Source organism: Streptomyces sp. NPDC107559 (genome assembly GCF_055657365.1).
This window is the reverse complement of sequence record NZ_JBVKBD010000023.1, coordinates 1-115,343: the sequence shown is the minus strand read 5'-3', so window position 1 is coordinate 115,343 and position 115,343 is coordinate 1. Positions and strand designations below refer to the sequence as shown.

Annotated in this window: 94 protein-coding genes and 18 pseudogenes (1 of these 112 running past the window's edge); 70 read left to right on the top strand and 42 right to left on the bottom strand. The window is 69.2% G+C overall.

Annotated features, from left to right (window positions below):
• The 3 genes and pseudogenes from tgmC to ACZ7OY_RS39505 form a co-directional block, all read left to right on the top strand.
• A protein-coding gene (gene tgmC, locus ACZ7OY_RS39515; protein WP_472250403.1) for an ATP-grasp peptide maturase system methyltransferase crosses the window boundary here: on the top strand, positions 1–674 show its 3' portion. The gene continues 445 nt to the left of window position 1, outside the view; the window shows 674 of its 1,119 coding nt (coding positions 446–1,119); its start codon lies beyond the left edge, outside the window; it ends in the stop codon at positions 672–674.
• A gap of 235 nt (positions 675–909) precedes the next feature.
• Positions 910–1,674, top strand: a complete 765-nt coding sequence (locus tag ACZ7OY_RS39510; RefSeq protein WP_472250402.1) for a maleylpyruvate isomerase family mycothiol-dependent enzyme — start codon at positions 910–912, stop codon at positions 1,672–1,674.
• A 289-nt stretch (positions 1,675–1,963) separates the two neighbouring features.
• Positions 1,964–2,098 (top strand): annotated as a pseudogene (locus tag ACZ7OY_RS39505) (alpha/beta hydrolase); the annotation flags it as partial.
• Positions 2,099–2,638: 540 nt separating this feature from the next.
• Here the strand turns inward: ACZ7OY_RS39505 and murQ are convergent.
• Entirely contained in the window at positions 2,639–3,535 is an 897-nt protein-coding gene (gene murQ / locus ACZ7OY_RS39500) for an N-acetylmuramic acid 6-phosphate etherase (RefSeq protein ID WP_472250401.1), read from the bottom strand.
• A gap of 66 nt (positions 3,536–3,601) precedes the next feature.
• On the bottom strand, positions 3,602–4,549 hold the full coding sequence (locus tag ACZ7OY_RS39495) for a MurR/RpiR family transcriptional regulator (protein ID WP_472250400.1): 948 nt from the start codon (positions 4,547–4,549) through the stop codon (positions 3,602–3,604).
• A gap of 215 nt (positions 4,550–4,764) precedes the next feature.
• Here ACZ7OY_RS39495 and ACZ7OY_RS39490 point away from each other — a divergent pair, with 215 nt between their 5' ends.
• From ACZ7OY_RS39490 to ACZ7OY_RS39475, 4 genes are all read left to right on the top strand, one after another.
• Positions 4,765–5,766 (top strand): N-acetylglucosamine kinase, encoded by a 1,002-nt coding sequence (locus ACZ7OY_RS39490; protein WP_472250399.1) that lies wholly within the window; start codon positions 4,765–4,767, stop codon positions 5,764–5,766.
• 8 nt (positions 5,767–5,774) lie between these two features.
• Positions 5,775–7,346, top strand: a complete 1,572-nt coding sequence (locus ACZ7OY_RS39485; protein ID WP_472250398.1) for a sodium:solute symporter — start codon at positions 5,775–5,777, stop codon at positions 7,344–7,346.
• A gap of 133 nt (positions 7,347–7,479) precedes the next feature.
• Entirely contained in the window at positions 7,480–8,658 is a 1,179-nt protein-coding gene (locus ACZ7OY_RS39480) for an anhydro-N-acetylmuramic acid kinase (protein WP_472250397.1), read from the top strand.
• A 23-nt stretch (positions 8,659–8,681) separates the two neighbouring features.
• A complete protein-coding gene (locus ACZ7OY_RS39475) occupies positions 8,682–11,552 on the top strand; it encodes an FAD-binding and (Fe-S)-binding domain-containing protein (protein ID WP_472250396.1) in 2,871 nt (956 codons plus the stop codon).
• Positions 11,553–11,809: 257 nt separating this feature from the next.
• On the opposite strand, the pseudogene ACZ7OY_RS39470 reads toward ACZ7OY_RS39475, so the two are convergent.
• A pseudogene (locus tag ACZ7OY_RS39470) lies at positions 11,810–11,896 on the bottom strand (SAM-dependent methyltransferase); the annotation flags it as partial.
• A gap of 148 nt (positions 11,897–12,044) precedes the next feature.
• On the opposite strand from ACZ7OY_RS39470, the gene ACZ7OY_RS39465 reads away from it, so the two are divergent.
• Positions 12,045–12,620 (top strand): nucleotidyltransferase domain-containing protein, encoded by a 576-nt coding sequence (locus tag ACZ7OY_RS39465; protein WP_472250395.1) that lies wholly within the window; start codon positions 12,045–12,047, stop codon positions 12,618–12,620.
• A gap of 454 nt (positions 12,621–13,074) precedes the next feature.
• Here ACZ7OY_RS39465 and ACZ7OY_RS39460 read toward each other — a convergent pair whose 3' ends face one another.
• Entirely contained in the window at positions 13,075–13,506 is a 432-nt protein-coding gene (locus ACZ7OY_RS39460) for a DUF7144 family membrane protein (RefSeq protein WP_472250394.1), read from the bottom strand.
• A gap of 460 nt (positions 13,507–13,966) precedes the next feature.
• Positions 13,967–14,140 (bottom strand): terminase gpP N-terminus-related DNA-binding protein, encoded by a 174-nt coding sequence (locus ACZ7OY_RS39455; RefSeq protein WP_472250393.1) that lies wholly within the window; start codon positions 14,138–14,140, stop codon positions 13,967–13,969.
• Positions 14,141–14,316: 176 nt separating this feature from the next.
• Here ACZ7OY_RS39455 and ACZ7OY_RS39450 point away from each other — a divergent pair, with 176 nt between their 5' ends.
• On the top strand, positions 14,317–15,126 hold the full coding sequence (locus tag ACZ7OY_RS39450; RefSeq protein ID WP_472250392.1) for a leucine-rich repeat domain-containing protein: 810 nt from the start codon (positions 14,317–14,319) through the stop codon (positions 15,124–15,126).
• 291 nt (positions 15,127–15,417) lie between these two features.
• Here ACZ7OY_RS39450 and ACZ7OY_RS39445 read toward each other — a convergent pair whose 3' ends face one another.
• The 5 genes and pseudogenes from ACZ7OY_RS39445 to ACZ7OY_RS39425 form a co-directional block, all read right to left on the bottom strand.
• Complete coding sequence (locus ACZ7OY_RS39445) at positions 15,418–15,948, bottom strand: gluconokinase (RefSeq protein WP_472250391.1); 531 nt, start codon at positions 15,946–15,948, stop codon at positions 15,418–15,420.
• A gap of 110 nt (positions 15,949–16,058) precedes the next feature.
• On the bottom strand, positions 16,059–17,498 hold the full coding sequence (locus ACZ7OY_RS39440) for a glucose-6-phosphate dehydrogenase (RefSeq protein ID WP_472250390.1): 1,440 nt from the start codon (positions 17,496–17,498) through the stop codon (positions 16,059–16,061).
• On the bottom strand, positions 17,495–19,324 hold the full coding sequence (locus ACZ7OY_RS39435) for a glycoside hydrolase family 15 protein (RefSeq protein WP_472250389.1): 1,830 nt from the start codon (positions 19,322–19,324) through the stop codon (positions 17,495–17,497). The genes ACZ7OY_RS39440 and ACZ7OY_RS39435 overlap by 4 nt, the downstream gene beginning before the upstream one ends.
• Before the next feature lie 34 nt (positions 19,325–19,358).
• A complete protein-coding gene (locus ACZ7OY_RS39430; RefSeq protein ID WP_472250388.1) occupies positions 19,359–20,408 on the bottom strand; it encodes an NAD(P)-dependent alcohol dehydrogenase in 1,050 nt (349 codons plus the stop codon).
• Between the two features lie 147 nt (positions 20,409–20,555).
• Positions 20,556–21,412: pseudogene (locus tag ACZ7OY_RS39425) on the bottom strand (universal stress protein).
• A 217-nt stretch (positions 21,413–21,629) separates the two neighbouring features.
• Between ACZ7OY_RS39425 and ACZ7OY_RS39420 the strand changes: the two are divergent.
• Both ACZ7OY_RS39420 and ACZ7OY_RS39415 read left to right on the top strand, forming a co-directional pair.
• Positions 21,630–22,682: a lactonase family protein gene (locus ACZ7OY_RS39420; RefSeq protein WP_472250387.1), complete on the top strand. Its 1,053-nt coding sequence runs from the start codon at positions 21,630–21,632 to the stop codon at positions 22,680–22,682.
• A 40-nt stretch (positions 22,683–22,722) separates the two neighbouring features.
• Positions 22,723–22,920: a hypothetical protein gene (locus tag ACZ7OY_RS39415; protein WP_472250386.1), complete on the top strand. Its 198-nt coding sequence runs from the start codon at positions 22,723–22,725 to the stop codon at positions 22,918–22,920.
• Here the strand turns inward: ACZ7OY_RS39415 and ACZ7OY_RS39410 are convergent.
• Positions 22,898–23,152, bottom strand: a complete 255-nt coding sequence (locus ACZ7OY_RS39410) for a hypothetical protein (RefSeq protein WP_472250385.1) — start codon at positions 23,150–23,152, stop codon at positions 22,898–22,900. The two genes, ACZ7OY_RS39415 and ACZ7OY_RS39410, sit on opposite strands and share 23 nt — an antisense overlap.
• 433 nt (positions 23,153–23,585) lie before the next feature.
• Between ACZ7OY_RS39410 and ACZ7OY_RS39405 the strand changes: the two genes are divergently transcribed.
• The gene (locus ACZ7OY_RS39405; RefSeq protein WP_472250384.1) at positions 23,586–24,020 is read left to right on the top strand and encodes a hypothetical protein; all 435 of its coding nucleotides are present in this window, start codon (positions 23,586–23,588) and stop codon (positions 24,018–24,020) included.
• Positions 24,021–24,890: 870 nt separating this feature from the next.
• Here ACZ7OY_RS39405 and ACZ7OY_RS39400 read toward each other — a convergent pair.
• The 3 genes from ACZ7OY_RS39400 to ACZ7OY_RS39390 all read right to left on the bottom strand — a co-directional run bounded on the left by ACZ7OY_RS39400 (position 24,891) and on the right by ACZ7OY_RS39390 (position 27,790).
• Complete coding sequence (locus ACZ7OY_RS39400; protein WP_472250383.1) at positions 24,891–25,442, bottom strand: hypothetical protein; 552 nt, start codon at positions 25,440–25,442, stop codon at positions 24,891–24,893.
• 93 nt (positions 25,443–25,535) lie between these two features.
• The gene (locus ACZ7OY_RS39395; protein ID WP_472250382.1) at positions 25,536–26,348 is read right to left on the bottom strand and encodes a hypothetical protein; all 813 of its coding nucleotides are present in this window, start codon (positions 26,346–26,348) and stop codon (positions 25,536–25,538) included.
• Positions 26,345–27,790, bottom strand: coding sequence for a hypothetical protein (locus ACZ7OY_RS39390; RefSeq protein WP_472250381.1), 1,446 nt, complete (start codon positions 27,788–27,790; stop codon positions 26,345–26,347). Before ACZ7OY_RS39390 ends, ACZ7OY_RS39395 begins: the two co-directional genes overlap by 4 nt.
• Before the next feature lie 528 nt (positions 27,791–28,318).
• Here ACZ7OY_RS39390 and ACZ7OY_RS39385 point away from each other — a divergent pair.
• Positions 28,319–28,855, top strand: coding sequence for a 2'-5' RNA ligase family protein (locus ACZ7OY_RS39385; RefSeq protein ID WP_472250380.1), 537 nt, complete (start codon positions 28,319–28,321; stop codon positions 28,853–28,855).
• 215 nt (positions 28,856–29,070) lie between these two features.
• Here ACZ7OY_RS39385 and ACZ7OY_RS39380 read toward each other — a convergent pair whose 3' ends face one another.
• The 5 genes and pseudogenes from ACZ7OY_RS39380 to ACZ7OY_RS39360 all read right to left on the bottom strand — a co-directional run bounded on the left by ACZ7OY_RS39380 (position 29,071) and on the right by ACZ7OY_RS39360 (position 31,570).
• The gene (locus ACZ7OY_RS39380; RefSeq protein ID WP_472250379.1) at positions 29,071–29,490 is read right to left on the bottom strand and encodes a hypothetical protein; all 420 of its coding nucleotides are present in this window, start codon (positions 29,488–29,490) and stop codon (positions 29,071–29,073) included.
• Positions 29,491–29,586: 96 nt separating this feature from the next.
• Positions 29,587–30,186 (bottom strand): SMI1/KNR4 family protein, encoded by a 600-nt coding sequence (locus ACZ7OY_RS39375; RefSeq protein ID WP_472250378.1) that lies wholly within the window; start codon positions 30,184–30,186, stop codon positions 29,587–29,589.
• A gap of 97 nt (positions 30,187–30,283) precedes the next feature.
• Positions 30,284–30,649, bottom strand: a pseudogene (locus ACZ7OY_RS39370) (transposase); the annotation flags it as partial.
• Positions 30,650–30,663: 14 nt separating this feature from the next.
• A pseudogene (locus ACZ7OY_RS39365) lies at positions 30,664–30,960 on the bottom strand (pyridoxamine 5'-phosphate oxidase family protein); the annotation flags it as partial.
• 124 nt (positions 30,961–31,084) lie between these two features.
• Positions 31,085–31,570 (bottom strand): VOC family protein, encoded by a 486-nt coding sequence (locus ACZ7OY_RS39360; protein WP_472250377.1) that lies wholly within the window; start codon positions 31,568–31,570, stop codon positions 31,085–31,087.
• 579 nt (positions 31,571–32,149) lie between these two features.
• On the opposite strand from ACZ7OY_RS39360, the gene ACZ7OY_RS39355 reads away from it, so the two are divergent.
• From ACZ7OY_RS39355 to ACZ7OY_RS39315, 9 genes are read left to right on the top strand one after another with little or no spacing between them, the layout of a single operon-like run.
• Complete coding sequence (locus tag ACZ7OY_RS39355; RefSeq protein ID WP_472250376.1) at positions 32,150–33,100, top strand: conjugal transfer protein; 951 nt, start codon at positions 32,150–32,152, stop codon at positions 33,098–33,100.
• On the top strand, positions 33,097–33,438 hold the full coding sequence (locus ACZ7OY_RS39350; protein WP_472250375.1) for a hypothetical protein: 342 nt from the start codon (positions 33,097–33,099) through the stop codon (positions 33,436–33,438). The genes ACZ7OY_RS39355 and ACZ7OY_RS39350 overlap by 4 nt, the downstream gene beginning before the upstream one ends.
• Positions 33,435–34,013 (top strand): hypothetical protein, encoded by a 579-nt coding sequence (locus tag ACZ7OY_RS39345; protein WP_472250374.1) that lies wholly within the window; start codon positions 33,435–33,437, stop codon positions 34,011–34,013. Before ACZ7OY_RS39350 ends, ACZ7OY_RS39345 begins: the two co-directional genes overlap by 4 nt.
• The gene (locus ACZ7OY_RS39340; protein WP_472250373.1) at positions 34,013–36,706 is read left to right on the top strand and encodes an ATP-binding protein; all 2,694 of its coding nucleotides are present in this window, start codon (positions 34,013–34,015) and stop codon (positions 36,704–36,706) included. Before ACZ7OY_RS39345 ends, ACZ7OY_RS39340 begins: the two co-directional genes overlap by 1 nt.
• Positions 36,703–37,053 carry a hypothetical protein gene (locus ACZ7OY_RS39335; protein WP_472250372.1) on the top strand — a complete coding sequence of 117 codons (351 nt, stop codon included), beginning with the start codon at positions 36,703–36,705 and terminating at the stop codon, positions 37,051–37,053. Before ACZ7OY_RS39340 ends, ACZ7OY_RS39335 begins: the two co-directional genes overlap by 4 nt.
• A gap of 1 nt (position 37,054) precedes the next feature.
• On the top strand, positions 37,055–39,856 hold the full coding sequence (locus ACZ7OY_RS39330) for a hypothetical protein (RefSeq protein WP_472250371.1): 2,802 nt from the start codon (positions 37,055–37,057) through the stop codon (positions 39,854–39,856).
• Positions 39,857–39,894: 38 nt separating this feature from the next.
• The gene (locus ACZ7OY_RS39325) at positions 39,895–41,007 is read left to right on the top strand and encodes a C40 family peptidase (RefSeq protein ID WP_472250370.1); all 1,113 of its coding nucleotides are present in this window, start codon (positions 39,895–39,897) and stop codon (positions 41,005–41,007) included.
• Entirely contained in the window at positions 41,004–41,663 is a 660-nt protein-coding gene (locus tag ACZ7OY_RS39320; protein WP_472250369.1) for a hypothetical protein, read from the top strand. The genes ACZ7OY_RS39325 and ACZ7OY_RS39320 overlap by 4 nt, the downstream gene beginning before the upstream one ends.
• On the top strand, positions 41,639–44,266 hold the full coding sequence (locus ACZ7OY_RS39315) for an ATP/GTP-binding protein (RefSeq protein ID WP_472250368.1): 2,628 nt from the start codon (positions 41,639–41,641) through the stop codon (positions 44,264–44,266). Before ACZ7OY_RS39320 ends, ACZ7OY_RS39315 begins: the two co-directional genes overlap by 25 nt.
• A 179-nt stretch (positions 44,267–44,445) precedes the next feature.
• Here the strand turns inward: ACZ7OY_RS39315 and ACZ7OY_RS39310 are convergent, their stop codons facing one another.
• Positions 44,446–44,571 (bottom strand): hypothetical protein, encoded by a 126-nt coding sequence (locus ACZ7OY_RS39310; protein WP_472250367.1) that lies wholly within the window; start codon positions 44,569–44,571, stop codon positions 44,446–44,448.
• Positions 44,572–44,694: 123 nt separating this feature from the next.
• On the opposite strand from ACZ7OY_RS39310, the gene ACZ7OY_RS39305 reads away from it, so the two are divergent.
• From ACZ7OY_RS39305 to ACZ7OY_RS39285, 5 genes are all read left to right on the top strand, one after another.
• The gene (locus ACZ7OY_RS39305; protein WP_472250366.1) at positions 44,695–45,291 is read left to right on the top strand and encodes a hypothetical protein; all 597 of its coding nucleotides are present in this window, start codon (positions 44,695–44,697) and stop codon (positions 45,289–45,291) included.
• Between the two features lie 709 nt (positions 45,292–46,000).
• A complete protein-coding gene (locus ACZ7OY_RS39300; protein WP_472250365.1) occupies positions 46,001–46,153 on the top strand; it encodes a hypothetical protein in 153 nt (50 codons plus the stop codon).
• A 163-nt stretch (positions 46,154–46,316) separates the two neighbouring features.
• Entirely contained in the window at positions 46,317–46,895 is a 579-nt protein-coding gene (locus ACZ7OY_RS39295) for a hypothetical protein (protein ID WP_472250364.1), read from the top strand.
• Complete coding sequence (locus tag ACZ7OY_RS39290; protein WP_472250363.1) at positions 46,892–49,480, top strand: bacterial transcriptional activator domain-containing protein; 2,589 nt, start codon at positions 46,892–46,894, stop codon at positions 49,478–49,480. Before ACZ7OY_RS39295 ends, ACZ7OY_RS39290 begins: the two co-directional genes overlap by 4 nt.
• Positions 49,477–51,291, top strand: a complete 1,815-nt coding sequence (locus tag ACZ7OY_RS39285) for a DUF2637 domain-containing protein (RefSeq protein WP_472250362.1) — start codon at positions 49,477–49,479, stop codon at positions 51,289–51,291. Before ACZ7OY_RS39290 ends, ACZ7OY_RS39285 begins: the two co-directional genes overlap by 4 nt.
• An 800-nt stretch (positions 51,292–52,091) precedes the next feature.
• Here the strand turns inward: ACZ7OY_RS39285 and ACZ7OY_RS39280 are convergent.
• On the bottom strand, positions 52,092–52,286 hold the full coding sequence (locus tag ACZ7OY_RS39280; RefSeq protein ID WP_472250361.1) for a hypothetical protein: 195 nt from the start codon (positions 52,284–52,286) through the stop codon (positions 52,092–52,094).
• 781 nt (positions 52,287–53,067) lie between these two features.
• Between ACZ7OY_RS39280 and ACZ7OY_RS39275 the strand changes: the two genes are divergently transcribed.
• The 4 genes from ACZ7OY_RS39275 to ACZ7OY_RS39260 are packed head-to-tail and all read left to right on the top strand — an operon-like array spanning position 53,068 to position 60,805.
• Positions 53,068–55,929, top strand: a complete 2,862-nt coding sequence (locus ACZ7OY_RS39275; protein ID WP_472250360.1) for a peroxidase family protein — start codon at positions 53,068–53,070, stop codon at positions 55,927–55,929.
• A 13-nt stretch (positions 55,930–55,942) separates the two neighbouring features.
• Complete coding sequence (locus tag ACZ7OY_RS39270; RefSeq protein WP_472250359.1) at positions 55,943–57,316, top strand: hypothetical protein; 1,374 nt, start codon at positions 55,943–55,945, stop codon at positions 57,314–57,316.
• A 49-nt stretch (positions 57,317–57,365) separates the two neighbouring features.
• A complete protein-coding gene (locus tag ACZ7OY_RS39265) occupies positions 57,366–59,084 on the top strand; it encodes a thiamine pyrophosphate-binding protein (RefSeq protein WP_472250358.1) in 1,719 nt (572 codons plus the stop codon).
• Positions 59,085–59,095: 11 nt separating this feature from the next.
• A complete protein-coding gene (locus ACZ7OY_RS39260; protein ID WP_472250357.1) occupies positions 59,096–60,805 on the top strand; it encodes a thiamine pyrophosphate-binding protein in 1,710 nt (569 codons plus the stop codon).
• A gap of 74 nt (positions 60,806–60,879) precedes the next feature.
• Here the strand turns inward: ACZ7OY_RS39260 and ACZ7OY_RS39255 are convergent, their stop codons facing one another.
• Entirely contained in the window at positions 60,880–61,080 is a 201-nt protein-coding gene (locus ACZ7OY_RS39255) for a hypothetical protein (protein ID WP_472250356.1), read from the bottom strand.
• Positions 61,081–61,166: 86 nt separating this feature from the next.
• On the opposite strand from ACZ7OY_RS39255, the pseudogene ACZ7OY_RS39250 reads away from it, so the two are divergent.
• Positions 61,167–61,711 (top strand): annotated as a pseudogene (locus ACZ7OY_RS39250) (IS5 family transposase); the annotation flags it as partial.
• 856 nt (positions 61,712–62,567) lie between these two features.
• Here the strand turns inward: ACZ7OY_RS39250 and ACZ7OY_RS39245 are convergent.
• Positions 62,568–62,912, bottom strand: coding sequence for an alpha-amylase (locus ACZ7OY_RS39245; protein WP_472250355.1), 345 nt, complete (start codon positions 62,910–62,912; stop codon positions 62,568–62,570).
• A gap of 544 nt (positions 62,913–63,456) precedes the next feature.
• Here ACZ7OY_RS39245 and ACZ7OY_RS39240 point away from each other — a divergent pair.
• From ACZ7OY_RS39240 to ACZ7OY_RS39220, 5 genes are all read left to right on the top strand, one after another.
• Complete coding sequence (locus ACZ7OY_RS39240) at positions 63,457–63,942, top strand: DUF427 domain-containing protein (RefSeq protein ID WP_472250354.1); 486 nt, start codon at positions 63,457–63,459, stop codon at positions 63,940–63,942.
• A 158-nt stretch (positions 63,943–64,100) separates the two neighbouring features.
• Complete coding sequence (locus ACZ7OY_RS39235; protein WP_472250353.1) at positions 64,101–64,604, top strand: TspO/MBR family protein; 504 nt, start codon at positions 64,101–64,103, stop codon at positions 64,602–64,604.
• 241 nt (positions 64,605–64,845) lie between these two features.
• Positions 64,846–65,373, top strand: a complete 528-nt coding sequence (locus ACZ7OY_RS39230; RefSeq protein ID WP_472250352.1) for a DUF6924 domain-containing protein — start codon at positions 64,846–64,848, stop codon at positions 65,371–65,373.
• Positions 65,374–65,391: 18 nt separating this feature from the next.
• Complete coding sequence (locus ACZ7OY_RS39225) at positions 65,392–66,261, top strand: SDR family NAD(P)-dependent oxidoreductase (protein ID WP_472250351.1); 870 nt, start codon at positions 65,392–65,394, stop codon at positions 66,259–66,261.
• 241 nt (positions 66,262–66,502) lie between these two features.
• Positions 66,503–66,829 (top strand): protease inhibitor I42 family protein, encoded by a 327-nt coding sequence (locus ACZ7OY_RS39220; protein ID WP_472250350.1) that lies wholly within the window; start codon positions 66,503–66,505, stop codon positions 66,827–66,829.
• Between the two features lie 73 nt (positions 66,830–66,902).
• On the opposite strand, the gene ACZ7OY_RS39215 is transcribed toward ACZ7OY_RS39220, so the two are convergent.
• The 4 genes and pseudogenes from ACZ7OY_RS39215 to ACZ7OY_RS39200 form a co-directional block, all read right to left on the bottom strand.
• Positions 66,903–67,418 (bottom strand): hypothetical protein, encoded by a 516-nt coding sequence (locus ACZ7OY_RS39215; RefSeq protein ID WP_472250349.1) that lies wholly within the window; start codon positions 67,416–67,418, stop codon positions 66,903–66,905.
• Between the two features lie 67 nt (positions 67,419–67,485).
• Positions 67,486–68,595 (bottom strand): C1 family peptidase, encoded by a 1,110-nt coding sequence (locus ACZ7OY_RS39210; protein WP_472250348.1) that lies wholly within the window; start codon positions 68,593–68,595, stop codon positions 67,486–67,488.
• A gap of 807 nt (positions 68,596–69,402) precedes the next feature.
• A pseudogene (locus ACZ7OY_RS39205) lies at positions 69,403–69,968 on the bottom strand (transcriptional regulator); the annotation flags it as partial.
• A gap of 255 nt (positions 69,969–70,223) precedes the next feature.
• Positions 70,224–70,544, bottom strand: a complete 321-nt coding sequence (locus ACZ7OY_RS39200) for a hypothetical protein (protein WP_472250347.1) — start codon at positions 70,542–70,544, stop codon at positions 70,224–70,226.
• A 150-nt stretch (positions 70,545–70,694) separates the two neighbouring features.
• Here ACZ7OY_RS39200 and ACZ7OY_RS39195 point away from each other — a divergent pair, with 150 nt between their 5' ends.
• From ACZ7OY_RS39195 to ACZ7OY_RS39185, 3 genes are all read left to right on the top strand, one after another.
• Entirely contained in the window at positions 70,695–71,306 is a 612-nt protein-coding gene (locus tag ACZ7OY_RS39195; RefSeq protein ID WP_472250346.1) for an NUDIX hydrolase, read from the top strand.
• Between the two features lie 469 nt (positions 71,307–71,775).
• Positions 71,776–72,399: a hypothetical protein gene (locus tag ACZ7OY_RS39190; RefSeq protein WP_472250345.1), complete on the top strand. Its 624-nt coding sequence runs from the start codon at positions 71,776–71,778 to the stop codon at positions 72,397–72,399.
• A 711-nt stretch (positions 72,400–73,110) separates the two neighbouring features.
• The gene (locus ACZ7OY_RS39185; protein ID WP_472250344.1) at positions 73,111–73,335 is read left to right on the top strand and encodes a hypothetical protein; all 225 of its coding nucleotides are present in this window, start codon (positions 73,111–73,113) and stop codon (positions 73,333–73,335) included.
• An 11-nt stretch (positions 73,336–73,346) separates the two neighbouring features.
• Here the strand turns inward: ACZ7OY_RS39185 and ACZ7OY_RS39180 are convergent, their stop codons facing one another.
• On the bottom strand, positions 73,347–74,249 hold the full coding sequence (locus ACZ7OY_RS39180; RefSeq protein ID WP_472250343.1) for a LysR family transcriptional regulator: 903 nt from the start codon (positions 74,247–74,249) through the stop codon (positions 73,347–73,349).
• A gap of 134 nt (positions 74,250–74,383) precedes the next feature.
• Here ACZ7OY_RS39180 and ACZ7OY_RS39175 point away from each other — a divergent pair, with 134 nt between their 5' ends.
• The 3 genes from ACZ7OY_RS39175 to ACZ7OY_RS39165 all read left to right on the top strand — a co-directional run bounded on the left by ACZ7OY_RS39175 (position 74,384) and on the right by ACZ7OY_RS39165 (position 75,967).
• Complete coding sequence (locus ACZ7OY_RS39175) at positions 74,384–74,695, top strand: EthD family reductase (protein ID WP_472250342.1); 312 nt, start codon at positions 74,384–74,386, stop codon at positions 74,693–74,695.
• A gap of 144 nt (positions 74,696–74,839) precedes the next feature.
• The gene (locus ACZ7OY_RS39170; RefSeq protein ID WP_472250341.1) at positions 74,840–75,685 is read left to right on the top strand and encodes a PhzF family phenazine biosynthesis protein; all 846 of its coding nucleotides are present in this window, start codon (positions 74,840–74,842) and stop codon (positions 75,683–75,685) included.
• A 120-nt stretch (positions 75,686–75,805) separates the two neighbouring features.
• Entirely contained in the window at positions 75,806–75,967 is a 162-nt protein-coding gene (locus ACZ7OY_RS39165) for a hypothetical protein (protein ID WP_472250340.1), read from the top strand.
• Here the strand turns inward: ACZ7OY_RS39165 and ACZ7OY_RS39160 are convergent.
• From ACZ7OY_RS39160 to ACZ7OY_RS39150, 3 genes and pseudogenes are all read right to left on the bottom strand, one after another.
• Positions 75,892–76,113: pseudogene (locus tag ACZ7OY_RS39160) on the bottom strand (IS5-like element IS4811 family transposase); the annotation flags it as partial. The gene ACZ7OY_RS39165 and the pseudogene ACZ7OY_RS39160 overlap by 76 nt on opposite strands.
• A 456-nt stretch (positions 76,114–76,569) precedes the next feature.
• The gene (locus ACZ7OY_RS39155) at positions 76,570–77,070 is read right to left on the bottom strand and encodes a GNAT family N-acetyltransferase (protein ID WP_472250339.1); all 501 of its coding nucleotides are present in this window, start codon (positions 77,068–77,070) and stop codon (positions 76,570–76,572) included.
• An 895-nt stretch (positions 77,071–77,965) separates the two neighbouring features.
• Positions 77,966–80,560, bottom strand: coding sequence for a tetratricopeptide repeat protein (locus ACZ7OY_RS39150; RefSeq protein WP_472250338.1), 2,595 nt, complete (start codon positions 80,558–80,560; stop codon positions 77,966–77,968).
• Between the two features lie 697 nt (positions 80,561–81,257).
• On the opposite strand from ACZ7OY_RS39150, the pseudogene ACZ7OY_RS39145 reads away from it, so the two are divergent.
• From ACZ7OY_RS39145 to ACZ7OY_RS39125, 5 genes and pseudogenes are all read left to right on the top strand, one after another.
• Positions 81,258–81,359: pseudogene (locus ACZ7OY_RS39145) on the top strand (ATPase); the annotation flags it as partial.
• 122 nt (positions 81,360–81,481) lie between these two features.
• Positions 81,482–82,105 carry a histidine phosphatase family protein gene (locus ACZ7OY_RS39140; protein ID WP_472250337.1) on the top strand — a complete coding sequence of 208 codons (624 nt, stop codon included), beginning with the start codon at positions 81,482–81,484 and terminating at the stop codon, positions 82,103–82,105.
• Positions 82,106–82,283: 178 nt separating this feature from the next.
• Positions 82,284–82,718 (top strand): CBS domain-containing protein, encoded by a 435-nt coding sequence (locus ACZ7OY_RS39135; protein ID WP_472250336.1) that lies wholly within the window; start codon positions 82,284–82,286, stop codon positions 82,716–82,718.
• A 50-nt stretch (positions 82,719–82,768) separates the two neighbouring features.
• Positions 82,769–83,086: pseudogene (locus ACZ7OY_RS39130) on the top strand (arsenate reductase/protein-tyrosine-phosphatase family protein); the annotation flags it as partial.
• Between the two features lie 54 nt (positions 83,087–83,140).
• Positions 83,141–83,323: a hypothetical protein gene (locus tag ACZ7OY_RS39125; RefSeq protein WP_472250335.1), complete on the top strand. Its 183-nt coding sequence runs from the start codon at positions 83,141–83,143 to the stop codon at positions 83,321–83,323.
• A 107-nt stretch (positions 83,324–83,430) separates the two neighbouring features.
• Here the strand turns inward: ACZ7OY_RS39125 and ACZ7OY_RS39120 are convergent.
• The 3 genes and pseudogenes from ACZ7OY_RS39120 to ACZ7OY_RS39110 form a co-directional block, all read right to left on the bottom strand.
• Positions 83,431–84,347: pseudogene (locus ACZ7OY_RS39120) on the bottom strand (transposase family protein).
• Positions 84,348–84,757: 410 nt separating this feature from the next.
• Entirely contained in the window at positions 84,758–85,510 is a 753-nt protein-coding gene (locus ACZ7OY_RS39115; protein WP_472250334.1) for a response regulator, read from the bottom strand.
• Positions 85,507–86,727 carry a sensor histidine kinase gene (locus tag ACZ7OY_RS39110; RefSeq protein WP_472250407.1) on the bottom strand — a complete coding sequence of 407 codons (1,221 nt, stop codon included), beginning with the start codon at positions 86,725–86,727 and terminating at the stop codon, positions 85,507–85,509. The genes ACZ7OY_RS39115 and ACZ7OY_RS39110 overlap by 4 nt, the downstream gene beginning before the upstream one ends.
• A gap of 307 nt (positions 86,728–87,034) precedes the next feature.
• Here ACZ7OY_RS39110 and ACZ7OY_RS39105 point away from each other — a divergent pair, with 307 nt between their 5' ends.
• From ACZ7OY_RS39105 to ACZ7OY_RS39075, 7 genes and pseudogenes are all read left to right on the top strand, one after another.
• Positions 87,035–88,354 carry a glycosyltransferase family 4 protein gene (locus ACZ7OY_RS39105; RefSeq protein WP_472250333.1) on the top strand — a complete coding sequence of 440 codons (1,320 nt, stop codon included), beginning with the start codon at positions 87,035–87,037 and terminating at the stop codon, positions 88,352–88,354.
• Between the two features lie 368 nt (positions 88,355–88,722).
• Positions 88,723–89,451, top strand: coding sequence for a helix-turn-helix domain-containing protein (locus ACZ7OY_RS39100; protein ID WP_472250332.1), 729 nt, complete (start codon positions 88,723–88,725; stop codon positions 89,449–89,451).
• Positions 89,452–89,553: 102 nt separating this feature from the next.
• Positions 89,554–90,288, top strand: coding sequence for a hypothetical protein (locus tag ACZ7OY_RS39095; RefSeq protein ID WP_472250331.1), 735 nt, complete (start codon positions 89,554–89,556; stop codon positions 90,286–90,288).
• A 207-nt stretch (positions 90,289–90,495) separates the two neighbouring features.
• Complete coding sequence (locus tag ACZ7OY_RS39090; protein ID WP_472250330.1) at positions 90,496–90,897, top strand: YciI family protein; 402 nt, start codon at positions 90,496–90,498, stop codon at positions 90,895–90,897.
• Between the two features lie 13 nt (positions 90,898–90,910).
• The gene (locus ACZ7OY_RS39085) at positions 90,911–92,143 is read left to right on the top strand and encodes an RNA polymerase sigma factor (RefSeq protein ID WP_472250329.1); all 1,233 of its coding nucleotides are present in this window, start codon (positions 90,911–90,913) and stop codon (positions 92,141–92,143) included.
• Positions 92,144–92,156: 13 nt separating this feature from the next.
• A pseudogene (locus tag ACZ7OY_RS39080) lies at positions 92,157–92,728 on the top strand (IS5 family transposase); the annotation flags it as partial.
• A gap of 45 nt (positions 92,729–92,773) precedes the next feature.
• Positions 92,774–93,073, top strand: a pseudogene (locus ACZ7OY_RS39075) (transposase); the annotation flags it as partial.
• A 276-nt stretch (positions 93,074–93,349) separates the two neighbouring features.
• On the opposite strand, the gene ACZ7OY_RS39070 reads toward ACZ7OY_RS39075, so the two are convergent.
• Both ACZ7OY_RS39070 and ACZ7OY_RS39065 read right to left on the bottom strand, forming a co-directional pair.
• The gene (locus ACZ7OY_RS39070; RefSeq protein ID WP_472250328.1) at positions 93,350–93,934 is read right to left on the bottom strand and encodes a hypothetical protein; all 585 of its coding nucleotides are present in this window, start codon (positions 93,932–93,934) and stop codon (positions 93,350–93,352) included.
• Between the two features lie 89 nt (positions 93,935–94,023).
• A pseudogene (locus ACZ7OY_RS39065) lies at positions 94,024–94,491 on the bottom strand (IS5 family transposase); the annotation flags it as partial.
• 450 nt (positions 94,492–94,941) lie between these two features.
• On the opposite strand from ACZ7OY_RS39065, the pseudogene ACZ7OY_RS39060 reads away from it, so the two are divergent.
• Positions 94,942–96,182 (top strand): annotated as a pseudogene (locus ACZ7OY_RS39060) (IS110 family RNA-guided transposase).
• Positions 96,183–96,206: 24 nt separating this feature from the next.
• Here the strand turns inward: ACZ7OY_RS39060 and ACZ7OY_RS39055 are convergent.
• The 3 genes and pseudogenes from ACZ7OY_RS39055 to ACZ7OY_RS39045 all read right to left on the bottom strand — a co-directional run bounded on the left by ACZ7OY_RS39055 (position 96,207) and on the right by ACZ7OY_RS39045 (position 97,698).
• Complete coding sequence (locus tag ACZ7OY_RS39055) at positions 96,207–96,653, bottom strand: hypothetical protein (protein WP_472250327.1); 447 nt, start codon at positions 96,651–96,653, stop codon at positions 96,207–96,209.
• A 156-nt stretch (positions 96,654–96,809) separates the two neighbouring features.
• Positions 96,810–97,151: pseudogene (locus ACZ7OY_RS39050) on the bottom strand (transposase); the annotation flags it as partial.
• Between the two features lie 79 nt (positions 97,152–97,230).
• Complete coding sequence (locus ACZ7OY_RS39045; protein ID WP_472250326.1) at positions 97,231–97,698, bottom strand: hypothetical protein; 468 nt, start codon at positions 97,696–97,698, stop codon at positions 97,231–97,233.
• 840 nt (positions 97,699–98,538) lie between these two features.
• Here ACZ7OY_RS39045 and ACZ7OY_RS39040 point away from each other — a divergent pair.
• The 4 genes and pseudogenes from ACZ7OY_RS39040 to ACZ7OY_RS39025 all read left to right on the top strand — a co-directional run.
• The gene (locus tag ACZ7OY_RS39040; protein ID WP_472250325.1) at positions 98,539–100,284 is read left to right on the top strand and encodes a D-glucuronyl C5-epimerase family protein; all 1,746 of its coding nucleotides are present in this window, start codon (positions 98,539–98,541) and stop codon (positions 100,282–100,284) included.
• A 201-nt stretch (positions 100,285–100,485) separates the two neighbouring features.
• A complete protein-coding gene (locus ACZ7OY_RS39035; RefSeq protein WP_471914125.1) occupies positions 100,486–100,698 on the top strand; it encodes a hypothetical protein in 213 nt (70 codons plus the stop codon).
• Positions 100,699–100,997: 299 nt separating this feature from the next.
• Complete coding sequence (locus ACZ7OY_RS39030) at positions 100,998–101,843, top strand: SCO4651 family lipoprotein (RefSeq protein ID WP_472250324.1); 846 nt, start codon at positions 100,998–101,000, stop codon at positions 101,841–101,843.
• Positions 101,844–102,021: 178 nt separating this feature from the next.
• A pseudogene (locus ACZ7OY_RS39025) lies at positions 102,022–102,424 on the top strand (transposase family protein); the annotation flags it as partial.
• 50 nt (positions 102,425–102,474) lie between these two features.
• Here ACZ7OY_RS39025 and ACZ7OY_RS39020 read toward each other — a convergent pair.
• The 3 genes and pseudogenes from ACZ7OY_RS39020 to ACZ7OY_RS39010 form a co-directional block, all read right to left on the bottom strand.
• Complete coding sequence (locus ACZ7OY_RS39020; protein WP_472250323.1) at positions 102,475–102,999, bottom strand: SMI1/KNR4 family protein; 525 nt, start codon at positions 102,997–102,999, stop codon at positions 102,475–102,477.
• Between the two features lie 57 nt (positions 103,000–103,056).
• Positions 103,057–103,281 carry a hypothetical protein gene (locus ACZ7OY_RS39015; protein WP_472250406.1) on the bottom strand — a complete coding sequence of 75 codons (225 nt, stop codon included), beginning with the start codon at positions 103,279–103,281 and terminating at the stop codon, positions 103,057–103,059.
• Positions 103,282–103,347: 66 nt separating this feature from the next.
• Positions 103,348–104,061: pseudogene (locus ACZ7OY_RS39010) on the bottom strand (IS5 family transposase); the annotation flags it as partial.
• 884 nt (positions 104,062–104,945) lie between these two features.
• On the opposite strand from ACZ7OY_RS39010, the gene ACZ7OY_RS39005 reads away from it, so the two are divergent.
• From ACZ7OY_RS39005 to epsC, 10 genes are read left to right on the top strand one after another with little or no spacing between them, the layout of a single operon-like run.
• Positions 104,946–105,818, top strand: coding sequence for a TauD/TfdA dioxygenase family protein (locus ACZ7OY_RS39005; protein ID WP_472250322.1), 873 nt, complete (start codon positions 104,946–104,948; stop codon positions 105,816–105,818).
• A complete protein-coding gene (locus ACZ7OY_RS39000) occupies positions 105,815–106,594 on the top strand; it encodes an HpcH/HpaI aldolase family protein (RefSeq protein ID WP_472250321.1) in 780 nt (259 codons plus the stop codon). The genes ACZ7OY_RS39005 and ACZ7OY_RS39000 overlap by 4 nt, the downstream gene beginning before the upstream one ends.
• The gene (locus ACZ7OY_RS38995; RefSeq protein ID WP_472250320.1) at positions 106,591–107,592 is read left to right on the top strand and encodes a PLP-dependent cysteine synthase family protein; all 1,002 of its coding nucleotides are present in this window, start codon (positions 106,591–106,593) and stop codon (positions 107,590–107,592) included. Before ACZ7OY_RS39000 ends, ACZ7OY_RS38995 begins: the two co-directional genes overlap by 4 nt.
• A gap of 1 nt (position 107,593) precedes the next feature.
• Complete coding sequence (asnB, locus tag ACZ7OY_RS38990; protein WP_472250319.1) at positions 107,594–109,423, top strand: asparagine synthase (glutamine-hydrolyzing); 1,830 nt, start codon at positions 107,594–107,596, stop codon at positions 109,421–109,423.
• On the top strand, positions 109,420–110,439 hold the full coding sequence (locus ACZ7OY_RS38985) for a PrpF domain-containing protein (RefSeq protein ID WP_472250318.1): 1,020 nt from the start codon (positions 109,420–109,422) through the stop codon (positions 110,437–110,439). Before asnB ends, ACZ7OY_RS38985 begins: the two co-directional genes overlap by 4 nt.
• 4 nt (positions 110,440–110,443) lie before the next feature.
• Positions 110,444–111,616, top strand: a complete 1,173-nt coding sequence (locus ACZ7OY_RS38980; RefSeq protein WP_472250317.1) for an acyl-CoA dehydrogenase family protein — start codon at positions 110,444–110,446, stop codon at positions 111,614–111,616.
• Positions 111,604–113,004, top strand: coding sequence for a dihydroorotase (locus ACZ7OY_RS38975; RefSeq protein WP_472250316.1), 1,401 nt, complete (start codon positions 111,604–111,606; stop codon positions 113,002–113,004). The genes ACZ7OY_RS38980 and ACZ7OY_RS38975 overlap by 13 nt, the downstream gene beginning before the upstream one ends.
• On the top strand, positions 113,004–114,248 hold the full coding sequence (locus ACZ7OY_RS38970; protein WP_472250315.1) for an FAD-dependent monooxygenase: 1,245 nt from the start codon (positions 113,004–113,006) through the stop codon (positions 114,246–114,248). Before ACZ7OY_RS38975 ends, ACZ7OY_RS38970 begins: the two co-directional genes overlap by 1 nt.
• Positions 114,238–114,549, top strand: coding sequence for a hypothetical protein (locus tag ACZ7OY_RS38965; RefSeq protein WP_472250314.1), 312 nt, complete (start codon positions 114,238–114,240; stop codon positions 114,547–114,549). Before ACZ7OY_RS38970 ends, ACZ7OY_RS38965 begins: the two co-directional genes overlap by 11 nt.
• Positions 114,546–115,142, top strand: coding sequence for a serine O-acetyltransferase EpsC (epsC, locus tag ACZ7OY_RS38960; RefSeq protein ID WP_472250313.1), 597 nt, complete (start codon positions 114,546–114,548; stop codon positions 115,140–115,142). The genes ACZ7OY_RS38965 and epsC overlap by 4 nt, the downstream gene beginning before the upstream one ends.
• Positions 115,143–115,343 lie beyond the last annotated feature (201 nt).

Sequence of the window (115,343 nt, the reverse complement as noted above, 5' to 3'; positions counted from 1 at the left end):
ACGACGAGACGGTCGCCTCACGGGCACGGGCCGCCCTCGCCCAGCAGGACATGTTCCCCACCACCGTCACCGCAGACGGCCTGCTCGGCTACGGCGCATCAGCACCGTACGACAGGATCATCGCCACCTGCGGCGTCCGGACGGTACCTGCCGCGTGGATCGAACAGACACGGCCGGGCGGGTCGATCCTGGCCACCATCGGCGGCTGGCTGGGCTCCTCCGAACTCGCACGCCTGACCGTCCACGACGACACCACCGCATCCGGGCCGCTGCTGGGCGGACAAGTCAGCTTCATGCTCGCCCGCCCCCACCTGCCCCCGCCGCTCGGCCTCCTGCCCGACCTGAACGACGGCACAGAGCGCCAAACCGCCTTCGGCAGCAGCATCCTCGCCGACTGGACCACCCGATTCGTCGCACAGCTCGCCGCACCCAACGCACAACGGCTCACCATCGAACGGACCGGACACACCGAGGACGTACTGATCGACGTCGAATCCGGCTCCTGGGCCGCCCTCTACGAAGATGCCGGCCGGTGGATCGTGCGCCAGAACGGCCCCGAAGCCCTCTGGGACGCAGTCGAGGAGCAGGTCGGACGCTGGCACACGGCCGGAGCACCCGAGCTGGAGAACTTCACCGTCACCGTCACACCGCACAGCCAGACCATCCGCTGGTAACCCTCCACCAGGCCCCGCTCGTCCGCCACGGGCGCAGCGCACGAGCGGGGCATGTGCTGCTCGATGACGGCGATCCCGTCACCGTCGCGATCCGGCCGGGGCACCGAGCCAGCCCATCCGGCCGCCAGACGCGCGCCGGGGCTGCGATGTGGTCGCATAAGAGCGCCCGGCAGTAGGCGTGCTGGGCGGTCTTAATCGAGTGCGAGAGTCCCAGTCCGGGTGATACAAGATCTGCGTGCCTGAGCATCTCTACTTCCCCACCCTGCTGCGGATGATTGACGAGCGGTCCGCCGCGTTCCGCGCCACCGTCGCCGCGGCCCCCAGCCTCGACGCCGATGTCCCGTCCTGCCCGGGCTGGACGCTGTACGACCTGGCGAACCACCTCAGTGAGGGGGACCGCTTCTGGGCCTACATCGTGCTGAACACCGCGCCGGGCGACGAGCGGCCGAGCAAGGACGGGCTGGTGGCGCCCAGGGAGCGCGAGGCCCTCATAACCTGGCTGGCCGACTCGACGGAGCAGCTGCTTACTGCTCTGCGCGAGGCCGGCCCGGACCGGGGCTGCTGGGCCTGGTGGGAGCCGCTGGCCTCGCCGCACACGGTGGCCGCCGTGGCCCGCCGCCGCGTCCCGGAGTCGCTGATCCACACCTACGACGCCCAGCTGGCCTCCGGTACCCCGCAGGAGCTGCCGATGACCGAGGCGGGCGACGCCATCGAGGAGTTCCTCGCCACCGTTTGCACCGGCACGGTCCCGTGGCCGGGCGAGCCCGCCGCCATGGACTACCACGCAGCCGAGGCCGGCTCCTGGCGCCAGACGGTGGACGCCGCCGGTTCCCGCTTCACCCGCCTCACCACGGCGGAGGCCGCCGGGAGCAAGCCCACCGCCGCCATCTACGGCACGGCGAGCGAGATGGCCCTGCTCATGTACATGCGCATCCCGGCCGGCTCGCTGCGGATGGAGGGCGACGCCGACCTGCTCCAGCAGCTGCAGGACTGGGGCTAAGACCGTGTCCTACATGGTCAATGCGAGAGGTCGTTTTCATCTACGGATCCCGTTTCATCCAAATATGTCGCCGTGACGAAACTCGGCTCTCGAGGCGCTGGTGTTCCTTGCGGTCAGTGCGGCTGAGCGGACGACCGTATTGCCTGTCTCATCCCAGCAAGCCTGTCTCATTCCAAAAAATAGCTGTATCGCCAATTCCCCTCGCCATGCCGCAGGCGGAACCGACACGCAAGAGGTACGAGTGCGGTTCTGGGGTGCATGTGGCGGCGCAAATTAGATGAAAACGACCTCTCAGAGCCTGGCGCTGTTCGACGCTTTGGCCCCGGCCGAGAAGACGCTGCATGCCAACCCCGGCAAGCACGGGGAAGTCCCGGCATTCGAGCTGGACAGCACGCTGCGGTTCTTTGCCCGACACCTCGGCTAATACGGCCACCTTACTGCCTGTTCTCTATCCGCTCGCGTGGTCAGCTGGGTTCGAACAGCCTCCTGGTTCAGGTGAGTCGGCCGGTGCGGGTGCACGAAAGAGGGGCCTTTTGGCAGCTCGCGGATGTCGAGTCCAGCGAGAACCAGGAGGCCCCGTTGTCGAAGTGTCACGTGGTCATGGCCACCGAGTCGCCGCGATCCGGCCCGCCCCCGCCTGGAATCCGCGTCGGTCTTCCTCGCAGAGACCGCCGGCGTGCTCGCACTGACCCATGACCACGTCGAGCGTGGCGAGCACCGCATCGCGGGACCAGCCATCGCATGCTCCAGCGGCCCGGCCCGAAGGTTCTGTGCTGCTTACGCGAAGCTGCCGAATGCCGTTGCCGCCGGTCTCGTTGCCGTCAGGGCGGCGCCGATCGACGACGAAGACTGCGCGGCTGGCCGGTGCGAAGTCTCCGGCGCCGGGGCAGCCGGCCCGCGCCGGCCACGGGCGTCCGGGCCGTCGAGAGGTGGACATCGCGCCGGCCGTGCGGCAACAGGCCTCTCAGAGGCGGCCGATGGCGGTCCGTGTGTCGCCGTGGGCCTTCTCGAGGCGCCGGGCCGCCTCCTCGGCCGTGCAGTGGGCGAGGAGCATGACGACGGCGGTCTTGGCGTGGCCGTCGGCGGCCCGCAGCGCGTCGGCGGCGGTGTCGGGGTCGGCGCCGGTCGCCTGGACGACGATACGGCGGGCCCGGTCGACCAGTTTCTCGTTGCTGGCTTTGACGTCGACCATGAGGTTTCCGTAGGCCTTGCCCAGGCGCACCATCGAGGCGGTGGAGAGCATGTTGCAGACCATCTTCTCGGCGGTGCCGGCCTTGAGCCGGGTCGACCCCGTGAGGACCTCGGGGCCGGTGGGGACCTCGATCGGGATGTCGGCGTACCGGCTGACGACCGCGTCGCGGTTGCAGGCGACCGACACCGTGACGGCGCCCTTGCCCGCGGCGTGCCGCAGACCGCCGACGACGTAAGGGGTGCGGCCGCTGGCGGCGAGCCCGACGACCGTGTCCCGGTCGTTCACGCCGATCTCCTCGAGGTCGGCGACCGCCCTCTTCGGCTCGTCCTCCGCCCCCTCCACCGCGACGACGAAGGCGCCCGGGCCGCCGGAGAGCAACCCCACGACCTGTGCGGGGGAGGTGCCGAAGGTCGGCGGGCACTCGACGGCGTCGAGCAGGCCGATGCGGCCGCTGGTGCCGGCGCCGATGTATATCAGCCGCCCGCCCCGCCGCAGCGACTCGGTGATCGCCTCGACGGCGGCCCCGATCTCCGGGAGGGCGTCGCGTACCGCGATGACGGCGGTGCGGTCCTCGTCGTTCATGACCGAGAGCAGCTCTGTGACCGGCATGCGGTCCAGATCAGCGGTCCGCTCGTTGCGGGTCTCGGTGCCGAGTGTGCTGAGGTCCACGGCGCGGTCGTCCTTTCAGGGGTGGTGTTCAGTGCTGGTGCCGGAGGGGAAGAGCGGGGGTGGCGGTCAGTCGCCGGTCGGTGTACGGCGGGGCGACGGCTGGCGCCTGCGGCGCTGGACCGCGCCGTAGGTCTTCTCCAGCGCGGCGGTCGTGGCCTCGTAGGACCGCTGCGCGACGCCGACGAACAGGCAGTCGATGAGCGCGAGTTGGGCGATACGGCTGACCGTCGCGCCGGAGCGGAAGGGTGTCTCCCGGGCGCAGGTCGTCAGCACGAGGTCCGCGCTCTCCGCGAGGGCGGAGCGCGGGACGTTGGTGAGGGCGATCGTGGTGGCGCCGCGTTCGGCGGCGGCCTGCAGGGGCTCGATGGTGTCCTCGGTCTCTCCGGAGTGGGAGATGGCGAGGGCGACGTCGCCGGGGCCGAGGAGGGCGGCGGCGGTGAGCGCGGCGTGCCGGTCGGTCCAGATGAACGCCATACGGCCGATGCGGTGCAGCTTCTGGTGCAGGTCCTGGCCGACGAATGCGCTGGCGCCGACGCCGAAGATGTCGATCCTGCACGCTTCCGCCACGGCCTCGACGGCCCGGCCCAGCACCTCGACGTCCACTCCCGCCCTGGTGTCCTCCAGGGCGCGCACCTCGTTGTAGATGATCTTGCCGATGATTTCGTCCAGCGTATCGGTGGCGCTGATGTCGGTGCCCGGTGCCGGGCGGTCGCCGCTGAGAGCATGCTCGCGGGCGGCCGCCGCGGCCAGTGCCAGGCGCAGTTGCGGATAGTTGGTGATTTCTATCGCCCGGCAGAAGCGCATCACCGTCGCCACCGAGGTCTCGGCCCGCTTGGCGAGGGTACCGATGGACAGTTCCGCCGCCTGCGCCGGATCGGCCAGGACGGCCTCGGCCACCCGCCGCTCCGAGGGCGCCAGGGACGACAGGGCGGTCCGGATGCGCGCCAGAGTCCCGGTGGCGGAGGTGTCCTCCGCGGGCCGGGCCGGTATGCGAGGTGTTTCCGTGCGGGCCATGGGCCGGTCCTCCTGAGTGGGTGGTGCCACAGTAGCCACGCGTTCGGCCGGACGTCAAAAAATTACGAGCTGAATCATGTGACGTTACTTATTGACATCCGGAGCCTGTCGTTCTGATACTCGCTGAATCGTGCTCCGCGCCGGCCACCGGCCTTGCGGCCGTCCCCCGCGGCCGACCCGCGCGACACATCCCCGATGACACGAAGGCGTGCCGTATGACAGCAGTAGTCGCGGTGGACCTGGGAAAGACCGGCTGCCGTGCCGCGTTGTGGAACAGCGGCGACCACACTCCCCAGCAGGTCCACGAAGTGCCCGGCGCCCCCGGGCTCGCCGCCGAGAACGGAGTGGCGGCCGCCCGCACCGCCGTCCTCGCCGCCGTGCTCCCCCTCCTCGAGCGGGAACCCTCGCCGCGGCCGGCAGCAGTCTGTGTGGGCGCGGCAGGAGCGGCAGCCGCACCCGAGGCGGCCCGCGCGCTGGCCGGCCTGCTCCTCGACGACCTGCACACGGACGAGGTGGCCGTCACCAGCGACGCCGTCACCGCCCACGCGGGCGCCCTCGGCGGCCGTACCGGCGTGGTGCTCGCGATCGGCACCGGCTCCGTCGCGATCGGCATCGGGGACGACGGGTCCTACGCTCGCGTCGACGGGTGGGGTCCCTGGCTCGGCGACGAGGGCAGCGGCGCCTGGATCGGCGCGGCCGGGCTGCGGGCCGCACTGCGGGCCCACGACGGACGCGACCCGGACACCGCGCTCCTGGCCGCTGCCGCCGGACGCTTCGGCGACCCCGACCGGCTGCCTGTGGCCATCGGCCAGGGCGGCAACCCCGCCCGCACCGCGGCATCCTTCGCGCCGGATGTCGCGCGCCTGGCCGCGGCAGGCGACACCGCCGCGTCGGCGATCATCCGGGACGCCGCCGCCGCACTCGGCGAGGCCGTGCTCGCCGCCGCCCGACGGATCGGCGGCGACGCCCTGTCCGTCACCGTCACGGGCGGGCTCACCGGCCTGGGCGAGCCGCTCCTCGGGCCGTTGCGCTCGGCGCTGACCGAATGCCCACGCCTCCTCGACCTGCGGCCCCCGCTCGGGCAACCGCTGGACGGGGCGCGCCTGCTGGCGCTGGACGCCCGCGCACCGCACGAACCGCACGTCGTCCGCGTAAGGCGGGCCGTGCCCTCCCCCACCGTCCCCACCCCGCCGGTGCCCCCACCGGCCGTTGCTTAGGAGTGACCGTGCGTCAACTCGACCTTGTGGTGATCGTCGTCTATCTGGTGGCGATCGCCGTGATCGGACTGCGCCTGGCCGGCCGGCAGAGCACCTCGAAGGACTACTTCGTCGGCGAAGGCAGCATGCCGTGGTGGACGGTCTCGTTCTCCGTGGTGGCCACCGAGACCAGTGTGCTCACCGTCATCAGCGTGCCCGGCGGCGCGTACAGCGGGCAGGGCTTCGGCAACGTCGAGCTGGCTCTCGGCTACGTCATCGGCCGCGTTGTCGTGGCCACCGTGCTGATCCCCCTGTACAAGCGCGGCGGCTTCGTCAGCGCCTACCAGTACCTGGGCAGCAGATTCGGGCTGAAGCTGCAGGGGCTCGCCTCGGTCACATTCGTCTTCACCCGGCTCCTCGCGGAAGGCGTCCGCCTGTTCGCCTCAGCCATCCCGATCAAGCTGCTGCTCGACGAGTTCGGAGTGCACGCGAGCTACCAGCTGATCATCATCGTGCTCACGATCATCACCGTCGTGTACACCTACCTCGGCGGCATCAAGGCCGTCATCTGGACGGACGCCATCCAGATGGGCCTGTACCTGGGCGGGGCGGTCCTCGCCATCACCGTGCTCTCCGGCCACGTCGGCGGCTCCGGCTTCTCGCAGGCGCTGCACAGCGGTCACTTCAAGCTGTTCGACACCAACTTCTCCCTGGCGCACATACTGACCAGCCCGTTCGCCCTGCCCACCGCGATCATCGGCGGCGCCATCTTCGCCATGGCCAGCCACGGCTCCGACCAGCTGATCGTCCAGCGCGTCCTGGCCACCCGCTCGCTGCGCGACGGCCAGAAGGCCATCATCGCCTCCGGCGTCTTCGTCACCCTCCAGTTCGCCGCGTTCTCCCTCGTCGGCGCCCTGCTGTGGTCGTACAACCAGGGCAAGGACTTCAAGGCACTGGGCCTGAGCAGCTCCGACAACCTCTACCCGGACTTCATCCTGCACGGGCTGCCCGTGGTGATCTCGGGTCTGCTCGTCGCGGGCATCCTGGGCGCCGCGATGGGCTCCCTGTCCTCGGCGCTGAACTCCATGTCGAACTCGGCGGTCTCCGACATCATGCACAGCTTCTTCCGCAGCACACCGTCCGAGGAGTCGCTGCTCAAGCTCGCCCGGGTGATGACGCTGGTGTGGGCGGTGCTGATGGCGGTCTTCGCCTGCGCCTTCAGTACCAGCACCGGCAACGTCTATCTGACGGGTCTGACGATCGCGGGCTACACCTACGGCGCCCTGCTCGGCGCGTTCCTGCTCGGGCGCATCGTGCGGCGCGCCAACGAGATCGACTCCGTCGTGGCCTTCCTGGTGACGGTCGGCGTGATGACGTACATCGTGCGCAGCGTCAAGATCGACGTCACCGTGGCCGGCGCCACGGTTCCCACCGCGATCGCCGCCCAGTGGCTCGTCCCGATCGGCGTCGTGATCACCCTCATCGTCGGAGGCCTGATGAGCCTGTTCCACCGCGCCCCCGAGCTCGCCGCGATCCCCGTGGCCGACGACGAGAAGGGCTCTGGCTCCGAGCCCGTCACCGCGGCCGCAGGCCTCGACTGACGGCGCACCCCCCATCAGGTGCGGGGTCGCCTCGGCGGCCCCCACCCGTCCCGCCCCGACACTCCCAGGGAGAAGCCATGCCGCAACATCGACCGACCCCGCCCACACGGCGGATGAGGCACCGGGGGGCTCCGTGCGCGTGATCGGCCTGATGTCGGGCACCTCCTACGACGCCATCGAGGCCGCCGCCGCGGACCTCGCCCTGGACGGCGACACCCTGCACCTGCGGCCCCTCGGGCACCTGTCCGTCCCCTACCCGGACGACCTGAGGGACCTGATCGGCGCCACGCTGCCGCCGGCCGCGACGACCACGCAGGCCGTCTGCGCCCTGGACACCGGCGTCGGCCAGGCCTTCGCCGACGCCGCCGGACGCGCGCTGCGCGAGCTGTGCGACGGCACCGCCGACCTCGTCGTCTCGCACGGCCAGACCATGCACCACTGGGTCGAGGACGGCACCGTCCGCGGCACGCTCCAGCTCGGCCAGCCCGCCTGGATCGCCGAGGCCACCGGCCTCCCGGTCGTCTCCGACCTGCGCAGCAGGGACGTGGCGGCGGGCGGGCAGGGGGCCCCGCTGGTGGGCATGACCGACACCCTGCTGCTGCGCGGCCTGCCCGGCACGCCTGCCGCGCTGAACCTGGGCGGCATCGCCAACGTCACCGTCCTCGCACCCGGCGCCGAACCGCTGGCCTTCGACACCGGCCCCGCCAACGCTCTGCTGGACGCGGCCGTACGGCACTTCACCGGCGGCGCTGCCGGCTACGACGCGGACGGGCGCAGGGCCGCCGCCGGCCGGACCCGTCCCGAGCTCCTCCGCGCCCTGCTGGACGACCCCTACTACCGCAGGCCCGCCCCGAAGACCACCGGCAAGGAGCACTTCCACCTGCCCTACCTGCAGCGGGCGCTGAAGGCGGCACCCACCCCGGACTCCGATGACGTCGTGGCCACCCTGACCCGGCTCACCGCCGTCACGGTCGCGGACGCCTGCCACGGCCACGGGGTCACCGAACTGGTCGTCTCCGGTGGCGGCACCCGCAACCCGGTGCTCATGCGCATGATCGCGGAGGAACTGCCCGGCGTGCGGCTGCGCCCCAGTGACGAGCTGGGCCTGCCCTCCGACGCCAAGGAGGCCCTGGCCTTCGCCGTACTCGGCTTCCTCACACTGCACGGACTGCCCGGCGCCCTGCCGTCGGGCACCGGCGCCCGCCGGGCCACGCTGCTCGGCAGCATCACCCCCGGCTCGCAGCCGTTGCGCCTGCCCGAACCCGCCGCACAGCCGCCGCGCCTGCTGCGCGTCGACCGCCACGCCCACTGAACCAGCCCGACAGCGAGGGATCCATGCCCCCCACCGCCGCCACACCTCCCGTCGCACCGGCACCGGCCACTGCGGAGCGGGCCGCCGACCTGGGCGAGCTGCTGTCCTCGTGCGTCGGCGACCCGGCCCGGGTGACCACCGACGTGCCCCGCAGGGTCGCCGCCGCACACGACGCGTCGCCGTACCTCTTCACGCCGCAGGCCGTCGTGCGCGCCGCGTCCGCTGCCGAGGTGGGCGCGCTGATGGCCGGGGCCCGCGCGGCAGGTGTGCCACTCACTCTGCGTTCGGGCGGCACCAGCCTGGCGGGGCAGGCCGGCGGCGACGGCATCCTCGTGGACGTCCGCAGTCACTGGCGCGCCGCCGAGGTCCTCGACGACGGGCGGCGCATCCGCCTCCAGCCTGGACTGACGGTACGTCAGGCCAATGCGCGGCTCGCCCGGTACGGCCGCAGGCTCGGCCCCGACCCGGCCAGCGAATCCGCCTGCACCGTCGGCGGCCTGGTCGCCAACAACTCCAGCGGCATGAGCTGCGGCACCCGCGACAACGCCTACCGGACCATGGACTCCCTGCAGTTCGTGCTGCCCTCGGGCACCGTCGTCGACACCGCGGCAGCCGACGCGGACCAGGCGCTGCGCGCCCGCGAGCCCGAACTGCACGCGGGGCTCCTCGCGTTGCGCGACCGCATCCGCGCCTCGGCCGGCTCCCGCGCCACCGTCGAGCGGCTGTTCTCGATGAAGAACACCATGGGCTACGGCCTCAACTCGTTCCTGGACCACACCGATCCCGCCGACATCCTCGCCCACCTCATGATCGGCAGCGAGGGCACCCTCGGCTTCGTCGGCGAGGCCGTCTTCCGCACCGTACCCGTCCTGCCGCACACCGCCACCGGCCTGCTGGTGCTGCCCGGCCTCGCCGACGCCACCGACGCCCTGCCCGCACTGCTGGCCGCCGGCGCCCGCACCGCCGAACTCCTCGACGCGGCCTCGCTGCGCGTGACGCAGCGGTCCCCGGATCTCGTGGACGAACTGCGCTCTCTGCGTGTCGAGCGACACGCGGCGCTGCTGGTGGAGTTCGCCGAGGACAGCGCCGAGGAACTGGAGGCGAGGGTGGCCACGGCCCGGCCGGTCCTGGACCGCCTGCCCGCCGTCACCGGGACCGCGCTCGTCCGCGACCCGCGCGTCAGGGCCCGCCTCTGGCACCTGCGCAAGGGCCTGTACACGGCGGTCGCGGGAGCACGCCGGCCCGGCACCACCGCGCTGCTGGAGGACATCGCGGTGCCGATGGAACAGCTGACCCGCACCTGCGAGGGCCTGATCGACCTCTTCGCCCGGCACGGCTACCAGGACGCGGTGATCTTCGGCCACGCCCGCGACGGCAACCTGCACTTCATGCTCACCCAGGACTTCGACTCCGCCCCGGAGATCGAGCGCTACGCCAGGTTCACCGACGACATGGTCGGCCTCGTCCTGGACGCCGGCGGCACGCTGAAGGCCGAACACGGTACCGGCCGGGCGATGGCCCCCTTCGTCCGCCGCCAGTACGGCGACGAACTGTACGACGTCATGCGCGAGTTGAAACGGCTGTGCGACCCGCACGGCGTACTCAACCCGGGTGTGCTCCTCGAGGACGACCCGGCCGCGCACCTGCGCAACCTCAAGAGCGTTCCCGAGATCGACCCCGCCGTCGACGCGTGCGTCGAGTGCGGCTACTGCGAGCCCGTCTGCCCCACGGCTGACGCCACCACCACGCCCCGGCAGCGCATCGCCCTGCAGCGCGAGATCGCTCTCGCCACCACCGTCGGCGACGACGAACGCCGCCGCGCCCTGGAAGCCGACTACGCCTACGCGGCTGTCGACAGCTGCGCCGCCGACAGTCTCTGCGTCACCGCGTGCCCGGTCACCATCGACACCGGCGCGGTGATGAAGCGCCTGCGCGCCGAACGCCACGGCGCCACCGCCCAGCGCGCCGGGCGCGCGACGGCCCGACACTGGGAGGCCGCGGTCAAAGGTGTGCGCCTCGCGCTCGGCACGGCGCACGCCGCGCCCGCCCCGGCCGTACGCGCCGCGACCGGCGCCGTACGCCGGCTGGGGGCGGGGGAACTGATGCCCGCCTGGGCCGACGACATCCCCCGCGGCGGCCCGGCCCGGCCCGCGCCGCGACGGCCCGCCGGGGCGCGGGCGGTGTTCTTCGCCGCCTGCATCGGCAGCATCTTCGCCGCGGAGGGTACCTCCGACGGGGCGGCGGCGGCCTTCCTGAGGCTGTGCGACCGCGCGGGCGTGCCCGTCGTGGTGCCCGAGGGACTGTCCGGCCTGTGCTGCGGCACCCCCTGGCAGTCCAAGGGCTACACCGACGGGCACCGCACCATGGCCGCCCGCACGCTTCAGGCGCTGTGGGAGGCGAGCGACCACGGCCGGCTGCCCGTGGTGTGCGACGCGTCCTCCTGCACCCATGGCCTGGAGCAACTGCCCAGCGCCCTCCCGGAGTCCGACCGCGCCCGCTTCGTCGCCCTGCGCTTCGTCGACAGCGTCGCCTTCACGGCCGAGCACCTGCTCCCCGCCCTGCCCGAGCCCCGACGCCTGGGCAGCCTCGCCCTGCACCCCACCTGCTCCACCGTGCACCTGGGCATCGACGGCGCCTTGCGCACCGTGGCCGCCGCGGTGAGCGTCAAGGTCACCGTGCCCGACTCCTGGGGCTGCTGTGCGTTCGCCGGTGACCGCGGCCTGCTGCACCCGGAGATCACCGCGAGCGCCACCGCCGCCCAGTCCGCCGAGATCACAGCGGGCACATACGACGCGTACGCCTCCTGCAACCGCACCTGCGAGATGGGCATGACCCGCGCCACCGGCCGCCCCTACCGGCACGTGCTGGAACTCCTCGACGAGGCGACCGCCTGAGCCGAGTTCGCTGGGCGTCCTTCGCACCCTCGGTGCCGCGAACTGTGCGTCCGCCGGACGGCGCGTGGTGAGGCAAGAGGGGCCCGGCGTATCTCGGCCTCCGACCCCGCGCCGCGAAACGGCCCCGCTGATGTCGACACCGCGCGCCACCGGGCTCACGCGGGTGATCTACGATCGGGCCGCCGTCGCCTGGCCGGGCCGCCTCGCTGACGACATCCTGCCCAGCCTCCAGGTCGGCGAACGGACGTGTCCGTGCCGAGCCGGGTGCCCTCGGGCCAGTCCATCCAGAAGGCCCGGCTGTTCATGCTGACACCGAGCAGCACGACCTGCTGGACCCCGGACGCACAGGGAGCCAGGGGCGAGCGAGCGACAAGGCGCTCCGGCGACCGTCGACCCGCCGCTGACCTTCGCTTCCGCCCCTCTGGTCACTGAGAGTATGGGCGAGTGAGTGCTGACATGTTGGGACGCTGAGTACCGGATCGTCCCGAGGATATGGCCACGGTCTTCGCAAAGGCGGACTTCCCGTGGTGGATCGCGGGTGGCTGCGCGATCGAGCTCGCGGTCGGCCGCGAGCTGCGCGCACACGGCGATCTAGACATCCTTGTCCTCCGGCGCGATCAGGCCCTCGTACGTGAACTGCTGGCCAACTGGGACCTGTACGTGGCGGACCCGCCGGGCCAGGCAAAGCTTCGACCGTGGCGTCCTGGAGAGGTCCTTCGGCCGCCGCTCCACGACATCTGGTGCCGTCGCACGCCGGAGGCGCCGTGGTCGGTGCAGCTCATGCTGGACGAGGCCGAGGGCACCCAGTGGGTCTCGCGGCGCACCCGGGAGATCCGGCTCCCGATCGACCGACTCGGGCGAACGAGCGGGACGGGCATCCCGTATCTCGCGCCCGAGGTGCAGCTCTTCTACAAGGCGAAGGCGACCCGGGACAAGGACGAGACCGACTTCGATGCGGTACTGCAGCTGCTCGACCCTGCGGCACGCGCCTGGCTGACGGACGCGATCAAGGTGATCGCGCCCGGCCACCCCTGGCTTCGCCGGCTCCTTCCGGTCAGCCGAACGTGAGCAGCCGAACGTCGTAGAGGTCGGGGTTCCGGGGTCGGGTCATCGTGGGCGACGTGACCTCCACGATCAGCAGCTCGCTGAGGAACTGGACTTTCGCACTGAGGAGGTGGCTCGTCCTGCCGTCGGCAGACTGGGCTTTCAGGCCGGCGGAGACGCTCCCGCGGCGCCAGCAGACCGGTCAGGTACTCGCGAAACCCTCGGCGCTGGGCCAGACTGAAGAATGAGGTCGTCGAACCGGGCCGCGTACTCCTCCAACGGTCCCGGCGCAGGCGGACACGGACGGCGAGCAGTCATCTTCAGCTCCCAGCCAGGCAGTTGACTCCTACAACCGAACTACGACCGACCAGGCCTGCCGTCAACCCACGCCACCACCGGGTTTAGCGAACTACCGGTAGACCGTATCCATCTCAATGCAGGTGCTCATGGCTTCCACCAGTGACGGTCCCGTCTGGATTCACTGACCGCCGCTGGTTCCAACATGGAACCTCGTCAGCGCAAACACGATCAGGAGGTCAAGTGTCATCACAGGAATGGACCACGCCGGATAGTACGGAACGAACATGAACTGGGTGATTAGGCTGATCGCTGCGACCGTGATGCCAGCCCCGCGTCCCCAGCTCTTGTTTGTCAAGACGCCTAGGCCAGCAATGACGAGCGCTACTCCGACCACGAGGTGAATCCAGCCCCAAGCGGTTAGATCGAATCTATACGCGTACCGAGACGCGGTGAACAGGCTGTCGCTTGCGATGCCAGATGCGCCCATGAGAATGCTGATCGGCCCGCTGAGCAGCAGCGTTACCCCGGCGAACAAGGACGCGCCGTTGATCGTTTCGTTGCTGCCAGGTCCCCCCGGCCTTCGCCGCATCTCCTTCGGCATCGCTGCCATGGCTGCCGCCTTCCTATACAGCATGGTCGCCGACGCACAAGACCCATGCGAAGCCAGCCACGCTCCCCTGACAGGATCACCGCAATCCTTCGGCACCGCGACTGCAACCCGCAGTGGGGAGACCGCGGTCTCCTACTCAGCAACCCCCCGCACCCACGAGTGACCCCCGATGGCCGCGAGCGACCGGCTGACGTTCTCAGGAGACCTCAACGACCGTCCCGCCCATAGTTCGCATCGAGGGGGCCACGATGCGTGCCAGTTCCGTGCCAGAACGGACGGGGACTCACGGGCAACCGAGGTTCGCCAAGGTGCGCACCACCCCTCGCTACCCAAGGCAGGGATTCCCAGGTCACGCCTATGATCCCCCAACCTCGCTCCTAAAGCGTGATCGGGAGTGTAAATCTAGTAGACCTCCCGAGAAGAGATCGCTCGATCGGCACTACGCAATCGCTTGCGGAAGTCAGAAGGGCATGAACGCGTCCGGCAACCGGCGGCGATATCCGGAGACCCGCTCGCCGTTCAGATAGGCGCGGATCGTCTTGCGGTCGTGCCCCAGGTGTCGGGCGATCGCCGAAATCGACCAGCCCTGACGGCGCAGTGCGTGAGCATCCACGTCTTCCTCCCAGGTGAGCATCCAGGGCCCTTCAACAGGCCGAACTCCGTGCTCACGCAGGTGTGGAACTCCACGTAATTCCCCATCAGCAGCGTCAGGTTCCCCAGCCAAACGTTCGAGCACGGCAATGGGTGCCGTCTGCGCTCCCGCCGGGATAATCCTGCGACGACCTGCAGCAACCTCCGTATCTTGGCGCCATGACGGACGAGGCAGAGCCGGAGCTCAATCTGAACCGCTGGGGCGACACATCGGACCCGGCCCCGGAGCGGCGGGGTCTCCGCCAGGACGCGTGCTCGTGCTTCGATCAGTCCAGGCCGCATCCGCGAGCCCGAGTCGGATTCCACGCCGAGCGGCAGGACACCTCCGCTCCGGGCTGGCGCCACCTGCTGGAGCTGATCGACGAGGCCGCCGCCGACGGGCGCGAAGAGTTCTGCCCCCTGACCGAGCTCAGCTCGGAAGAGCGGCGGCAGATCATCACCCTGCCACCGAGCATCGCCCAGCTGACGGCGGTCAGGCACCTTGTGCTCTACGGCAGCAATCTGGTCCGGATCCCGCCCGAGATCGGGGCCATGACCAGCTTGGAGGAGTTCACCCCCTACACCTCCTATCGGCTGCACTGGTTCCCCTACGAGATCACCCGATGCCGGAAGCTGACGCGCAGCACGGTGAGCACGCGCGCGTTGTTCGGCAACTACAAGCTGCGGCCTCCGTTCCCGCGGCTACAGCCTTCCGCGGACTCCGTCGCGGACCTCGATCCGAGAAACCTGGATCCTCGGCGCTGGGGCGCCACCGTCACCCACAGCTGCAGTGTCTGCGACCGCCCGATCGAACAGAGCGGACTCCATCAGGTGTGGATCTCACTGCGCGTGGCCACCGACGTACTGCCCCTGCTGGTCAGCGCCTGCTCGGTGGCGTGTGTCGCCGCCCTGCCCGGCGGTGCTCGCGACTACGTCCTCGCACCCCACAAGGGTGGCCGAGTCGACCAGCCGGCATCCGAGTGGGACTGACCAGCCGAACCTCGCCTCACCCTCCAGTCGGTCGAGAAACGACCACGATGGTGTGACGACGGGTCGAACGTCTGGGCGGGGAAGCTGACGCTCGCGATGGGGAAATACATGACCGTCGACAGCAGGCTCTCCACGAAACGTCGACACCAGTTCGACACGCCGAGAAAGTCACCCAATGGGTGGGGAGATCACGTGAGCAGGTTTGGCCACCTGAAGAGCGACACCTGGAGAGATTCAAAGAGCGCCATCACCCCTACCCCGCGGAGCCGGGAAGGGGATCATTCTCGATCTTCACTGGGCCGACCGGGACATGAAGTCCATCGCCGTGTCGACAATCTCGTTAGGGGTCGGCCTCGCGTCCAGCGTGGCTCCGCGCTCGTCCGGTGTGAGGGGTTCGAGTGCGGCGAGTTGCGAGTCGAGGAGCGACATTGACATGAAGTGACCGGTGCGTTTACTGATACGTTCCGCCAAGAGGTCATAGCTGGCAGTTAGGTGCAGGTAGTAGACATTCGGGCAGGCCGCTCGCAGCGCGTCCCGGTATCGTCGCTTCAGCGCAGAGCACGCGATCACTCCGCCGCTGCCGGTCGCGTCGCGTTCGTGCAGCCAGTGGCCGATGGATTCCAGCCAGGGCTGACGGTCTTTGTCGTCGAGTGGGATGCCAGCCGACATCTTGGCGATGCTGGCCGGGGGGTGGAAGTCGTCCGCCTCTGCGAAGGGAACGCCCAGCCAATCTGCCAGCAGGCGACCCACTGTTGACTTACCGCTCCCGGAGACACCTGCAACCACGATGCACGGCGAGTGGGTCTCAGCGTTGACGGACATGGGGTTCCTCCATGACTCGCCGCGAAAGTGGCCGTTGGCCAAGCGGTGATCGGCTGCGAGGCTTGTCTCCCGTTCGGTTGGCGCTGCGGCTCGTCGCTGACTTCAAGGGTTCAGGAAGGAGGAGATTCTAGTGCTGCTGCCTCGGCGTGGAGCAGGTCGTCGCGCCGCCGCAGACCGTTTCCGTATCCCTGCCGGGGAGCGGGCCCGTCCGAGCCGGCCGGGTACTCCTCGAGCGGAACAAGGTTGCTCTCCCAGGCGGTCAGTACCGGTGTCAGGACCCTCCAGGCTTCTTCGGCCTCGTCGCCGCGGATCGACATGGCGGCATCCCCGCTCAGCACGTCCATGAGGAGCCGGCCGTAGGCGGGGAGGTCGGAGGGTTCCATCTCCGCGGTCAGCGAGAGCGGCGTGAGGGTGTGCGCACGCGATCCGATGCCGGTCAGGTCCAGAGTCAGCCCCTCCGGCTCGAGTCCGAAGCGGAGCACGTTGGGCAGGGCTTCGCCGCTCTGGCCGAGGGGCAGGTGGGGGACGGCCCGGAAGCGCACCGCGACCTCCTTGCGGTCGGCATTGAGTGCTTTGCCGGAGCGGAGCCGGAACATGGTCCCCGACCAGCGCCAGCTGTCCAGTTCCAGCTCCACCTCGGCATACGTCTCGGTGCGGCGGGCCGGGTCCACGCCTTCCTCGTCGGTGTAGGCGGGGATGTCGCGGTCACCGATCCGGCCGGGAAGATAGCGCGCGCGGCGTGTGCGGCGTACGACTTCGGCCTCGGTGAGGAGCCGCACCGACCGCAGCACGTCGACCTTCCGGTTGCGCAGGTCCCGCTCGCCGAGGGTGATCGGGGGTTCCATGGCCACCAGGCAAAGCAGCTGCAGCAGGTGGTTCTGCACCATGTCCTTCAGCGCGCCGACGGTGTCGTAGTAGCCGGCCCTGCCTTCCAGCGCGAGCGTCTCGTCCCAGACGATGTCCACCTGGGCGATGTGGGTGCTGTTCCAGATGGGCTCCAGCACGCGGTTGGCGAGTCGGCTTCCGAGCACGTTCTGGACGGTCGTCATGGCCAGGAAGTGGTCGACCCGGAACAGGGCTTGTTCTGGCACGAGGTCGACGAGGTGGCGGTTCAACTCCTGTGCGCTGGCGAGGTCTTCGCCGAACGGCTTCTCCAGCACGATCCGGCTGCCTGCCGGCAGGCCCGTGTTGTGCAGTGCGGTGACCACGGCGGGGAAGAGAGCCGGAGGGAGGGCGAGGTAGACGGCGACGGGTCCGTCACCGGCGATGGCCGAGGCGACGTCTGCGGGGTCAGTGACGTCGGCCCGTTGGTAGCGGGCGGCGTCCACGATGGTGCTCCTGGCGTCGGCCGGGCAGGTGCGGGCATGGCGGTTGAGCTGTGTGGTCACCCATTCCCGGTACTGCTCGCTGTTCCAGTCCTCCCGACTGGCGCCGGTCAGCCGGAAGTGGTCGCCGAGGTGTCCTGCCGCCTGCAGGTCGGCCAGGGCCGGCAGCAGGAAGCGTGCGGTGAGGTCGCCTGTTGCACCGAAGATGACGAGCCGGTTGATCATGAGGTGCCGTCTGCTTTCGCTCGGGCGAGGTTCACGCCGCTGGCGATGATCCCGATGTGGCTGAATGCCTGAGGGAAATTACCCATGAACTCTCCTGTGGACGGGTCGATCTGCTCCGACAGCAGCCCCAGCGGGCTCGCACGGGCGCACAGGGAGGCGTACAGCTCCTCGGCCGCCTCAATGCGGCCTTGTCCGATGAGGTTGTCGACCAGCCAGAAGCTGCACAGCACGAAGGCGCCCTCGTCACCGGCCAGGCCATCGGGGGACTCGTCGTGCAGGTAGCGGTAGAGCAGGCCGTCTCCGGCTGACAGACGCTCGGCGATGGCCTTGGTGGTGGCCGCCATCCGTGGGTGATCGGCCAGGACAACCTGGCGCAGCGGAAGCGCGAGCAGGCTGGCGTCCAGAGCGCCGCCGCCGTCCAGATGCGCGCTGATCGTCTGCGCCTTCTCATCCCAGGACTCCTCCAGGATGAGCCGGCGCAGCTCGTCGGCCGAGTCCCGCCACATTCCGACCTGCCCGGGAAGGCCCAGCCGCTCACCGATCCCCGCGGCCCGGTCCAGGGCGACGTGACACATCCCGGCCGAGTAGGTGAACACCCGGCCCTCGTTGCGGACTTCCCAGATTCCCTGGTCCGGCTGCCGCCACGCCTGAGCCGCGGTGTCGGCGAGCCCGGCCAGGCTGGCCCACAGCGCGGGCTGGATCTCGCCGCCGGAGCGCAGCCACTGGTCGGCGCAGTCCAGGATTTCGCCGTAGACGTCGTGCTGGCGCTGGTCGGCCGCACCGTTGCCCCAACGCACCGGGCCGGAGCGCCGATAGCCTTCCAGCTCGCTGTCTTCGAACTCGTCCGGTACCGGGCTGCCGTCCAGGGTGTACATGATCCGGGGTCGCTGACTGTGTTCGAAGGCGTCCAGGACCCAGCCGAGGAAGGCGTCGGCCTCGCCGGAGAATCCGATACGGCGCTGGGCGAAGACGGCGTAGGACGCGTCGCGGATCCAGGCATAGCGGTAGTCCCAGTTGCGGATCCCGCCGATCGGTGCGGGCAGGGAGGAGGTGGGCGCCGCGACCAGCGAGCCGTTGGCCCAGTCATCGCACAGCTTCAGCGTGATCGCGGCACGCCGTACCAAGGCCTCCTGCGGACCGCTGTAGGCGAAGTGCTTCATCCAGCGGTGCCACGCTTCGGTGGTCGCGCGCAGCATCGCGTCGGTGTCGAACCTGTGGTGTCGGTGGAAGCGGCCCCAGGACAGGACGAGATCCAGGCGATCGCCCTGCTGCAGTTCGTGTGTGCCGTGCAGGCCGGTGAGGGGGTGGTTGGACCGCAGGTGCAAGCGCAAGTCGGGCCGTCGGGACGGTCGCACTTCCAGCCCGCTGAACAGCGGTCGCGCCTGCCCGCCGCCGCGGGGCTTCACGTCCATCCGCAGACGGACGTGGCCGTCCACGACGAGGGCCGAGCGTACGAGTTCGGCCCGGTCCGCCGGTGCGTCTTCGGTGAGATCGGCGCCGGAGCGCAGGGCGAGGGCGTCGGTGACGCGGACCACGCCAGTGGGGCTGCGCATCTCGGTGGTCAGCACGCCGGTGTCAGGTTCATAGCGCTGCCGCGCCTCGACCAGGTCCTCCGGGGCCAGGGTGAAGTGCCCTCCGCGTGCGTGATCCAGCAGGCCACAGAAGAGCGGTTCGGAGTCGAACCGGGGCAGGCACATCCAGGGAATCGAGCCGTCCAGGCCCACCATCGCGGCCGTCGCGCCGTCGCCGATAAGGCCGAGATCCTCCAGCGGGAGGTAGCCCTGGCGTTGCCGAACGGGCCGGAAGGGGGGATCGGGATCGTACATGCCGTCTCTCTTCCGCGAGGCCGGGTGATCGCGTCTAGAAGCTGATCATTACCTTGACGACGTCCTCGAGCTTCTTGTCCGACACCTCGAAGGCACGCTCCATGTCGTCGAAGCGGAAGTCGTGGGTCGTCATATGCGAGGGGTCGACTCGCTTGTTCTCCAGCACCCTGAGCAACCGCTCCATGCGCAGCCTGCCTCCGGGACACAGGCCCGTGGCGATCGTCTTGTCGGCCATGCCGACGCCCCATTCGGCGCGGGGAATGCGTACGAACTCCCCGTCGCCGAAATAGCCGATGTTGGAGACCGTGCCCCCGGGCTTTGTGATCTTGACGGCGGTCTGGAACGTCACGTCCGCGCCGAGGGCCTCAATGGCCGTGTCGACACCCTGGCCCTGCGTCAGTTCATGAATCCGCTCTACGACATCCTCGCTGGTGAAATCCACGATCTCATCCGCGCCGTAGGTGCGCGCAAGATCCTGCCGCTCGGGGACCGATTCAACCCCGATGACCAGACCGGCGCCGCGCAGCCGGGCACCTGCGGTCGCCATCAGGCCCACCGGCCCCTGCGCGAGCACGGCCACGGTTCCGCCGACCGGAATGTTGCCGTGCTCCGCACCCATGAATCCGGTCGACAGCATGTCGGCGCAGTAAACCGCCGCTTCGTCGGAGATGCCGTCAGGGATCTTCGCGAGGTTGGCGTCGGCGTCATTCACATGGAAATACTCCGCGAAGACGCCGTCCTTGGAATTCGCGAACTTGAAGCCGCCGAGCGCCCCACCGGACTGCGAGGGGTATCCGTTCTGAGAGGCCAGGTCGCCCCAGTCGGGAGTGATGGCGCCAACCAGCACACGGTCGCCGGGCCGGAAGTCCTTCACGTCGCTTCCCACGGCGTGCACGACGCCCACCGCCTCGTGGCCCAGTGTCAGGTTCTCCCGAGGACCGATGCCGCCCTGGACGGTGTGGGAGTCCGACGTACAGATCAGGGCCCTGGTCGTCTGCACGACCGCGTCGCCCGGACCCGGCTGCGGAACAGGCTTCTCCAAGAAGCCCACACGCCCGATCTCCTTCATGACAAAGGTCTTCAAGCGCTCTGTCCCTCCTGTCAGGCACGCCGCGAGAGCCCCGGAGACAGCCCACCGCACTTACCCCTGATCCCACGCTCGCAGGGCTGGAGTCCGAGGGCGACCCGGGCGTGCCCGCACGGGGCCGATTCAGTGAAACCTGAAACCGCGTCACTCCTTGCCTCGGACGACGGTGACAGGGCAGTGAGCCTGATGCAGCAGAGCCTGGCTGACCGATCCCAGGAGCAACCCGGTGAAGCCGCCCCGCCCCCTGGCCCCGACGACCACGAGCTGGGCGGTCCTGCTCGCCTCGATCAATGCCTCGTGGGTCGCACCGAGCACGAGTTCTTGCCTGACCGGGACCTGCGGATACTTCTCCTGACGGCCCGCGAGCGCCTGGGCCAGCAAACGCTCCTCTTTCTCGGCGACCGTGCTCGCCCGGGGCACGTCCGCCAACTGCGGCGGAGCCAGCGGCAGGGGCACATTGTCCAGGGTCCACGCGTGCAGGGCGACGATTTCAGCCCCCCGCAGCGCGGCCTCGGCGAACGCGAAATCGACCGCTCTCTCGCCGGCCCGCGACCCGTCGACGCCCAGCACGATCGGCCCGGCGGCATTCGGTTCCCCTCGCACCACCATCACCGGACACCGGCCGTGGGCAGTCAGGTACACCGCCGTCGATCCCAGCAACATCCCGACGAAGCCCCCCTGCCCCGGGATCCGACGACCAGCAGATCCGCGTCACGCGACTGAGCTTCCAGCACCGTCAACGCCTCGCCGGCCATCACGTCGTGGGTGACCTTCGTCTGCGGTGCCACGCTGTCGGCACGATGCAACGCCTCGGTCAGCACGCGCTCGGCCTCGTCCGGCAACACTCCCTCGGGTGGGCCGAACGGGGCAGCGGCCATGGGCACCGGCCCGGGCGTGATCACGGGCCAGAGGGCGTGCACCACGCGAAGCTCGGCACGACGCCATCGCGCTTCTCGAACCGCCGCCTCCACCGCAGCGAGAGCGGACGGCGAGCCGTCCACCCTACGACGACCAGGTTGCCCACGGCGCCTCCCATGATTGAGTCGGCCCCTTGCTCCCAGCCTGACCCCGCCGACACGTCACTGCCACAGGACTGGGCGGCAGCGCATGGCGCCCACCGCCAAACTGCTGAACGCGCGGCGGGATCCGCGTCGCCCGGGGCAGCAGCCACGAAACCGCTGTTAGCGTCGCCACGCGTGCGACTGGGCGGAGGCCGCTATGGATGACAAGGGCAGGGGGCGAGCCTTCATCGGATCGTTCACGTCGGCAGGTGGGCGCGGGATCGTCATGGCCGACGTGGATCCGGACACGGGAGCGCTGGCCGTGACGGGGGCCATCGGCGCCGTCGCCGACCCGTCGTATCTCGCCGTCCATCACACGCCGATCGGCCTCGTGCTCTACGCCGTATCCGAAACGGCACCGGGAACAGTCACCGCCCATGACATCGCCGGTCCAGTGCCCCGCCCGATCTGCACGCCTGTGGCGGTACGCGGTGATGGGCCGACGCATCTCACGATCGCCCGCGGCCACCTGCTGACAGCCAACTACGGCTCCGGCAGCGTCACTGTGTTGCCGCTCGCCGCCGACGGCACCCCGCACCCCCCCAGCAGCGTGCTGCGCCACGAGGGCAGCGGACCACACCCCGACCGGCAACTGACCCCACACATCCACCAAGTGCTTCCCGATCCGTCAGGAAACTGGGCGCTCTCCGTCGACCTCGGCACCGACTCGGTGCGGTCCTACTCCCTGGACACAGAGGCGGGAGAACTCGCCCTGCACAGCGAGACCACACTGCCGCCCGGCACCGGACCACGACATCTTGCCTTTCACCCGGCTGGGCGCCACGCCTATGTGCTCGGCGAACTCCACCCCACCGTGACCGTCTGCCGCTGGAACGCAGCGACTGGGGCGCTCGAGCCGACGGGGGAAACTCCGCTGTTCCCAGACGGCGCCGACGGCGGTCCTGTCTCCCCGTCGGCCCCGGTCGTCTCACGCGACGGCAGGCATCTGTGGGTAGCGGTACGCGGCACCGACACCATCGTCGTCCTTGCACTCGACGAGAGCGGCGAGGGGGCGGAGGTGGTCGCATCGGTGGCCTGCGGGGGCCACTGGCCACGCGACCTGGCGCTGCACCCGTCAAGCAGCCGCCTGTATGTCGCGAACGAACGCTCGGGCGATGTCACATGGTTCGATATCAACCCCACCACAGGCATCCCCCACCGCGCGGGCTCAGTGTCCGTACCGGCCGCGTCCCACGTCATCTTTGTCTGACGGCGTCCGACCCATAGGAGCCTTCCTCCAGCCCCATGTGATGCGGGACTTTATCTCCCGCTCCGGCAATGTCGTCGTGGAGTCGGTGAAGGGCATCTGGAGTGCGATGGCCAACGGCTTCTCCGTCCATTCCGGTATTCCTCAGACCGACCAGTTGTTGTCCCGCGGCGGCATGGACAGCATGCTCCTCACGCTCTGGCTCATCATCGGCGCCGTCACTTTCGGCGCGCTCTTCTGACGGAACTCGGCGAGGGCGATCCAGGCAGGCGGGCCATTACGGTGAAGTCCTCCGCACGCCGCTTTCTGCTCCCTCGACGCCCGCGGCGCATGGCCTTGCGGTCGAGGTTCGGACGGCGGGCGATGACGCTGATGGTCCAGCGTTTCTCCAGCAGGCGGTGGATGTCCTCGTAGCGGTGGCGGGTGCGTTCGGTGATCTGGGTGCGGGGCAGCCCCGCGGGCGGTAACAGCATGGGGAAAGGCTCGGGCACCTCGGCCGGCGTCTCCTCCTCGGCGCGTCGGGCAGCTCCTGGCCCGCATCCGCCAGTGGCACACCGACATCCACCAACTACGCGAACGCGGCTGAGCGATCAGCGCGATCGCCAACCGCACGGGACGGGACCGCCCGACTGTCCGCCACTACCTCACCACCGACCTCGACCAGATCCTCGCCTCCGCCCGCGAACACCGCCCCAACGGCCACATCAACCGCTTCAAGCCCTACCTGCAACAACGCTCCCGCGGCGGCGCGACCAACGTCGTAGCCCTCTTCCGCGAGATCCGCGAACGCAGTTACCACGGCAGCCGCGCCGTGGTCACCAAGTCCATCGCGACCCTCCGCGCCGGAACCGCCGCCCTCGAACCCGCAGGGCCGATCCCCGGCCCACGCCGGATCACGACTGGATCATGTCCCACCCGGACACTCTGACCGACAGCCAGCGCGAACAGCTCGAAAGCATCCTGGACGCCTGCCCCCACCTGCCCCCACCGCTCGGCCTCCTGCCCGACCTGGACGACGGCAAGGAGCGCCAAGCCGCCTTGGGCAGCGACATGCTGGCCGACTGGACGACCCGATTCGTCGTGCAGCTCGCCGCACCCAACGCCCAGAGGCTGACGATCGAACGGGCCGGACGTACCGAGGACGTGCTGGTCGACGTGGCTTCCGGCTCCTGGGCCGCGCTCTACGAAGATGCCGGCCGGTGGATCGTAAGGCAGAACGGTCCCGAAGCCCTGTGTGACACCGTCGAGGAGCAGGTCGGGCGCTGGCGCACGGCCGGAGCGCCGGCGCTGGAGGAATTCACCGTCACCGTCACACCGGACGGCCAGACCATCGGCTGGTAGCCCTCCGTACAGCCCCGCTCGTCCGCCACGGGCGCAGCGCACGAGCGGGACTGTGTGCTGCTTGATGACGGCGGCCCCGTCACCGTCGTGGCCCGGCCGGGGACACCGAGCGGGCCCATCCGGCCGCCAGACGCGCCGTCCAAGGGCGCAGCACCGCCCAGGAGCCCGTGCTCCACGCGGACCGCGGACCGCAGTACGGCGCGGACCTGAGCGAAAGGGGACGACGGATCCGGGGCGGGCGGCCAGGAGCAGTACGGCATCGGCCGCATGCCTGCCATCGCGGCGATGGCCTCGGCGTGGCCGGCCGTCCAGACCGCGCGCCGCCGGGTCGGCCGCGACAACGTGGGTGAGGAACGCGGCCGGCCAGTGCCCACTGGCGCCCGGATCAGCATCCAGCAGGTGCAGGGCCTGATCGGTCAACACCTGCAGCCACATTGGGGACCCTCCCCCGGGCGGGCGGCTCACGCCGTGTGTGCAGAGATCAGGGTCGGCGGCGGAAACGTAGGCGTCCTGGGCCGCTAGACGACACCGGCCGGGGCCGGCGGCGGGATTCGAACCCGCGTTACCCGCTTGATAGGCGAAGTATCCGCAGCCTGCGCACCTGCACGTCGAGGACGGTAGCGGACCGGGCTGGTGTCGGGCATTCAGGTTTCCCAGTGCCAAGGGCCCTGGGTTCCCGGACGTCGGCGACCGGGGGCGGTGTCGCCAAGGCCGAACGCGCCTGCGTGCTTGGGTGGCCAGCCAGCCAGCCTGGGCGGGCGTCGGACCGCGGCGGCGTCGGCCGCCGCATCACTCGATCCGATCGGAATCGGCCCAGGATCTCGACAGCAGGTCACCCAGCAGGCGAGCGATGCACAAAGTGCAGGGGTGTCATGCGGTGCCGGTGAGTGAAGGCAGCAGACCGTCCCCGGGCCACAGGTCCTGTTCAGCCGTAAGGCCGGCAAGCAACGTGCCGACCTCGGCCAGGACGGCGGCGCGCTGTGCCGGTCCGTAGGCGATGACTTCGCCAGTCGCCATGTCGAAGGCGCGCACGGGGGTGTGCGGTCCGGTACAAACGAGCGTGCGCGCGATCTCGGACAGACCGAGGCTGAGGGCATCGCAGTCACCGTGGCGGACAAGCTGCAGCAAGTCGGTGGTGACGCTCTCCCAGTCGCCGACCCTGCGCCAGTCGTCGGCGCTGCCGCCCAGCTCGTGGGTGAGCGTGGCCAACGGAACGATCTCTCCCGGCAGGCGTCCCTGGGTAAGACGGTGGTGGATCCGGGCGCCGTCGGGCTGCCGTACCCGCGGGTGGAGCAGCGAGGCGGCAGCCACCAGCGTGGTGTTGATCTCCTGAGTTCCGGGGCCGGGGTAGTACGGCTCGTGCGCGAAGAGGAGACGGACGTCCGCGGTGCGGGCCGCGCCGGCGGGCTGGGTCTGGGTCATGGGGGTGGTTGTCCCTTCAGCGGTGATGTGGTCGGGCGGGCGTCGAGGTGCCGGCTCTGCTTCCTGCTTGAGGCCGGGCGGCGGGTTGGGGCCTCACGGGTGCTCGTGTGCACGGGGCTGCTCCGTGTCGGCTGGGGCGTCCTTCGTGTGGGTGTGCTTCAGCGACTCGGCCGCCTGGTCGGCGAGCTGGGGGATCAGCCGCTCACAGACGGGGAATTGGGCCGAGCCCCAGCGGGTGTCCTGGGCTTGGGGCAGTCCGGCTGCGTTCGCCTGCAGCGTCTGGCCGGTGTCGGCCGCGCGGCGCGGCTCAGGGCGGTTGCTGTCTGCGGCGCACCGCGGGAGGCAGGGGTGCGGGGCAGCGCGGCGCTGCAGGTTCCGGCAGGTGCCGTCTGCGGCGCTGAGGGTGTGATCGCAGTTGCGGGTGCGGGCACTGCGTCGGTGGGGCAGGTGTCTGGGGAGCAGCGGGGCCAGCAGGGCCAGGGGCCAGGCGATGCCGGCGGGTATGCCATAGCCGACAGTGTGCAGGGCGGCGGCGCAGCCGATGAGGGCCAGCACGGTTGCGGTGTAGCCGAGTGGGCCGGAAAGCGGCGCCGCCGGGGCGGGGCGCCAGGTGCGCAGGCGCCCCGCGAGGCGGCCGGTGAGTGTCGTGTCCGGCGGCAGGGCGCCGGTGGTGTGGGGGCGTTCGGGCGGTCGGCTGTCGGCGGGCGCGGTCTCGGCAAGTCGGCCCCGCCGGGTGCGTTCGTCCGCGGGTGAGGGTTCGCAGGCGGCCGTGCACGGGTGGTCGCGGACGGGGCCGGTGCGCAGGGCGTGGGAGTATTCCGCCTGCCTCCGGCCCGGGCCGGGGGTACAGGGGCTTGGCAGTGGTGCGGCCGCGGGCGGCGGTGGGGTGCGGGGCGTGTCGGTCATGGGCTGGTTCCTTCCGGACGGTCGGCGAGGGCGCCGGCGCAGGTGGTGCAGCGGCCGTCGCCGTCGGGGTGGGCTCGCTTGCGGGTGGGGCCGGGGCAGCTGCGGCACAGCGGCCAGCCGAGGCAGGTCGGGCAGAGGTCTTCGCCGGGGGCGGGGGCGGGTACGCCGCAGCCGGCGCACTCGGCGAGGGCCCGGTAGGTGAGGGCCTGGGTCACGGAGCGGGCAGCGGCCGCGGTCGATGACCGCTCCCTGGTCGCCTGCGCGAACGGTTCGTCCGGCGGGGCCGCGCCATGGCGGGCGACGGCGGTAACAGGCGGCGGGTAGGCCTGGGCGGCGCGGAGCCGGGCAGCGATGATCGCGCCGATGGAGGTGCGCACCGGGGCGGGCAGCGGCCGGCCGGTGACGACGTGGCACAGCTGCTCGGCGCTCCAGCCTGCCTCCATCATCACGGTCGCCACGCGGCCTTGATCGGTCAGCGCCGGCCCGGTCAGCAGCAGTTCCGGCCGGTCCGCACCGATCTGGAGCAGGAGCCGGATGCCCGCGTGCATCTCGTCTGCCGCAGGCGGCGGCGTCGGCGGCGTGGTGGCGGGCGAGGGGGCCGTCCGTGCGTTGCGCGCGGCGTCGCCGCGGTCGCACGGACGGAGGGGATTGGTGTTCTGCTTGTTGGTCTTCTTACTGATGGTGTTCTTAGTCTCGGGATCAGCCAACACTGGCTCGGCCAATCCTGGATAACCCGACTCTGGTGGTGAGCTGGGGTTGTGGAGGGCCGGCAGGTCGGTGATGACGTACAGGCCCTGTCCGAGCGTTCCGTCGGTGTTGCGGCCGCGCTCACGCAGCAGGAATCCGTGGTGCTGGAGTTCTTTAAGGCCTGTGGTCACGGCGGCGATGCGTTCGCGGCCGTGGCGGGCCAGGCCGGCGACGGTGATCTGCCAGCCGGCCCGGTGGGTGCTGATGTAGCCGAACAGCCCCTTCGCCTTGAAGGAGATCCGGCTGTCACGGAACAGCGCGTTGGCGATCTGCGTGAACCGGTCGCCTGCCATGACACCGCGGCGGATGCCCGCGCCGAAGCCGGCATCACTGCTGGGCTCCTGGACGGTGGATGCCGGGTCGATCGGCGGAAGGTCCGGGGCGGCGGGGCGGTCGGTGATGCTGTAGACGATCTCTGCCAGGGTGCCGTCGGGGCGGCGCACGCGATCGCGGACCAGGTAGCCGAACCTCTCCAGCTCGTTCAGCCCGGCCCGCACCGCGTCCCGACCGTCGGGGCCCAGGGCGACGAGGGCAGCGATGGTGACCCGCCACCCGTCGCAGTGGGTGCTGATGAAGCCGAACAGTCCCTTCGCCCGGTAGGAGATGCGGCCGTCGCGGAACAGTCCGTTGGCGATCTGCGTGAACTGATCGGCCGCCATCACGCCGCGGCGGATCCCGGATCCGAAACCGCTCATCGCGCCGTCCTGGGTGCAGGCCGCGTGCGCTGCCCACGACAGCGCACCCTGCCCGCCGGGATGAGGCGGCCGATGGGCACGGCTGCGGAGGCGCACCTGCGTTCCATGCCGTCAGCTCATCCGCCGACCCCGACCAGATAGACGGCCATGAACCCCGACCACCGGTCACGATCCGGCAACACGGCCTTCCAGGGTGTGTCGCGAAAGCGGATCTCGCTCGTTGATGGTCATCTGTCGTGGGACGTGGTGATGATCTGACGAATTGCCAGTGGGCCTGGCTTGAGCCGTTGCTGCCACGGGGCATCAAGCCGGCTCGTCCGCAGGTGTGGGCGCGGCGGCAGTTGATCGACGGCATGTGGTGGCGGATCCGGAGCGGCGCCCGCGGCGCAACGTGCCGGGGAACGCTATGGCCTGTGGGACCGAGTCTATGACCCGAGCGAGGATCGCGTTGGGTGTCGACCGCCGGTTCAACCGCCCGCGATCGTAATCGGGTCGCTGCCGTTCTGGGCTCGCTGATACATATGTGCGATGGCAGGCAATGACTCCGGTGAGTTTCAGGCAGGGCAGTCGGGACTCATCGTGAGGGTTCCCGAGGCAGAACCTGCTGTTCGAGCGTGGCGTGACCGGCTGGATCCTTCAGCCCGTGCGGGTGTTCCGGCCCATGTCACCGTCCTCTTCCCATTTCTCCACGAGAGCCTCATCGACGACGGCGCTTACGCTGCAATCGGGGAAGTAATCGGGCGTCACCGGCCCTTCGAGGCCCGGTTCGAGTACTGCGGGCGATTCCCGGGAATCTTGTATCTCGTTCCCGAGCCGGACATCCCGTTCCGCCGGCTCACCGAGGCGATCGCGGACCGGTGGCCGGAGGCCCCGCCCTTCGGCGGGCAGTTCGACGAGGTCGTTCCGCATCTGACCATCGCCCAGGGGCAAGACGATGCCGTGCTGGAGGAGGCCGAGGCCGACCTTGGCGGCCGGCTTCCCGTCACTGCCCGTGTGTCGTCGGTCGATCTGATGGTCCATGACGGAACAAGGTGGCAGCAGCGGGCGTCGTTCGCGCTCCGGTGATTCCTTTGCAGGTGATCGGTCAGCCGCCGCTCTGCTGGGCTTTGGTGTGGGCCAGGCGGTAGGGGTCGCTGCCGGTTTCGATGATGTTGCCATCGAAATAGAAGCCCGTTCGTCACCATCCTTCGGCCGCACCTTGTACGTTCTGCACGGCAACCGCCTCCAGGCGTTCCCGCCAACTTGAAGAGACCAGGAGCGGCCTGAAGGAGTCTGGAGGCTTACCAGTCGTCGTTGATGTCGAAGTTGGCGGCGATCGGTGTCCCGTCGTCCGTGAACGCCGCCACGAGGTACCCGCCCACGGAGACGAGCTGGGTATAGAGCTGCTCTGCGAGCTGCCAGCTCTCCACGTCGTAGGACCGTGAGATGGCGGTGAGGATCGCCGGCGCCCGGTCGACGGCACCGAGCTCCGGACGGCCCACGTACAGGGAGACGCTCATCTCGCTGTTCTCGAACCAGTACTTGAACTCGTCACCGCCGGGTAATACGTCGGCGGACACACCGACGGGTACGCGCAGAATCCCGGCGACGCCTTCCCACAGTTCCTCGGCGAACCGCATCCAGTCGTCGATCTCCCGCGCCGGTCCGACGTAGAGCTCGAAATCCTTCTTGAAGCCGACGTGTGCTTCGAAATCGCCCACCTGCTTATCCATTTCCGGTTGTGACAAACACGGGAGGCCGGTTGTCCCGACCCCCCGCATGATCGTCGTTCTCCTGCGGCTGTTGCGGCGACAGGGTTACATGCCGCGATCCGGCCCGCTCCACGGCTCTGGCCGTTCGTCGGCGGTCATCGGAAGTCTGCACAGCTGCACAGGGCCGGGGTAGAAGGCGGAAGTATTGGGGCCGGCCATGTCTTCGCCGATGAGGTAGCGGTAGAGCCATTCGGCAAAGCTCATGTCGTACCGTGCCCAGCCGCCTTCGCCGTCTTCGACTAGGAGCCAAGGGGCAGTGCCGTGCGCGGCGACGAGGAACAGGGTTTCGCCTCGGTCGGTGCCGACGATCGGCCACAGTCCGTTGCGGGTGCCGAACGTCAACTCCGCGAGCCCAAACAGCAGGCGAGGGTCCTCGTCCGGGTCGAGGTCACTCCAGCACACATCGGACCAGGCACGAACCTTGTCACGTATGCGCTGGCCCAGATTCCAGCGTTCAGTCGCTGGGTGGTGCAGGTACAGGTGACCGTTGAGCTGGATGGGGGCGTATGCGTCCACGAGGGTCTGGTAGTCGGCCGGTAGCCGGATGCCGAGTTCTGCGTGGAGCCGGTCCCAGGCGGCAGGGTCCGCGTAACGGTTCTGGGCCGGGCCGAGCATCGCCATGGCGGCGGCCAGGTAGTCGGTCATGGCGTTCCTCGCTGTGTGTGCCGTCTTTGCGGCGAGCAAGCCCCCCATCGGGGCATTCGGTTACGGCACGGATCATCCCAGCTCGGAGATCTCGCGGTCAGGCTGTCAGCCTGCGGTAGCAGATCAGGGTGGCGGCGATGCCGACGAAGGCGAGGAAGTGCTCGGCCGCACGCTCGTAGCGACGATGGAGACCGCGGCATCCTGACAGCCACGCCACTGTGCGCTCCACGGTCCAACGGTGACGGCCAAGGCGCTGGGAGGATTCAATACCTCGGCGGGCGATGCGCGGTGTGATGTTGCGGGACCGGATGGGCGGGATGCCCCGCACCAAGGGCTCCAGACCCTGGCCGTCATGGGTGTTCGCAGCCGAGATCCCGATAGCGAGGGGCAGACCCGTCCGCTCCGTGATCAAGTGAATCTTCGATCCTTTCTTGCCGCGATCTACAGGATTCAGACCTGTCAGCGCATCGCCAGCAAAACCGTCGTGACCTCCGAGACCTCGGCCTCGCCTTCGGCCACGGCGAACGACCACACGTCGCCGCCCTGCACATGCAGTGAGGCACGCGGATCACGCTGCAGGTGCGCGACCTTGATGCGGTCGACCGTCGTGGAGAACCGCACGATGCGAGCCTCGGAGTCCCAGCTGTACAGCATGGTGGTCAGGTGAGGATGGCCACTGCTCTTGACGGTGGCGAGGGTGTCGAACTGCTGCGTGCCGAGCACGGTGGAGAGGGCTTCGTCGGACAGGGGGCGAGGCGCTGGTCCTTGAGTCATGGCGTGATCAACGTCCGTAGCCATCTCATAATTTCGTGGACACTGCGAGCCCCCTCCCCCCTTTCCCCACACGCCCTCGTGCGCTGACCACTGAAGTGCGCCGGGTGAGTGGTGGCTGTTGCGGTTACGGCTGGTGGTCGGTTTTTGCGTGTGGTCGGGCGAACCAGCTGTCGCGGGCGGCGCTCAAGCCGTCTGTCGGCGGGTCGGGGAGTAATTCGAAGAACTTCCATGCGTACTCGTACGGATCGATGCACTCGAAGTACCGCTCGCCCCACGGTGCGTCGACCGGGCTGGTGGTGATGGTGCATCCGGCCGAACGGCAGTAGACGGCCGTGGCGTTGACGTCGTCCACCTCGATGCCGATGACTACGCCGAGGCCCCGTGGCCCGATCTTCGTGATGCGTTCTCGGTCGCTGTCGGGAAACGGCATGCCATCCAGGGCGTCGACGAGCAACTGGAGTTCACCGCGGCGCAGGATCGCCATGACCGTCGAGCCGTCCGGTGCGGGTATCGCTCCGATCGGCTCGAACCCGATCCCCTGGTAGAACCTGGCTGCCTCGGACACGTCTGGGACGCGAAGCCCGACCCGGAAGGACGCCTCATCGGCCATTTCACTCTCCGTTCAGCATGCCGGTCACTACCGGAACGATGCCCCACCACGGCACACGGCGGCCAGTAGGTGCAGGCTGCTTTGCCCGCGTCCGTCCCCGGCGTTCGAGCACGGTGCGCGGTCGTTGCGCAGCCCTGCTTGCGCAGCCTCCGTGGGGGTTGCGCAATCGGGCGGCGCAACGGATCGAGGGTCGTGCGCAGTCGGGTTGCGTGCAACGGGTGCGCAGGGCGGCGACTCGGGGGTCCTATGTCCTCGTGCGCAGGGCCGGGTATGCCGATGCGCGGGCCGCCCCGCGGGTCTGGTGGTGTCCTTGTGCGCACTCGCGTACGGCGCTGGCCCGGGTGCGGCACAGGGGTGCTTCGCGCATTCGTCGGCGCGTTGCCGGCGGATGACGTGGTGCGTGTCGGCAGACCCGTGTCGGCCCGTGGTCGGGTCTGTGGTGGGGCCGACCAGGGTCCCGACCACGGGCTTCGTGTCTCCATCGTGACCGTGGTCGGGGGTTCGTGGTCGGTGGTCGGGTCGGGGTCGGCGGGTTTTCTCAAGGTCAGCAATCACACCTTCTGACCTGGGAGTTTGACCATGTCTCCTGGCACGCAGGCCTCACCGGGCGAGGCTGCTGCTCCGATGTCGGGTGGCGCCCGGCTGGAGGCGATGCGACGCCGCGTCCGCTACTCGCGCCTGGCGATCTGGACGGTCATCGCGGCCGGCCCTGTCGCCCTGGCCGTCGCCGTCGCCGTCGCCTCCAGTCCGACCAGGGTCGAGGCGGCTGCCCCGGCCAGGCCCACCGCCGTGCGCACCACGACGGCCGCCGCCGACCCGGCCGGCTATGCGCAGGTGTTCGTCGGCGCGTGGCTGCGCAGCAGCGCCGATGATGCGACAAGTGCGCAGGCGCGGCTTGCGCAGTCGATGGCGCCGGACGTCGAGCTGCCCAGCCCGGCAGCGGGTGCGCAGCCGCCGCAGTCGGTGACCGCGGTGCGCAGTGTGCAGCGCGAAGGTGGCGTGTGGGCGGTGACGGTGGCTGCGCAGTACGCGGACGGGCGGTTGCGTTTCTACGCCGTTCCGGTGGCCGCCGATCGGGCGGGCTCCTCGTTCACGGTGACGGGTGCGCCCGGCGTGGTGGCCGGCCCGGTCAGGGCCGAGGTGCCGAAGTCGCCGTACGGAGTGAGCGTCCCGGAAGGTGATCTGTCCTCGGCGGTCGGGGAGTTCCTCAACGCCTACCTGACGGGTGCCGGTGAGGTGAGCCGCTATCTCGCGCCCGGTATGCAGGTGCCGGCTGTCTCCCCCGCCCCGTACACGGCCCTCGCCGTCGGGCCGGTGTGGGCCGTCGAGGAGGCCGCGGACGCCGGGAAGGTGCCCGGCGACGGTACGACGGTGCGTGTCCTGGTCCGGGTGGAAGCCCGGGACGTTGGCGGGCGGTGGCCGCTGGCGTACGAGCTCACGCTCACAGCCCGCTCGGGGCGGTGGGAAGTCGCTGCACTTCGGTCCGGGACTGCCCAGGACGGGATTTCCCGGGCTGGGGGTGACCGGTGAACAGCGTGTACAGCGTGATGCTCGCCGGGCAGTTGGACGACCTCGGCAACGCGTGGATCACCATGTTCAGGGAGTGGGCGACCAAGGGCCTGCAGGCGGGACTGATCTGCCTCGTCGTCGTCATCATGATCCAGAAGTTCAGCCTCAAGGCCGGGATCGGCGCCCTGCTCCTGATGATCATCGCGTTGGGGTTGTACGACTCCCGCGAAAGCCTTGCAACGATGTTCGAGGACGAGGTGAAGAACCCGGCCAAGGGCGCACCCGCCGTCCCCGGCCTCGTCCAGTCCCAGCTCGTCTCCTCACGTGAGCACTCACCGGGTGTCGGGGGCCTGCTGTGAGCGCGTCTGCGGCGCGGGTGGGCCGCTTCTACACCGCCGCCCGCCGCCACCCCTGGGTGCTGGGCAAGGTCGCCGACTGGAAGATCCCCCTCGGCCCCTACACCCCGGCGCAGATCGCGGTCGCCGTCGGCGGCGGCTTCCTCCTGGTCAAGACGATCAGCTGGTGGTCGTGGATGGGGCCGGTCCCCGTCGTCGCGTGGGTGCTGGCGATCTGGGCGGTGCGCCGGCCGAAGATCCGGGGCCGCGCGCCGGTGCAGGCCGCGTTGGGCTGGGTGCTGCTCGGCCGGCAGCCGAGGGGAGGGCGGATCGGTGGGCGGGCTGCCCGTGACCGGGTGCCCCGCCTGCTGCTGGGCCAATTCACCGTCGAAAGCGCACCCGGGTCGGACCCTGCTGTGCAGGCTTCACCGTCCCCTGCGGCTCGGCGCACCCGTCGGGTGCCGCTTGCACGGCCGGCCGCCGCTCGCTCGTCCGCGCGCCGCCGCACAGAACCGGCTGCTGACGCACTGCCGGCTGAGCCGGTCTCTGGTGTGCAGCAGCTGCTGCACGCGCTCGCGCAGCAGAGCGGGGGTGCGTAGTGAGGGTTCCGATCCGTCACATCGCCGGGCACCTCGTGTGGTCGACGCAGGGCAGCGTGTGGGCGATCTACCGCCTGCGCCCCGGCCCGGACGCGCACGGCCGACGTGAGGAGACGGCCCAGGGCACGTACGTGTCCGCCGCGGTCCGCGACGAGCAGCTCGCGAGGATCACGCACTTGGTGCGGTCGCTGTCCGGGGCGCCACGGTTGTTCGGGCTGTGCGCGCAGGTCGACCCGGGTGAGATCGCCCTGAAGATGATCGAGGGCATCGAGCCGGCCGAACAGGCGCCGGGTGCAGGCCGACACCCGTGGGTGGAGAACGTCGAGGCCACCTTGGAACTCCTGGACGACCAGGAGATGCACCACCGCACCCTGTGGCTGGCCATACCCCTGCGGACCGAAACAGGCGGCCTGCCGGTATCGGCCTCGCTCGGTGCGGCATGGGCCGAGATCGCGCCGATGCTGGGCGTGCGGCCGACGCCCGTGGCACGGCGCGAGGTGAGCGCCTGCCGGGAGCAGGCTGCGCGGGTGGAGGCCGCGCTCGCCGGCGGCATCGCGTTGCGCCCGGCCCGCCCGGCGGAGATCGTCTGGATGGTCCAGCACGCCCTGCACCGCGGCCTCACCGAGCCCCTCCTCGCCGAAGCCGAGACCAGCACGTTGTACGGCGGGCAGCTCCACGGCGGGGTGCTGCGCTCCCCCAGCTACGCCGACCTCGGCCAGGTCCGCCTGCACGAGGGCGGCATCGACCTCGACGTCGACGACGTCGATGAACTCAAGACCGCGGCCCGCCTCACACGGTCGGGCCGCACAGCTTGGTGGCGGGTGCACACCGGCTCGCCCCTGGGGCGGCGCTGGCTGCAGGTCGAGTCCGACACCGGGATCGGCTATCAGGCGCAGCTGGTGCTGGCCGAGTGCCCGCCCGCCGTCCGCCAGGACGCCGCCGATCTGTTCGCCCAGCTGGAGGGCCTGGATTTCCCCGTCGACTACACCGTCGACCTCACGCTCGTACCGGCGGAGAAGGCCCGCGAGCAGGTGCGGCGCAAGAAGAACGAGCTCATCGACCAGGCCGACCAGTACGACGCCCGCCCCACCGGCATGCCCGCCTCGCTCACCGAGGCCGCCCGCGACCTGGGCGAGCTCGATGCCCGTCTCTCCCGCACCAGCGTGGAGGTCGAGGTGCAGTCGGTGACCGTGCTGACCGTGTGGGGTCCGACGGCGGCCGTCTGCGATGCCCGGGCCCGCGCGCTGGCAGCGCTCCTCGGCGGCGCCGACTACCGGGCGGTGCGCCCGGCCGGCCTGCAGGAGACCCTGTTCACCCTGGGCCTGCCCGGCACGGTGCGGCCAGGAATGGTGCGGGAGTTCACCCAGCACCAGATCAGCGAGGACTGGGCGCTGGGCGGTGCCTTCACCGCTGCGGAGGTCGGGGACCCCAACGGGATGTTCCTCGGCATCGATCTGGACTGCGGCACCACACGCCCCGTGATGATCAACGTGGCGGATGCGCCCAAGGTCGACGCCTCGGCCTCCATGGGCATCGTCGGGGACCTCGGCGCGGGCAAGAGCGTGCTGCAGAAGCTGATCGCGGAAGCGGTATGGGCGCGCGGCGGGTGCGCGATCTGCATCGACCGCACCCCGGTCCGCGAGTGGGCCACCTTCGCCCGCACCGCAGCCAAGGGGCGTGTGCAGATCGTCGACGCGGCGCAGGCCGAGGTGTCCATCGATCCGCTGCGGATGTTCGGCGGCCCGGAGGGACGGCACTACGCCCTGTCCTACCTCACTCTGCAGCTCGGCATCGGCCCGATGAGCACCAGCGGCGAAGTCCTCCACCATGCCGTCGAGCAGGCCGCCGCCGGCGATGCGCCGTCCATGCACCGTGTTCTTGAGGTCCTCGAGGAGATGGCCACGCGCGAGACAAGTAGACGGCAGGACGCAGCCGCGACCCTCGCCGGCCTCATCCGCGTCGTCGCCACCAACTCCCTGGCTCGGATGGTGTTCGACCCGGCGCTGCCGCCGGTCAGGCTGGACGCCTCCAGCGCCTGCGACATGATCGTAATCACCACCACCGGTCTGAAACTGCCGCCGAAGGCCGCGTTCGACAAACCGGAGATCCTGCACCAGCAGCCGCTGGAGGCGCTGATCGGCCGAGCGGTGCTCTACCTGATCGCCGCACTCGCCCGCCAGACCGCATTCGAGGACCCCGAACGGTTCACCGCCGTGGTCCTGGACGAGCTGTACTGGCTCACCTCCTCCGCCGAAGGCACCGCCCTCGTCCACGAGATCCTCCACGACGGCCGCAAACACGGCGCCGGCCTGATCGCCGGGTCACACGACGCCGCAGAACTCGGCCCCGACCGCGGCCTGATGGCCTACCGCGCGCTGGCCCGCACCACCGACCGCGACCGCGCCCGCCGCGGCCTGGAATTCGTCGGCCTCGACCCGCACGACGACGAACTGCTGCGGCTGGTAACCACCGGCCTGTCCCCCGTCGGCCACAAAGGACGGGAGGGCGAGTTCCTGCTCACCTGCCCGCGGCAGAACACCGGCCGCATCAAGGTCTCCATCCCCCGCATCCCCCGGATCACCACCTCCATCACCACCACACCCGGCCGCCGCACTAGCACGGCCTCCCCCTTCCGGCCGGAGCCGCCCGCCGGTGACGCCGTACAGACCCGCCCGAAGGAATCCGTCCGATGACCGCCTCTTCCCGGGACCACTCCCGGCACGTTGCCGCCGCGGGTGTCCTCACCGTGATCGCCGTCGCCGTGTTCGTGGTCGTGCTCGCCGTCGGGGCGGGCGTACCAAAGGCGTGGTGGCCGCACACCGGGCAAGCCTTCGCCGCCCGCCCCGCTACCGCGCACCACGATTCCTGCGCCCGGATCGTGGGCCCGGCCAGGAAGTACTGCGAGCGCGGCACCGCGGCCGCGGCCTCCGGCCGGCACGGCGTGGGCGGTGGGGCGTGGCGGCTGCTGCCCGCCGGTGCGGGGGCAGGGGCTCTCGTGGTGTGGCGCCGGAGCAGTTCTGCTGGGCGAAGGCGGCTCTGACGTGCTGCGTCCAGAGCGTGCGAGCCTGCGTGCGGCCGGCTTCGTCGTCCTGCTGACCGGGGTGTTCCTGCTGGTGAACACGCAGGTCGTGTACGCGGCCGGCAGCAGCGGCGAGAGCGGGGACCTGCTGGCCCCGCTGAACATCTACTCCTCCGAGGGTGTGCCGATCGACGGCTACGACCTGGGCGCCGACGGCGGATCCATCGTCGCCTTCAGGAGCCAGGCCCTGGCCTTCGCCCTGTCGGGTCTGTTCACCCTGATCCGGCTGCTGGTGGGGCTGGCGGGGTGGGCGATCGAGGTGGCCTTCCGCTTCCCGCTGCTGAAGATCCTCGCCCGCCCGGCGCAGAAGGCCGCCGACACCTACGACAGCGTGGTGGTCGACACGCTCGGGCTGAAGGGTCTGCTGCTGGCCTGGGCGTTCGTCTTCGCCGGATTCATGATCGTGCGCGGGCGGGTCGGCCGCGGCCTGGGCGAAATCTTCCTCACCCTGCTCATCGGGGCGATTGCTGCCTCGGCTCTCGTCCGCCCTGACACCCTGCTCGCCCAGGATGGACCGCTGGGGCAGTCCCAGCAGGTAGCTGCCGCGGTCGCCGAGCAGTCCGTCAACGCCTATGACTGGGGCGGCAAACTCGCCAGCGACGACCCGTGCGCGGGCATGGCCGGCAACGCCGAGCTCAAGTGCGAGGAGCGCCAGAGCGAAGGACCGGTCTCGGCGGCCGCGGTGGCCCGGCCTCTCCAGGACTCGATCACCAACGCCCTGATCGTCAAGCCGTACATGCTCCTTCAGTACGGGCGCATCCTCGACCCCGCCAACCCGGCCGACCTCAAGGCCTACGCCGTCCATCTGAAGTGGGTCACCGGCGGATACAAGGTGGGCGCCAAAGTCTCCGCCAGGGGCAAGGAGGTCTGCAGCAAGATCCGTGGCCCGGCGAAGAAGTACTGCGAGCGCGGCTTCATCGAAGGCATACCCGCAAGCGACGGCGGCGACGGGCTGCCGCAACTCACTCCCGGCGGGGAGCTGCTGGATGCCTCCAGCGCGATCGTGACCGACGAGGACCGCGAGTTCGCCGCGTTCCTCGAGGACATGAAACGGGCCGGCCCCGTCGGCAGATCGTGTGCCGCCTACGCCGAGAAGCCGACCTGGTGGCGGGTCGGCGGCGCGGGCCTGCTGCTGGTCGCGGCCCTGTTCATCTGCGGCATGCTCCTGTCCTCGGCGATCGTGCTGCTGGGCACCCAGGGCGCGTGTGTCGCCGCGGCGGCCGCCGGCGGTGTCACCCTCGTCGCCGGGATGCTGCCCGGGCCCGCCCGGCAGTCGGTGTGGAAGTGGCTGTCGCTGTGGGGGATCGCGGTGCTGGCCGTGGTGGGGATCTGCGCGTTCATCCCGTTCTTCGGGATCGCCGTCGACGCCACCGTCACCAACGGGCCCGACCTGGTGGTGGAACGGATCCTGCTGATCGATGTCCTGGCCATCGCCGGCGCGGCCGGGCACCGCAGGCTCCTGTCGGGTATCGCCTCCTTCGGCCGACGGATGGCCATGCGGATGCGCTACGCCAAGGTCGGCGGCACCCATCTGCCCGGTGACACCTCCGAGCTCGGCGCCGCCCTCGCCATGAACTCCCCCGCCGCCATGGGTTACGGCGGCGGCCTGCGCGCCTTCACCAGCGGCGGAGGCGGCCGGTTCGGGCTGCTCGGCACCCGACAGCGGCTGATGGGCGCCCTCGCCTCGCTGTCCGACGGCACGGGCATGCCGGTGGACACCGGTGGAATCCTCGCCGACGCCACGGCCGAAGCACGGCGCGGGCTGGCCCCGCTGACCGCGGCCGCGGCCGCGGGCGGGCTGGGCGCACGGCTCGGCGCCAAAAGCGCGTACTGGCTGCTCATCGGCCGCCGCCCGGACAAGGAGCAGCTGGCCAAGTGGCGCAAGCCCACCGCCGACAGCGACCCGAACCCCGGCGAGGGCCCGGGCGGGGGTCCGGGTGGGGGCGGGGACGGTGGCCGGGGAGGCGCGGGGCCGCGCCGTCCCGGCGGACCGCCCGACCGCTACCGCAACGAAGACGGCCAGATCGTCGACCGCCGCACGGGCCAGGTCCTGCACGACCAGCACACCGACCGCACCCTGCTGTCGACCCGCGCCCACAACCGGCTGGTCCGCCTGCGCGGCTACCGCATCCTGCACCGGGGCGGCCGCGCCGCCTACGGGGCGACCGTCGGCCTGCCGGCCAGCGTCCGCCGCGCCCGGACGGGAGGCTCGCGCTACTCCCAGGACGCCCGCCAGCAGGTGCAGGTATGGGGCAACACCGTCCGCGAGGACGGCCGCGCCTGGAAAGACACCGGGCGTCACGTGGCCCGGGTGCTGCGGGAGAACACCGACGACCGCGGCGGACCCGGCCCGTTCACCAGCCGCCGCCTGCCCACCTCCTGGTCACCGGCGCCCTCCCCGCGCCCAGCAGACGGCACGGCTGCCCCCCGGCCGGGCAGCGGTGCCTCAGGCCGCCCGGGGACGGCCTCCGCCCAGCCGGCATCTGCGCCGACGTCTGCGGCCGCAGGCACCAGGGGGACGGGGCCAGGCCAGCCCGTAGGCGGCGCCCCACGTCCGGTGCACCCCGAGCCGGACAGGACCAGCCCGAGCCACCCAGGCCCAGGGAGCGCAGAAGGCGCCCGTAACAGCCCGCGCGATGAGGCGCGGGCCCGGATGCGGGACTTACTGCGGCACCACGGGCCCGGTGAAGAGGCTCAGCGTCAGGCCGACCGTCTGCGCGAGCTGCGGGCGCAGTGGCAGGCCGAGGACGGTGAGAACGGGTGAAGGCGCGCGGGCGCCGCCGTCTGGGGCGGTGGGGGTGCGTGACGGTCCTGCTGCTGTTCACTGCCGTGTGCTGCGCCGCCCCCGTGGGAAACGCGATCAGCGCCTACGCCGCGCTGAAGACGGGCCGGCAGAGCGACGGCGGGATCGCCGAGGGCGGCAGTGCCGCCGACATCCCGCCGCGGATGCTGACCGCGTACAAGAAAGCCACCCAGCAGGTCGGCACGTACGTGCCCGCGTGCCGGGGCATGCGCTGGCCGCTCCTCGCCGGAATCGCCAAGGTCGAGTCCAACCATGCGGTGGGCCGCAGCATCGCGGACAACGGCGACATCCGCCCGAAGATCTACGGAGTACTCCTCAACGGCTCCGGCCAAGGAGGCAACACCACCGCCGTCCCCGACACCGACGGCGGCAAGTGGGACGGCACCGCATCCGGAGAACGCGCCGTCGGCCCGTTCCAGTTCCTGCCCTCGACGTGGGAGTCGATCGGCAAGGACGCGAACGGGGACCAAGCCGCCGATCCACACAACGCCGACGACGCAGCCCTCGGCGCCGCCGTCTACCTGTGCGGCAACGGACGCAACCTGACCAGACGCGCCCAGCTCAAGGCCGCGATCTGGCAGTACAACCACTCCAGCACCTATGTCGCCAACGTGCTGGGCTGGATCGACCAGTACACCGCAGCCGCAACAGACTCGGACCTGGGCGGCGCCTCAGGGAAGGCCCGCACCGTCATCGAGGCGGCGCTCGCCCAGCGCGGGGTGCCCTACTCCTGGGGCGGCGGCAACGCCGACGGCCCGTCGTACGGGATCTGCTGCACACCCAGCGGCAAGAGCGGCGCACACATCAAGGGCTTCGACTGCTCCGGACTGACCCAGTACGCGTACGCCAAGGCCGGGATTCTGCTGCCGCGCACCGCAGCCCCGCAGGCCGGTGCCGGCCGGCGCATCCCCGCCGGCCTCGGCACCAGCGCACTCAAGCCGGGTGACCTCGTCTTCTACGCCACCGAACCGGGACACGACTCGACGATCTACCACGTCGGGATCTACCTCGGCCACGGACGCATGATCAACGCGCCTCGCCCGGGGGCTGTGGTCCGCCTGGACGCCGTCAACACCATGTCCGGCTACGCGGGAGGAGCCCGGCTGCTGTGACCACCACCCCGACACGTTCGCCACGCCTGCTGTTGCTGAGCACCGTCATCCTCGCCGTCGCGGGTGTCGCCCTGCTGGGCATGCCGCACGGTCAGGAGCCGACGGCCCCGACGACAGCGTCGCCCATACATGCGGCCACGGCTACGACCGCGGATGGGCCACCGGCGGCTCCGCCTCCCACCGACGAACCAACCGTCGACACAGCCCACTCCGCGGCTCCACCGGCAGCAGCGCCGTCGGCCGTCGGGCCTGCTCTGCCGCCGCACGGCGAGGGAGTGGCCGGCGACCGGGCGGTCCAGGAAAACCTGGAGGCAGCATGGCCCGCCGACCTGCCCGGCGCCGATGAGCGCACCCTGCTCTCCGCCGGGCGCGCCCTGCTGCGCGCGGACGCCACCGGCGTCGGCCGCGCGAAATGGCCAGACGTCTTCGGTGACTCCGGCCATCAAGTGGTCCCGGCGTTCGCCACTTCTGGCTTCCGCATCCAAGCCGCGATCGCCCGCCGCGACGGCAGCCCTAACAGGGCCGTGGTCCATCTGGTGTGGGCCGGCACCGACCGCGGCGGCACCTACACCGACCTGCGTATCACCGACTGGTACTTCACCCGCACCACCACACAAAGGGGGGCGTCCACGTGGACTTTGCAACCCCGTACCTGATGGACCGGCCCGACGACCCGGCCGCCGGTCAGGTACGTGGCCTCGTCTCGGGCGTCGCTCACACCGTCGGCTGGTTGATCACTTACTGGTGGATGGTGGCCTTGGCCGCCGTCGCGCTCTGGGCTGCCGGCGAGACGGTGGTACGCCATCTGGCACGGAAAGCCTCGGCCGAGCGAATGGCACTGGAGCTTGTCCCGTCGCGGCACTTCGACCCGGGACTGGAAGAGATCTTCCGCCGCGGCGTCCAGCTTGCCCGCGCGTCCACAGCCATGCCGTGGTGGGCGCCCCGCCGGGCCAAGACCGTGCAGATCCGGCTGCGCGCAGACGGCTCCAGCCCGCTGCGGTATCGCGTCGAGGGCCCCGCCGGCGGCCAGCGGCTGCTGTCCATCACCCCATTCGGGCCGGACGTCACCGTCAACCGGGCCCGGCCCATCGTCGACAAGGCGCGCATGCACACCGTGCGCGCGGAGTTCGTCCTGCGCGGTAAGCCCACTGCCCCGTTGCGCGAGGTGCCCCTGACTCCCGACCCGCTCCAGCCGCTCGTCGACGCCGTGGCCGATCTGCGCCCCGAGGCCGGCGATCTCGCCGAGATCCGCCTCGACATCCAGCGCGCTCCCAAGTGGGCGCTGCGGGCGCGCCGCCTGCAGCTGATGGGCGCCGCGCACCGCGTTGAACGCCGCGAGGCCCAGCGGGCCGCTCGCTGGCTGCGCCGGGACGCCGGCAACATCGAGGACTCTTTGACCTGGCAGCTGCAGCAGCTGCTCAGCGACAGGCCCCCTTCCGCCGGAGGGCGAAGGCTGGTCATGCCGCCGGTACCTCGCCGGATCGACCCGGCTCAGGCGCTGGGCAAGCTCGCCGACGACGACCACCTGATCCGCGTCCAGCTGCTCGTGATGTGCGCCTCGAACATCCAGGGCCGCGCCCAGGCCAGGATGGCCCAGATCCAGGCCGCGCTCGACGTGTTCGGCGGGCGCTCGAGGTGGGCCATGCGCGGCTGGCGCCTGGGGCCGTGGCGGATCGGCGCCGACCGCTGGCCCAGCCGGCGCGGCTTCGAACGCCGCTGGAACATAGGACACTGCCAGCCGCCCCGCGCCAACTGGGTGAGGCTGGAAGAACTCACCGGCCTGCTCAAGCCGCCCACCCTGCACTGCCGCCTGCCCGTGCTCGCCGCGGAGCTGCCCACGTTCACGTTCGGGGATCCGCATCTGCTCCTGCAGGGCACCTACCGGGGACCGGACGGCCGCGAGCGCATGGTCGCCACCTACGCCGAAGAAACCCTCTTCGAGGTCGGGGTGGGCAAAGCCGGCGGCGGCAAGACCGAGCGGGCCCTGGCACAGGCGATCGGCTGGGCACATGCCGGGGGCGGGCTGTTGTTCGTCGACCCGCACCGTGACTCCTGGCCGCGGGCCACCCCCTTCCTCGCCCACGAGAACCTCGCAGAGCGGATCGCCCTCGTCGACCTCAACGGCCTCGGAGTCAACCCACGGGTCAGTTCATGGAATCCGCTCGGCATGCACCAGGGCCAGGCCGCGCACGAGGTCGTCGAGGCGCTCGCCGACGCCTGCGCCTCGGCACTGGCATGGGACGACGCCACCGCACCCCGGGCGATCACCATCCTGACCGCCGCCCTGGCCGTCCTGGTCGCCGTCAATGAGGCCGCCTGCCAGGCCGGCCGCCCCGAGGACCAGGCCACGATCTTCCACGTGCGGGCCCTGCTCACCGACACCGCGTTCCGCAAAATAGCGCTCGCGGCGGTAGCCGACCGCCTGGACGAGGAGACCCGTTCCTGGTGGCAGGTCGTCTTCCCCACCTTGCCGCCGGACGCGTTCGCCGTGGTCCTCAACCCGATCACCCGCCTGGCCGCCAACCCCATCACCCGGGCCTTTCTCGGCCAGCCGACAGGCGTCTACAACATCCGCTCGGCCATGGACTGCGGGATGGTCGTGTGGGTGTGCCCGGGCGGGAACGGCCCCACCGACCGGCTGGTGACCGCACTCCTCGCGCGCGATCTACTGCGGGCTGTGCGTTCCCGGCGCGACACCCCCGAAGAGCGGCGGGTGCCCTTCCGGTCGTACTTCGACGAGCTGATCACGCTGACCGGCGCGGCACCGGAGACCATCGCCTCCATGTTCGAGGACTTCCGCAAGTACAAGTGCCACGTCCACGGCATGACCCAGCTGCTGGCCCGCCTGCCTACCCCGGTGCGACTGTCCCTGGTCCAGAACGCCTCCACGCTGGCCACCACCGCCGGGTCGAAGTCCGCGATCGCCCCCGTCACGGCCGAGTGGGGCGACAACCCCAGCCCGGACCGGGTGGCCACCATGAAACGCTTCGAGCACTACGTGTCCCTGCACGTACACGGCCGCCGTGTAGGGCCGGTACAGCTGCGCGGGCCGCATCTTGATGCGGTCTTCGCCTCCCAGGCCCGCCCGCGGCAGGTCCCCGCGCTGGAACGAGCCGCCCTGGCCAACGCTGAAGCACTCCCCCTGGACCAGCTCACCAGCCGTGCAACGGCGCAGATCGGCCGCGTCACCGCCTTCCTCGCCAACCGCTCCCCCACAATTGCCGGCTCCGCACCCTCAAGGAAGAAGGAATTCGAGTAATGGGCAGTCCACACACCCGAAAGGTCGGGCACCCGGCCTCATTCACCCTCCAGCACATGCAAACCGGCAGCCGAAGGCCCCGCCAACCGGATCTCGGCTCAAAGTCAGGCCTAGTGCATCGATGCCACGCCGCACGCCCCGTAACGAACGACGACGCGGCGGGCGGCGGGCCGCCCCGGTCAGCTGCGGTCCTTCGGTCCGGGCGGGCCCACCAGCCCGTCGATCAGCTGGTCATCCACAGCCTTCAGCGGCACGGCCACTGCCGCCTCCGCGGGCACGCACTCGGACACGTTCTCGCTGGTCATCGATGTATCTTCCCCGAACGGGAGTTACACCGAACGCGCCCTGCAGACCCAAGCGAATCACAACAAACGCGACGGGTTCTGGACAGGCCGTCCCTGACGGCCAAGGCATCGAGGGAAGAGATCATGCGTACCACGCCTATCAGAGCCGGACAAATAACGGCAGCCGCCGCAAGCGCCATTCTTGCCACCGGATGCGGCGGCGGCGTTGAACGCTCCGCCCCGACTGCCGCCAAGCCCTCGGCATCCTTCGGTCAAAGAGACGTGCAGGTCGACCTGGACGCGGCCCTCGCCGCGGCAGGGCTGCCCGAAGGCAGGTCGAAGGCGGGACTACGTGCCCCCGGCCGACTGGCCAGCTTGGCGACCCCGGAGAGAGAACGCATGCTGGCCGCCCTCATACCTCGGCTCACTCCCTGCGTAGTCTCGTGGTCGTCCGCCGAAACGGGGGCCGCATCCGCAACTACCCCGGCAGAAAAGCTCCGACAGCTCAACGCCGTGCTCGCCGGCCTCAAGACACGGGGGTGGCAGGAGACCAAACCGTCCAAGGAGGTGCCTGCCGGGGAAAACGGTTCCTACTTCATGGCTTCATACGAGAAACAGGGGTGGATCCTGAACGCGCGCCATGCCGGCCTAGGCGCCTTGAGCCAGGCCACCGCCGTGGTCACAGACGAGTCCTGCTTCAGTCAGCTCACCGACGAGGAGTTGTCCCTCCTGGACGAATAGAGCCCCGTCACAGGCCGGAAGGGTGCCGGGGGCACCAGTGCGGCCGACGGCATCGAAAACACCTGAAGACCGGCACATCGAACGCCCGCCGCAGGCGGCAACAGGCCAGCGCCAACAAGACTGCCTGTCAGGCCGATTGCTCCGAGGAACAGGCGCGGCCTTCGTCGCGCGGGCATGGCTCACGGACACTGCCTTCGCAGAACGGCACGCGCAGCATCGGCCGGCCACCTTCACGACAAGACCGATCGCGATGGCTGGCAGTGGTCCCCGCCTGGCTTCCAGACGCGTTCGCCGTGGTCCGCAACCCGCCCAGCCGGCCGGCCCGCGTCAACGGCATCCGCCCCGCGATGGACTCGCGGATGACCGTACGGGCACGCCCAGGCGGAAACGGACCGACCGGCCGGCTGGCTGGCTGGCTGGCTGGCTGGCGGCGACGCTGACCGCCGGAAATCTGCGGCAGGCAGCGGGAGGCGCGGCAACGTCTCTTCGCTGCAGCGGGGTTGAGGGTTTCCACGGGACCGGCAGAATTCCCCAACCCCCTTGATGTTTGCTCAAGTGAAGCTTTACTGTTGCATCGCTCGTGTCCATCACTTCTCCAATAACCCCTATTTCAAGGCAGAAAAGGACACGCTCCATGACTCGTCACCTTCCGCATGTTCGCGCAACGGAATATTTGGTGCGGCCCGTATGGCCTGCCGGTACCTGCGAAGTGACCCAGCACGGCGAGGCCTGGGTAGCCACCTCAGCCGTCGACTTCACCCCCGCCGACGTCCACCTCGTACGCCGCCATTTCCCCGGCCGCCACGTCACCCTCGACGGCGACACCATCACCGTCTGGCCCCTCACCGGCCGCAACCGATAGCCCTGCCGGCCCTCCCGCCCTCGCTTCGAGCGCGGTCGGCCCGGGCCGCACCTCGTTTCCGGCGGCCCCTGCAAGCACACCGCGCCGCCGGACACCGGCCCAGCGCACCAGCCGGCGCGGCTGGCCGCGCCACACGCCGCTTCATCCTCCAAGAAGGACGCCCATGACTTCCCTGTCCCGCACCGCACCCGCCGCGCGGCGGGCCGTGCTGACGCTCGCAGTCGGCCTGGCCATGACGGGGGCCGGATGCGCACCGAGCAGTCACCCCGATACGGCTGCCGTGGCTGCTACCTCCACGACCCGCCCGCACACCACCCCAGCCGGCAACGACAGCCGGCCCTCAACACCCTTAGCCGTGCTGGCCGGCCAGCACCGCCTCAGCCTCACCCTCACCTCGGCCCGCCGCCTCCCTCCCGGTGCACTCACCCTGCGCGGCACCCTGAAGAACACCGGCAGCACTGTTGTCATCGTCCCCGCCGAACTGCGCGGCAACGAAACAGCCGTCCTGAAGAACGGCTCCTCCCTCGCCGGCGCCACCCTGGTCGACTTCACCGCAGGCAAGCGCTACTACGTCCTGCGCGACACCGACGCCCGCCCCCTGACCACCACCGGACTCTCCCAGCTGGAACCCGGTGAAGCTGTGCCCGTCTTCTGGCAGTTCCCCGCACCACCCGCCACCACCACCCACGCCGACTTCGAACTGCCCCTCTTCGACGCCGCAACCATCACCCTGTCGAAGTGAACAGCGCCGTGACCCGCCGCCTGCCACCACGCCGCGCAACCTGGCTGCTCCTGCTGCCCGCCCTCACAGCCCTGCCCACCGCCACCTCCACTTCCGCCTCTACCGCCTCTTCCGCCACCCAGCCGGCGTCCCCGGCCGCGACCTGCGCGTGCACACCCCGCCCGGCCAGCACCCCTGCCGACACCCTTGCCCTCAGCCCCGGCGCGACCCTCGCAGCCCCGCAGGTCCTCCCCCTGACCTCACCCACCCTCGGCCTGCGCCAAAGACACCAGGACCTCACCGGCCGCCACCAGCCCCGCAACGGCCCCGCCTACACAGCACACCCCCGCACCAGCGCGGCCGGCCCCTCCCCCACACCGCCGCCCGTCACCAGCGACTTCCCGCCGCGCACAGCAGCCCCGACCACCGCGCCCCACACCGCCTCCGCTCTGCCCACCCCGACACCAGCGGCCCCGCCCTCACCCGGCCCCCGCTCCCTGCCCCTGTCCACCGCACTCGGCATCGGCGCGCTCGCCGCCGCAGCCCTCACCGCGGCCCTGGCCACCCGGCACGCCCGCCGGAGCAACACGGCTGCCAACACCCCGACGCCCGCGCACACCACCCGCACCGGCGATGACCTCATCCGGCTGGACAGCGCCCTGCACGCCCTCGCCCGCGACGAGAACGACGCCCTGCCCGCCGTACGCGCGGCGCTCATCACTGCCCGCACCGTCCGCCTCCTGCCCGACATCCCCCACACACCGCCCCCAGCGCCCTTCACCGCCGCCGCAGACGGATGGTGGACCCTGCCCGACGGCACCGACCTCCCAGACGAGCAGGCCGCCCGCGAGGCGCCGGCGCCGTATCCGGCACTGGTCACCACCGGCCACACCCCGGCAGGCGACCTCCTGCTCCTCAACCTCGCCCGCACACCCGCCGTCCTGCTGGAAGGCCGACCGGACCACATCACCGAGGTGTGCACCTCCCTCGCCCTGGAACTCGCCATGAGCCCCTGGGCCGGGCAGATCGAGATCGTCACCACGGGCTTCGGCGCCGACCTGCCACAGCTGCTGCCCGCCGCACGGATCACACACCGCCCCGACGCCGCCCACGCACTGCGCGACCTCAGCGAACGGCTGCTGGAAGCACACCAAAGACCCGACATACCGCATCCGCCGTACGTGGTGCTGTGCGCCGACCCTCTCGACACCCACACCGCACGCGACTTCGCCCACCTCACGGGCAAGGCAGCCGCCCTGCCCGTCACCCTCATCGCCCCCGCCCACGCAGCCGCCGCGCACTTCCCCCACGCCGACGTCCTCAACGCCTCACACGACACGCTGCAGCATGTGCACTCCACCGGCACCGACATCCGCCTGCAGCGCCTGAGCCAGGCCGCCTACCACCGGATCACCAACGCACTCACCACCGACAGCCAGCCCGACGGACAGCCCGACGGCCCCGCCCAAGAACCGCAGCACGAACACCAGGGCCAGCCTGGAACCGCGCCGCCGCCCGGACAGCCGCCAGCCCAACAGCCCGACCGACACCCCGCACAGCACACACACCCCTCCCCTGACAGGGGAGTCAGCAGTGACGGCAGTGACGGCAGTGTGTTCCCGGCCCTGCTCGCCGCCACCGCCCACCCGGCCACGCCACGCCTGGCCGGTCCGATCAATCCGGCCGGACCGCGGCCGACGTCCCGTGCACAGGCACCCGGCACACCCCCGGCCCAGAAGACACCCGCCGCAAAAGCGCCGGATGCCGAAGCCACACCGGCCAGTACCGCCCCCTCACGCCCCAGAAGACCTGAACACACCAAGGACGCAGGCACGGACCGTGCGGCACCGGACCCGCACGCACCCGAGATCAAAGTCCTCGGCCCGATCGAGGTCAGCGGCGTACCCAGCACCGGCCACGGCCCGCGCACCGCCCAGCTCGCCGCCCTCCTCTACTTCCGCCCAGACCGCGACGCCGACACCCTGTGCACCGCCATGGACCCCGCCAGCCCCTGGTCACCCGCCACCCTCAACGCCCGCATCCACGGCCTGCGCCGCGCCCTGGGCAACGACCCCACCGGCCAGCCCTACCTCCCCCGCCGCACCTCCGGCAGCGCCCCCTACCGCCTGGCTCCCGCCGTCCGCTGCGACTGGACCCGCTTCCTCCGCCTCACCGAACACACCCACCCCCACGACCCGGCCGCACTGGCCGACCTCGAAGACGCGCTAGCCCTGGTACGCGGACGCCCCTTCGGGACCCAACCCCCACCCTGGGCCGAGCCCCACCAGCAGGAAATGATCACCCGGATCATCCGCACCGCCCACACCATCGCCACCCACCGCACCCCGCCCGGCCCCCACCACAACCTCACCCTCGCCCGCCACGCCATCACAGTCGGCCTCGACACCGACGAGCACGCCGAACTCCTCTACCGCGACTGGATCCGCATCGAAGACGCAGCCGGCAACCGCCCCGGCCTGCACACCGCCATCACCCGCATCCAACACCTCACCCACACCCTCGACGCCCCACTCCAACCCGAGACCCAGCAGCTCATCCACCAACTCCTGCACACCACCGGACACGAACGGCACCCCCAGCCGTGACCCCCACCCGCCCCGGCAACACACCCAGCCCGCGCGTCCACCGCATCCTGACCGCACTCATCACCACCGCCACCCTCACCATCGCCGCCATCGGCTTCACTGGTTCATACGCGGCCGTGCGCAAGCTGGCGGCCAAGAAGGGCTTCGGCACCTTCTCCTACCTCTTCCCGATCGGCATCGACGCGGGCATCTGCGTCCTGCTCGCCCTCGACCTGCTGCTGACCTGGAACCGCATCCCCCTCCCGCTCCTGCGCCAGACCGCATGGCTGCTCACCGCGGCAACCATCGCCTTCAACGGCGCCGCCGCCTGGCCGGACCCGATGGGCACCGGCATGCACGCAGTGATCCCGATCCTGTTCCTCGTCACGGTCGAGGCCGCCCGGCACGCCATCGGCCGGATCGCCGACATCACCGCCGACAAGCACATGGAAGGCGTCCGCCTCACCCGCTGGCTGCTCTCCCCCCTGCCCACCTTCCTGCTCTGGCGCCGCATGAAGCTCTGGGAACTGCGCTCCTACAGCCGCGTCATCAAACTGGAGCAGGAACGCCTCGTCTACCAGGCACGCCTCCACTCCCGCTACGGCCGCACCTGGCGCCGCACAGCACCGGTCGAATCCCTGACACCCCTGCGCCTGGCCCGCTACGGCATCCCGCTCTCCGAGACCGCCCCGGCGGGCCTCGCGGCTGCGGGCATCGAGCCGGTGCCGATCCCCCCGGCCCCGCAGCCCGCGCTCACCGCGGACACCCCGGCCCCACCGGCCGCCGCCGCCCCGCGTGCCGTGGAAGCCGCCCCCGACCGGCAGCAGCAGGCACCAGCCCCACAGCAGCACCAGGGCCGGCACCACGGAAAACTCCCGCTGAAGGATCCCTCCTCGAAGGAAACAGGCGCGTTCCCAGGCCCGGCCGGTCCCCACGACGCCCGTCGGTTCGGCAGGGGTAGCGACACCCCGGCCCCGCTACCGGATGAAGCCGCCTGTTACCGGGGCCTCGAACCGCCGGCAGACAACAGCCCAGACACCTGCACCGACGCCGGACACACCACGCCGCGTCACACGAACCGTCGCAGCGCACCACTCCAGGACAACGACAACACCGCACCTGCACCCGCGCCTGCGCCTGCGCCTGCGCCTGCGCCTGCGCCTGCGCCCGACAACGCAACAGCCCCGGACCACCCACCCGACCGCAGCCGACGCCGGTTCCCGAGAAACCCGCCGACGGCGGCCCTCACACCGTCCAGCACGCGCCGACAGATGCGTACCACCCAGCCGGACCCCGCCCGCCCGCAACCCCATCCTCACGCCGGCCCGTCCGCGCCCCGGCCCAAAAGGCAATCCCGCCCAGCACCCACCCTGCCGGCCCTCACCCAAGTGGACCGCTACTACCTCGCCTGGCACCAGCATCTACAGCAGCACGGCACCGAACCGACCCCTGACCAACTGTCACAACACCTCGCCGACCAGGAAATCCACGACTCCCAAGGCCACCCCGTCAAGCCCAAAACCCTGGCCCGCTACCTGCTGCACTTTCGCATCTACACCGCCTGGGCCCAGCTGCGCGACCTCACCGACCACACCCCACCCCTCGAACACGTCCTCAAACACCTCACCCAGCAAGGCATCACCGCCCAATACAGAAAACCCCTCACCCCCACCGACCTCACCCCCCACCTCACCACCTTCGAACGCCGCTACCACACCCTCAACCACCACACACCGCCCACAGGAATCCACTCCCACACAAAAGACCAGCCGCACCGGAAACACCCGGCAGAGCCGCACGACCGAGAGCGACACCAAGGCGGGACAGGATGACGTCGCCGCGGGTGCCCGCACTGCGGCCGCTGACCGTGCCTTCCCGTCCTGCCCGTCCTCGCGGGCCGGCCCCGGCAGCGCGTGTCGGGCGGCCGGCCTCCCGTTCCGCCGGGCGCGAGCCGCGCGGGTCGCTGGCACTCGGGTGCCGGTCGGTATCGAGCTGGCCCCGTTCCCGGCCTCGTTGGGCGAATACGTCACCGACGCCTCCCGCACGCCACCGCGTTGGCCTACGCCGACGGCCGCCAGGCGGAGACCCGTGAACGCCGCACGCCTCTACCACTTTTGCAGCCACTCCGGCCCCAGCACCTCGGGGGGCTCGTAAGGACAGAGAACTCGGTGCAGCAGACTTCCGCCATGAACACCGCACGACGTCGACTCGGCACCGGACCGAGCACCTCCGAAAGCACTCCGACCGCAGACCCGGGCCAGCGGCTGCTGGCCGCCGAACGGGTCGATCCGGACGCACTCCTGGAGCAAGTCCCGCGGCGGGACACCGTTGCTCTGGAAGGCCGGCGCAACCTCGGTCCTGGCGCGGCCGCAAGTGGCCTGCTCCCATCCCCGAATCCGAACGCAGGAAAGGACGCAATCGGGACGGCGACCGCACCCGAACCTGCCCGTTCCACCCCGTGACGTGCACCTCGGGGCCGGTGGGCCAAGTCCCCTCCCGCCCCGGATCAGTCCTTGCGCCCGCGGACCTCCTGTCCCGCGCAGGACAGGCCGTACGCGAACGCCGGCCTCAGGCGGTTCAGTTCGGTGATTGCGTTGCCGGCGCGCTTGTTCAGAGCGGTGACGTCGACCTTCTAGGCGATCGGGGCGCATTTGTCCCAGTACGCTTCGACCTTGCTGGACCCCGAGGACAAGTACGTGTAGGAGGTCGCGCGACCCATGTTGGTCGTCGCGGCCTTGGTGGGAGCCGGACCCGTCACGTACAGGCGCTTGGTGGCGGCGCTGCAGCGGCAGTTGACCGTGACCCATTTTCCGGCAGTGTTCTTCATGTACACCGTCCCGTTGGTGTACACGCGTGCGGTGACGGTCTTGCAGTAGCGATAAGTGCAGGAGAACCCTTCTCGGAACGGGAGCTCCAGTAGATACAGGCGTACGCCTTGGCCGTGACGGTCTTGCAGGCGACAGCATCGGCTAGGGCGGGCAGAGCTACCGGGAGGATCGCGGCGAATCGCAAGGATCGTCGCCGTGCCGAGGTGTCGGCACCTGTGCATCGTGCTCCTTACGAGCGGTCATAACGGAGTGGATCACCGCGCTGCGGAGCTCGCACAGGTACGCATCGACGACCGGATCGGCGCTGATGCCGGCCTACCCGGTGCAGCACGTACGGCAGCGGGCAGCCCCGCAGACACACGAGGCGCAAGGCCCTTGCCGTGCCGCCCACTCGCTGGTGCGGTCGCCGCCCTGCGCCTGCCGCAGGCTTTGCAGGAAACGTGAGAGCAATGTGCAGAACACGTGAAGGTCAAGTCCTCTTGGGATGTCCGCGCCGCGGAACTGCAGCCGCCCTCGCGACAGATCGTCGACTTCAGGTTCGCCTGGGCGACAGCCGGGAAGACCGCACCCGGCATACGTCGCGGCCGACCAGAGCTCGGGGGTGCAGAAGATGACCCGCGACGACGAGGCCCAGCCAACCAAGTGGATGTTCAGCGTCGGGAACCCCGAGGTCGAGGCCGGTCTCACGATCTCCCTGACCCCCGACAGATGACCGGCTCGGCACCCCCGTATGCCCCGCTCCACACGACAGCGCCTCCGGTGTTCGCGAGTGTTTCAGACATGCGCGAGAACCAACAGTACGAGCGGTACATCGGCGGCAGTCCGGAGGCCGAGCGCCTGATCTTCGAGCGGCTCGCAACCGACTTGCTGCGCGTGCAGCTGAAGGCGAAGAAGCGCAGCGGCTCCGCCACCCTCCATCGGACGTTCCACGCCAAGGCGGTCCTCGGCGTGGAGAACGCCCGGCTGAGGTTCCACGACGACCTGCCCACCGAACTGAGCTCGGGTTTCGCCAGGCCCGGAGCCGAGTATCCCGTCACGGTCCGGCTGTCCAACGCCGGCGGTGTCCGCCAGCCCGACCACGCACCCGACCTGCGGGGTGCGGCGCTGCGCGTCGAAGTCGGTCCCGACGATATCCACGATCTGCTGATGACGAGCTACCCGGTCTCGCATGCCCGCAACGCGCGCGAGTTCGTCCTCTTCGCGAAGGCCATGGCAGGCGCGGACACCCGGCTCCGCAAGGCGTTCGCGTTCTTCGTGAAGCTGCCCCTGTCCGTCGGCTGGTCCACGGCGACGCGTATGCGACGCAACGTTTCGGCCGGGGCCCGGCGTCCGGTGCGGAGCCTTGCACTGGAGACGTACTGGAGCCGTGGCGCAATCCTGTGGGGCGAGGCCGGACCGGTGCGCTATCAGCTGCGCCCCGCCGCCGGCGCCTCCGAGGCCCCGGATCCGTCCCGCACCGACCCCGACTACCTGCGGCATGAACTCGCGCGCCGGCTGCATCGGGCGGACATCGTCTTCGACGTGTGCGTACAGCGCTACGTGGACGGCAGGCGCACGCCCATCGAGGACGGCGCCGTCGAGTGGCGGGAAGAGGATGCGCCCGCCGTGCCGGTGGCCACTCTGACGATCCCGCGCCAGGACCTGGACACCGCCGCGGCACGGGCCGTCGGCTCACGCATCGACCAGCTGGCGTTCAACCCGTGGAACACCACCGGTGCCTTCCGCCCCTTGGGCAACCTCAACCGGGCCCGCAAGGCGGCGTACGAGGCGAGCAGCGCCCACCGCCTGGGCCTGCGCTTCGTCACGGTCGAACCGCGGCGCAACACCCTGCTCGGCTACCCGCTGCGAGCCTTCTTCCACACCGTCAACCGCGTCGTCCCGTGGCACCGGCTGCCCACCCGACCCGGGCTGCTCAACCTTATGGCGTTCCGGCAGACGCTGCGCCGTCACAACCTCATCGACACCGAACTTCACGAGGCCCCGCCCGCCGCCCGGCCCGCACCGGTCCCGGTCGACGAGGACCTGCGGACCAGGCGCAGCTACGACGGCTCCTGGAACGACCTTTCCGTACCTGCAATGGGCGCCGTCGGCGCCACCTTCGGCCGCAACATGCCGCCGGTCCACCGGCCGGACCTGTTCGACACGCCCAACCCGGTCACCGTCAGCGCAAGGCTGCTGCACCGCGACGGGTTCATTCCCGCCACGTCCCTGAACATCCTCGCGGCCGTGTGGATCCAGTTCCAGGTGCACGACTGGGTCGACCACAAGCGCCACCCCGTCGGCGAGAAGTCGGTCGAGGTGCCCCTGCCTCCCGGCATGACCTGGCACAACACCCCCGGCGGTCCACCGGAGAAGGTGATGCACTTCGCCGAGAACGAGGCCCTGTACCAGCCCGGCGGCGGACAGCCGCCGACCTTCGCCAGTGCCGTCTCGCACTGGTGGGACGGCTCGGAGATCTACGGCGGCACCGCCTCGGTCGCGAAGTCCCTGCGCGAGCCCGACGGCCGCGCCGAACTGCGGCTGGAGGAGGGGCACCTCCCGCTTGGCAACGGCCTTCCGGTCACCGGCTTCCGCGACAGCTGGTGGCTCGGCCTCAGCGCGATGACGACCCTGTTCGCCCGTGAGCACAACGCCGTCTGCCGGGCGCTGCGCGACGAGTATCCGCACATGGACGAGGACCGCATCTACCACACGGCACGCCTCGTCGTGGCGGCGCTGATCGCCAAGATCCACACGGTCGAGTGGACGCCGGCGATCCTCTCCACCAAGGCGATCGACATCGCCCTGAAGACCAACTGGCAGGGCCCTCCCAAGACCTGGCTCGACCAATTGGGCACCTGGCTGTTCGAGGCGCACGACCTCGGCGGCACTCCCCGCACTCTGCCCGACCACCACGGTGCGCCGTACTCCCTCACGGAGGAGTTCACCACCGTCTACCGGCTGCACCCGCTCATCCCGGATGACTACGAGATCGTCGACCACCGGTTCGGCCACCGCCTCGACACCCTGACGTTCAACGACGTCCAGGGCGCCGCCACGGAGCCGCTCATCCGCAAGACCGGTCTGTCGGACACGCTGTACTCCCTGGGCATCGCCCATCCCGGGGCGATCACCCTGAACAATTTCCCCCGCTCCCTGCAGACGTTCGAGCGCGACGGAGAGGTGATCGACCTGTCGGTCGTCGACCTGGTGCGCACCCGGCGCCGTGGCGTCCCGCGCTACAACGACTTCCTGGCAGGCCTGCACAAGCCACGCATCCGGCGGTTCGAGGACCTCTCCTCCGACCCGGAGACGGTCGCCCGGTTGAAGGACGTGTACCGCTCGGTCGACGAGATCGACACCATGGTGGGGCTCTTCGCCGAGAACCCGCCCACCGGCTTCGGATTCAGCGACACCGCCTTCCGCATCTTCATCCTGATGGCCAGCCGCCGCCTGCAGAGCGACCGCTTCCTCACGGTCGACTTCAGGCCCGAGGTCTACACCCCGCTGGGCATGGACTGGATCGACCGCAGTGGCATGACCAGCGTCATCCAGCGGCACTGCCCCGAGCTGGCGAGCCTCCTGCCGCGCACGGCCAGCGCGTTCGCGCCGTGGCGTGCCGTCCAGCCCGTGCGCAATCACGGCGACGCGGACCACGACTGACTGAGAGAAGGACATGGCGGTACAACAGCGTGCCACACACACCGGCCTCGAAGACCTCCTGGCCCGGCCCCTGTGGGAGAGCGTCTTCCGGCGGCGCACCCACCGGGTCAGCAAGGGCGCCTCCGTCGCGGCCAGGTCGATGAGCTATGACTCTCCCCACCGGCCGCAGCCCCTGGGCGAGCTGGAGGAGGCCGTGCTCATCGCCCTCACCGGCTGCTCCGGCCTCAGCATGCCGGACCGGCCCTTCGAGGACCCGCGCGACCACAAGCCCATCATGGCCAAGCCGAACCTGAACATGGTAGGGCGTACGGCGGGCAGCCCCGACAACGCCCAGGGCACCCACTTCTTCATGATCAACGACAGCGGGACGTACTACCTGAGGAAGCTGCCCCCGTCGCCCGGGGCGGGATTCGACCCCGACACACTGCTCGAACGGGCCGGCCGGGCGAAGGTGAAGGTGCTGGACCGCCGCCTGGACGTGGCCGAGGGCATGCGCGACTTTCCCGCCTACCTCGACTCCAACCGCTTCCTGTCCAACCTCGCGGGCACCACGGTCTTCCTGCCGGTCGTCGACCTCTCCCACCAGTACATCAACGCCCTGATGTACCTGCTGACCCAGCCCGACGGAGCCCGGCCCACCTTCGTCGACGACCGCAACTTCTACCGCCCGGCCGGGGTGCGCAAGTGGGTGCGCAACGGCTTTCTCAACCCCGACCTCAAGCTGCCGCTCGGCGCCCTGGGGCCGATGCGCACCCAGGTGGAAGCCGACCTGCTGCTGCAGAACATGATGCTGGTCGCCGACGCCATGGGACTCGGCGCCTGGATCCACGCGTCGATCAACCCCCAGCTCATGCTGGGCGACCCGAAGTTCTCCCGCGCCTACGGCCGCATGCTCGGCTTCGACTTCGTCACCCCGCGCTTCAAGCCCGCCGACCTCCTGCGCTGGCAGGTGCCGCTGCCGAAGTACGCGACCCTACGCGCCCACCCGGTGGGACTGCGGGCCGCCGGCGAACACCTCATCAAAGGCGCCTGCCCGCCCAACTACCCCTCGATGGAGGCCGCCGTAGACGCGGTGGTGCAGAGCAAGTTCGGCAAGGGCGGCATCTACGAGGACAAGGACGTCTTCGGCCGCATCTACAAGGACGGCTACGCGCCCCGCTACCTCGAAGAAGCGGGCGAGTACGACCAGCGGGTGATCGATTGCGCACGCGACGTCTGCGTGTACATCCACGCCACCCACGGACGCTTCCCAGCCCACACCGACGCCATCCACGTGCCCGGCATCTGGCTGCAGACGCACCACATCGAAACCGAGTACTACGAGCAGTTCTTCCGGAACGGCCTGACCGATGCCCACCGCGCCCACGCCGCGCGCTGGAAGGAGTAGCCGACCCACCCTGGGCCCCGGAAGCACGCACCGAAGGAGCGCCGTGCAGGTGTACGAAGCCATCGTCAGGGGGCTGGAGAGCGCGGGTGTCGACACCGCGTTCGGCGGCAACGGCGAGAACATCGCCAGTCTGGCCCTGGCACTGGAGAAGTCGCGGAAGATCCGGCCGATCATGACTCGGCACGAGCAGGCCGCCTCGTTCATGGCGTGCGGCTACGCCATGTACACGGGCCGGCTCGGGGTCTGCTTCGCCACCGTCGGTCCCGGCGCGTTCAACCTCTTCTCCGGCCTCGCCGTCGCCCTGTCCGACTCCTACCCGGTGCTGGCCCTCACCGGTTTCGTCTCCCTCGATTGGCGCGGCCACGGCGCGGTGAACGACACGTCGGGGCGGGGCCGCACCCCCGACTCGCAGGCGATGTTCGCCGCGACGACCAAGAAGTCCTTCCTGCTCACGGACATCGCCGACACGTGCGACGTCCTCGAGGAGGCCGTGAACACCGCCCTCGAGGGCCGGCCGGGCCCGGTGCACATCCACGTCCCGCAGAACCTCACCCATCGCGGCACGAGCGTAGACAACTACCACGACGTCAGGCTGGACGTGGCGCCCGTGCGGCCCGACCCGGAGCGGGTCCAGACCATCGCCGGAGTGCTGGCCGACGCCCTGCGGGAGGGGCGCCGGATCGTCCTCCTGGCCGGCTTCGGCACGATCCGCAGTTCCGCCGAGGCGGCGGTGCAGCGCTTCGTCGAGCGTTTCCAGATCCCCGTCGTCACCACCCTGGACGGCAAGGGCGTGATCCCCGAGACCCACCCGCTCGCCGCCGGGGTGTTCTCGGAGAGCGGCCACGCGAGTGCCTGGAAGGCGTTCCGTGAGGCCGACGTGGTCCTGGCCATCGGCAACTCGCTCAACCAACACGCGACGTTCGGCCTGCGCGAGGACCTATTCGACGGCAAGACGCTCATCCAGGTCAACATCGACGCCGGCGAGATGGGCAAGCACAACCGGCCCGCTCACGCCCTCGTCTCCGATGCGCGTCTTGCGATCGAGGCGCTCGGCGCGGCACTGGAGCGGAAGTCCGCACCGGCCGGCCCCGTGCAGGTGCTCGGCCGGGATCACGAGACCCGGCACGTCCCTCACCTTCCCGGGGCGATTCATCCGGGGCAGCTGGCGCAGGCGATCGGCCGCATGCTGCCGGAGGACGCTGTGCTCCTCGCCGACGCCGGTGCCCACCTCGCCTGGCTCGGCTACTACGTCGACCTGGAGCAGGGGCAGAACTTCCGCAAGACGGGCACCTTCGGGCCGATGTCCGCGCACGTGAACGGCGCGATCGGGGTGAAGCTCGCCCAGCCCCACCGGACGGTCGTCGTCGGGTGCGGTGACGGCTGCTACTCGATGGCCGGCTTCGAGCTGATGACCGCCGTGGAGCACGACGTCCCGGTGATCTGGGTCATCTTCAACGACGACGAGTACAAGCTGGTCAAGCTCTACCAGCTCGCGACCTACGGCGAATCGGGGCTGGTGGAATTCCAGAACCCCGACTTCGCGATGTACGCGAAGGCCTGCGGTGCCGACGGCTACTACGTGGAGACGCTCGACGAGTTCGAGGCCGCATTCCGGGCCGCCCTCACCTCGAACAGACCGACCGTGATCGACGTCAAGATCACCCGATGGGCGCTGCCCCACTACAGCACATCACCGGAAGGCGTCGTCCCCGGCATGTGGGAGGCGCTCGAGGAGCGGCTCCGCCAGGGCGGACGGGCCGCGCGATGAGGGAGAAACCGATGAGAGTCTACGAGGCCATCGTCAAGGGGCTGGAAGGCGTCGGCGTGCGGGCCGCGTTCGGCGGCGCGGGGGAGAACGCCGCCGGTCTGATGCTGGCGCTGAAACATTCCCGGCAGATCCGCCCGATCATCGCGCGGCACGAGCAGGCAGCCTCCTTCATGGCCTGCGGCTACGCCATGTACACGAACCGGCTGGGCTTCTGCTTCGCGACCGCCGGGCCCGGCGCGTTCAACCTGTTCTCCGGGCTGGCGGTGGCGATGTCCGACTCCTACCCGGTCCTCGCCGTCTCCGGGTACGCGTCACGGGAGTGGCAGGGATGGGGGTCGCTCAACGAAACGTCGGGCCTGAACCGCACGCCCGACTCCCGGGCGATGTTCGCGGCCACCACCAAGAAGTCCTTCCTGCTCACCGACGCCGACGACACTTGCGACGTCCTCGAGGAAGCGGTCAACATCGCCTTCGCGGGCCGGCCCGGGCCCGTGCACATCCACGTCCCCGAGGACCTCACCCACCATGATGTCCAGGTCACGAACTTCCGGCCGATCCGGCTCGACGTCGCCCCGGTCCTGCCCGACCCGGCGTGCGTGGACGAGATCGCGTCGGTGCTGGCCGACGCCCTGGCCCAGCGGAAACGGATCGTGGCCCTTGCCGGCTTCGGCGCGATCCGCAGCGGGGCGGGACCGCAGGTCAAGCGACTGATCGAGCGGTTCCAGATCCCCTTGCTCACCACGCTGGACGGCAAGGGCATCGTGTCCGAGGGACATCCGCTCGCCGTGGGCGTCTTCGCGGACAGCGGCCACTCCAGTGCCTGGAAGGCCTTCCGCGAAGCCGACATTGTGCTGTGCATCGGGAACTCCCTCAACCAGCACGCGACGTTCAACTACCGCGAGGACCTGTTCAAGGACAAGCTCCTCATCCACGTGAACATCTCCGAGACGGAGTTCCGCAAGGCGTACCTGCCCGACCACGCGTTGCTGGGCGACGCCCGCCCGGCGGTGGAGGCCCTCGTCGACGCGCTGGAGAAGAAGGTGCCCGGCGATGTGCCTGCGGCCGACGTCAAGGGCCGGGACTACGAAGCCCGGCACATCACCCACCTCACCGGGAAGATCCACCCCGGTCAGCTCGCGCAGTCGATCGGCCGAATGCTGCCGCCGCACGCCGTCCTCCTCGCGGACGCGGGCGCCCATCTGGCCTGGCTGGGCTACTACGTCGAGCTGGAGGAGGGACAGAACTTCCGCAAAGCCGGCTCCTTCGGGCCGATGGCCGGGCACGTCAACGGCGCCATCGGCCTGAAGGTCGCGCACCCGGAACGGACCGTCGTCGTCGGCTGCGGCGACGGCTGCTACTCCCTGGCCGGGTTCGAGCTGATGACCGCCGTCGAGAACGACATTCCCGTCATCTGGGTCATCTTCGACGACGAGGAGTTCAAGCTGATCAAACTCTTCCAGCTCGCCACCTACCGGGAGAGCGCCCTGGTCGAGTTCCAGAACCCGGACTTCGCGGCGTACGCGCGCGCGTGCGGCGCCGACGGCTACCGCGTGGAAACGCTCGACGAGTTCGAAGAAGCCTTCCGCACGGCCCTCGCCTCTAACCGGCCCACCGTCATCGACGCAAAAATCACCCGCTGGGCCGTCCCCCACTACAGCCCCTCACCCGACGGCGTGATCGACGCCCTCGTGGAAGCCGTCGAAAAACGCCTCCGCGACTGATCGACCGCACCCCGACACCGTTTCACCCAGGCCCCCGGCCGACACCGGCGCACCGTCCGCCTCATGCTTGGCAATCAGCCGCGGGCCATGACGGGGCCGGCAACGACGATTTCACCGACCTCGCCATCGGGCACAGGGGTGAGGCGGTCATCGAGAAGCGGTAGCCCTGTGTGCCCCAACCCCTCCGTCAGAGCGGCCAGTTCCTCCGCCCACTCCCCGACGTGCTCCGCACTCACATCCATCAGCGCGACCGGACAACGGTCAGCACCGATCACCAGTCACATGATCTGAGGCTGTAGTACAAGGCCCGTGGTTTTCCTGACCGCGGTCGCTGTCCGTTATTCACGCGTGGAGGCATTCGGCCGGCGTGTGGGAAGCACTGCATCTGGTGCTGCTGAAGAAGCTGCGGGCGGCGAAGAAACTGGACTGGTCGCGGGCGGTGATCAACTCCTCCCACGTCCTGGCTGCTCGAAGGGCCCAAAAGCGGACCCATCCCCGTCGACCGCGCACGGCCGGGCAGCAAGCACCACGTCGTCACCGACGCCCAGGGCATCCCGCTCGCGGTGTCGCTGACCGGCGGAAACCGTGGGCGACGTCACCCAACTCCTGCCCCTGCTCGACGAGATCCCGGCCGTTGCCGGTGCCGCCGGCCGCCCCCGGCGCAGACTCGATGCCCTGCTGGCCGACCGCGGCTACGACCACGACAAGTACCGGCAACTGCTGTGGCAGCGCGGCATCCGCCCGGTCATCGCCGAGCGAGACGTCGAACACGGCTCCGGCCGGGGCGCTTTCCGGTGGGTGGTCGAGCGCACCATCGCTTGCCTGCATGGCTTTCGCCGCCTGCGGATCCGATGGGAACGACGCGACGACATCCACGAAGCATTCCCCGGTATCGCGACCTGCCTGATCACCACAGACACGTGCGGCGCCTTTGTCAGGACCTCTTATAATCCTGGCGTGTTTGGTACATCGAACCTCCTCCACGTTTCGTCCGTGCTCAATCGGCAGTCGATCGCGCAGCATGGCCTGGATTGGACCCGGATGGGCGCCGCACTGGGAATCGCCGGCAGCCGCCGCCCTGAGGTGGAGGGGATCTTCGTCTGTCGCGGCGAGGAGGAAGCAGAGTTCTTCCTTCAGATCAACAACACCGGTGGGCCGGTTGATCTCTGGTCCGTGGACGGCATCAATGAGGGATTGCTCCTCGACAACGGCAACGGATTCGTCTACTTGCCCGCCCGTATACCAGCCGCGCGAGTCCGCCTCGTGCGATCAGACGTTCCTCCGCAGCTTGGTTTTTGACATCGCGCGGCGCTACGGCTGGGGGTAGGCCCACGCGTCTGGCTGCGAGCTCGGCCAGGGCGTGGTTGCAGCGCAGGTGGGCCAGGGTCGTCAGCGCCTGACGGCTGCAGGTCAGCCACCGCCGGGTGCCGGTCTGTCGTCGCCGAGCGGTCAGCTCCCTCCGCAGCAGCCGAAGTGCTGAAGTGGCAGACGTAGCCCGGATGGGTGGGCAATGACACGGGAGCTCGGCGGCGAAGGTTGCTGTTGGTCGACAACCCATCTACCTGGGGCTTCATCGTCCAGTCACCGCAACCCCTCAATCTCACAGCCAGGTTGGAAGGGGCTCAATGACGGCAGTCGTGTTCCGGCGCCGTCGACTTCCCCACCTGTCCTGTGTGGCGGATCGGTCGTGATCACGGACGGGCGCCGCGATGTCTCCAGCTCGTTCAGGAGCCGCTCGAGCTCCTGCCCGGAGCGGGCCCGCTCAGGCGCCCTCGGCGGTGACGAGGACGGGGTCGCACGTCCGCAGCCCCGTGACGTAGTTGCCGCTCGTTCCGTAGCCGGGGAAGGTCGCCCAGCCGTCGGGCTCGATGACGCGGCACGGAGCCCACTGGCCGTTCGTGTACTCGACCGTGACGGAGACGGTATCGCCGCAGCCGTTGTGGACGTCGGTGTAGCGCCAGCTCTGGAAGTACTCCACGCACTCCGGAGCTGGCGATCCGGTGGCCGCCACTGCGGACGGGGCGGTGGTCAGGGTTGTCAAGAGACCCGCCGCGCTCATGGCGGCGAGAGCGAGGGGACGCGACATGCGCGTCGAGTGGTGTGTCATGTCCCGAATCCTCAGCCCCACACGGATCCTCACGCAATTTTCTGCAAATCTTTTCAGCCATGATCTCATCATGCATACAAATAAGCAGGCCAACCACCCTTTCAAGGACTGAAAGGATTTGCATACCACCCGCACACCACAGGTAACCAAAGTCGGACTCCTGCCCGCGACCCACCCGCTTCGCCAGCATCGAGTAGGCCAATGAGCACCAACCCGACCGTCACATCATCAATGACTCTTGATAGGGCATCGGAGCTTGACTCTGTCGGGGATCTTGGAGTTTCCCAGTGCGCCGGGGTGATCGGTGGGCATGCTCGGGGTGTTTCCGAGAGCCCATGCCGTTGTCGAGGAACGACTGCGCCCCCGCGGCGCGATCCACGGAGGCCGAGCGCGCCCCGTGCTGGCACCGAGCAGATAGCCGCCGTGATGTCGCTGCTCTTTGATCGCCAGGGCGACGAAACGCGAGCCAGGGCGCATCGAGACCGCATCCGCGCCTGGTGTCCCGCACGAAAGACGAGGTACGAATGGTGAAAGAGGAGTCTTTATGCCATCACACGAGACCATGCCGATGGAGTCGGTGTGGGACTACCCGCGACCGCCCGCTCTGCGCCGCGACCCGAGACGGATCGTCGTCGAGTGTGCGGGCGAGATCCTCGCCGATACGACCCGCGCTTGGAAGATCACGGAGACCAGCCACCCGCCGGTGTTCTACGTGCCCCCGACCGACGTGCGCACAGACCTGCTGCGGCCTGCCTCCCACCACACCTGGTGCGAGTGGAAAGGCAGCGCTGACTACTGGGACATCCTGGTGGGATCCCACCTTCGCGCCCTCGCCGCATGGAGCTATCCCGACCCGCGGCCGCCCTACGAAGACCTCAGAAACCACGTCGCCTTCTACGCCGGGAGAGTCGACCGCTGCACCGTCGACGGCTACACGGTGCAGCCCCAGGAAGGCGACTTCTACGGAGGCTGGATCACCCCCGAGGTCCGTGGCCCTTTCAAGGGAGGAGCCCACACCCACGGCTGGTGACCGGACCAACGCCCAAGCGCCTCTGCCACACTGCCCGGGTAAGCGGCCGCCGGCTCGCCTCCGCAAGCAGCTCGCTGTGTTTCCCGACGTCCATGTCATCGGCATTCTGTTAACCAGTAGGCGCTATCGGTCGGGCGCAGCGGGGAAGAGCTTTCGCCATGAGACTGATCAGCGACGGGCATGACCACCGGAGCGAGCCAGGGTGGCGGTGGTATGCCGGGGCCGTCGGCGCTGCAGCCGCGGCCGCGGTAGCGGGTTCGGCGGCAGTCGACCCGGCAAGCACCTGGTACCGGGCACTGCGCAAGCCCGTGTGGCAGCCGCCGTCATGGGCGTTCGGCGTGGTGTGGACACCTCTTTACGCCTGCCTCGCCTTCGCTGGCGGACGGGCGCTCACCCAGACTCACAGCCAAGAGCGCGTGCAGATCGCTGCCAGTTTCGGGGTGAACTTGACGTTGAACGCCGGCTGGAACTGGCTGTTCTTCGGCCTACGCAGCCCACGAGCCGGGCTGGCCGGCACGGCCCTGCTCAACGTCAGCAACGCCGACCTGGCCCGCCGGATCGCACAAGCCGACAAGATGGCGGGCCGTGCTCTGTGGCCGTACAGCGCATGGTGCGCCTTCGCCACCGCTCTCAATGCCTCCATCGCCCATCGCAACCGCTGAGCCATCGTCGGCAGGCCGACATAGATGATCCTGCTGCCGTTCTGTACTCCGGACGACACACGCCGCAAACGAAAGCGCCGCCCCGTCGAGGGGACGCCGTCGCGGGGTCGCGATTGAAGCCGCCCACCGCTCGACGTTCTCCACGACCGCGGACGACCAGCCGTCAGCTGTGACTGAGAGGTCTAGTTGGCGACCTTCGTCAACTAAACCGCTCATGGGTGTGTCAGCGGTCTCGCGTAGCGTGCGTACGGAACGCGCGGGCTATGACCTGAGCGGAGGGGCGGGCAGCGGCGTGAGTGACTGTAGGGAGTGGCTGGCGGGGCGCGATCGGGACGCGGCCCTGATCATCAGGACCGATTATCGCGACGAACAGGCATGGACTGCGGTGAAAGCCGAGCTGATGAGGCCCTGGGGTGATGGAGACTTCGAGCCGTACGTCCACATCGCTGACGATCCGAAGTGGGCGGGATGCACCTCGGCTCAGATTCTCTCCGCGGCGTTGGCCGATGGGGAGCTGAGCGTGGTGTTCCTCGCCGACCGCGACTCAATGCGTGGTGGGCCTACCACGTTGCTGGCAGTGGCCGTGCTGGCCAGGGAAGAGTGCGACAGCGACGAGGAGTTCGAGGCGGACGGCGGCGAGTTCCGCACCGTCCCTGCCGGCGTCCACGAGATCCACGCGAATCTCATGATCGCCAACCTGTCATTCGGCGATTTCAAAGAAGCCGCCAAGCAGGACCCCCAGGACACCTTCCAGGGGTTCGCCATCTGAAGGACCCGGCTCGCCGTAGTGACCGGCGCCAACGGCGGCACGGGCAAGGAGGCGGCCAAGCGCCTGGCCGGCGCCGGAGCAGGCGTCATTCTCGCGGTGCGCACCCCGGCCAAGGATGAACAGGCGAAGGCCGAGATCCTCGCCGCGCACCCCGGCGCCCGCGTGCAGGTCCGCCGCCTCGACCTGGCGGACCTGTCCTCGGTGCAGGATTTCGCGGACAGCCTGATCGTCGAGGGGAAGCCGTTGGACATGCTGCTCAACAACGCCGGAGTAATGAACGTGCCCCAGCGCACCGAGACCGCCGACGGCTTCGAACTGCAGCTGGGCAGCAACTTCCTCGGGCCGTTCGCCCTCACCAACCGGCTTCTGCCCCTGCTGCTCGCCGCCCCCGCGCCACAAGTGGCCACGATGAGCAGCGGCACCGCCAACCGGGCACGCATCGACTTCGGTGACCTGCAGTCCGTACGCGGCTACAGTCCGACCCGGGCCTATGCTCAGTCCAAACTGGCGGACATGCTGATGACGGTGCACCTGGCCGAGCTCGCGGCCCAGCGCGGCTGGTCCCTGCTGTCGGCCGGCGCGCAGCCTGGCTACACCCGCACCAACCTGATGACCTCCGGGCCCACTCTCAACGGCGGCCGGCCCGGCTTGATGGAGTCGATCTTGTACAAGATCGTGCCCTCGCAGGGGCCCGAGCAGGGAACGGAACCCCTGCTGTTCGCGGCGACGAGTCCGACGGCCACCGCAGGCGGCTACTACGGGCCGCGATGGGGGATGGTCGGTCCGACGAAGCCGGTCGAACTGCCGCGACCGGGCCGGGACAAGAGCGCCGCGGCACGCCTGTGGACCGAGGCCGAACGCCTCACCGGCGTCTCCGTCCCCGCTTGAGGACATCGACCAGCCGCCACGAAGGCGGACCCTGCTGAACCCTACGGCTGATCCCGCCGCAGGGTTTCGGGCAATGTGGCTGACCAGAGTGGAGATCCGGCATCCTCTAACCGAGAGACCGTTCAAAGTGCGGAGTCCTGTGGCGGCCAAGCCGATGACTCGGCTACGCATTGTCACTACAGAACGGGCTCCTCCAACGGCCTGCGTAGGCTGGTGGGTGTTCGTGGGAAGAGGTGCGGTGATGGGTGTCGTACGGGTTTCCCCGCAGGACTCCGAGGTTCACGTGTCGCTCGGCGATGAGATCGTGCTGCAGCTGCCGGAGAACGCCACCACGGGCTACCTGTGGTCGGTCCAGCGCGTCGACGGCGCTCTCCAGGTGACCGGTGACGAGTACGAGGCCCCCGGGCAGCTGTTGCCCGGGGCCGCAGGGCAGCGGGTGGTCCGCGTCCGGCCGACCGCGGCCGGCGAGGGACTGGTGCAGCTGGAGCTGAAGCGGCCATGGGAGAGCGACGTGCAGGACCAGCTCAGTGTCCGGGTCTCGGTCGCCGGGTCCCCAACCGGCGGTTGACTCTCATCCCGCGGCGGACGCGGGCAGGACCGCCCCGCTCGGGAACGGCCCTGCCGACGGCGGGTGAGTGGACTCACCAGAGATAGATCTCGCGGATCATCCCGTCCGTCTCCTCACGGAAGGTGATCGGCCGTCTGGTCTGGCGTGCCTGGGACGCCAGCGTGGTAAGCGCCGTGAAGGCGGCGTCGGAGCCGTTGTGGATCTTCTTCCAGGTGCCGCCCTGGACATGCAGGTACGCGTTGCGGGTCTGGTCCGTCGACCACATGCCGTCGACCATCACGTTCTGGGTCCAGACGCCGGCGACGGCGCCGGCGGCCTGGATGGCCTGGATGGCCTGCTTCGTCGCCCTGGCGTCCGGGTGCACCACCGGACGGGCCTCGCCGGCGGCCGTCTCCTCGAACCGGACCACCATGGCGTCGGTCTTCGGCTTTCCGAACTCGGTGACCGGGATGGCCGACATCCCCACCTCGACGCCCGGGGGCGGCATGACCGGCTTGCCGGCGCCGCCGTTCATCGAGGCGGTCGCGGTGTATCCGGTGCGCGCCCTGGCGGAGGGCGCCTCCAGCGTGCTCATCTTCGGCCTCGTCATCTTGTACCACTCCTGCTGTCGTGTGTCGTTGGTCGTGTGTCGTTGGTCGTGTGTCGTTCTTGGGGTCTCACCAGGCGTAGACCTGCTGAACGTGGCCGTTGTCCTCGAACAGGCCCACCTTGGCGTCGGCCGACTTGGAGGCCGCGAGTTCGGCGAGCATCGCGGCGTCGGTCGCGGCCGCGTCGCTGCCGAGGCTCAGCCAGCCGCGCAGCTCTCCGTAGGCCCACACGTTGGCGTCGGCCTCGTTGCTCCAGAGCCCGAGGATGCGCTGGTCCTCCAGCCAGGCGCGCAGGCTGACCCCCTGCACACCGCAGGTGTGCCAGCTCTCGATGCCGCACTCGCCGTAGCCGATCCGGAAGAAGCCGTGCTCACCCCAGTCGGTGCCCCAGCTGTTCTTGGCGATCCAGCAGGACTGCGCGTCGTCGTATCCGACCAGGCAGACGCAGTGGCCGCCGGCGAGCTTGTCGCTCTGCCGCCGGTAGACACCGCCCCCGTAGCTGAAGAAGTCCTGGTAGACGTAGAAGCAGGCGGTGACGGACCCGTAGGTCGCGATGTCGCGCTTGATCGCGGCTGGATCGTTGGTGTCGTTCGTCCAGTTGACGACCTTCGCGTTGCGGTTGGGCCAGTCCGCATTCAGGCCCGAGGCGTCCTGGTCCCCCGGCGCGTAGGGGAAGTAGTCCTCGAAGGTGATACCCGACTCGCGGGCCCTCTCCAGCAGCGGTTCCGGGAGCCAGCCCGTGGCGCAGGTGGCTCCGTCCTCGCGGCCATACCCGTAGAAGGCGTGCGCCTCCGAGAAGTCGGCCGCCAGGTACGGTGCCCGGTCGACGTAGCGGGCCACGTGCTCCATGGTCGCCACCGTGCCGAACGCAACGCAGGATCCGCAGTCCTTCTGGTCCTTCGGGGGCGTCGTGTAGTCCAGACCACCGATGTTGCGCAGGTCGAACGAGGCCGGAATGTCCGCCGCCCGCGCCGTGGCCTCCCGCGCGGTCGCGGCGTGCTGTTCCTGGGCGGCGATGATCTCGGCGTGCTCGGCCTCGTCGACGGGTACGCCCAGTCGGGTGACGCGCTGCTCTTCGGTCAGCCGCGTCATGGAGTTGCTGACCGACCGCCAGGGGTTGCCGGCGCGTTCCAGCGTCGTCCGGAGTTCTGCCAGGTCGATGGGTTCGTTCACGGGCATGCGAACACCTCTCGCAGTGGAAGGGGGGAGGGGAAGGCGAAGCCGGCCAGGAGCACCGGAGCAGGCCGAAGCCGCCCTGTCCGGGCGGTATGACGGCCGGGCCAACGGGATCAGTGCACACCCGGGCGACGCAGCTCGCCATTCAGAGAGCCTCAACAGGTGCGCAGTGTGCCGTACGTGCCTGACCAGGGTGGATATATCTGCCAGGCACCTACGTCTGGAGCCGTCTTCCTGACATGCCCGACACCCAATCCGCACCCGGGACAACGACCACGACCGCCTCGAGGACCTCCGCGGCGACGACACCCAGCCGCCGCCCGTCCCGGAAACCGACCTGCCCAGGCGCGCCAGCCGCAACCGGCCAACCTGCCAACCGTCGGCCCCGGTGATGCCGACCGCTCCAGCTCCCGACCGCGGGCTTTCCGCCACCTGGATTCCGGCTCAACCGGCCCCGCCAGCTGCTGAAACGAGTCCGGCCGACCGCGCAGGCCCACGAACCAAAACCGCACCCCCGTCGCATCGAAGCAGCGTCACGCCGGAGCCCGTCGCCCTGCAGCAGGCGGCCCCCGATGCCCATGAACAGCCGCAGCAACTGGACGACCCCACCGAACAGGCCCAGCAGCGGCAGGTGTGCTTCGAAGCTGCCGCTGCCGCCCAGGATGCCGTCACCCGCTACGCACAGACGAAGAACCTGAACCGGTACGAAGTGGAAAAGCAGCCGCGCCAGCAGGTCCGCCAACCTCAGACGCCGCCCGGCGTGCTGCCGCAACCCCAACGGCCCAGGCGGCCTGCGGCAGACGCGGGCCACGCGGCGAAACCGATGCCGGTCACGTACCCGTACCGGCCCCACCGCGAGCCCACGTCGACGATGTGCTCGATCCAGGCGTCGTCCAGACCGCCCGCATCGCCGGCCGCCCACACCCCGACGACCCGGTCCCAGTTCCGCACATTCAGCGCGCGGAAGCCGACCGCCCGCCGGCGGGGCCGGTCGACGCAGGGCTGATCGGCCGGGTGGATCACCACCCGAGTGCCGCGGCCGCCGCGGTTGAGGCGCCCGGTCAGGCAGCGGACGACGTTGTGGTGCCGCACCGTCCGGTACGCCGGCTCGATGCCCTCGAGGTTCTTCCCCGAGGGCGCGCGCCGGTCTTCCAGCCAGGCGCGCAGGGAGCGGCCGGTGACGGCCAGGCCGGCCGCTCCGACGACAGCGCGGACGTGATCAATACGGGGCACTACAGCCGGACCAGCCGGCCGCGCCCGGCGGTGATCGGCATGGCAATGTATCCGGCAAGTGCCTCCAGTCGGCGGACGACGGCCTCCTGGCCCTTGATACCGTGGGCACCGCACCTGCCGAACTCGATGTCCCATTCAGACATGGCCTCTTCCAGCGGAGCGCCGGTCCGGGTCAGGACACCACCGCTCCCGCGGAGAGAACAGCTTCAAGGCGGCCACCTCGGTCCAGGACCTCGGGACACCTCCGCGAGTGCAGGGAGCAGCGGGTCAGGGCCTCGGAGGGCACCGCCCGGTCGGGACCATCTCCGCGGGTGCGGGGAGCAGGCGTCGTCTGTCAGGAGTCGATCCTCGGGCGCGGGACTGTGGACGCTCACGCAATTCCCCAAGACTTGGCGGGCTCAGCCATCATCGAATGGTTCGTCACTCCACCTGAACCAGGCACGACTGTCACTGATGTGCAGAAGAAACTCCGCGACCGGACCTGACGGGGCCACCAGCGACAAGGTGTCCGCGATCCGGTCGTAGGAGTCGTCGAACCGCTCGTACTCCTCCGCCTCCACCAGAGCCAACGACTCGTCGAACCACGGCTTCACCTCTGCGAACGCCGGCGTTGGAACGAAGCGACCGTTCAGCCATGGAAAGTCGGTCTCGTCGATCACGATCTCGCCGAGCAGAACCTCCTGCCACATCAGCCGCCACACCCCGCCCTCGAAACCCATCCCGCCATCTCCCCATCCCAGTCCTGATGCTCGCGGGCAGCCTCTCACCCGGCAAGGACAACGAAGCGGGAGCGCCGGCGAGCCCTATCGACACTCCTGCACGCGATGGATATCAACGTCGCCGTCAGTGCCTCCTGACAGGATGCGCGGATGACCTCAACCGGCCACCCGCATACCGACAATGACGATCAGCCGCGTGCCCGCCTTCTGGAACTGCTCGGCGCCATCGAACCCTGGGACAGCCTGGAACGCACCCACCTGAAGACCGCCGCGCAGTGGATCGCCGGCGCAGCCCCGGTCTACCGGATGCACAAGCCGGACGTTCCCCCGATGCACCTGGTGAGCTACTTCGTCGTCCTCGACGACATCCGCGGTCAGCTGCTGCTCGTCGCGCACCGCAAGGCAGGCCTGTGGCTGCCGGCCGGCGGACACGTCGAGCCGGGCGAGGACCCGTGGGCCGCGGTGGTCCGCGAATGCCGTGAGGAGCTCGGCATCCACGCCACGGCATCACCGATCACCGGCCAGCTCCCCCTCTTCCTCACCGTCACCGAAACACGGGGGCAGGGCACACACACCGACGTCTCGCTCTGGTACCTCCTCACCGCCGACGCCGACACCATCACCTCCTACGACCAGGACGAGTTCAACGCGATCCGGTGGATGACCGACCAGCAGGTCCTCGAGGAATCGGACGAGCTGCTCGACCCCCACATGCACCGCTTCACCCACAAGCTGCAGCACGCCCGGGGCCGCAAGGCATAGCGGGTAGCCTCCCCCGGCGTCCACGGTGCCGCACGCCCGGACCACGACGACACAGAGCCGAAAACAACACCAGCACCGTTCACGCTCACCGCCCCCCCCACGGGAAGCCGTGACCACGAGGGCGGGGAAATACGTGACGCTCAAACCGTCGGAAGCGGGCAGTTGCATGAACGCCGACAGGGGCCATCCCCGCCGGTGCGGGGAACAGGTCCTCAGCGCGGTCGCCGACACTGCCGGGCCTGAACCATCCCCACAGCCACGGGGGACCATCCCCGGGGGTACGGGGAGCAGTTCTACGCCCTGCTCCCCCGGCTTGCTGTCCTGGGACCATCCCCGCGGGTGCGGGAAGCAGTGGAGCATGGCGGCGATCTCCGCGGGTGACGCGGGACCCTGTGGTCGGGTAGCCGGATCACGCTGGGGAGCCCCAACCGTGTGGAACCGATCGCTCGGCGCCGCACGTCTCCCATGCATGCTGACCATCCTGGGGATACTCTTCGCCGTCGCGCCCACCATCGTCTGGGTGACGATCGCCCGCACCCGCTCCGTCGGCTTCGCGATCGGCGGCGCGCTGCTCACCGGAGCCGGTCTGCTGATCAGCGTCCAGCAGGGCTGGATCGACGCTCCTAGGCCCGACGCCCATCTCGTGTTCACGGTTCTCGCGCCCCTGCTCATCGCCTGCGGCGCGGGACTGGAAGGACGGCACGAGGACTCCCCTCCCCCGGAATGGATCCCCCGCCGCAATGGAGCGATCGGCTTCCTGGGGATGCAGTTCGCCCTCACCCTCGTGGTCGGCCTCCTGTACGCCCTGATGATCAGCGAAGGCTCGGACGCCCCGTCGTCCAAGGCCCTCCCTTCATTGCCGCCAGGCATCACCATGATTGACGAAGGCACCAGCTGCGGTTCCGGCGGCTGCTGGCGCGCCGCGGCGGTCACCAGCGAGGACGGCCTGTCCCGCCCGGAGATCATCCGCGAACTGGGCCTCCAACAGGAGAGCTGCCGCTCCAGCGGCTGGCTGCTCGACTGGCGTGACGTGTGCATCGGAGCCAGGGACAATGGCGAGAACGTCATCATCTACGCCAGCTGGGGATACTGAAAGAGCGCTGCGTCCTCCAGTCACAGCCAATTGCGAGTCGCCATCGGGCCGATTCTGAGCATCGATGCTGTCCAGCCGGGCCAGATGCAGTGCTCAGTCACAGCAGGGCGCACCCAGCGGCGAGGGCACGGCCGCGCCAAACGCGGCTGACTCCCTCGCCTGAACTCGTCAGTGGCACCGCTGCACGGCCGCGGCGCCCGGCGAGGACAGTCAGACGCGCGAAGAGCCGCCTGAGACGAAATCGGGCAGAACGGAATGGGATCTTTCAGGCATCCCCCCATCGCCGTTTCTTGGCAGCACCCCCACGACCAGTCGGGGCGACGGGCCCGCAGCTGCCAGGGCTTCGGCGTAGTCGACGAACGCCCGTTTTGTGATCACGTAAGGCCGAGGTGCCAATGCTGTGCAGGCACGCTACGAGCCTTGCCGACCAGAGCAGCCCTGTCACGTTGTCGATCGAGGGAACGGAATGACGTTGTCGGAGGCGGCAGGGCTGGAATCGGAGCGCCGCACGAGACACTGCCAGTGCGGTGACATCGCCTACGAGGTGCTCCGCACGCCGGACGACCCGCACCTGTGTTTCCCTGATGATTGAGTGAGTTCAAGCGACTCACAGGGGTGGCAGATGAACGAGTGGTGGCTGGTGTTCGTGCCGGATCCGGAGCGGTGGGGCCGCCGCTACCGGCCCATGAACTACGCACTGGGGACGTCGCGGTGACCGGGACGCAGGCCTACGCGAACTGGGCCGACCAGCTGCTCACCCCGGACGAGGTGGCGGAGATGCTGCCCGGCTTCCTGCGCCGAGGTCGGCATCAATCGATGACGCCGGGCGGCCGTCCGCTCAAGCAGTTCCGGGCGGCGCCGCCCACGCCGTCGGCGCAGGCCCTGGGCCTGGCGGTGCGGGTCGGCATCGCCACCGCCGACATCCGTCTCGCGTGACCTGCTGCGCGTCAGTCCGGCAGCCAGTGCAGCTCGTGTGCCAGGGATTTGGCGACGGTACGGATGCGGCGGTGTAGTGGTGACGGCACGCGCGGGAGGACCAGGTGGATCGTCAAGGTGGGTGCGCCCTGCAGCGGTCGCCACGTGAGACCGGCCGGTGATGCCGTGACCGCGGCTTCACCGGCCGGGGCGAGGGTGAGCCCGTCGCGTAGGTCGCGCTGAGACATGTCGAAAGAGACTGCGGGCGTGTGGAATCGGGGGTTTGGCCGGGTGTCGCGAAACAGTGCGGACAGCTGATCGTGGATCACGGGGTTGGCCGTACGGTCGGGGAGTCGCAGCGGATACGCGGCCGCATCGACGATCTCGATCTCCGGGTGTTCGGCCAGCGGATGATCCTCTGCCAATTGGACCCCGACGCGCTCACGCCGCAGCAGGAACCGGCGCACGCCACGACCCGGCTGTTCACCGCGGGTGATCCCCGCATCGATGCGGCCGTCGCCGACCGCGGGGGAGATCTCCGGTGTCGCCATCGGGACCGCACCGACCTCGAGTCCCGGGCTGCTGCGAATGAGCCTGTCCACCAGGGCCGGTGCCGTCTCGGCCCCCGCGCTGAGGCTGTATCCGATGCGCAGCGTGCCCAGTTCACCAGCCCCCGCATTCCGGGCGGTGTCCCATGCCTGGTCCAGCGCCGCCAGCGCGGGCGGCGCGGACTCCGCCAAAGCCGCACCGGCCGTGGTCAATACGACGCTACGCGTGTTGCGAACCAGCAGGCTCGTACCGAGTTCCGCCTCCAATCGGCGCATCCGGGCACTGAGTGCGGGCTGGGCGATACCGATCCGTGCGGCCGCGCGGGTGAAGTTCAACTCCTGCGCCAGCACCAGAAAGTACCGCAGGCTCACCGTATCCGGCGCCAAATGCCCTCCCTGTCGATTGATAATGATCCGTTCTGAGTCTATCCCGTCCCGGTCTTTCCCTCGACTGCACAACAAGCCCTAACCTGCGCATATGACGATTCAACTGACCGCGGTAAGCGATGCAGGAGGCAGTCATGCATAAGTTGGTGGTCCTGTATTCCCAGCCCGCCGACCCTGACCACTTCCGCGACTACTACGTGACCAACCACCTTCCACTGGTCATGAATTGGCCCGGCCTGCTTGCGTGGCGCTACAGCTTCGACGTGGCGGCGACCAAGGGAGAAGCGCCGTATTTCGCGGTCTTCGAAGGCGACTTCGCTGACGGCGCCGCCATGGCCGCGGCGCAGGCATCGCCGCACGGCCGGCGGGTGGCCGCCGATGTCGCCAACTACGCCACCGGCGGTGCGGTCGTCATCCACTATCCGGTGCAGGACGGCACCGGCTGAGGCAGGAAGGCACGCTCCGGGACGCGTTCGGTCGGCCGTTGCGGCCAGGTCCGGCTACCGGTGGAACGCCGTTCGCCGTTGCCTGTTCGTTGAGCGTCAGGGGGGCCGATGTCCTGGCCGGATGTCACGGTGGTTGATGCGCGCGTGCGACGCGACGGCCTGGGCGGTAGCCCCACGGCCGTCACCGACGACGCCCCGGCGGCGACGGACGCGGACCGGCGTGCGGTCGCTGCTGCGGCCTGCACCTCGCACGCGGCGTTCCTCGGCCCGGGGCGGACGCCGGACGGTGGCTGGCCGGTCCGGTTCTTCACCGCCACCGCCGAACTGTCCGGCTGCGGCCACGGCACCGTTGCCGCGCAGGCCGTCCGGTTGACCCGCACCGCGCTGGGCGAGCTGAACGACCGTCAACACACCGGCGGGCGCACGTTCGACACCGTCGCGATGCGCCGCCCCGCCGGCGTCGAGGTGTGGTTCGACCAGGGCCTCGTCGCGCTGCGTTACCCGGCACCGGACGAGCGCGCCGCGATCGTCGCCGCGATCGGGCTCACCGCGGACGATCCGCATCCGACCGACGCGCCACGGATCGCCGCGCCCGGCGCACCACGCATGCTGGTACCGGTCCACGACCGGTCGGCGCTGCTCCGGGTCTGCCCAAACCTCGGCAGGCTGACAGCGGCGTGCCAGCGGTACGGGCTCCTGGGCTGTTTCGTGTACGTACCGCCGGTGGGCGACCGGCCGGGTGCGGCGCGGATGTTCGCGCCGGCGATCGGTGTCGACGAGGACGTCGCCAACGCCAACAGCACCGGCTGCCTGGCCGCCCACCTGCTCGACACGACAGGGGCACAGTCGGTCGCGATCGAGGTGGAGCAGGGTGACATCCTCGGTCGACCGGCCAGCGTGCTCGCTTCGGCCCGACGCGGGCCCGCGGGCATCACGACCCGGGTTGGCGGGTTGGCGGTGGTCCGCGACGGACACCGACGCGACGACTAGACTGTCCTCTTCTGCGATCCGCGCATGGGGCTGGGGCTGTCCGCTGCGGTCAAGCGTTGGCAACCGGTGGCGGCCGTTGGCGTGTAGGTCGTCTTCGACGACGGCGAGGAGTTCGCGGGTGTGGCGGCCCAGCCGGGTCAGGTCGAGCACGACGAGGGTGCCGCCGCGGCGCATGTGATCGAGGGCACCGTTCTGGCGGGCCGGGCGGTCGTGCGGCGGGTCATCAGGGAAATAGCGACCCACGTCAGAAGGCTCTCGGCGTATTGGATCAGCCGTTCGTAGTCCCGCACGTGGCGGCGGGCGTGCGTGAGCCACGCGAGCGACCTCTCAACGGCCCGGCAACGTGGGAGGACGACGAACCCGACCGCGTCCTTGGGCCGGTTGACGGTCTTCAGGGTCAGACCGAGCCACTTCTTGGACCAGGTGACGGATCACGTCCAGCAGCTGCCGGTGACAGTGACCCTCGGGCAACCCACCCCTCCCCCGAAGCCAGGCCGGCACCGGCAGCAGAGGCCGGGCCTCCGCCGATTCCGCGTCCGACATGTCGGAGGGATACCGGCGTTCCCGGTCCCGGTGGCCGACCGCGTTGCCGTACGCGTGCGCGAGGTGATCACACGATCGTGCAGCCGCGTTGGATGGGAGGGGTTCGGAGGCGCACAACAACGACATCAGGGCCTCCCGGCACTGCTCGGTTGGTTTCGCATCCTCGAGCTACCGAGAGGCCCCGTCTTCATACGCATACGACGGGAAGATCACCCCGGCGAGAAACCTGTTCGACCCGCACGTTCCATGATCGGTTCAGATACGGCTTCTCACGAGCGGGATGTTCTGGCTACAGGCTCGTTGAGTGTTCGGGGCGGCGCGACAGCGCGCCGCCCCGAACCCTATGCATCAGCGTGTGGCGGCAGGGCAAGCCAGGCCGGCCAGGAGATCTCACGGCCGATGAAGCGCGGCTGCTTGAACGGCCAATCCGCAGCGATCCACTGCGGCACCAGCACGTCCAGCGCCTGCTCGACCTCGCTGCCCACCAGCTCGTCCACCATCCACCAGGAGATCTCACCGTCCGCGCCGGCCTTCTCCGGCGGGTCGATGTAGACGCAGCCGAGCAGCGCGGTCTCCGCCGCGTCGAACAGTGCGTAGTTGAAGGACTGGTGTGCGGCGATCTCCTTCTCGTGCCGCAACAGGTCGGCCTGGTCGGCCTCGTAGGTCATAGTGGCCGCGGGCCAGCCCCAGGCCGGGCCGAAGATGGTCCACAGCCGCTCACGCGAGCCCATCACGGCCGGATAGTCGAGCGGGGTGTCCGCCTCCCGGATCGGCCGCAGGTGCTGGCCTCCTGGTAGAGGTACCAGGACGGGGTGAACGAAGTCATCGGGAAGCCAGCTCATGGCGCCCGACCGTAGCACCGCACGGGCGTCTGCCCTCCTGGATTTCCTCCCTACCGATGCGCTGACCGCCGTCGCGGCGCACCCAGGCTGAGTGAACCGGACCCAGCCGCTGCGAGAGCAGCCTACAACTGCACCAACAGGTCCTCCTTGAGCACTCGCTGGCGTAGACAGTCTTCGGGCTACCGCGAGGCCCCTGCTGTCATGCCGAGCAACGACCGCGATCGCCCGATCGAGACTCCCGTTCGATCAGTAGACCCCGTGATCGGTACGACAACGGCGTTCTGACTGCCACAACGCAATACATAGCGCCCCCATCCAAGTGCTCGGGCTGGAACCACGGCGACCTGGGACGGCTGACAGTTGCCATCGGCCGCTGGATCTCCTCTGGCATCAGGTGGTATCGGCGGTGACGATCGCTTGTGGGCGAGGCCGGCGCGCAGGGAAGGGGGGACGTCCCGCGCGCCGGTGCGATCAGAGGTCGTGACCGCGAGCAAGCTCCACAATGACGGCCCACAGAGCGCGAACGCTCAGAGCAACCGCCACGCGTGCAGCCAGCTCCCGGACAACCTTTGCCCGCCTGGCCGACTCTTTGTCGCCCATGTCTCCTCCTCTCTGGTTAGGACCGATACCCCTCGCACACCGCAGGGCACCGGTCCCTCCCCCCGGGATCGAGTCGGAGACACATCCAACTTAACGCCGCATAGGGGTATTTGGCAGCAGGGCGTATCCATGAGCTGTCCCCAGGACACGGCACCCGGGCACCATCCCCGCGGGTGCGGGGAGCAGCGGTGTCCGTCGGCGGCGCGGTTCTTGTAGCCGGGACCATCCCCGGCTACAGCGAACAGGAGCGCGCCCATCTGCCCGCGCAGGCGGATATCGCAGTTCGTGTTCCCCTTCAGGTCCTGGCTCTCTCGAGCTCCTCTCGAAGCCGGCCTAGAACGGCAGACAGCCGCTGGGTTTCGACGGGCACTGCGCGCCTGAGATCTTCCAAGTCGTCTAGAGCTTCTATGACCTGGTGAGGTGAGGGTGAGTGAGACAGGAAGGCTTCCAGCTGACTCTCGGCGCGGTCCCAGTCGGGGAGCCCGCACAGCACTACGAGGAAGTTGCTGCGTGCCAGGTCGCTCGCTTCCTCCTCCGCGGCCTGCTCTTCGAAGATCTCCAGGGCTCTGCGCCATCGCTGGGGCTCTTGCACCGCTCCGGTCAGGCGCATGACGAGGGCGCTCTGGTAGTGAAACCATCCGCGTTCCGGGCGCAGCGCGACGGCGTGTTCAAGGTCGGCGAGGGCCTTGGCGTGATGCCCCAGAGCGCGGTGCGCCTCTCCGCGCCAACAGTGCGACCACGCAGTATCCGGTTGCAGCGCGAGTGAGTGGTCGAGGTCGGCGATAGCGGCTTGGGCGTGTCCGAGGGTGAGGTGGACGTCCCCGCGGACGGCATAGGCCCAGGCGTAGTCGGGGTCCAGAGTGAGGGCGTGGGAGAGGTCGTCCAGGGCCGCCTGGTGCCGGCGCATGCGGTGGAGGGCGTGGCCCCGGAATGCCAGGGCGCGGGCGCTTCGGGGGTCGAGGTCGATGGCCTGGTCGAAGTCCGCGAGGGCGGCCTCGTAGTGCCGCAGATCTTGTCGTGCGGCGCCGCGGTTGATCCGGTGCAGGGGCTGGTCGGGAGCAAGTCTGATGGCGTGGTCGAAGTCCGCGAGGGCGGCTTCGTGGTGGCGCAGGCTTCGGTGTGCGTGGCCTCGTCCTGCGTGGGCGCGGGCTAGGGTCGAGTCCAGACTCAGGGCAGTGGTGTAGTCCTCGACTGCCTGGTGGTAGCGACCGCTCAACCGGTGGTCTTGGCCGCGGAGTGTGTAGGCGAGGGCCTGTCCTGGCTTCTCCAGGCCGGGCAATGTCAGCAGGGCCGTGAGTGTTTCTCTCTCCCGGGACGGCTGGGATGCGAGTTCCAGGAGGCGTTGTCCGGTCTGGGCGAGGTGGTGGGTGTCGGAGTCCTGGCCTGCTTGAAAAAGGAGCTGGGCCCAGCGGCGCAGTGCTTCCGCGCTGTGCGCGCGAGCACGGATGATGTCGTGAAGTGCTTCCGGGAGGGCGGAGGGGGTCTGGGCGCAGAGGCGGTGGTAGGTCTCGTTCAGCCGGTGGTCGCGCCACACGGGGTCGTCCCAGAGGCGGTGGAGGGTGAGCCGTTCCTCCTGCTCGCGGCGCCACCTGGTGAAAGCCGCGGCCAGCTGAGTGTGTCGATGGCGCCAGTCAACAGGAGAGCGCTGGCGTTGCAGGCGCAGCATCGATGAGCGAATCACGTCGTGGTAGCCGTAGGTTCCTGACCGATGCGTGAGGAAAGGGAGTTCTCGCAGGCGATTCAGCCCGTCGCCGCCGGCTGGAGCGAGGATGTGGGAAATGTCGTCGTTGAGCCGCAAAGGCAAGGCGCAGGCGAGGATCATGTCGCGGTGGGCAGGGTCTCTCTCCCACTTCAGGAAACGCTCGACTGCGGTCTCCGATGGATCATCGACGGCGTCCATGTCCTGCGGGCGGTTTCTTGCGAGCGCGTCCAGCAGCACCGGCAGGCGCCCCGACAGGCTCAGTACGAGCTGGGTTACCCGCTCGTCGGACACGCCGCGGGCGGCAAGCAGGGTCCGAGCCTCGTCCTCGGTGAACGGTTCGAGAGGAATCTCGGTGACGAGGTCGAGGCTGTCCGCCCAGCATGCCGGGTCAAGGCGGCCCTGGCCACAGAGCACAGCCTGGACGTTGACAGGCACGGTCCCGTACGCCTCGTTGACCAGAGCATCCCGCAGCCACGTGTCCAGGAGCGGCGCCGTGCGCTCGTAGGTGTCGAAGAAGAGCACCACCCACGGCCTTCGTTCAGCCACGCTGCCAAGGTCCGCAAGAAAGGGCGGGGTGAGCATCTCCAACGGCGAGAGCACCAGCCGGGTGTCCTCGTGGCTGCGCAGCCTGTTGCCGACCGCCGCGCGCGCAAGGTCCAGGCCAGCAGCAACCTGTTCCGGACGAATCACGCCGCTGAACACGCCGACGCCGGGAACGAGCGACAGGCCCGCCATCCCGATTTGAGCGGTAAGGGCACTGGCCCGGGACGGCCCCAGGGACGCACCCGGGTCGTCACCATCCGGCAGCAGCCCCGCCATGGCCGCCTCGGCCTCATGACACTTCTGCCGGTAGTAGCTCAGCTGCTTGTCAAACGCTTTCAGCGGACAGCCCTGCCGCGCCAGCCGAGAGCTCATCGCCTCCATAGCCTCAACCGCACTGACCGCCTCCTCCCCCACAACAGCGGTGACCGCGCCCGCCTCCCGAGCCACTGCCTCCCACTGCCGGATCAAGGTCGACTTGCCCACGCCGGCAAGACCGTGGACGTGAAAGAGGAACTGATGCGCCTCGCTGTTGGGATCTCGGGCGAGGTTCTCCCGGAACACCGCCAGTTCGTGCCGCCGCCCGACAAACCCCCTGCTGCGCCGCCGACGGATGAGTTCCTGCCGCGACACCGCCTCCTGCCCCATGCCAGCCTCCCCCAAGAACTGACTTACAGAGTGTCGTACCGAGAGCAGACCCGCCAGATCGCTCCAGCGCGGGAGTACGCCCGATCAAATCGAATGGCAAGGAACCGTTCACAGGGCAGAGAAGGGACGCGACCAGCCCCGCGTCCGAACACGTCGACCCGTCGTCAGTGGCACTGACGGTCACCGCTATACGACCGCTGGGCCTCTGCGGCAGCCGTCGCTCGCCAAGAGACCCGTCTGCCAGCCCTCGCCACATCCAACTCAGCACCGCCCGAACGCAGCTGCGCTCGGACACCCCAATGTGTGCCTCGAACCACTCCCCGCGGTTCAAGATGGAGCGGCTGTGGCCGGAAGGACGTTCAGACGGCGGGTATGGGCTTTGTGTTGCCAGAGCCGTGGCTGACGACGCAGAACGGTGATCACGACACCGACTGTGGTGTCGCCGAGGTTCGTCACTCTCTTGGAAGCCCGGTTCACGAGCCCGGCGCTGAGCATGGGGCGACAGCAGGATGCCCGCCTGGCGGGAGTCGCTCCCGTCCGGCGTATCCCCGCGTCACCTCCTCATCGGCTGGCCTCGCGCCGCGGCACCCAAGGTCCCGACGGCCGCCTGCAACTCACCCACCGGAACGAGCAGAACGGAGACCGGGACCTGCGCGGCGTGCTGTGGGGCAGCTGCTCCCAGAACATCGGCACCGACAACCGCCTCACCTTCAACAGCACCATCATCGAGACCGGCACCGACTCCTACCGCCTCGCCAGCACCCGAGCCCGGGCCGAGGAACCCGCCAAGATCAGCTGACCAGTACGTGTCGTTGACGGGCGCCTCTGCAGAATGTGTCTGGCGGCGACGCAACCGCACGGCGCATGCCAACGTCCGTCCAGACGTTCGTAAGATCATGAACCTTGACGGAGGACTAGCCCATGACGGCAACAGCTGCCCGCTACCTCTACCTCACGCGGCACGGTGAGGCATCCGAGGACGAGAGCAAGTTGGTGGACAACGGCCGCCGCCAAGCCGTCCTGCTCGGGAAGCGGCTTCGTGAGGCCCCTCTCACGGCAATCCACCACGGCCCGCTCGCGCGCGCGGAGCAGACGGCGCAGCTGGTCTGCGAGCAGCTCAACGGTGTACCCCTGCGGCCGTCCGAACTCGCCGGCGACTACATCCCCTACATACCGCAGCGCGAGGAACTGCCGTCGGAATCGGCCGATGCCATGCTCGGTCACCTGGCCCAGTTCCCAGCCGAGGAGCGCGAAAAAGGGCCGGACCTGGCCCGGGCGGCTCTCGCGCAGTTCACCGGACCCCTCGCCGGTGACGAGCCGCGCCACGAACTCGTCGTCACGCACAACTTCCTCATCGGTTGGCTCGTCCGGGCCGCCCTCGACGCCCCGAAATGGCGCTGGATGGGCATCAACCACGCCAACGCCGCGCTGACCGTCATCCGCTATGCGCCCGGCCGGCCCCCATCCGTGCTGTTCTACAACGACATGGGCCACCTGCCCGCCGACCTTCGCTGGACCGGCTTCCCGCCCGACCTCCACATCTGAGGGCAGCGATCCTCCATCACACCGGCCGCCTCCCGACGAAGATCGAGTGCAGGAGCGCCGCCGGCCCCAGAAGCGATCTTGCTTCCTCCGTGGTGTCATCGAGGGACGGGCGCCTTGGGGACTATGCACACGTCAGCGCCCGACGTCTCGATGAGTGCGGCAACCAGCGGGAGGATTCATGGCTGGCAGTCTGAGGGCCCGGGACATCATGACGGGCGGAGTACAATGCGTCGGCGCCCACCAGTCGCTGAAGGATGCGGCGCTGATGATGCGCGACCTGAAGGTCGGCGCGCTGCCCATCTGCGGCGACAACAACAAGCTGGTCGGGATGATCACCGACCGTGACATTGTCATCAAGTGCTGTGCCGAGGGAATCGATCCGTCGACGGTGCAGGCCGGGAGCATGCAGAGCAAGATTCACTGGATCGACGCGGACGCGGACGCCGCGGACGCCCTGCAGGCCATGGAACAGCATCGGATCAAGCGCATCCCGGTGATCGACGTGAAGGGCGGCCACCAACTGGTAGGCATGATCACCGAGGCCAATCTGGCGAAGAACCTCACCGACGCTCAGGTCGCCGAATTCGTCGGCCGCGTCTACGCAAGCACCTGACCCGCCCCGCACGACGGGTGCGGCCGTGATGGGCGTGGCAGTCGATCGGCAACCCGTCCGTCCTGGAAGCGATGAAGGAGGCCGGCATCGACACCTCCGCCCAGACACCGAAGATCCTCACCACGGAGGCCGTGCAGTCCTCGGACACGGTGATCACCATGGGGTGCGGCGGCGCCGGCGCCTGCCCCGTCTCCCCCGGCAAGCGGTACCCGGGCAGGCCGCTCGGCGACCCGGCGGGCCAAGGCGTCGAGGCCGTGCGGCCGTTCTCCGACGCCGTCGAACAGCGGGTGCGCACTCTGCTCAGCGAGGCATATCCCGGCCTCCGCCTGACAGCCGCTCAGGCGCCGGGTAGGGCGCGCAGGAGCTGACGGACCGCGCGGCGCAGTGCCAGGCGGCGGGCGAAGCCGAGTGCGGCATAAGCAGTGACGACAAAGACGGCCACGGCGGGGAACGTGGTGACCGGGCCGACCCAGCAGCACATCAGCAGCACGCCGGTCGGTCAGGAGCAGCACGGCGAGGGTGAGCACGAGGGCCTGGTCGTGGTCACGGTGCACCGGATCCGCTGGTCCGCTCACGCCCGGCGCAGGCACCCGGACGGCACCTGACCTCCGCGCACGATGCGTCACAGGCTCCCGCCGCCGCACTCGCTGTAACGACGTGGTGCGCGATGGGGGGCTGGGGGTGCCGGCCTGACGGTTCGACTGATGGGTGATCACCTCTCGGCGGCGCGGTCGGAGACCAGGCCGGCCACGGCCGTGTAGGTCTCCTCGAAGTATTCGCGTCGTCCGAGAAACCGCTGGAGGGTTCGCCACTGTTTGTGCTCGGCGTTGCGTGTTCTACGCAGATCCGTTCCGAGGATTGCTGGTGACGCTCCGCGTCCCAGGTGGCGACCTCCTCCGGTGTTGCGTCCTTCTTCAGCTTGAGCGGCGGGGCCTGGACCTGGTTGGGGAACTCCTTGGCCAGGCCCCGGTACCCGGCGTCGACCTTGGCCTTAACCTCGGGAAACCGCTCGAACAGGTCGGCGATGCCCTCGGTCCGCAGCGCCGTCTGGTCGTGCATGGGGCCGGGGCGGAAGGCCCCAGCACACAGCGTGTGTCCCTCGCCGTCGGTGACGGCGGTCGCCTTCTTGGTATTCATCTTCTTCTTGCCCGAGACGTACGCGCGACGGCCCGGCTTGTTCGCGCGCGGGCGTCGGACCTGGACCTCGGTGTCGTCAATGCGCAGCTCGACGCCCTCGGCGGCGGGATAGGCGAAGACGTCCGCCAGCGTACGAAGTCGCAGGTCGTAGTGGCCGGGAACGGCGAAGCCGCGGGCCGCCAGCAGCGGACGGATCTCGCGGATCGCGCGGGTGACCGTGGAGCGGTCTACCCGATCGAGCTCCGCCAGGGCCGTGTGCGGGAGTTGGAAGCGCAGCGCCACCGTGACGACGACGCGGTCGACGAACACCAGCTCGTGGTCCGGGCCCGCCCCGGGCGCGCGCATACGCTCGTGACCTCGACGTTCTCGCAGCCGGGACTCCTCAGCTGCCATCCAGGCGCCGGCGAGCTCGACGACGAGTTTGCCGAGCCGCCGCGGCTGGAGGCCGGTGAAGAAACGCTTGGACAAGGCCGTGCGGCCCAGGTGTTGCATCACAACAACACCCAAGCCGCACGGCCTACTTCATGCCTCGGCAGTGCCTCGATCAATATCACGCACCACGTCGTAAGGTACGGCCTATGTCTGATAGATCGATGTCTGCGGGCCGCCTATGGGCAGTCCTGCTCGGGGTCGACGCTGTGGTTACCGCGTCGACGATCGTGGTGTGGAGGCAGAGCGGAACACCGTGGACCGAAACCTTGGTCAGTTCGAGTGTGGTTGCTCTTGCGGTCCTGATAGCCGGCCCATGGGCGATAAGGCGGACCAGGGCAAGGGTCGAGGAAGCAATGCGGCAACAGCGTTGATCCGGTTCGGTCGCCTCTGAGAGTGCGGTACGTGGCGTGCTCCGGGTTCGGGCGAGGCTGCCGCAACGAGCGGCCCTCCGCTCCCGTGGGCCTGGCTCCTCACGGCAGCAGACGGTGCTGGGCGGCCTTCGCCACTGCGGCGGCCCTGGTCTGCACGCCCAGCTTGGTGTATATGCGGCCCAGGTGGGTCTTGACCGTGGCCTCACTGAGAAAGAGGACCCGCGCGATCTCCCGGTTGGTGAGGCCGCCGGCCAGCTGCCCGAGGATGCCCCGTTCCCGTTGTGTCAGGGCGGGTCCAGGCGTGCGGATCCGGGACATCATCCGATCGGCGACGGTTCCCGACAGCACGGTGCGCCCGGCGGCGGTGTCCCGGATCGCGGCGAACAACAGTTCCGGTCGCTCCGCCTTGAGCAGGTATCCGGTGGCGCCGGCCGCCAGGGCGCGGGCTATGTCGGCATCGGTGTCGAACATCGTGAGGACCAGGACCTGCGGTGCAGGTCTGCCGCGCGCACCGGGCGCGGCGGTGGCGACGATCCGTCGTGTCGCCGTCACCCCGTCCGTGCCGTCGCCGAGCTGGAGGTCCATGAGCACCACGTCCGGCCGCAGACGCATGGTCATCGCCAGTGCTTCGTCCCCGCTCGCGGCCTCACCGACGACATCGATTCCTTCGGTGCTGGACAGCAGCGCCCGCAGTCCGGCCCGTACCACGGCGTGGTCGTCGCAGAGAAGGACGCGGACGGTGTCGGGTTCGCGGGCGACGTCCGTGCCGGTCGGTTCGAGGTCCTCGGCAGGGCTGGTCGGAGCCGATCCTTCGGCGTTCTGCCCGTGTTCGGGGCTCTGCGGGAATCTCATGGTGTCTCCTCCGCCGGGGGCGTGCTGCGAGCGGCGGCGCCGTCGTGCGGTCCGAGGGCCACGGACATGGTCACGACCGTTCCCTCACCGTGTGCGGACTCCACGCGGAGTGTTCCTCCGGCCCGTCTCGCCCTGCTCTCCATGAGGGGAAGACCGTGGCCGCGTGTGCGGGCCTCGCGGCGGTGCGGGATACGGCCCGGCTCGAAGCCGCGGCCGTTGTCGGCGATGTCGACGCAAACGGAGTCCTTTGAACAGGTGAGCGTGATTACAGCACGGGTCGCCCCAGAATGCTCCCGTACGTTGGCCAAGGCGCCCTGACTCACACGAAGCAGCGCTGTCTCGACCGCCTCGGGGAGGTTCCCGGGTGTGCCGTCCAGCCGGAACTCGACGGCCGGGCCGGACGCGGGCTCCCCATCGGTCCCCGGCACAGCAGGCTGCTCCGCAAGTGCGCGCATCGCGTGCACCAGAGTGTTCCCATCGAGATCGAGCGGGGCCAGGTCGCGGACGAATCGGCGCACCTCCGCCAGCGCGCGGCCCGCGCTCGCGGCGGCCTCGCGGACGTGTTCGTGCGCGGTGTCCGGCGCGATGTGCCACTGGCGTTCGGCGGCCTGCAGCAGCATCTGCTGGCTGGACAGGCTCTGGGCGAGGATGTCGTGAATCTCGGCCGACAGCCGCTGGCGTTCCTCCAGAGCACCTGTGCGCCGCTCGTTCGCGGCCAGTTCACCCCGGGCGCAGACCAGGTCGTCGATGAGCAGGCGCTGCCGGTCCGCCAGACGCCGACTGTGCAGCAGTACGGCCGTGACGACGGTCCCGAGGGCGACCGGGGCGATCACCAGGTTGGGGTTGAACAGGCCGCTCGCCACACGGAGTTCGGAAACGATCACGAGGAGCGTGAGCACTGAGGCAAGGGGCAGCGCGAGCGGCACCGGCAACCGGTGCACGCCGGTAAAGAGCAGGGGCATGGTGCACCATGTCGCGCTCGGTTCGAGGGCGAGCAGGACCAGCCAGACGGCGAGCAGCATGCCCAGCCGAATCAGGTGCCGGGTGCTGGGCCTCTCGCCATGCCAAGGCGCGGGCGCCCAGATCGGTCCGCTCAGGTGGAGCACGCCGAAGACGAGGAAGAGCGCGAGACTCCATCCGGTATGGCCGTCCGGCCCATCGTAGGTGAGCAGCCGGCCGATGGAACCCGCGAGCAGGAGAACGAACGCGGCCTGCATGGCCACCTCGATCCACCACGCGTCGGGATCGGCACGTCCCAGAACCGGACCATCGTGCTCCGTCACCGCTTGTTCATCCTTCTGCACAGGCCCTTCGCCATGGGTCGGTTCTCACCACGTCTACCGGCCGCCTGGGTCCGGTGCATCATCCGATCGGTTGACATCGGCATGACCTCTCCCGAGTCCCGACCGAGCCATTCGCCCGGCGAACGCGAACCCGCCGCCGACGAGACTGCTGAACAGAACGACGTACAGCACCGTCCAACTGCTGTCCCACCCCCCGGCTCCCTACTGAAACGTCTCCCGCATGCACATTTCCTTCCTGCTCCACAATGCCTATGGCATCGGCGGCACGATCAGGACGACATTCAACCTCGCCGCGGCGCTGGCGGAGCACCACGATGTGGAGATCATCTCGGTGTTCCGGCATCGCGACGCGCCCTTCATGGGCGCACCCGCCAAGGTAGGCCTCACCCCTCTGGTCGACCTGCGCGCTGCCTGCGCCGACCACGACGGTGACGATCCCCGCAACACCCAGCCCGCCAGGGTCTTCCCGCGCGCGGACGGCCGGCACACGCAGTACAGCCGCCTCACCGACGAACGCATCGGCCGACATCTGAAGAGGCTGGACGCCGACGTGATCGTCGGAACCAGGCCCGGACTGAACGTGCACATCGCGCGCCAGGCGCAGCGCGCCGCCATCAGGGTGGGACAGGAGCACCTCACCCTCTCGGGCCACGGTGTGCGTCTGCGCCACGAGATACAACACCACTATCAAATGCTGGACGCCCTCACCACCGTGACCGAAGCCGATGCCCGCGCCTACCGGCGACTGGGCCTGCGCGGTGTGAGAGTGGAGGCGATACCGAACAGCGTTCCCGCCGCGTCTGTGGAACCGGCTGACGGCACCGGCAAGTTCGTCGTAGCGGCGGGTCGGCTCAATCCCGTGAAGCGATATGACCTGCTCGTCAGAGCCTTCGCCCAGGTCGTCACCGCTCATCCGGACTGGCAGCTGCGGATATTCGGCAGTGGAGACACCACCGGCAACGAGAGACACGCCCTGTCTGTACTGATCCGCGATCTCGGACTCAGCCGCCACATCTTCCTCATGGGGCAGGTGAACCCCCTCGAACCGGAGTGGGTGAAGGGCTCCATCGCCGCGTCCACCTCCGACCGGGAATCGTTCGGCATGACCATCGTCGAGGCGATGCGCTGCGGTCTCCCCGTCGTCGCCACGGACTGTCCGGTCGGACCACGCGAGATCATAGAAGACGGTGTCGACGGACGCCTGACATGCCCGGGAGACGTGGACGGCATCGCGGCTGCGCTGCTCGAACTGATCGGCGACGACGAACTCCGGCGTCGCATGGGCGAGGCCGCCCTGAGGAATGCGGCCCGCTTCGACCCGGCACGCATAGCCCAGCGGCACCTGGACGTCTACCAGGGCCTGCTGCGGCGCGGTCCTGGACGACGCTCGCTCGGCTTCGTACGGCACACCGCGCACCAGGCGGTCACCGACTCACTCGACACGGCACACGGGCTGCGTTCCTTGGCCCGCGGTGTTCTGAAGAAGTGCCGCACCGATGCGGAAGACAGATGCCGGACTCGGCCACCTCGCCAGCTCTGATCAGTGCCTGTGTCACATCCTGTTGCCGCAGAACACGGCGTCCTGCGGCTGGATGGTGATCGGGCTTGCCGTTCGGTCGAGCGTCGATGGACGCGGTGAGAAGAACGTCGATGTGGTAACTCGGCGCCGTGTCAAAGCCGATGTCGGCATCCCGGTGCAGCCCCATCACGGCCGCAAAGACAGCGCCCGCGCTGCAACTGACGCCGGCGGCTGACACCGGCCGCTCGCCGGCTGCGGACTCCCAGTCGTGGACAGCCATCGACCGGGTCACACGGCGGGTCCTGTACGGACCACGCTGGTGTGATGCGCCAGAAATCCTGAGGGTTGGTCACTGCCATGTCGGCATGTCGCATCCCGGGCCTTCTACTGTGGCGATCACGCTGTCCGAGGCCGAACGGGCCGAGTTGGTGCGTCCGACGGCATTGCCGCACCGGCGTTCGGCTGAGAAGGCCCGCATCATTCTGGCGTGTGCTGAGGGCATGTCGAACGCGGGTGTCGCACGGCTCGTCGGTGTCCAGGCGAAAACGGTCGGCAAGTGGCGTCGGGCCTCCGCCGCAGAGCGGATGGCGGGGCTTGAGGACGCGGGCTGGATCGGCCGGCCGAAGGCCGACTTGGTCCTCGACGATGCTGAGCGCAGGCAGCTGCAGCAGTGGGCACGACAGGCCAGGGCCGCTCAGTTCCTCGCGTTGCGGGCCAAGATCGTGCTGCGTTGCGCGGAGGGCGGCACGAATCAGCAGGCCGCGGCCGACCTCGGCATCGACGGGTCGACCGTGGACCGCCGGCGGGCCCGGTTCATCGCAAAACGCCTTGATGGTCTGCAGGACGAGCCGCGCTCGGGCCGGCCGCCTTCAATCCTCCTCGACCGGGTCGAGGAGGTTGTCGGGGCCACCTTGGAGTCGGTCCCGGGTCAGGACACGCACTGGTCACGCGCCTCGACGGCTCAGCGCAGCGGCTTGTCGAAGTCGACGATCGGGCGGATCTGGAAGCGGTTCGACCTCAAGCCCCACCTGCAGGACTCCTTCAAGCTCTCCACCGATCCGCAGTTCGTCGCCAAAGTCGTCGATGTCGTCGGCCGCAGTGGCCCGAAGTGGGCCTAGATCGGGTTCACCCAAGGGTGTCCCGCAATGATCAAGGAAGCCGGCGGCTCTGTCCTCCGACCGGTTGGTACCTGAGGCTCCGGGGGGCGGTTGAATGCCGTGGTGACGGACTGGACGCAGGTGTTGGACACCCACGGGGAGACGACGCAAGTGCCGGCGCTCCTCGATTTGGTCGAGCGCGAGGAAGCTCCTGAGGTGTGGGAGGAGCTTTGGGGCCGTCTTTGCCTGCACGGTGGGACTGTCTCTTCGGCAAGCTTTGCCGCTCTACCGCGGTTGGCGGTCCTGGCCTCCACGACCGCCGAGGCTCTTGAACTGGCCGGCGCCATCGTGCGCGGTACCTTGCAGCACCCTGACGGCGAAGTCCTGCTCGCGGGCTGTCCCGGCGCGCTCCGCCGCCTGCGGGACCTAGTGGACGAGCGGCTGCGGAGCCGCCCCACCGAGTACGACCGGGTCTTCGGTGATCTGCTCGCGCTCGCGGGGCAGTACCACTGGAGCTCCACACTGGAGGGCTTCACCGACGACTTCTACAGGATGTCCTGCCTGCACTGCGGGGTAGAGGTGACCATCGCTATCGGGGACTACGGCTTCTACTCAGCCATCCGCGACTGGGACCGGGGCGACGTCGGGCAGCGTGAACTGCTGCCTGCCCCGGCCGGGGAGCTTCACGACCCCGGTCGCTGGATGCATGCCATAGCCGTCCGTGACGGGCGACAGCGCCTTGCGGAGGGCATCAGGCACCTCTTTGGCCGTGCCGAGTGCCCAGCTTGCGCCAGTACGTTCAACATCTCGGACGCCTACACGAGCGCGAACCTTCCCCCAGCGCTGGACACATCCTGACCTGGGGAAGGGCGAGGTTGTGCAGACGGAGCCCGTCCTCACGACGGAGAGCGGACCGGCGGTCGACAGGGCCGGGCAGCGGAAATCCTGACGCTCTTCCCGCGAGCCTGAAAAACTTCCGCGAGCGTGTAGAGAAACGCGGGCTGGCTCCGACGTCCCCTGTGAGAGCCGCCCACCACAGGCGGCCCGAGCCGAAGGAGCGGACTCATGAAGTACCTGGTGATGGTGCAGGGCACGCAGGCGGACTACGAGGCCCAGGCGGGCAAGCCCGCCGCGGGTCTCCCGGTCTGGAGCGACAAGGATATGCAGGCGATGTTCCAGCACATGGGGGCGATCAACAACGACCTCGCCGAGACAGGCGAGTTCATCGATGCCCAGGGGCTGGCCGAGCCTGCCAGGACCCGCCTCGTCGGCGCCGGCGCGGACGGCAAGCCTGTGATCACCGACGGGCCGTACGGCGAGACCAAGGAAGTGATCGCCGGTTACTGGCTCCTGGAGTGCGAGAGCCTGGAGCGGGTCACGGAGATCGCCGCGCGGGTCACCCAGTGCCCCGTTCCCGAGGGCGCGAACACGTACCCCGTCGTCATCCGGCCGCTCGGCGAAGTGTGAGCAGGGGAGGCTTGTGAGACGTACGAGCGAGGTCGAGGACCTGCTGCGCCTGCACGCGCCGCAGGTCCTCGGCGCGCTCGTACGCCGGTACGGGCACTTCGACGCCGCCGAGGACGCCGTACAGGAGGCGCTGCTGGCAGCGGCCGGGCAGTGGCCCGAGTCGGGGGTTCCGGACAATCCGCGGGGCTGGCTGATCAGGGTCGCCTCGCGGCGGCTCACGGACGCGCTGCGCAGTGATCAGGCGCGGCGGCTGCGTGAGGAGAAGGCGGCGGCGCTCACCCCGCGCGACGCCTTCACCGCACCGCCGCCCGGGCCCGGTCGTGCGCCCTCCGAGGACGACACGCTGACCCTGCTCTTCCTCTGCTGCCACCCCGATCTGCCCCCGCCCGCGCAGATCGCGCTGACGCTGCGGGCCGTCGGCGGTCTGACGACGGCCGAGATCGCCCGCGCGCATCTGGTGCCGGAGGCGACGATGGCCCAGCGGATCAGCCGGGCCAAGCAGCGGGTGAAGGGCATGCGTTTCAGCCGCCCCGATCACTGGGAGGAGCGGCTGCCCGCCGTCCTCCACACGCTCTACCTGATCTTCAACGAGGGCTACACGGCCACCTCCGGAGCCTTGCTCCAGCGCGCCGAACTCGCGGGCGAGGCCATCCGGCTGGCCCGTACGATGCACCGCCTGCTGCCCGGCGACTGTGAGGTCACCGGCCTGCTCGCCCTGATGCTCCTCACCGACGCCCGCCGCGCCGCGCGGACCGGGGCGGGCGGCGAACTGATCCCCCTCGACGAGCAGGACCGCGGGCTGTGGGACAAGGCGGCGATCGAGGAGGGCGTGGCCCTGGTGACCTGGGCTCTGTCCCAACGCCGCTTCGGCCCCTACCAGTTGAGAGCAGCGATCGCCGCCGTCCACGACGAGGCGGACTCGCCCGACAGCACCGACTGGCCCGAGATCCTCGGCCTCTACGACGTCCTCGTCCACCTTGTCCCCAGCCCTGTCGAACGCCTCAACCGTGCCGTGGCCATCGCCATGGTCCACGGACCGAAGGCTGGTCTGGACGAACTGGAAGCGCTCGCACCGGAGTTGACCACAGGCCACCGCCTGGACGCGGTCCGCGCCCACCTCCTGGAACGCGCCGGCGACCCCGAGGCCGCCCGAGCCGCCTATGAGTCAGCCGCCGCCAAGACCCTGAGCCTCCCCGAACAGCGCTACCTCCGGGCCCGCGCGGCCCGCCTCGGCGACAACACCTGACGTGTCAGCGTCATTCGGGCCGTCGGGGGCGACGGCTCACCGACGCTTCACCGAGTGGACAAAGGCCAGGGTGTGGGCCAAGCTCCATCGCCTGGTCCTCGACGAGCTCGGCTCCCGTGGCGAGTTGGACTGGTCCCGCTGCGCGATCGACTCGGTGAACATGCGGGCCCTGAAAAAGGGGATCTGACAGGCCCGAATCCTGTCGACCGGGGCAAGTACGGCTCGAAGATCCACTTGATCACCGAGCGCACCGGTCTGCCCCTGTCCGCCGGGATCTCCGGCGCGAACCTGCACGACAGCCAGGCACTCATCCCTCTAGTGAAAGGCATACCGCCGATCCGGTCCCGCCGAGGACGTCGGCGACGCAAGCCGGGCAAGCTCCACGCAGACAAGGGTTACGACTACTCCCACCTGCGGCAATGGTTACGCGAGCGTGGCATCACCCACCGTATCGCCCGCAAGGGCGTCGAGACCTCGACGCGGCTGGGCCGTCACCGCTGGACCATCGAACGCACCATGGCCTGGCTCGCCGGCTGCCGACGCCTCCACCGCCGCTATGAGCGTAAAGCGGAACACTGGGCTTGATCCGCTTTGGCGGACATCTGAGATCAGGGGTTCAGCCCCGGGAGGATGTCCATCATGGAGAGCATGGGGAAGAAGAAGCCTCGCCCTCGCCGATCGTTCACGCCGGAGTTCAAGGCCGAGATCGTCGAGCTGTGCCGACGCGGTGACCGTTCGGTCGGTCAGATCGCCAAGGACTTCGATCTGACCGAGACCGCGGTGCGCGACTGGGTGAAGCAGGCCGAGGTCGACGCGGGCGAGCGGGACGGCCTGACCAGCAGCGAACGCGAGGAACTGGCCGCGCTGCGGCGGGAGAACCGCCGCCTGCGCGAGGACGTCGAGGTCCTCAAGCGGGCCACGGCTTTCTTCGCGAAGGAGACCCGGTGACGGTGCACCCGTTCATCGAGGCGGAGAAGCGTGCAGGTCACAGCGTTAAACGAGCGTGTGAGCTGCTGAAGGTCTCCCGGACCGCCTTCTATGCCCGCCGCGTCGGCATGCCCGGCCCGCGGGCAGTGCGTGACGCCGAGCTGGCCAGGCCAATGGTGTCCGTCAAAGCGGAACAAGCTCACACTTTCTCGCTTTCGCAAGCATCGCCTGCACCCTCATCTGCTACCGCAGGCTCGTGCCCACCCGGAGCAGCAAGGCTCAGGTGTTGGCGGCGCCATAGTGCAGGACGTTGCCTTGTGGAAGCAGATATCCGATGTCCCGTGTCTGCGGCAACCTTCCTGCCAGCGTCGATGCGTCGGTGCAACCAGAGACCTCGAAGCCGATGACCCCTAGGCTGAAGGAGGCGCTCTGGAAGGTTTCGGTTCCGATGGCAGCCAGCCATTCGTCCATCACGTCGGACCTGAAGAACGGCCGACCGTCCCAGTACGCAAGTCCCGCGTGACCCAGCGCACCGACGGGGACATAAAAGTCCAGCCAGTCGCCGCTTTCATCACCGCCGCGGATCGCCACACAACCGCACACGACAAGTTGGCCCGTCGGCAGACGGACCTGACCGTGGAGGTGGCCGAACTCGGTCAGTGAGCCAACCGTGCACGGCACGGGATCCTGCTCCTCAGGTTCACGGTCTCTCTGCCCGAAGCACCCGTGAACGTCTGCGGCGGACCACAGAGCACTCAGGACGGCCTGAAGCTGGGCATCATCACTCAATCCGACCTCTATGGCCAGCTCGTAGTAGCCATCGGACCAGTTGGTCTGGTCCCGGAAGGCGGCAGGACTCGTCATGGCGTGATCATGCGGCAGAGCCCGCTCCAATGCCACCCGCATTCGAGGGCGCGGCCGGGCCAATTGAGATGACTTCTTAACTGATCATTTCAGAATGCTGCCCGGAGTCGGCGGAGGCAGATGATGTTGCAGGCGAGTTCGAGGAGACCTTGGTGGAGGTCGGCGCGTCGCTCGTAGCGGATGCGGAGTCGCTTGAACTGGTACAGCCAGGCGAACGCGCGCTCGACGACCCAGCGAACCTTGCCTAGTCCGGAACCGTGGGCGACGCCGCGTCGGGCGATCAACGGTTTGATGCCGCGCTTGCGCAGCAGGCGGCGGTACTTGTCGAAGTCGTAGCCCCGGTTTCCATACAGACGCCGGGGCTTGCGGCGGGCGCGTCCTCGCAGGCCCCGAATCGCTGGGACGGCGTCCAGCAGCGGCACCAGCTGGGTGACGTCATGTCGGTTCCCACCGGTGAGCGTGACAGCGAGCGGTGTGCCGTGGCGGTCGACGATCAGGTGGTGTTTGGAGCCGGGACGAGCACGGTCGACGGGCGAGGGACCGACGTGATCCCCCCTAATCCAGTGCGTAAGCAGACGGCCCGGGCCCATGCAACACCCCGGGGCAACTGCTCGCGCAGGACAGCGAATGCCTGGATCCCCCTGGCCGTCAAGGCCTCCTCAAAGAGCGGCATCGCTGTCCGTTGCGGGGTCCGCGGTGATGACGCGGGCGCCGGGCTGATGCCTCCGTTTCCCCGGGCCCGTGAGGCCTCTGTCAAGAGCGGCGCAGCCCGGCGCCTCCGTGATCACCGCGAAACTCGCGGCGACTGCTCGAACGTTGATCGTCACGGCGCGAGCCCTCTCCAGGGTCGACCTCTTGTTCATCCGCGAGCCTGTGAGCTCTGCAGACAGATCGAGCCCCCGGAGTGCGCTGGTGTCGCGAACGGCTACTGAGATGGCGGACCAACGAGTCCTTGGATTAGGGCGCCGCGCCACCCGCATGTGCTCGTGAACTGCATAAACGTACGGATTCGGGAGGACAGCTTGACCGTGTTCTGCTGCATCGACTGGGCGGAGCGACACCACGACGTCGCCCTCGTCGACGAAGCCGGCACCCTGCTCGCCAAGGCCCGTATCACCGACGACGCGGCCGGCTACCACCAGCTCCTGGCCCTCCTGGCCGAGCACGGTGACAGCCCAGACGATCCAATACCGGTGGCCATCGAGACCAGCCACGGCCTCCTGGTCGCGAGTCTGCGCACCGGCAACCGCCGGGTCTTCGCCATCAATCCGCTCGCCGCCGCCCGATACCGCGACCGCCACGGCGTCAGCCGAAAGAAGTCCGACCCGGGCGACGCTCTGGTTCTTGCGAACATTCTGCGCACCGACATGTATGCCCACCGGCCCCTGCCGGCGGATTCCGAACTCGCCCAGGTCATCACGGTCCTGGCCCGAGCCCAGCAGGACGCCGTCTGGGCTCGGCAGCAGGTCGCCAACCAGGTCCGCTCGCTGCTACGCGAGTACTACCCTGCTGCTCTGCTGGCCTTCCAGGGCAAGCAAGGCGGTCTGACCAGGGCTGATGCCCGTGTCGTCCTCACTTTGGCCCCGACCCCGACCAAGGCCGCGAAGCTCACCCTCGCCCAGTTGCGGGCCGCCCTCAAACGCAGTGGCCGCCTCCGCGGCTGCGGGGCGTCTTCCGCGCCCAGTACGCCCACCAGCTCCCCGGCGTCGAGGACGCCTTCGGCCACCAGCTCCTGGCCCTGCTCAAGCAGCTTGACGCCACCTGCCAGGCTGCGGACGACCTCGCGGAGGCGGCCACAGCTGCCTTTCACCAGCACACCGACAGCGAGATCCTGCTCAGCTTCCCGGGCCTTGGGCCCATGCTCGGCGCCCGCGTGCTCGCCGAGCTGGGCGACGACCGGGCACGGTTCACCGACGGCCGGGCGTTGAAGTCGTACGCCGGATCCGCGCCCATCACCCGGGCCTCCGGCAAGAAGCGGTTCGTCGGCCGCCGGTTCGTCAAGAACAACCGCCTCATCAACGCCGGCTTCCACTGGGCCTTCGCCGCCCTCACCGCCTCACCCGGAGCGAACGCGCACTACCGGCGTCGACGAGAACACGGCGACTGGCACGCCGCCGCACAACGGCACTTCCTAAACCGCTTCCTCGGCCAGCTCCATCACTACCTCAAGAACGGGCAGTTCTTCGACGAACAACGCGCCTTCGCCCCGATGGCTCTGCTTCAGGAAGCGTCGAGCATTCAGACATAGTTGGGGCCGCTGTCGGCTTGCCGGTCACCCGCCTGCCTTGTCCGCTCCGGTTGCCCTGCTCAACTGGGCGGCGAGACGGACTGCTGTCTTCTCCCCAGCTCGCTGCCTGATCAGACCCTCTTTGGCAGCTGCGCGAAGCCAGATCTCCGAGCTGTCACCATCGGCCTTCAGCACTCGCGCGGTCACCACTACGGGATTCAGACCGGCAGCACCGCCGCTGGCGACGATGCGGATAGTTTCGTCCTCACCCAGGCGAACCGGTACGGCCTCGATGACGCGGCCCGCCCTCCCGAGCACACCGGAGACGCGCTTCACCGCATCGTCGAACGGCAAGGGAACAAGCAGATCGACCTCATGGACGTTCTTCCTCATCAACTTAGCCACCACTCGAACCAAACGACCACTACCCCCGCCCACTGCGCCAAGAGCAGCAAGCTCCTCAGCCAAGATCTGGTCTTCGCTCTGATCCACGGACCCCACCCTCACCGACAGACCGCTCCTACCGGGCCACCACCTGCTGTCCCGTCCGGCAGACCATGGTGACGTATGCAGATCGTTGAAGCACGCCCCGGCTTGCCGTCGTCCCGACCCGGCAGACGGCTTGGCTGGTTAACCCCCTGAGATGTCTTTGAGCGCCCGGACATGCGAGCCGTCTACGGCGCAGTCGTCCAGGTCTGGCGAGTCCGCGCGGCGCAGTTCGGCAAGCAGGGCGGAGTGCAGACGCGGCCAGACGCCCGCTTCGGTCCAGTCACGAAGCCGACTCCAGGCCGTAACGCCAGAGCAGCCCACGACCTCAGTGGGGACGTCACGCCAGTCAATACCGGTCCGCAGCACGTACATGATGCCGGCGAGAGCCGCCCTGTCGGGAACGCGAAGTCGCCCGGGATAGCGGTGGCGTCGTTCGGGAGAAGGCGGCAGCAACACGGCCACCCGCTCCCACAGGTCGTCCGGAACAAGATCAGTGCGCACCCGGACACCCTGCAGACCAAGATCGTCGAGCGCAAGACCCACAATTCGGCATCCAGAAACGATCAGTCGGAGCGTTGGGTCACGTCTCGCGCCGGTTGGTCGGCCAGGGGATCTCCTGGAGAACATCCTCAGGAGTCGGCACCGCGTCCGGGAAGTGCTGGTGGATCTCCCCGACTACCGAGGCATCCGCGGTGCAGAGGTCCCAACTAGTGCTGTCGAACTCCCGCAGCACCACCCTCAGCTCGTCGCCTGCATATCCCGCGAAGTCAGCGTCCACAAACTGAAGGTCCGGCGCGACCAAGGCCAGTAGCTCCAGGGTGCCGATCCCGGCACCGGAGGAAGCCTTCTCGATCTCGGCAAACCTTGTGACCTGTCGAGCATCGTCGATCCATACCTTCCAAGTGAGACCGAGCCCAAAGCTCCCAAGGCGCACAAGTAGTTCCGCCAGCGTGACGTAGTACCGATTGGAGGCGCGGTCCTGCCCAGGACGACTGTCACGCCAGGCTGCGAACGTGATCGACTGAAATGCGCTAGGGGGCCTTGCCATCGCTGCGGGCTCCGTTCGCTTGCGAGGATCAATGTGCTCTCACAGCATGATCTTCTTCGATCGCAGCTGCAGATCATTTTGAAGCCGCCAGTAAGAAGCCGCCCCCCAGCCGGTCATGGAACGTGCGGGTGTAAGAGATTTCCCGCCGGGGTGATCTTCCGGTGGTACGCGCATGAAAGCGGGGGCCTCTCGGCAGCTCGGGGATGCGAATCGAAGCGAGCAATGCCGGGAGACCCTGGTGTCGGCCGGGGCGACCGCTGCAGCCGTGGGCGCACGGCGGCCCTCAAAGCTTCATGAGCCTGCCGTTCGAACCGGGCAACCGTCGGAAGGACGAGCACAGGTCTTCCGCATACTGGCAGCCGCGCCACTCCGCGCAACCAGAAGTCAAGGATCTGTAAAGTTTCGGGCACTGCTCGGACAAGTCGGGCCATCTCGTCACCAATCAGCTTGACCGCGGACTGCTAATGGCTTGCCCGCGGAGCGCCGTTCGACATAAATGATCACGTCGAACGGACCTGGGGGGTAGTCGGCAGTGAGATCCGCCCTGTGCAGCAGGATGCCGCGCACGGCGCCCGCTGCCGCACTCAGTGCCTTGTCGCTGTCCAGCCCGGTGACAGCTGCCCGTGCTGATGTCACGGATCATCCCGTGTCTTCTTACCCGGCCCCGACGATGCGGGACTGCGCCACCGCATTCAGCGCCCGCCGACAGGTCGGCAGCCGTTGGTAGGCGAGTCCGCGTTTCGCTCCGAGACCGCCGCCGCTGTTCACCAATGCCCCTCCGGCCCCGACGCAGCTATCTCACGCCATCGGCAACCACACCTTCTCGCACTGGAGTTACACGTGACACATCAACGACGTACCGATGTCGACCGCCGTCAGTTCATGCGCCTGACCGGCGGCACCGCGCTCGGCGCTCTCGCCGTGACAGGCAGCGCGGCGGCCGCGTCCGCCGACGTCCTCACGAGCCCGACCCCGGGTCCCAGCGCGGGCATCCCCATGTCCCAGGTGCTCAGCCTGCCGCACACCCCCGCACCGACCACCACGCTGGGCCCCGCGCCGGAACAGTTCACCGGCGGCACGATCACGCCAGCGAGCAGACGGATCCCCTACGCGCTGGGCACGGTCGACCCGCAGACAGCCGCGGACGACGTGCCCACCACGCTGCCGTTCGAGTTCGCCACCACCGGCTACACCATCGTCGATGTGCCCGAGGGACTGCGCCCCTGGCGCAACCGGCCTGCGCCCAAGGGCGACACCGGCGCCTACGTCGACGCCCAGGGCGTGCGCATGTTCTACAACGACCCCGACGTCTTCATCAACGGCGACGGCAAGCTCTACGACCACCCCGTGACGCAGATCCAGTACGGCCTGGGCTGCCTCGCCTCCTACCGCAGCACCGGTGACACGTGGTTCCTCACCCGTGCCAAGGCCCAGGCCCAGCGGCAGATCGACCGGCGCGTCGAGCAGCGCGGCGCCTGGTACTTCCCCTACCCCTTCAACTACACCCACAACGAGCACGGCGGACTCGTCTACACCGCCCCCTGGTACTCCGGCATGGCCCAGGGCGAGGCGATCTCCCTGTTCATCCAGCTCGCCCAGCTGACCGAGATCACCGACGAGGAGCGCATCCTGTACCTGGCGGCGGCCGACGGGGCGTTCGCCTCACTGCTGCGCGCCGACGACGCCAAGCCGTGGGTGGTCAACAAGGACAGCGCGGGCTTCTTCTGGATCCAGGAGTACCCCATCGACGCGCCCGGCACCTCGGACTACACCTTCAACGGGATGATCTTCGCGCTGTTCGGGCTGTGGGACTACTACCAGCACACCCAGAACGAACTCGCGCTGCAGCTGTGGGACGGCGGCCTGACCACGATCGCCAACTACTACCCCCGGCTGCGCAACACCCGCTGGGTCTCCTACTACTGCAACACCCACCGCATCGCCCCGCTGACCTACCACCACCATCACCTCGACCTGTTCATGCAGTTGCAGTGGTTCTCCGGTCACTACACCTTCGCCCGTGACATGGACCAGCTCCTGGACGACTACCCCTACCCGGGTCTGGTCTCCGACGACCTGCCCAACGGTGGCACCGTCGCCTTCGCGGCCGGCACCTACACCCTCTACCAGTACGCGACCACCTCGACCGGCGCCTACGACCCCGCCAAGGACGACGCCCAGACCGCCACCCAGCAGGTCACCTTCACCCGCGACACCTCCGCCCCCGCCACCATGCGCCGCCGCATCCACGGCCGAGGCGTCTACTACCGCATCAGCGCCGGCGCCTACACCGGCTGGTGGGTCGGCGAGAACTACACCACCGCCTTCCTGCGCGGCCAGTGGTGGACCAAGACCTACATCCCCGCCCGCACCCTCACCTTCCCCGCCGACACCCCCGTCGACGTCTTCAAATACGGCACCGACGGCGCCATAGGCACCACCAAGACCGTCCAGTGGGACCACCCCTCCAATGCCCCCTTCGACCAGCGCGCCACCATCAACGGCCGCAACATGCTCCGCATCAGCGCCGGCTCCCTCACCGGCTACTGGGTCTGGCACAACAACGTCACCACCGACGGCCAGTGACCAGTCATCAGCCGGGCAGAGCCCTCTCTCCGGTGCCGCCAGCGATTGCCCAAGAACTCGGCGGCACCGGACCTTGGGCATCGCCCACCAGCACCCCGGCATGAGCCTGCACCGGCTCCACCGGGACACAGTCAGTCACGAAAGATCCAGGCCAGCGAAGCGGCTACGAACTTTCCCACATCAACAAGGAGATAGACCGTCGTGAGTATGGGGCTTGCAGGACTGCCGAGCAGAGAGTGGATGATCAAGGACGCGAAGGGTCGCAAGTACAGCTACGACTCTGAAGAAGAAGCGTTCGAGGAACTGCACGAGTACGGGGAGGGCGCCACGGTGTGGACCCGCGAGGTATATCGAGCCCTGTTCATCACCAAGTCAATCGAGGGCTGGAAGCAGGTCCCCTCCCCCCGCAGCTAAAGAACTGGCAGGCAGAGTCCGGGCTGATCAGCGCCGATGACGGGCTTTTGCGCGCGCGAACCAACTAGCAGCCACCCCAACTATCCGCCGGGGAGAGGCCGAGCGCACCGTCTGCAGCCTCACAGCTCACGCGGCCATGCATGGTCGCAGCCGAAAGTGCATGCGCTGACGCTATAGCCGAAATATGCACAGCCATTGGCGCCGCACGCGCATCGCAGAATCCAGCTGACCACACAAGACCCTCTGATACAGGCTCGCGATCTCGGCATGACTCCACCATTCACCCTTGAAGGTTCGTAATGATTTCTCTTGTCTCCAGACCACGCAGAGTGGTGCACATAGCGTTCACAGCCGTACTACTCGGGGGAGGATCAGTTGCCTGCGAGAAGGCCGCGAGCGATTCCGCAGTTGCAGACTCGCCCGACGTGACACCGGCATCAGCCGTGGCGAAGGCGGCGAAGAACTCCGACGCCATCACATCGCTCCACTACCGGATCAGCGGTACCGTGCCATCCAGGGGCCGCCTGACAGCAGAAGCCTCCATGACCACAAAACCACTGGCCATGAGCATGAAGCTCACCCTTGCAAGTGCGGAACGCGGAAGCGGCCCACTGGAGATCCGCATCGTCGACAAGGTCATGTACGTCGGTGGCAGTGGGCTGCGTTCCGACAAGCTGAAAGGCAAGAGCTGGCTCAGCGGCGCGCCAGCCGTATGGGGAGGCAGTGGGGTGGACAACCAGTCGTACGGCGTGCTTCCCAGCCAGTTGCAGGCAAACCCCACCGCGCAATCCACGCTTCTGACGGGTTCCAAGAACCTTCGGTCGATAGGAACCGAAACGATCGACGGCGCCCCGACCACACACTACAAGGGAACGGTCAACAGCGACGGCCTGATCGGAGAGCGCCTCGATCAGTTCATACAACTACAGGTCGCCGACCCCCTCACGATGGACCTGTGGATAGATGACCACAACCGCACCAAACAGTTCCGCATGCGGGCGAAACACAACGACATGCTTCCCGGCACCGGCGACGGGCCGCTCGATCTGACCATCACCTTCCTCGACATCAATCAGCCCGCCACCATCAAAGCCCCGCCAGCCAAGGACATCACCTCACTCGGGAACGCCACGCAGGAAGGCTGAACATCACCCTTATCAGAAGTCACTGTTGTACCGGGAATGGGCCTCGTCATCGAAGAGACCGATCCACAACGTCAACCTGACCAGATACTGAACTTGATCGAGCCTCTTTCATCCTGCCCCGTAAGGGGAAATGGCCTGGGGGCTGGGGTGTGACAGGACAGGGCCCCTTGTCGTTGGCGTGGTGATCTCACTCATCACACCGGCGACCGAGGGGCCCTGTTGGTTCCGTATCCCTTCATGCTCGACGTCCCGTACAAGCTCGTTGAGCATGTCTCCTGGCTCACCTACGCCCGAAGGCGTGAACTGCGATCACCCTGGCGAAGTTGAGCTGCTTCAAGCAGGCCCTGCTCACCCTGGCGCATCTGCTCAAGAACGAGACGTATCGACAGGTTGGCGCCGGATTCGGCGTATCCGAGGCTACCGCCTGGCGCTACTTCGACGAGACGATCGAGATACTTACCTCCTGGGCACCTGGCCTGCACGAAGCGGTGACCGGGCTCGGCGAAGGCGAATTAGTGATCGTCGACGGCACCCTTATCCCCACCGTCCACATCAGGGCGGACGAGCCGTCCTACTCCCAGGGCGGAACGGTTGTCGCTCGCGCCCATGACGGCGCTATTTCGCCGCCCAGTCAGGATTCAAGCTCACCCACGGGCTCGAACGACGGCTCGTCCTCGATGACCGGGATGTCCAGGTCACCCTGGAGCGCCACCCAAAGGAAGTCCGTGAAAGACAGCCACAATTCGACCCATTCACCAATGTCGATGACGATGGACCAGTCCTGCCTGTCGGCCTTCGGAGGGTACAGGAAGACGCAGTTTCCGGATGACGAGCGCGCGATTGGCAGGCATCCGTCCACCGCCGGATAGACGGCGTACGGATACAGGTCCGGGGCGTTCCGGGAGAGCTGCGCATACGCCTCCCCTGCCTCCTCCCACAGATATTCGAGGCGCAACCCATCGCCCCCATTCACTCCCCTCGGGTGGAACAGGTAGAGCTGGTCGTTCAGGCAGCCAGAGCCATACGCCGAGACGAACCTCTTGTAGTCATCGGGGAATTCGATGCCGGCACGGTTCTCCAACGCCCGCCAGTCACGCTCGACGTCACCGTTCACCAGGGGCTCGCCAAGGAGCTCATGGAACCGAGAGAGTTCCACCAGAAGACCTTTCAGTGCAGGAGTGACCGCCGGACGGCCGATTGTAGACCGCGCCGTTCAAGTGGTGTTCGCCTCTCCGACCGCATACATCCGAATCTCCGCCAGAATCGCCGGATCTGTCCTATATATGGGCAGCACACCGAGCGCGACACGCTGACCCGACTGCACCGTATTGGTGACCTCGCCCTCCAGTCCGCGCACGTCGGGGGAGTTCACGGGATCGTGGCAACCGGCCACGAAGTTCCGCAGAGTGTCACGGGCACCGCCCATCTGGTTGGCAATCAGGTGCAGAGCAGCCCGGTTGCCGAGCGGCAGCCAGAGGTATCAGGCGGGCTTCCACTTCGACTGCAGCCTGCGGTGCAACATCAAGATCCCGTAGGCGCGTTCCACGACCCACCGCTTGGCCTGGGGAACGAATCCGGTCTGCACGGGATTGCGCTCCACGACCTCCACCTCGATGCCCACCGTCTTCCCGTGCGCGACGACGGCGTTCTTGAAGCCCTGGTCGACCAGGGCCTTCTGTACGGTGTCGGTGTCGGCGGCGACCTTGTCCAGCAGCGCGATCCCGACGGCATTCTCGTGCGCCGACGAGGCCGCCACGACCACCGCGATCACGAGCCTCAGAACGTCAACGGTCAGGCCGCGCTTGCGGCCCGGTACTTTCTTGCCGCATCACGCCCCGGTCGACTCAGCGGGCACCCCGGCCGCCGCGTGCACGCTCTGGGTGTCGAGCGCCACCAGGCTCGGGTCCGCCTTCCGACGCGCCATTTCCTGCACCTGCCAGCGCAGCAGGTCGTGAATGGTCTGGTCGATGCCGTCGTCACGCCATGTGCAGAAGTAGTACTTCACCGCGCCGGGCAGCGGAAAGTCATGTGGGAGCAGCTTCCACGGGCAACCGGTCCGACCTTGATAGAGCAGCGCGTTGACGATCTCCCGCATCGTGTACCGGCCCTGATGGCCGCTGACCGAGGGGTGCGCGGCCTTCCACGCCGCGATCACAGGCTCGACCAGCGCCCACTGTTCGTCGCTCACGTCGGTCTTGTAGGGCTTGCGCTCGCTCACGATGCCCAGCCCAACATGCCCATGGCCGCCGACCGGCCGGGATGCCGCACCGCCACATGTTCAGGTGACGACAAAACCCCTATGCACTCTTATTCCGCCCTCTGGAAGTCAGCGATTCCTCATAGACCCGGAGGGTCCGTCGCTTCGCGAAAGGCTCGAGGGACATGGTCGCCGGCACTGGGCCGGATCGCCTTGGTGGACCTCTGCACACGCCGTGGTGACGTGGCTGTCTCGGTGCGGACCGGAGTCGACCTGATCGGCAGGAGTTGCTCATCGCGTTGCCTCGGAGTGGCCCGATTCCCCGTCGCCGTGATGCGGAAGGGACCCACGGGGTTCTCCGTGGCGCGGAGAGCCGCAACGCTGCCACTGCGCCTGCGCCTGCGCCTGCGCCTGCGGGGGATCGGATCACCAGAAGTTCAGCAGTTCCGAGCCGGCGGGCCACGGGGTGGCCCGGGACACCCGCACCCACCCTTGCAGAATAGTTGAACGATGTACTAAATTGATGAACGTCGGGTTGGTTGGTTGCTGTCCGGCGGCCCTGAGACCCCACCGTCGTGATCTCGAGGAATGTCCGTGCTTCTCCCGACCGTTGCCACAAGTGGTCCGGCGTTTCGCCAGGTCGTGCCACGCGGCCGGACCACCGTCCACCCTCGCGAGGACGCAGGGGGATCGTGGAGGCGGGCGCGTATTCGGAGGCGGTGGACCTCCCCTCTCCCGACCCCGGTCAGCTCGACCGGTAGGCGGCTTGCCACGGGTTGAGGCAGGGCCGGGCAGCGCCGCCCGGACCGGCGTCCCGAGATGCGGGACCGGCCGCCGGAGGCATCACCCGGCTTGATCAATGGGACGTGGGGGCTGCCTCGGCTCACCCCTGAGATAGGTAATTTATGTACACCTTTGACATTCGCCGGATTGGTGGACGCCTCGGCGCAGAGATCACCGGCGTCGACCTCTCCACAGAGCTCTCCGACTCGGTGTTCTCACAGATCGAGGAAGCGTTTCTCGCCCACAAGGTGTTGGTCTTCCGCGACCAGCAGCTGAGCGACGAGGCGCAGCTGACCTTCGCCGGCCGTTTCGGCCCGCTCACCCAGAAGCACCCCATGATGCGGACGACCGAGGAGAACCCGCAGGTCATCCCAGTGGACGGCGAGGACCAGCGGGCCGATCACTGGCATACCGACATCAGCTTCTCCCTGACACCCTCTCTGGGCACCTCATTGCGAAGCGTCGTCCTACCGCCCTACGGCGGCGACACGCTGGTGGCCAACGCCGCCGCGGGCTACCAGGACCTGCCACGTGAGTTGCGCGAGGTCGCCGACCGGCTGTGGGCAGTCCACACCAACCACGCCGAGCAGCCCCGCCTCGGCACTGAGCGGGGCGAGGCGGTCCGCCGGGCCTTCATGGCCAAGCGGTACGAGACCGCGCATCCGGTGGTGCGTGTGCATCCGGAGAGCGGAGAGCCTGTGCTGTTCCTCGGCGGGTTCGCGCAGCGCCTGGTCGGCATGACCCTGCGGGAATCCCGGCCGATCCTCGACGTACTGCAGTCCTATGTGCGCCGACCCGAGAACCAGGTCCGTTGGAGCTGGCGGCCCGGCGACGTGCTGATCTTCGACAACCGGAGCACCCAGCACTACGCGGTCAACGACTACGACCGCCACAAGCGTGTGCTGCACCGGGTCTCGATCACCGGCGATCTGCCCCTCAGCCTGGACGGCCGCACCAGCTACCCGATCGAGAACCCCTCGGAGGACACGCCGTGACAAATCCTGAGACATTCGCACGCCGACTGCGTGGACGAGAGCGCCTCGTCGGCTACTGGATCGCCCTCGACAACCCTGCGGGAACCGAGCGCATCGCCCGCCTCGGGTACGACTACGTCGGTGTCGACGGCCAGCACGGTGTGATGTCCCAGCCGGGCTGGCAGTCGGCGATGCTGGCCGTGGACGCGGGGCAGCGTTCCGCCGGTGTGATCCGCGTCCCCTCCGTCGATCCGATCGCGATCGGCACTGCGCTGGACACCGGTGCTCGCGGCGTGATTGTGCCCATGGTGAATTCCGCGGAGGAGGCCGCGGTCGTGGTCCGCGCCACCCGGCACTGGCCGTCCGGCACCCGCAGCCTGAGCGGGCCGGTCCGGGCAGAGCTGCGGCTCGGCGCGGTGCCCGCCGAGATCGACGACGAGGTCGTCTGCATCGTCATGATCGAGACTGCCGCCGCCCTCGATGAACTCGACGCGATCTGCGCCACTCCGGGCTTGGCCGCGGTGTACGTCGGCCCGGCAGACCTGTCCGTGGCGCTCGGTGCCCGGTTCTTCGGCGACCCGGAGGTCCAGCCGGTCCTGGAGGACACGCTGCGAGCGATCACCGCCGCTGCCGAGCGTGCCGGCATCGCCTGCGGCATCCACTGCCTGGACGGTGCAAGCGCCGCCGCGCGGCTGGCGGAGGGCTTCACCTTCGCCACCATCTCCAGCGACATCACCCACCTCCAGCAGATCGCCGCAGACCACCTCACCGCCGCGCGCACGGATGGCCGGCGATGACAGAGAGCAAGAACCTCGTACCCGCACCGTCCACCACGTCCGGCTCCCGGATCGTCCGCTCTCTGGAGGATCTGGTCGGCGGCACCCCACTGCTCGACCTGCGCCTGCCCGGGGTGCCGCAGAGCGCGCGGATCCTCGCGAAGCTGGAGATGTTCAATCCGTTGTCGAGTGTCAAGGACCGCGCAGCGCTGCACATGGTCCGTGCCGCCGAGGCCTCCGGTGCGCTCCCAGTGACCGGCGGCACGGTGATCGAGTGCTCGTCGGGCAGCACCGGCATCGCGCTGGCCGCGCTGTGCGCCGTGCGCGGCCACCGCTGTGTCATCGTGATGCCCGACAACGCGACCGAGGAGCGGCGCCAGATCCTGCGGGACCTCGGCGCCGAGGTCGTACTGCGTCCGCACGGTGATGGGCTGCTCGCGTCCTGGGCGTTCGCCGAGGAACTGCATCGTGCGACCCCCGGCTCGTGGATGCCCCGCCAGGACACCAACCCGGCCAACCCGGCGGCCCATTACGCGACCACCGGCCCCGAGCTCTGGGAAGCCACCGGCGGCCACATCGACGTCCTGGTGTGCGGCGTCGGCACAGGAGGCACCCTGACCGGCACGGGGCGCTATCTCAAGGAACGTGCCGGCGTCCATGTCGTGGCCGTGGAGCCGGAGCGCTCCGCAGTTCTCTCCGGCGGAGAGAGCGGCCCGCACGGCATCCCGGGGATCGGTGCCGGCTACGTCTCCGAGATCACGGACCTCAGCCTGATCGATGAGGTGATGACCGTGTCGGACGAGGACGCCGCCGAGGCGACACGCCAGATCGCCCGGTCCACCGGCCTGCTGGCCGGAGTCTCCTCGGGCGCTGCCGCGCATGCCGCCCGGGCGGTGAGCCGCCAGACGCGCTGGGCGGGCGCGACCGTCGTAACCGTCTTCCCCGACACCGGTGAGCGCTACCTCTCCCTCGCGCTGGGCAGACCGGTGGACTCTCGGCCGAGCAGCGAGGGCGCCTGACATGTGCCGGATCTACGGCTATTTCAACGCCACCGCGTCCGACCACGAGGTGCGGACGGTGTCCGCGCTGCAGCGGCACGGTGGCCCGGACAGCAGCGATTGGGCCCTGACCGGCACCTGGGGGGTCGGCAACAACCGTCTCGCCGTCGTCGACCTGGACGGCGGGCGCCAGCCGTTCCACCTCGGCGACCGGGTCACCGCGGTCTTCAACGGTGAGATCTACAACCACGATGACCTGCGACGCCGGTTGCGGGGCCTCGGCTATACCTTCGCCGACCGCAGTGACGGTGGGATCATCCCCGCGCTGTACGACGCTTACGGCGAGGGGTTCGTCGACCTGCTCGACGGCATGTACGCGGTGGCCGTGCTCGACCGGCGGGGCGATGTGCCGAGGCTGGTGCTGGCCACCGACCACGCCGGGATGAAGCCGTTGTACCTGCGCTGGGAGGCGGCCACCCGTTCGCTGCACTTCTCCTCCGAGATTCCGGCCTTGCTCGGTTTTCGGGCCGTCTCCGGCGCACCCTGGGAAGCTGGCCTGGACGCCTACCTCAGCAGCAAGACGCCATTCGGCGAGCAGACGATGTTCGCCGATGTCACGGTGATGCCCCCGGCGACCACTCTGGTCTGTGAGCTGGGAGGAGTGCCGAGATCGGTGCGTCGCGGACAGCCGACGGGACAGGTCCCCCGGTTTTCCGGCGCGGCCGATGAGCCCGCCGTTGCGGCCGAGTTGCGGCAGCGTCTGCATACCGAGGTGCAGCGACTGCTGGTCGCCGACGTACCGGTCGCAGTGGTCACCTCCGGAGGGCTCGACTCCAGCCTGGTCACCGCGCTCGCGGGCGAGCACGGCCCGGTGCACTCCTTCAATATCGCCTACCGCGGGGAGTGGCCGTTCGACGAGCGGCACTTCGCCCGTCTGGTTGCCGAGCACACCGGGACGGTCCACCACCAGGTGGAGATCGAGCCGGCCGACTTCCCCGGTCTCCTCGAGGATGTCGTGTGGCATCTCGGCCAGCCGAACGCCGATCCCATCACCTTGAGCACCTTCGCTCTGTTCTCGGCCGTGCGTGACGCGGGGTTCAAGGTCGCGCTCACCGGTGATGCGGCCGACGAGGTCTTCGGCGGATACGGGAGGATGCGGTCGGCGGTCCAGGCGACCGCCGGGGGCGTCGACGGCGATTGGTTCGGGACGTACCTGGATGAGCTGGCCGTCCTGCCCGCGCACTTGCGCCACAGTCTGTACACGGACGGTTACCGGGACCTGGTGCGGAAATCCTCCCCCCTCCCCGAGGAGGCCGTGGAACGGCTGCGCCGCGGCCCGGGCACGGTGCTGCGGCGGATAACCGACTTCGAACTGGAGCACCGGCTGCCCGCCTACCACCTGCGCCGGGTGGACCACCTCAGCATGGCCAGCAGCGTTGAGGTACGGCTGCCCTTCTGCCAGTGGGATGTGATGGCCCTCGGCGCGGAGCTGCCCGACGAGCTGCGCATCCGCGACGGTGGGGTCAAGCGTGCCCTGTACGCGGCGGCTGCCGGCCTGCTCCCCCAGCCCGTGCTGGACCGGCCGAAGCAGCCGTTCACCCTGCCCGTGACCGCGATGCTCGCCCCCGGCCTACCGCTGTGGGCGTATGCCCGCGACATGCTGGCCCACCGGCGTCTGGCCGCGGCCGGGCAGCTGGATCCGTCCGCGGTGGACGCGCTGTTCGGCGTCCAGGCCGAGCGGCCCGATGACACCACTGCCCTCACTCTCTGGGCACTGCTGGTCCATGAGGTGTGGCGCGACCAGTTCCAGAGCGGCTCCCGGCAGGCCCTGTCACTCGGGGAGGCGGCATGATGGGGCATCTGGCCTATGCACACGGCAGTCCCAGCCCCTCGGTGGTGCTCGATGCCAGGCACTTTCCCGTCGCCGGCCGCGCCCTGACGGAGGCGCTCACCGGCGTCAGGCGGCACCTGCGGGCCGCCGGCAGGGACCACGTGCTGAAGATGGCCCTGATACGGCCGTCCGCGCATCCCATGTACGACCTGGACTACCGCTTCGTACAAGCGCTGCCCGGCGGCTTGGACCAGTTCGAGCTGCGTGGCTCCTGCGGCCACTCGATCCTGGCGGCGGTGGCCTCCGCGGAGCGTGCCGGGATGGTCGGCGCCCTGAAAGTCGGCGACCGGGTGCGGGTGAACGTCCTCAACAATGGGGACAGCGTGGTCTGCGAGGTCAATCGTGTCGTCGGTGACGAAATGGAGTTCACCGCCTACTTTGTCCGCCCGCAGGCGGTGCCGGTCTCCCGGCTGCTGCTGACCGGCGAGGCCACGACGGTGCTGGAGGCGGGTGGCGCCCGGCACCAGGTGTCGCTGATCTCGTCCGGCAACGCCTACGCCTTCGTCGACGCCCGGACGCTCGGAATCCGCGACCACGGCGAACTGTTCTCGGCCGGGTCGGACCTCTTCGCCAGGCTGGCCGAGATCCAGGCCGCCGCGTCCGCTCATCTCGGCTGGCCTGTCGGCGGGGTGTTCCCGAAGATTGCGGCCATCATGCCGATCGAGGCCGGACGGATCGCCGCACGGGCCATCTCCGTACCCGGCTGGCATCCGACGATCGCGCTCACCGGCGCGGTGTGCCTCGGCACCGCGATCCGCACGCCCGGGACCATCCCGTGGCGGGTGGCACAGGAAGTCGGCTGCATCGAGGGCCTGATCGACATCATCACTCCCGGGGGGAACACGGCGGTGACCGCCGCGACCCCGGACGTCGACGGGGAGCCGGCGTTGAGCTGGGTCTCCGTCAGCCGCAAACGGGTCGACTTCCACGGCTCGTTCGCGATGGACCCGTCGGCCCCCTGCACTGCGAGGAGTTAGCCAGATGCCAGGCAGCGTCATCGACAGCGACATCACCCATACCACCGGCTCGGAGCGCCGCCTGGCGCAGCCGGCCCCAGTGGGGATCGCCCCCGCACTGCGCGACATGCTGCGCGAGTCCGCCGGGCGTACCGCGCTCACCGGGGCACCCGATCCCGATCTGCTCGCCGAAGTACGCGCCTCCGGCCTACTGGGCACCGCCGTCCCGGTCATGTACGGCGGCGCGGGCGCGGGCCCGTCGGAGGTCAACCGGCTCGTCGAGCAACTGGCTGCGGTGAACCCCTCGATCGCCATCATCGCCTTCCAGCACTTCGCTGTGACCGCGCGGATCGCCGAGTGGGGCACTGATGAGCAGCGTGCTTCGATTCTGCCGCGGCTGGCCTCCGGCACCTGGCTGGCCGCGTCGGCGTGGAGCGAGCCCGCTGCGGGCGCAGCCAAGCAGAACCTCGGCAGCACGGCAGAGCGCCTGGACGACGGCCGCTGGATGCTCAACGGCGCGAAGTCCTTCACCACGGGTGCCTCACTGGCCGACGTCTACCTGGTGCTGGTGCAGAGCGCGCGGCCTGGCGCGGAGACCCGCGAGGTGTACGGCGCATCGGGACAGACGTTCTTCCTCGTCGGTGGGGACAACCCGGGTCTCGTAGCGGACCTCGGCCTGGACCTGACGGGTATGCGCGGTTCAGCGACCGGCTTCGTCACCCTGCACGACTGCGTGGTCGCAGAGGAAGACCGCCTCGGTCCCGAGGGCCAAGCCTCGCAAATCATCGCGGGGGTACGGGATTCGGGGGCGACGCTGGGCGCAGTCGCGCTCGGCATCGCTCAGTCCGCCTTCGACCTGACTCTGGACCACGCCGAGCGGCGCGGCCTTCTGACCCGGCCGGAGGTCAGGCACCGTCTGGTGGAGCTGGCGACCAGGATCGAGTCGGCTCGGGCCATCGTCGAGCGGGCCGGCGCCAGAAACGCGCCCCTCCCGGGACTGACCACCCTGCACAGCAAACTGCATGCCTCCGAGGCGGCCGAGGAGGTCTGTCTGGCGGTGGCCCGGATGCTCGGCTCGGCCGGCTACGTGACCGGCCACGCGCTGAACCGGATGCTCGCGGATGCCCGTGCGGTGGCACTGATGGGCCCGACCAACGATCTGTGCCGAGAACTGGTGGCGACGACATGGACGAACTGATCACCGACATCTCCCGCAGCGCGGAACTCGTGGTCAGCGGCAGCAGACTCGTCACGCCCCAGGGTGTGCGCGCGGGCCATGTGCTGATCGCCGGGGGCCGGGTGCTGGCCGTCTGCGACACCGACACCGCACGCTCCTCCGCGCAACGCATCGACGCCGGGGAAGCGTACGTGCTGCCGGGGTTGATCGACTCCCACGTTCACTTCCGCACCCCGGGCCTCACCCACAAGGAGGACTGGGAACACGGGAGCCGGGCCGCGGTGGCGGGCGGCGTGACCACGGTCCTGGACATGCCCAACACCGTGCCGCCGACGCTCACCGAGCGGGCGGTCCGCGAGAAGGCCGCCCTGGTGGACGGCCGCTCGCTCGTCGACTACGGCTTCCACATCGGCGTCGACCCCGAGCGTCCCGAGCTCCTCGCCTCACTGGACCCGGCAGTCGCCCGCAGTGCCAAGATCTTCATGGCCGGACACCACACCGCTCCGACCGTGCTCCGTGACCCCGGGCAGTTGGAGACGGCCTTCGCCGCAGCCGCCGAAGGCGGCGTGCAACTGGTGCTGCACGCCGAGGACGACTCGATCTTCGCGCTGCTCGACGGCTGGTGGGGCGATCCCAGCAGCTACGCGGAATACGAGGCACGGCGCCCGCGCAGCGGCGGGATCGCCGCCGTGGCCAAGGTCATCGAGCTGGTGCGCCGATACGGGACCCGAGCGCACATCCTCCACCTGTCCAGCCGCGAGGAAGCGGACCTGGTCTGCGCCGCACAGGCCGCCGGCCTGCCGGTGACCTTCGAGGTGACGGGGCACCACCTGTCGTTCACCGACGAGGACACCCGCAGGCTCGGCGCCCGCACCCGGCTCTCTCCCGCGATCCGCAGCCGCGCCGACCAGGATCGGCTGTGGGAGGCCGTAGGAGCCGGGCAGCCCAGCACCCTCGGCAGCGATCACGCTCCGCACACCGTCGAGGAGAAGACTCGCGGCGTTCAGCAGTCCCCGCCGGGCCTGCCCGGCGTACAGGAACTCGCGGTCGCGGTGTGGACAGGAATGCGCCGCCACCTGCCCGAGGAACACCCGGACCGGGCCGCCGAACGTCTGGCCCGGCTGCTGGCGGGCGGCCCCGCCGAACTCTTCGGCCTCACCGGCAAGGGACGCATCGAAACCGGTGCCGACGCCGACCTCGCCTTCCTCGCGCCCGACGACACCTGGATGCTGTCCGCCGCCGACGTCCGCTCCAAGTGCGGCTGGTCGGCCTACGAGGGCTGGACGATGACCGGCCGTGTGGTGCGCACCCTGCGGGCCGGACGAGTCGTCTGGGACGCCGGGAGCGGCACCTTCGGCGAGCCGAACGGCCGGTGGCTGGCACCTGCCGGGAAGCAGGGAGGCCACTGATGCCCGAACAGCTCACGGCGGTGATCGCCGGCGGCGGCATCGGCGGACTGGCCGCCGCGACCGCGCTCGCCCGGTCCGGACTCGCTGTCACCGTGGTCGAACGCGCCGAGCGGCTCGCCGATGCGGGGTCGGGGCTGGTCCTGTACCCCAACGGGGTGGCGGCGGCCGACGCCGTGAGCCCCCGGCTCGGCGAGCGCATACGCGAGGACGGGCACGTCGTCGGCGCCGGCGAGGTTCGGCTGCTCATGGACTCCTCGGGACGTGTTCTGTCCCGTGAGCCCATCGGCGCCGACAACGAACGCTTCGGCAGACCTCAGATACCGATCCTGCGCACCCGCCTGCAGGCGGCGTTGAGGGAAGCAGCGGAGGCGGCGGGGGTCAGGCTGGTCCTCGGCACCGGCGTGCAGGCGTACCGCAACTCCACCGGCCGGGTGTCCGTGCAGTTGTCGGACGGTGGAACGCTCGAGGCCGGACTGCTGGTGGCCGCCGACGGCATTGACTCGGTGCTCCGGGAACGCATGCTGGGCGACGGGCCACCGCTGTACCAGGGCTACACATCGGTGCGCGGGCGCAGCTCCGGCTCGGGCCTGCCCCAGCAGGGCTTCGTGGCCAACGGACGCGGCATCCAGCTCTTCGTCGCCCCGGTGGGCGGCGATACCTTGTACTGGACAGCGAAGATCACCGCAGCACGGGGCGTCTGGCCGGACAAGGGCGCGGCCGGATCGCTGCGTGCACTGGTCGAATCCCTGGCCGGATGGCACGAGCCGATCGTCGGAATGATCGCAGGAGCCGACGGCGTCGTGGTGAGCGACATCCACGACCGCAACCCGGTCCGACACTGGGTCGACGGCCGGGTCGTCCTGCTCGGGGACGCCGCACACCCGATGGTCCCGGCGCTGGGCCAGGGGGCGAACACCGCGCTGGAGGACGCGGCGGTTCTCGCCCACGAGCTGCGCGCTCACGGCGCCACGGCCGGCGGTGACCTGGCGAAACCGCTGGCCGCCTACGAGCGGCAGCGCACCGAACGCACCGCCCGCGTGGTGCTCCGCTCACGACGTCAGGGATCACTGGACCAGGGCTCCGGGCGCCTTGGCTCGCTGGTACGCGACGCCGCCATGCGGCTGCGAGGGCGTAAGGACGCGGCGATCCTCGACATCGCCGCCTGGACTCCGCCCCCACACACCCACCCCGCCGCAGGAACTGCCTGCGCGCAAGCACCGAGGAGACACCATCATGAGCGCTGAGCAGCGCACAGCCAGCCCCTTCCGAGTCGGCCCGATCTGGCGGGACGCCAACGTGCGAACGGGCCCGTCCCTTGACAGCCCCATCATCGAACTGCTGCTGCCCGATGACGGTGCCGACTACAGGGCGAACGCCTGGGCGGTCGGCGAGCAGGTCGTCGAGGGCACGATCATCAGCGACATCTGGCTACAACTGGCCCGCGGCGGCTGGTGCAGCGCCGTCAACTTCGACCAAGAGATCGTGGCAGGGATCCCGCAGGAGTCCGAGCTCCCGCCCGGCAACGCCCGACAGGCGGACCGTTGACCTCATTGCCGCGCCTCCTCGCCGAAGATCTTCGTACCGTCCTCGAGCGTGACCCGTCGGTCCGCAGCCGGGCGGAGGCGCTGCTGCATCCCGCACTGCCCGCCCTGTGGGGTCACCGCCTCGCCCACCGGCTGCACGGCCGCGGCCGACGGTTGGCAGCCCGCGCCCTGATGACCTGCGCCCGCGCGGTGACCGGTGTGGAAATCCATCCCGGCGCGGTGCTGGGCCGCCGAGTGTTCATCGACCACGGGGCAGGCGTGGTGATCGGGGAGACGGCGGTGGTCGGTGACGATGTCACCATGTACCACCAGGTCACGCTCGGCGCCGTCGGCTGGTGGCGGGACAATCGGCGGCCACCGGGCGAGCAGCGGCACCCGGTGGTCGGGAACCGGGCGGTACTGGGTACCGGCGCCACGGTCCTCGGGCCCGTGACCGTGGGCGACGGTGCGATGGTCGGGGCAGGCGCCCTGGTCACCCAGGACGTTCCGGCGGGTGCACGGGCACTGGCCCCCGCCGCGATGATCGCCTCTCCCTGTGACCGTTCCCGGGCCGCAGACGTGCTCGGCCGTACCGCCCCCGAGAGCCGGTGGTGACCCGCCGTCTGGCAGCCGCCGGCAGCGCGACGGCCGCCGCTGCCTGCGATCCCGGCCGACGGCCTCGACGCCCCCCGCCACGCCGTCGGCACGCCCCCACCGAATCAGGAGACTTCCCAATGACGTTGTCAAGCCGCTGCCGTGACCGGTGGTGTGGCTTGGTAGCACGCTCCGTCGCGGATCATGGCCCACAGGACGTTG

Excerpts from the sequence above, each read along its gene's own strand:
- ACZ7OY_RS39495 (WP_472250400.1), bottom strand. The coding sequence starts at position 4,549 with ATGGCCCGCACGGAAACACCTCGCATACCGGCCCGGCCCGCGGAGGAC.
- ACZ7OY_RS39215 (WP_472250349.1), bottom strand. The coding sequence starts at position 67,418 with ATGACGAGGCCGAAGATGAGCACGCTGGAGGCGCCCTCCGCCAGGGCG.
- ACZ7OY_RS39190 (WP_472250345.1), top strand. The coding sequence starts at position 71,776 with ATGCTGACCATCCTGGGGATACTCTTCGCCGTCGCGCCCACCATCGTC.
- ACZ7OY_RS39440 (WP_472250390.1), bottom strand. The coding sequence starts at position 17,498 with ATGATCAACCGGCTCGTCATCTTCGGTGCAACAGGCGACCTCACCGCA.
- ACZ7OY_RS39405 (WP_472250384.1), top strand. The coding sequence starts at position 23,586 with ATGTCCCACCCGGACACTCTGACCGACAGCCAGCGCGAACAGCTCGAA.
- ACZ7OY_RS39455 (WP_472250393.1), bottom strand. The coding sequence starts at position 14,140 with ATGCTCACCTGGGAGGAAGACGTGGATGCTCACGCACTGCGCCGTCAG.
- ACZ7OY_RS39220 (WP_472250350.1), top strand. The coding sequence starts at position 66,503 with ATGGGTGTCGTACGGGTTTCCCCGCAGGACTCCGAGGTTCACGTGTCG.
- ACZ7OY_RS38980 (WP_472250317.1), top strand. The coding sequence starts at position 110,444 with ATGCCAGGCAGCGTCATCGACAGCGACATCACCCATACCACCGGCTCG.
- ACZ7OY_RS39415 (WP_472250386.1), top strand. The coding sequence starts at position 22,723 with ATGCGGGACTTTATCTCCCGCTCCGGCAATGTCGTCGTGGAGTCGGTG.
- ACZ7OY_RS39150 (WP_472250338.1), bottom strand. The coding sequence starts at position 80,560 with ATGGGGCAGGAGGCGGTGTCGCGGCAGGAACTCATCCGTCGGCGGCGC.
- ACZ7OY_RS38995 (WP_472250320.1), top strand. The coding sequence starts at position 106,591 with ATGACAGAGAGCAAGAACCTCGTACCCGCACCGTCCACCACGTCCGGC.
- ACZ7OY_RS39475 (WP_472250396.1), top strand. The coding sequence starts at position 8,682 with ATGCCCCCCACCGCCGCCACACCTCCCGTCGCACCGGCACCGGCCACT.
- ACZ7OY_RS39395 (WP_472250382.1), bottom strand. The coding sequence starts at position 26,348 with ATGACCGACACGCCCCGCACCCCACCGCCGCCCGCGGCCGCACCACTG.
- ACZ7OY_RS38985 (WP_472250318.1), top strand. The coding sequence starts at position 109,420 with ATGATGGGGCATCTGGCCTATGCACACGGCAGTCCCAGCCCCTCGGTG.
- ACZ7OY_RS39030 (WP_472250324.1), top strand. The coding sequence starts at position 100,998 with ATGATTTCTCTTGTCTCCAGACCACGCAGAGTGGTGCACATAGCGTTC.
- ACZ7OY_RS39435 (WP_472250389.1), bottom strand. The coding sequence starts at position 19,324 with ATGTACGATCCCGATCCCCCCTTCCGGCCCGTTCGGCAACGCCAGGGC.
- ACZ7OY_RS39260 (WP_472250357.1), top strand. The coding sequence starts at position 59,096 with ATGAGAGTCTACGAGGCCATCGTCAAGGGGCTGGAAGGCGTCGGCGTG.
- ACZ7OY_RS39310 (WP_472250367.1), bottom strand. The coding sequence starts at position 44,571 with ATGACCAGCGAGAACGTGTCCGAGTGCGTGCCCGCGGAGGCGGCAGTG.
- ACZ7OY_RS39280 (WP_472250361.1), bottom strand. The coding sequence starts at position 52,286 with ATGAAGAACACTGCCGGAAAATGGGTCACGGTCAACTGCCGCTGCAGC.
- ACZ7OY_RS39140 (WP_472250337.1), top strand. The coding sequence starts at position 81,482 with ATGACGGCAACAGCTGCCCGCTACCTCTACCTCACGCGGCACGGTGAG.
- ACZ7OY_RS39090 (WP_472250330.1), top strand. The coding sequence starts at position 90,496 with ATGAAGTACCTGGTGATGGTGCAGGGCACGCAGGCGGACTACGAGGCC.
- ACZ7OY_RS39200 (WP_472250347.1), bottom strand. The coding sequence starts at position 70,544 with ATGGGTTTCGAGGGCGGGGTGTGGCGGCTGATGTGGCAGGAGGTTCTG.
- ACZ7OY_RS39235 (WP_472250353.1), top strand. The coding sequence starts at position 64,101 with ATGAGACTGATCAGCGACGGGCATGACCACCGGAGCGAGCCAGGGTGG.
- ACZ7OY_RS39210 (WP_472250348.1), bottom strand. The coding sequence starts at position 68,595 with ATGCCCGTGAACGAACCCATCGACCTGGCAGAACTCCGGACGACGCTG.
- ACZ7OY_RS39360 (WP_472250377.1), bottom strand. The coding sequence starts at position 31,570 with ATGGCCGATGAGGCGTCCTTCCGGGTCGGGCTTCGCGTCCCAGACGTG.
- ACZ7OY_RS39005 (WP_472250322.1), top strand. The coding sequence starts at position 104,946 with ATGTACACCTTTGACATTCGCCGGATTGGTGGACGCCTCGGCGCAGAG.
- ACZ7OY_RS38965 (WP_472250314.1), top strand. The coding sequence starts at position 114,238 with ATGAGCGCTGAGCAGCGCACAGCCAGCCCCTTCCGAGTCGGCCCGATC.
- ACZ7OY_RS39460 (WP_472250394.1), bottom strand. The coding sequence starts at position 13,506 with ATGGCAGCGATGCCGAAGGAGATGCGGCGAAGGCCGGGGGGACCTGGC.
- ACZ7OY_RS39115 (WP_472250334.1), bottom strand. The coding sequence starts at position 85,510 with ATGAGATTCCCGCAGAGCCCCGAACACGGGCAGAACGCCGAAGGATCG.
- ACZ7OY_RS39270 (WP_472250359.1), top strand. The coding sequence starts at position 55,943 with ATGGCGGTACAACAGCGTGCCACACACACCGGCCTCGAAGACCTCCTG.
- ACZ7OY_RS39335 (WP_472250372.1), top strand. The coding sequence starts at position 36,703 with ATGACCGCCTCTTCCCGGGACCACTCCCGGCACGTTGCCGCCGCGGGT.
- ACZ7OY_RS39400 (WP_472250383.1), bottom strand. The coding sequence starts at position 25,442 with ATGACCCAGACCCAGCCCGCCGGCGCGGCCCGCACCGCGGACGTCCGT.
- ACZ7OY_RS39445 (WP_472250391.1), bottom strand. The coding sequence starts at position 15,948 with ATGTCCGTCAACGCTGAGACCCACTCGCCGTGCATCGTGGTTGCAGGT.
- asnB (WP_472250319.1), top strand. The coding sequence starts at position 107,594 with ATGTGCCGGATCTACGGCTATTTCAACGCCACCGCGTCCGACCACGAG.
- ACZ7OY_RS39240 (WP_472250354.1), top strand. The coding sequence starts at position 63,457 with ATGCCATCACACGAGACCATGCCGATGGAGTCGGTGTGGGACTACCCG.
- ACZ7OY_RS39305 (WP_472250366.1), top strand. The coding sequence starts at position 44,695 with ATGCGTACCACGCCTATCAGAGCCGGACAAATAACGGCAGCCGCCGCA.
- ACZ7OY_RS39175 (WP_472250342.1), top strand. The coding sequence starts at position 74,384 with ATGCATAAGTTGGTGGTCCTGTATTCCCAGCCCGCCGACCCTGACCAC.
- ACZ7OY_RS39135 (WP_472250336.1), top strand. The coding sequence starts at position 82,284 with ATGGCTGGCAGTCTGAGGGCCCGGGACATCATGACGGGCGGAGTACAA.
- ACZ7OY_RS39110 (WP_472250407.1), bottom strand. The coding sequence starts at position 86,727 with ATGCAGGCCGCGTTCGTTCTCCTGCTCGCGGGTTCCATCGGCCGGCTG.
- ACZ7OY_RS39390 (WP_472250381.1), bottom strand. The coding sequence starts at position 27,790 with ATGAGCGGTTTCGGATCCGGGATCCGCCGCGGCGTGATGGCGGCCGAT.
- ACZ7OY_RS39385 (WP_472250380.1), top strand. The coding sequence starts at position 28,319 with ATGGCAGGCAATGACTCCGGTGAGTTTCAGGCAGGGCAGTCGGGACTC.
- ACZ7OY_RS39045 (WP_472250326.1), bottom strand. The coding sequence starts at position 97,698 with ATGGCAAGGCCCCCTAGCGCATTTCAGTCGATCACGTTCGCAGCCTGG.
- ACZ7OY_RS39375 (WP_472250378.1), bottom strand. The coding sequence starts at position 30,186 with ATGACCGACTACCTGGCCGCCGCCATGGCGATGCTCGGCCCGGCCCAG.
- ACZ7OY_RS39490 (WP_472250399.1), top strand. The coding sequence starts at position 4,765 with ATGACAGCAGTAGTCGCGGTGGACCTGGGAAAGACCGGCTGCCGTGCC.
- ACZ7OY_RS39155 (WP_472250339.1), bottom strand. The coding sequence starts at position 77,070 with ATGAGCTGGCTTCCCGATGACTTCGTTCACCCCGTCCTGGTACCTCTA.
- ACZ7OY_RS39465 (WP_472250395.1), top strand. The coding sequence starts at position 12,045 with ATGGCCACGGTCTTCGCAAAGGCGGACTTCCCGTGGTGGATCGCGGGT.
- ACZ7OY_RS38975 (WP_472250316.1), top strand. The coding sequence starts at position 111,604 with ATGGACGAACTGATCACCGACATCTCCCGCAGCGCGGAACTCGTGGTC.
- ACZ7OY_RS39245 (WP_472250355.1), bottom strand. The coding sequence starts at position 62,912 with ATGACACACCACTCGACGCGCATGTCGCGTCCCCTCGCTCTCGCCGCC.
- ACZ7OY_RS39105 (WP_472250333.1), top strand. The coding sequence starts at position 87,035 with ATGCACATTTCCTTCCTGCTCCACAATGCCTATGGCATCGGCGGCACG.
- ACZ7OY_RS39195 (WP_472250346.1), top strand. The coding sequence starts at position 70,695 with ATGACCTCAACCGGCCACCCGCATACCGACAATGACGATCAGCCGCGT.
- ACZ7OY_RS39410 (WP_472250385.1), bottom strand. The coding sequence starts at position 23,152 with ATGCTGTTACCGCCCGCGGGGCTGCCCCGCACCCAGATCACCGAACGC.
- ACZ7OY_RS39450 (WP_472250392.1), top strand. The coding sequence starts at position 14,317 with ATGACGGACGAGGCAGAGCCGGAGCTCAATCTGAACCGCTGGGGCGAC.
- ACZ7OY_RS39295 (WP_472250364.1), top strand. The coding sequence starts at position 46,317 with ATGACTTCCCTGTCCCGCACCGCACCCGCCGCGCGGCGGGCCGTGCTG.
- ACZ7OY_RS39355 (WP_472250376.1), top strand. The coding sequence starts at position 32,150 with ATGTCTCCTGGCACGCAGGCCTCACCGGGCGAGGCTGCTGCTCCGATG.
- ACZ7OY_RS39420 (WP_472250387.1), top strand. The coding sequence starts at position 21,630 with ATGGATGACAAGGGCAGGGGGCGAGCCTTCATCGGATCGTTCACGTCG.
- ACZ7OY_RS39070 (WP_472250328.1), bottom strand. The coding sequence starts at position 93,934 with ATGACGAGTCCTGCCGCCTTCCGGGACCAGACCAACTGGTCCGATGGC.
- ACZ7OY_RS39275 (WP_472250360.1), top strand. The coding sequence starts at position 53,068 with ATGCGCGAGAACCAACAGTACGAGCGGTACATCGGCGGCAGTCCGGAG.
- ACZ7OY_RS38970 (WP_472250315.1), top strand. The coding sequence starts at position 113,004 with ATGCCCGAACAGCTCACGGCGGTGATCGCCGGCGGCGGCATCGGCGGA.